Source organism: Pantoea sp. YR525, assembly GCF_900116775.1.
GTDB classification, from domain to species: Bacteria; Pseudomonadota; Gammaproteobacteria; order Enterobacterales; family Enterobacteriaceae; genus Pantoea; species Pantoea symbiotica.
The window spans coordinates 170,956-286,298 of record NZ_FPBU01000006.1; the positions used below are offsets into that span (position 1 = coordinate 170,956).

Sequence of the window (115,343 nt, forward strand, 5' to 3'; positions counted from 1 at the left end):
TTGGGACTTAGCCCGGCTTGCCGGGCGTAATTTATCAGACCGCATACCTGCATTCCTTTGACCCTTTCCCGTCTTGTGCGGGATTTTTTTTTTACGTTTCTGAGCGAATAAAGTGAGAGTTGCATGATGCCCGGAAAAAATCAGACCGCCATCACACATTAATTTCGATAGCAGGTTTGAGCTAAGCGCTAAGAAAGATTTTTATAATTACAAAAGCCAACCAGACTAACCAAAACCAAAGCACACTGCTGGAATAAACATTATGATTCAGGTGGTTATGCATGTAACTCGCTTACTGAAAAATAACCTTATCGTAACGACAAGTGTTCCTTAGTATCGGATTTAATCTTAGGCATTATGCTTAAGCAAGGAACATTGCTGGTTCCGTTTAAAGGTGCAGTTTATACCACCCGGCTTAATGCCGGGTTTTTTTATTAGCGAATGGCTTTCGATACGTCACTAAAAATTGTCAGCTCTTGTCCTGAATTGAATTGTCATTTCCAGAGGACATTCCTGAAATCTCTGTCAGACCTTCATGGTTGATTTCAGTATCAGCCCCATCTACGGCCCGGGAAATAGTGAGCAAATCCTGCAATTCACTCAGCAAAATTGCAGCATCTGACTTGAGCATATCATCGGACTCTGCCGACTCAATAACTGTATTAATCGCTTTATTCGCACTCTCAATCATCGCAGTGACACCACCCTGCTTGCTGACGGCTAAAACCAACGCGCTGATGAGAAGTGACTGTGCTTCGACGCGGGCAGTCAGCTGCTTCGTTGCCGCGTCAATTTTCGAAATTTTGGCAAGCATGCTCAGTACGACATTTTTCATAGTGACCTCTCTCTGTAGAGGTAGAACATATTACCCGGACTGTGCATTTCCTCAATATGAAATAATCCTAAATGCCATCACGAGAAGACAGAATTGACTTATATACCCTCTACGTTGAAACCTTATGAGGGTGCTTAATAAATCAGCGCCTTACACTCACCATGTTATTTAATTAATCAACGCTATTAAAAAATTTATCTGGAGCATCTATGCACAATCGTGAAGCAGCAGTAAGCATTAAACAATCCGTTTTAATGGTTGTACGAGAACTGAGTATATCAGTGGGTAATATTTACGAGTATGAAGCAGAAGGTAAAGTGACCAACGAGGAATCAGAAGAGTATATGGAGAAAGTACAGATTTCAATTGATAATATAATCAGTGAAATTCTGGAGCCCGTCTATACATTACACCCGGACTTACGCCCTAAGTGTTGTGCGTGTGAAAAGTCGCATGATCCTGAATAAGAGCATAGCGTTTACTTAGGTTAATGATTTCTACTACACGTCATAAATAACGTGCGATCTATTTCGCCTTAAATCTCACGATCAGAAAGTAAAACAAACACCGCTCAGTATTATCATGCTGGTTAAAAATGGATTATACACTGCTGTCCCGTCCTAGACGGGACTATTTTTACCTGAAATCAGGAGATCACATGATTTACAGATTCAGATGGGGCTGGCACATATTTACAGCCAGTTCGCAGAAACGTTCGCGGAGATTTGTCCATTTCTGCGAAGGTTTAGACTGGGTGTTTACCCAAAAACTTGCGGCGTCATGCGCTGATGAATGGGTGGCCAACCATGAATAAACATAAGGTACCAGAACGCGTTAATATCCGGGCACGATGTCTCCTCAGGCAATGGCGTCTGGGACAAATCAGACCAAGACGCACTATTCGGCATGGCTATCTTTCCATCTGCGTGACCCCTTCCTGGCGTCTTCTCTCCAAAAACGGAGGGAGAAAATGGTTATTACTAAGTCACGCCGATTATGACAAAGAAATCTGAATAGGAATCAAAGAACATGCATGACCTGTCAATTGTAACTCGTCCAGTAAAAACGCCTAAGAACTCAATGACAGAAGAGGAATTATCGGCGCTACTTCAGGAACATAACGTCTGGCTTCAGTCCGCAGGCGAAGAAGGAAAAAGGTTAGTACTTAGCTACAGTGACTTATCTGATCACAACTTTTATAACACCAACCTTGAGAAGAGTATCTTTAATAAATGCAATCTCAGCGACTGTAATTTCCGCCGGGCAAAACTACGTCATGCTGCAATGAATGGATGCAATCTGGAGAGATCTGATTTTACTCACGTAAAGTTTGATTACGCGTCATTGAGCCATTCCAGTTTATTTTGCACCGACTTTCATGATGCTAATTTACGCCTCGCTGATGTAACGGGAACAAAGCTGAAAGGCGCCCATTTATTCGGTACCCGCTTACCTGCAAATACATGGCTTATTATGGGTGAGGAATACAGTATTCAAATTACGCATGGCGTCACATTAAGTGCTGGCTGTCAGACGCACTCAATCGAAGACTGGCGACGATTCAGACAAAAAGAAATTGAATCGATGGACGGGGAACGCGCAATTAAATTCTATCCGAGACTCCTGGATATTCTGGACTTTTATACGGGAACAGGTGAAAGACCAGACTGGCTTTAATCCCCACCATCTATTCGCCCTGTTATTACACGGAGTTGACCCTGTGAAAATCATGTACATCACAAATGGCGAACAATCCATGCTCGTCATTAAATCCTGCATTTTTTCTTTGCTTAAGCATGCGCGTGTAGCTAATGCAGCCCTCAACGCGGCATCCGAAGCAAACGTATCGACAACTGGTGTGTTTTGTCTGAAAACAATTATTTCTGGCAAAACATCATCCATCTATGAAGCCCGCGCGGCAGCAAGGCGGGAGGAGTTTAAATGAATGTTTTGCATCTATGTCTTACTTACCCTGAACAACCCGACGAACCTGCTGAGTCTTCATTACGTGGACACACTCCGCTCTGGCGCGCTGGTCAGTTCCGCTACACACACACCAGAACGCAGCCCCGTTAGCAAAGTTCTCATTCGCCCGTTCTCCTTCAACTCAGGAGGAACAAGTCAGCCCATCACCTTTTACCCGTTAATCAATGGAGTAACACCATGAACCTTTCACAACTTGAAATTATACTGCGTGCTCACAAAATCTGGGTCCGCTCAGAGGGTCAGAAAGGAAAGCGTGCCGATCTGAGTTTTATGGACCTGAGAGGCGCGCCTCTCGATAACGCTGACCTGACCCGCGCCATTATGATTGGCGCAAATTTACAGGGAGCCAGTCTGAACAACACTCTGCTTTGCCGGGCTTTTATGCCGTTCGCTGACCTTTCTGGCACTATTTTGTTAAACACAGACTTCAGCCATGCAAAGTTAATGGCTGCCAATTTGCGTGATGCGGACATGCGTACAGCCAGGCTGGAAGGTGCTGATTTGTAGGGTGCTATGACCGGAGGAACCCGGTTACCGGACAGCAGTACGAAAGCCAGTCTGAAAATGGTCGTGATTGAAATCCTTGTTATCAGGCGCTAAGTGAAATCCAGAACTGACCTCTTTTAGCCTCGCTTAGCCTTTTCTCAGCAATACCTCTCTCCAGCCCCACTGACAGGAACCTCACCATGATGAACAAAAACATCAGGGGCGATGCCGCCTGCGCACGTCCTTTTCACCCCATCCATTCTGTCGAGTTTAGCCGAAAGAACATTCTGAGCAGTGCCAGCTTTAGCCGTCGTCCTCCCAAACCGCTACTGCAGGTTCTGACTGACAGACTGACCGAAATCATTCTTCAGGAGGGCAAGCCATGATGCCATTCATTGAGCTCGAGCGCAGAAAAGAACAGCTCGATGCGGAAGAACAGGATGCCATTCGAAAAGAGCAGTGGATAGACGACGAAGCCGCACGCCTTCTGACCTTCTTTCCTGACACGCTTGATGAATTCAGGGCTTCCCTGCTTCATCCACTCGCCAGCAAATGCTGTTTCGGCGGTAAAGCGAATGAAGAGTATCGGGACTTCATTCTTAACCTTGCTTACCACCAGGCAAATGAAAACTATGACCTGCAGGTATTACTGAAATGGGAGGAGCCATGCCAGTAAAACCCGGCGTGTATCACAACATCAGTAATGAGGACTACCACGCAGGCCCGGGGGTCAGTAAGTCGCAGCTTGATGATGTGGCGCTGAACCCTGCCATCTACAAATGGCGTAAGGATGCGCCTGTCGATCCTGAAAAAACAGCCGCACTGGATATGGGTAGCGCTCTGCATTGCATGCTGCTGGAACCCGGTGAATTTGATAAGCGCTATATCGTGGCCCCCGCTTTCAACCGCCGCACAAATCAGGGCAAGGCGGAAGAGCAGACATTCCTGGACGATGCCAGCAGGATGAATATGACCGTGCTGGATGCTGAACAGGGACGAAAGCTTTTGCTGATGCGAGACAGTGCAATGGCTCACCCCGCAGCCAGTTACTTTTTGAAAGACGAGGGGTATTGCGAATCTTCAATCTACTGGCGAGACAGTGAAACCGATGAGCTATGTCGAATCCGTCCCGACAAATATCTGGCCAACCGCGCTGTCATCCTTGATGTAAAGAAGGTCGCCGACATGTCTCGTTTTTCCCGTCACATCGAAGAATTCCGGTATCACGTGCAGGCCGCAATGTACTGCGAGGGTTTCTACCGTTGCTTCCAGGAATACCCTCAGTTCGTCTTTATTGCGGTGAGCGAAACCATCGATTGCGGGCGTTACCCCGTTCGGACGTTCGAACTGCATGACGATGATATGCATTCAGGCATGAAACTCTTTCGCCAGAATCTCGACACCTTCCACCACTGCCGCCTCAATGATTATTGGGGCGGCATTGAGACAATCCAGCGCCCGGTATGGGCACGCAGACAGGAGAATCAGTGATGCAGAATAAACCAGTGGACCCCACGTCAGATAACACCAGCACGGCAGCCACCATTTTCAGCCCGGATGCACTGGATAAGCTTGTGCGTTTCGCCGAGATTATGGCCGGCAGCCGGGTGACTGTACCTGCGCACCTCGCCGGAAAAGCCTCAGACTGCCTCGCCGTCACAATGCAGGCGGTGCAGTGGCGCATGAACCCGTTTGCTGTGGCCCAGAAAACCTTCATGGTTAACGGCGTGCTGGGTTATGAAGCTCAGCTGGTTAACGCCGTCATCTCGACAATGGCCCCTACACGCGATCGGATTCAGTATGCCTGGTTTGGTCCGTGGGAAAAGGTCATCGGCAAATTCACTGAAAAAACGTCATCAAAGGGAAATAAGTACGCGGCTCCCGGATGGACACTGGACGATGAATCCGGTTGTGGCGTTCGTGTCTGGGCAACGATGAAGAATGAGGAACAGCCACGCGAGCTGGAAATCCTTTTAACGCAGGCGCAGGTGCGCAACTCCACACTGTGGGCAAGTGACCCCAAACAACAACTGGCTTATCTCGCCGTCAAACGGTGGGCGCGACTGCATTGCCCCGATGTCATCCTGGGCGTTTATACACCCGATGAAATTGACACTGCTCCCACCGTTGAGCGAGATATTACTCCCGCTAAATCCACATTGACCGACTTGAACGCACTGATCAATCAGTCCAGGCAGCAAGCCGAGGCGTTAATTGAACACAGTGATGCTGAAGATGAAGCATCAGATGTTGACCAAAGCGCATCCGATACGCCAGCAACAGCGCCACCGCCCACCCCAGCTACACAGCATTCCGTAGTTACACCTCCTGAGCAAAAATCAGCACAGCGTTCTGCCGGGAAAGCGAAAGTTTTCGACAACGATCAGGATGTTCAGCAACGGACTCCCGATAAGCTGCTGGCCGATTTCTGTGAGGCTGCGATGAACGCCAAAACCGTCAGCGCGCTGGCCAAATGCTACGCCTATGCCTCCAGAGTGCTGGCTTCTACACCAGCACTACTTGAGAAAGCGACCGATGTCTTTCTGGTGAGGAAAGCTGAACTGGATGAAGCCGCAACCAGTCAGAAAACATGATTTACAAAAGGTATGACCATGAGACAAGGGAAGCCCCTCAAGAGAAATATACGTAACATTCGTTATTATAATACCGCTGAAGCAGCAGCGATTGCGGAGAACTTTGGACACTATGAAAAAGCAGGGAAGCTCTGGTTAAAGGCAATGAAACTGGCCATGAGACAAGTTAATGCAGAATGGTCAGAACATCGTAGCCAGTTTTGCCAGAGTGTTTTACGTAATGGATGGTCTCAAAAATAATTTTATATTTAATTTCGCCAACACCAGGGAAAAATACAGCTTCAGAATTTATTCACTTTTCTGACTTCATCCATAATGAAATCAATGTTAAGTTCATCGCACCCAACATTAAGCACAAGATTAATAATATCTGAAAATATTTAAATTTCTGACTGGAAATACAATCAGTGGAGTAACAATATTTTTGAGGCAATAAAAATGAATAAAAAAATCCTTCGTTATGTTGATGACCATCTCAGTCATGCGTCATCTCCACCTGGAGAACAAATTGTATATGTTTTTGCGAAGCTCTCTTTAACATCATCTCCCGATGCCTGGATGGTCAGGCACGTAAGGAATGAAGAGGATTTTCTTTTTACAACGCATCAGGCTGCGATAGAACATCTCGACATGCACGGTGATGGAAACGACTATATCAGTCCTTTATTTGCAACTGCCAGAGTAGATATGTGTAAAGGGGGTTCCGGCACCTTCTGCTCACACCGCTATCGGAAAAAGAGGATTGATTAACCAGGGCATTACTTTTTACATGATTTTTAACATTCACATTTAGCCCCCCTCTATTCATGAGCTCCATATAAGAACCATGGATTAACACATTAACTCGCTAAAGAGATAAAAATGAAAAACCGAATATTCATCACCTCGCTTCTTGCCTTTATAAATTTACCTGCACCTTCTTACGCAAGCTTTTGCATTGCTAACAGTTGCTTTGAAGATCTCGCCGACCTCAAAAAGCAGTTTATAGGCTTACAGAAAACCATCATTAAGACCCATTCAGATGTACTTAATCACAATGAACAACTCCCTGTTATAAAGAATGATATCAAGGGAAACAAGGAAGATATTAATAAAAATAGCTCAGATATAAAATCGATCAAAGATGATACATTCAAAAACAAGGCCTCTAACGAACAAAACAAAAAAGAAATCCTGAACAACAAGAAAGGAATATTGAACAACAAGAAAGGGTTATTGAACAACAAAGTTAAAATTGAAGAAGTTCATAGAGAAACTCAAAAAAATTCAAATTCACTTAATCAGTTGACTGGCGAGATTGATGAGTTCAGGCAACTGACAAACAACAGATTTCAGAAGATTGATAAAACTGTCGCAAAAAATCATAAAAAGGCTATGGCTGGCATCAGTGCTGCAATGGCAATGAATGCCATACCATTCTTTAATGGCAAGGATGTCAGCGTTGGAGTGGGATCTGGCTCTTATGGTGGCCAGGGTTCACTGGCTATTGGTTCTCAATTCCAAATGACCGAGATTATGAGAAGTAGCACCTATCTGAGTTATGACAGTAACAGGAATCTGGGCATTGCCGCCGGGATATCGATTGGCTGGTAAACGGAGACATTAATCAGCAGTCATTCAGGAACACATTTCCCGGAGATATTTTCAAGCCAAAGGCCTCATCCTGTAATGAGGCCTTTGGCTTGAAAAATATAAAAGGGAGTGAAAATAAAAATCCCAAAATTGACAACCATGTTTTGAATCCTACTAAAAAACGTCGACGCTGTAATCGAGCCCCATGATTAATTCTCAGTAAACCACCACAATAAATCTATCAACCATCACATAATTTATTTTTTAGCCGATCAGCCAGAAATCTGATAGCGAATAACGTCGCAGATTTTTAACCCACTCTTCTCCTCGTTCCTAAACAACAGAAGGAAATCATTATGAAACTAAATCAATCATTGCTGATTTTAACAACTACTATATTCATTTTTTCAACAGCACACGCCGATGTGAAAATTTTCCATCCCGGTAAACACAAGACAGATGTCAGTAGTATGAAAGAGGATATCGAACACAATCGTGACCAAATCTTCACTGATGGCATTAAGCTCAACTCTCTGGAATTGAAAGTTAATGATCAGGACGTAAAAATAAACTTCAACAAGCAACAAATCGACGAATACAAAGAAAAAATTAAGAAAAACAAAAATGCCATTGACACCAATAATGAAAACATTGAAAAACAACAACAACTGATCGACAATAATGAGAGAAACACAATCATTAATGAAATGAAAACAAAAGAAAACCAAAAGGGAATTCTCGTTAACACAGCCGACATTATCAAAAATAACAGAAAAATATCGGGTGCAAACAGCCTGATATTAGAAAATACAACGAAAATCAATCAACTCGACTTCAATCAACAACGGTTCGAAACGAAGACCGAACACAAATTTGCTGCTATGGATAAACGTATTGGTTACTACCATCACAAAGCAATGGCTGGTGTGAGTTCCGCTATGTCAATGTCGGCCATACCTTTCGTTGAGGGCAAACGTTTTAGTTTTGGTTTTGGGGCGGGTTCTTATGGTGGCCAGGGGGCAGTATCATTCGGATCACAATTCAGACTGAGTGAACAAATCAGGAGCAGCGCATATATGAGTTATGACAGCAATAAAAGCATTGGCGTCGCGGCAGGCATATCTTTTGGTTGGTAGTATCAGTCTCCAGTCAGAGAGATGCTCAACAAAATTCGTCAGAGCTCGATTCTAAATACAGGCTGTATGCTGATTTAATAATTCGCACAATCACGCCACGGGATCATCTATCTCTTCCAATAGTTCATCTCCCTGATTATGGATATTCCCAACTTTTTTGCTAACCGGATGCCAGGAGAAATCCTTCTCCGGCACTGCGGCATCGACAGCAATCTCCTGCGCGCGCTCAGGTGTGGTCTCTTCGCTCAGCCATTCACGAACAGCATCAGTAGTAAGCACCAGCGGGCGCCGATCGTGAATGTCGACCATACCCTTGTTGCTGGGTGACGTGACGATGACGAAGCCCTCTTTATCGTGATCTTTGCTAAATGGCGCTTTACCGATGGCAGCAAAAAACAGCGGCGTTTTCTTCTTGTGGTAGATGAAAAATGGCTGCTTATTGCTGCCGTCCTTTTTCCATTCGTACCAGCCGTCAGCCGGCACAATGGCCCGGCCGTTATTCCAGAGTGGTTTAAACATACGGCCGGTAGCTGCGGTTTCGCATCGTGCATTGATGAGCGGTTGTTTATCCCACCACTCTGGCCCGAAGCCCCAGTAGACCGGATCGAGGTGCAGCTCTTCGTCACGTTCATTAAGCAACAGCACCTTCGTGCCGGGAGCGACGTTAAACCGCCCTATCGGTTCCGGGTCATACTGGATTTCTTCAGCCTTCAGGCCGAGCGATTCAAAGTATTCATCTCTGCTGCTGTACTGCGCAAATCGACCACACATAGGCACCTCTTTTTTAAGGATAGCGCGGTATAATCAAGTGAGGAGGACAACTGCATGTCTCAAAACCTGGCAACACGCAGCAGAGAAGAACGCGATCGTATCAACGTTGATTTAGCCGCGTCTGGCGTTGCATATAAAGAGCGCATGAACATGCCCGTAGTTCCACATGAAGCAGAAATGCAGCAACCTGCAGATTTGCGTGAGTACTTCAAAGAGCGCCTGCAGCATTACAGGAATGTCGCGCTACAGTTTCCGCGTGGCAGTGACCCGGTTTATCAGAAGGAGGACGGGCAAAAGTGAATGATATTATGTTATTCGGTGCCGGGCATCATGGAAAGAAAGAACAAGTCGCGCCCGGAGTGGAAAAGGTAACTTTTGGATCCAGTATAGAACCTCACCAATCCCAAGCTCGTTTATCTTTCAGTAGCTATAACGCTACATTTATTGTTAAAACTGTCTATCAAGAAAGGGGCGGTTATTTGATTGGTGTCTGTGGGGATGAGCCATCTGATGAAGATATAGTGAAAGCTATTTTTAAATACCACCCCAAGCCTATTGGTTAATAAATATTGATTCAAGTCGACCTGCTCCAGCAGGTTTTTTTACGCCCAAAATTTGGAGAAATACCATGCAAATCGACATTGGCGAAAAATACGTCCTAACCGCTGACCAGTATCAGAACATCATCCGCGAGAAGAAAATCACCAAGGAAGGCGATAACGCTGGTAAGGAATGGCAGCAACTGGTCGGCTACTACACAAAGTTAAGTCAGGCCATTCACGCGCTGATTCACCTCGACGTGAGGCTTGAAGATGTGCAGTCGCTGCAGGCGATGGAGCAGCACATTAACCGTGTAGCGCTACAGTGTGAAAAAGCGTTTATGCAAACCGCCGAGTAATGTAACCTTCCGCCGATTTTGCATGATTGGTTACAGGAAGATTAAGTAGTGTCAGAAAAAGAAATAACATATCCGGACATTGCAAATGCAATGGTCGATGCGGCTGATAAAAACTCAGATACACCCCTCACATTCAAAGCTCGCCAGACTGATGAAAATCGTCATGCGCTGGATGTGATGGAAGAGATTTTAGCCAGCAGGTTGCCGCAAAGAGGCATGACATATACCCGGCAGTTATCGCCAGAAGGCGAAGTGATATTCCAGATTAAATGATGGACAAATGAACCTGCTGCGGCAGGTTTTATCCACACGCAGACAATTGGGCGATATAACCCATAAATCACAACTTAACAGCCCCTGGCAGAGAAGAGCGTGACAAGACAACGTCGATTTTTTCCGCGTCTCGAGTTGCGTTCAAAGAGCGCATGAATATGCCCGTCGTTCCACATGAAGCAGAAATGCAGCAACCTGTAAATTTGTGAGAGTACTTCAAAGAGCGCCTGCAGCCTTACAGGAATGTCGCGCTACAGTTTCCGCGTGGCAGTGACCCGTTTTATCAGAAGGATGCGGATAAATGACGATCGTCTTTGTGCCTTCGCTTATTGCCTTGCTGCTATCTAAAGCGGATGAGAAAGGCTCGCCTCTAACTGAATTGGAAGTATTAGGTATCAGGGATAACGCCACCGCCATTTCCTTGGACGCTGAAGCGGCTTTGAGTATGTCAGAGAGTCGTGGCTACAGGGATATCGACCCAGAAAACTGCTGGGCAGAATGGTTAGCTTTCATGAGTGAAGGCTAAAGTTTTACCGACAGGGGTCGATGAAATTTCCACGGGGATCGGACCCGGTAAATATGAAGGATGAAAAATAAGCTGTGAAATGGATTTTATTTACGGGAGCATTTCTCTCTATGTCTGCGGCAGCGGACGACAAAGCATTCGGAACGCCAGAAACGCGTTGTTTGAATGACCATACAATTCCCTTCATTAATTCAACCATACCCGCTAAGAAAGTTGTGGATGATGCCTACGTACAGTGTAAACCTGAACTTGATCAGTGGATGAAATTGCAAGAGCCGCTACCTGATGACATGAAAAACAGCATGCGCAAAGAGTTGTATGACTTTTACATCAGGATGATTGAAATACGAAGAAAGTATGAAGCCAGTAAAACCGCGAAAACCGCCCAATGAGGCGGTTTTTTATTGCCTACAGGAAATCGAAATGACACATCCAGATCCGATAGATGCAGCATCAGAACTTGAGCTTCAGATGATTGAATTAGCGCTGGCTTACCGGCCGCGTGTGACGGCAACGTTCACCGGTAAATGCCTCTGGTGTGATGAGCCAATAGACAAGGGCCATTATTGTGCCCCCGAATGCCGCAGCGATCATGAGAAGGAACTTCGCGCAATTAAGCACAGGAGAGCAAATGAAAATTAGTTCCCTGAAACCTGGTGATACGGCCTACCAGCTGTATCGGCATAAGATGGGTAATACAACCATCAGCACACTCTCTGTTTGGCGGGTCAGCGTGAAGGAGGTACATGAGGAACACGTTATCGCCTCGGTTAATGGGAATGCACCCCGTAAATATCGGGAGCGTGATGTAGCAAAATGGAAGAAAAAGGAGCCGGTACTGATTCGCAGTCGTATGGGTTACTCCCGCCTCGCCACTAAAGCCGAGAAAGAAGCACTGAAATCCGGGTAGTCAATCAACATCGATACTTATTATCGCGCCTTGCGTGCGAATTTTCATTTATGAACGCTTAAAACCAGACATCATTTTTCGGAATATTTTTCCTGATAGATACTTTAAAGAAATGACTCTTCCACTTCGTGGTAACCGATTGAATTTTTAACCGGAGAATATAATGTCTCGCATGATTAAGTTATCTACCTGGGCGGAAGAGGAATTCGGCAATCCGATTCCGGGCCCCGCTACACTCAGCAAATATGCCAGGAATGGAATGATATTTCCGCCTCCGGTAAAAGTTGGAAATATCTGGCGCGTTGAACGCTCTGCGCGATTCATCGGTGTACAGTCCAGTCCTGAAATCAGGCAAAGTGATAACGTGAGATTAAAAAGGATATTAGAGGATGGCCAGGCCACGTAAATATAATGTCATCATCCCTAATCTGTCCTGTTTTACTGATGCCAGAACAAAACGCGTTTACTGGCGATATAAGCATCCTGTCACAGGTAAATTTCATGGTTTAGGCACCGATGAAGCGGAAGCAAAAGCCATCGCAATTGAAGCTAATTCCAGATTATCTGAGAACCAGATGCGTCATCTCATCAAAGCGAGGAATAAACTGGCTGAAAGCCTGAACACGTCAATAACGACTTCGGGCTGGTCAGAAAAATATCTTCAGTTGCAAACACGACGCGTTAAGTCAGGCGAGTTAAAAACGAAGACGATTCAGCAGAAGAAACTGGTGCTCGACATTCTGGTGCCAGAAATCGGTATGAAGCCTCTTGATCAAGTCACAGTGAAAGACATCAACGCCTTGATGGAGCCTTACCTCGAACGAAATAAAAACAGTATGGCGCTTCTTGTAAGAACGATTTGTATTGATTTCTTTAAGGAGGCGCAACGCGCAGGTGAAGTCAGCCCGGGCTTTAACCCAGCGTTATCGACCCGTACACCCAGGGCAAAAGTTATGAGAGCCAGACTTGATTTACCTACGTGGAAAAAGATTTATGCCCATGCCGAAAAACCCCGGTATATGCAACGCGCCATGTTGCTTGCTGTAGTTTCAGGGCAGCGCATCAGTGATATTTCGAAAATGCGGTTTTCCGATGTGTGGGATGATCATCTGCACATCGTTCAGCAGAAAACAGGCGCACGCATAGCACTGCCACTTTCATTACACTGTAATGCGCTGGGTATCAGCTTGCGCGAAATCATCGGACAATGTCGTGACAGAATTCTGAGCCCCTACCTGCTTCATCATCGTGACGACAAAGGCCCCTCTAAAAGAGGGGAACAGGTTAAACCGCACTCTTTACGAGATAATTTTCGTCTGGCAAGAGAAGCGTCAGGATTAATATGGGAGGAAGGCCAGGCCCCCTCTTTCCATGAGCAGCGCTCTCTGTCTGAGCGGCTTTACAGAGCTCAGGGCATCGATACACAAACACTTCTGGGGCACTCAAATCAGGCAATGACAGACAAATATAACGATGAGCGAAGCAGTGAATGGAAGAAGTTGATCTTTTGACTCAAATTAGTTGCGCATATATTTAAACGGATGTCAGCCATGTGTGAACATCATACGTTCGCAGCTATCTTAAGCATATAAATGATTTAAGTGAGCAGTGGTATATTAGTTAAAAAGCTAATGTCATGTTTTTCTCTCGAAAGGGTAACAAGAACTATGGCAGTTAAAGTTTACACTGGATTGCGACCTTTCGGATTCCATGCGAAAGATGCGGATAAGATGCTCAGGAAAATAAAAAAAAAGTGCTGGTTACCTTAGTAACCAGCACTTACACCTAAATCCCCACAAGATTATGGATTTTTAAATCAGAAATTGACCTTAACCCCAAATAAGGCACTTGTATCGGAGTATCCTTTATCACCCATCTGCTGGCCGATATTTCCCCAGAGGTTAATATTTTTGGTGATCTGGCCCTCAACCCCTACTTTCAGCTCGCCCAGATTGCGCGTGCCTTTTTGGGTGACTTTTACGCCGTTTAGTTCGCTGCCAAATTCCTTTGTATTATGGATCCAGTTAGCCTCAATAAATGGCTGGAATACGCGATCTTTGCCATCATCGATTGAGCTGTGGCCTTTGATAAAGGCACGCGCACCTAAGCGGGTTTGAATGTTGCCATCACCGGTTCCTTTCACGCGAGTGCCATTCTGCTCGCGAATCTCATCCGCCTGCACGCCCATCCAGGTGATCTGCGCCTGAGGCTGCACGAAGTAGCTTTCACGCTCGTTCTTCTCGCCAATTTTCCAGGTATATCCGGCCTCAAGCGACGCGGTGATCCCTTTCGATTTGTAAGACTCCGCCGCCAGTGAATCTCCTTTCACGGTGTTATCAAACCAGCTGTACTGCGCCCAGCTGTCAATGTAAGCACCGGATTTCTCTTCGTTGTCCTGTAACCAGGTCGCGTAGATACCTGTGCTGTAACCATTGATGCTGCCATCCGCTTTCTGACCAGAAAGATGGTTACGGCTGTTACTCTGCTGGTTGGCATAACCGGCCATCACACCGAGGTGATAACGGTTGGCACCATCCGTTGTCCATTGCGCAATATCACCGCCCATCTGCATCACATAGCGATTTGCCTGAGTTTTCATCTGACCGCTACTGTCACTGGAGCGGGTATGTCCACCGACGTTACGCAGCCACATGCTGGTCACTTTCTCTTCGCCTGTCAGCGCATCAACATAATGGGTCTCACCCAAACGATCATGCAACCGCGTATTGAACAGGTTATTTGCTGCAGCCATATTCGCTGAGTAGGCGGCAGACTCCGGGCGATAAATCTTGATGATTTCATCTTTATTGCCATCCCCGCCACCTTCACCAGGGTCAACCACACCATTAAGCACATTTGTCAGATACCAATTGTTTCTGTTGGCGCTTTCGCCACGTACCAGATTGTAATCATAGGCTCCAGCGACGATACGGCCCTCCTTCACAAACTCACCGTCCGATATTCCACCGACACTGATAACTTCAATACCGTTGATAGTTTTGGCACCACTCCCGCCGGCATTATTGACGCTTACGAGGGTTGTACCACTGGTATCACCAGCAATTATAATTTTATCGGTGACCGAATTATCATCGCCTAAGGCGGTGTTCAGGGTAACGTGACCGTGATGACCACTGTAATTGCCTTCAATATGCAACTGATTGCCTACCGCTGCGCCTGCACCACCTACAATTATGTTTCCGCTGTTGGCAAGATTGCCGCCGACGTTGAAACGCATTGCCTCTTTAATTGCATTCGTGACGGGGTTGATTTCACCTAACTGCAGCGTACCGCTATTGCTAACATTGCCTGATGTACCACCAAAGCCACCAGCAACTGCCCCTCTGGCAATGTTCAGGTTGGCTGAAGCGAGCGTGACGTTATTATCTGCGCTACCAAGCTGCAACCCGCCCGCATTTACTTGCGTATCACCAGCGTACTGCGCTGCCTGCTGGCTAAGCGTTACCACACCTGAACCATTCTGGTTTAACTCACCGCTGCCGATAATGGTATTGTCCAGCAACCAGCTTTGACTACTGGCAAGATTTAACGATCCCTCATTGGAGACTTCAGCTGAGCCAAGGCTCGATTGAGTTGATGCCGTCAACACGGAGCCATTTTCAATACTGAATTTACCTGCGAATTCATCGTTATCACCCATCAAGACAACATCACTGTTCTGCGCGATATTGGTTTCACCTGAACCGCTCAGGCTGTTAAACAACGCGCCAGCCGCATTTTTTAATGCTAATAAACCTTCGTTGACGATATTACCGCTGCCCAAGCCGATGGTGTTGTTCAACTGCACGTCAGCACCAGAAGCAATTGAAGTCGTTGCAGTAAGCCCAGCGTTGCTGCCATTGATTGTTAACGTCTCACCATTTACATTCAGCGCACCACTACCCTGCAGGTTGCCGTTAACCGAACCGCCGTGGGTGATGCTCAGCGTGCCGCCGTTGAGGTGCGCCACCGATCCTGCCGCTGTGTTTAACGCACCAATAGTCTGGCTGTAGCCATTCATGTCAAAGCCAGTATTGGCCGCCAGCGCAAGCTCTGAAGTCTGACCCAATACGTTGTCATTATTCATCTGCAGGTCACCGCTGCGAACATCCGTTTTACCGCTATAGCTGTTATCCATATTGGACAGAGAGACGGTTTGGCCTGTACCGGTATCAATCGCCAAATCGCCGATACCAGTTAGCTTCGCGCTCATATCCGCAGCATTACCTTTTTTACCATATGCATTAAGCACCAGAGCATCATTGCCCTGAGTCAGCAGGTCAAGTTGCGTCAGGCCATAAGTCACATACAGTCCGTCATCGGCGTGCCCGCTGGTCAGGCGATAGTCATAAGTGGCATTGGCCACCACATTGCCATCCTGCAGCACGTTGGTATTTAACTGATCGGTAATCAGGTTGCCGCTGGTATCCCGCAGCTCCAGGTTTCCGCCGGAGCCTTGCACCGGAATCGCGCTACCTGCCAGCTTGATGCCCTGATCACCTTCATCCTGCTCCAGTAATGAAACGGTCTGTGGTGGCAGCACATGGTGGTTGGTGACCGAACCCGGATTAATTTCTACCGTACCGCGCCCACTGATATCCATTAACCCGGAGGTTTGCACCACGCCTTTAGCCACGGTATCGCCTGGAGTACCGGTATCGAATACTACTGTGCCACCGTCAAAGTTCAGGCCGCCGATTTGCTGCACGCCGTCGGCAACGGCGACGCGGCTATCGGTACCTGCAAGCAGGGTTGCGTGAGTGAGAGCTTGGGTATTCAGTCCATCCAGAGCAAATGTGCTGTCGGTAAGCGCTAACGTACCAGTAAAGGTGTTGCTGGCATTGTTGACAGTAAACTCAAAAGTGTTACCCGCCGTACTGGCCGCAATCATGCCCGCGCCACTGATATTACTGTCAAATAGCGTGTCAGCGTTTTGTTTCAGTACCAGGGTGCTGCCGTGAGCAATATTGAAACCGGTACCTGCGGCGTCATCTGCAGAGTCGCCTAAGGGCAGCAGAATATTATCCAGCGTCAGGGTAGAGCTGTTCTCAAGGTTAACCTGTTCAAAACCTGTAATTGTTTTTCCAGATTGCGCCAGAGTCAGCTCACTGTTACGCAGATTGAGTGTGTCATCGCCCGCACCCGCATCCAGAGATTCAAACAAATTGCCGTCAGTGGCATCAATGTTGACCAGATTATAGCTGTCATCACCGCTTGAGCTGGTGATATCTGTAGCGGTACTGCCATGCTGTAAATCTACAGTGTGGTCGTGTGCGGTAGTCAGATTTACATGACCGACTATGTTACCGCCCTGAGCATTCACAAAGTGAACGCCTGAAAGACCGCTGGTAATTTCCAGCGCAACCTGTGCAGCTGAGTTGGCGATAATGTCCCCACGGTTAATGAAACTCCCCACGTAATCGTTATTAACATCGACTACCGGGTTGGTTGTTGAATTCGACACCAGACGTCCGCTCTGCTCTACCACTGCACTCGTTCCGCCAACTTTCAGAGCAGGTCCGCCAGCAGCGTCATTGATGTTGACACTGGCACCTGATTTCACGTCCCCTTTGATATTTGTGACGATACCGCTGCCGTCCGCATGGTTGACATCAATTATCAGGTTACGTGAGTTTGACATATCAAGGGCGCTGGAAGCTGTTGAACCATCAGCATTCTGGATCAATAAGCCGGATCCGCTACCGTTGACGGTAATCTTTCCACTGTTTTCACTCGCCATGCTGGCAGCAGTGCGCACGCCAGCCCCGTTATCAACGGTTATCTGCGTATTATCAAGTTTGATGCCCGCAATTTCTGCTTTGTTTTCGATAGCATTACCATTGCCTACCGGATTCATCTCAATGCTGGCATCTTTCACTGTCAGGCCGCTGGCACCGGTGTCAAGCAGAATGCCATGAGCGCTGCCGCTGGCTTTCACCACACCCTGGCCATTAAGGGCAAGATTCGCACCGTTACCCACTTTAATCGCAGCTTCGCCATCTGAGGCTTCAATATTGCCGGTATTAGAAATGGTTGAAGTAGCCCCCTGAATATCAACCGCGATGCCATTAACCTTAATATCGCCGCTGTTCACCAGCGTGCCGCCGTTTACCAGGACGCCCGTGGTATTCGCCGTGGTGAAGTTTATATCACCACGATGATCCAGAGTGCCGCTATTGCGGACAATGTAGCCGATGGCATTCGGCGCTGTTGCTACGCTGCCATCGAGCGTCGCATAGCTGGTCAGCCTCGCATTGCCGCGATAAGCGGGATCGCCATTACCTGTAATATCTGCATAGCTGCCGTCTACAATTCCTGCCGTGCTGCTGGCACCACTGATCGAAAGGGTGGTCTCCTTAGCCAGCGTGCCCTGGGCATTGCCCATCACCTTAATACCCGTTGCGCCATCACCGCTGGCGGTGATGGTCATGTTGCCGGTGTTAAGCTCACTTGCCTGGGTGTTGCTGGTTACAAGCAGAGCAGTCGAATTTTTACCGCTGCTTTCCACAGCAGATGCGCTACCGGTGCCATCAAAGCTTGCGCCACCATCAATACGATACAAGGTCGATCCTTCCGTAGTCACATTTTGCGTACCGGTGCTGTTATCGACCACTTTCGAGCCCGCACCCAGTACGTAGTAACCGGTCTGATTGATGCCATCAAAATTAATTACGCCCGCATTGTCTACTTCAATGGTCCCGCCATTACGCGCATGGGCACCGATGGCACCATCCCCCTTAAGCTCAATGGTACCGGCATTGATGGCTACAGCGCGTGCGCCGTCGGCCCACAGACCGTAGTTTGCGGTTTTAGTAATGGCATCAATTCCTTGAAGAATGTTAATTAATCCGTCGTTGCGTACTGTGGTTGTTCCACTGTCCGTGCTGACAGAGCTCGCCATCATGGCTACAGCATTAATGCCGTCCAGGGTTATGTTACCGTCAGCTGCATTTAGCACTGAGCCTCCTGCAGCACCAGCACTTGCAAAACCTTTCATGCCAACATTTTGTAGGGGAGGCTGACCAGCCACACCGTCCGCTGCGCCTTTGATGAGAATTTCACCATGATTAATTGCACGCGCCATGGGTCCTTGAACTATTACGCCGAATCCACCCTGTGTTTTACTGCCCAGCGTCAACGTACCGTTGATCTGATTGGTAAAGGTTGATGTTCCGCGCGCAAGCACCAGCTGATTGTTGGGCGAGTCAGCTACGATATCGGTGGTTGTATCAGCAGTACTGCGTTGCGCCTCACGTCCCAGATAAACCTCACCTCTGTTGTTGAAGGCAGCGCTGTCTTCAAGCAATACACCCATGCTATAAGTTGGATAGGTTGTTATTCCGTTGCGTTCAATTGCCGAAATATTGATGTTGCCGTTGTTGTTCAACACTGCGTCATTGAATAATTGCACGCCAACGTTAGAAACGTATGCTCCACTTGGAGCAAGGTTGATCACCCCGTTATTGTTAATTGTACTACCTGTACTGGCGGCAACGGCATTATTATTTCCTGTAAAAGGAGTGCCAATCGGATTGCCAGAGTTATTCTTATAAGCACTCATTTCAGAGTTTGTCCCTGCATCAATAACCCCATAATTATTGACTACAGAGTTCTCGCGTGCAGACACGACCAATGAACCCGCACTGGAGCTTGCAAATGTCCCCAGATTGCCATAGTTATTCAGTGTTGACGCATTAGTCAGCCTAACAACCGATATATCGGTATTATATGCCTGAATGGATGCATCAGAATCGATATTAATAGTGCCAGCGCTGCCTAAAATGTAAGCTACTCGGGTTGGATCAATGAGAAAGCGTGTTGCATCATCATCTGGCACTGTTTCGTCAACGTAAATATGTTTAACGCCTGATGAGTCATAAGCTTTCTTAAATTCCGCATCATACGATCCCGGAGATAATGATCCGTCTTTTACAGCCTGAATTAACGCAGTATTATAGTTTTTCAGATCGTCAATATTCTCAACAGTTTGCACGCCAATGGCACTATCGAAAGTTCCAGTGAATCCTGCCAAAAATGCCAAAGCGGGGTCGGTGTTATTTTTGGCATAACTGTTTATATTTCCAAGGTGTGCTACCGTCTTGCTTTTGTAATTCAGCGTGCCTCCATTTGCTAGAAATACGGAGGATGTGCTGTTTTTACCTTTCATAAACAAGGTGATCTGATTATCTTTATTATTGAACCAGTCACTGCCTGAGGTACTGCCGACGTTCACATCCAGGCTGGAGCCTGTATCAACCTTAATCAGATTGCGGTCTACGTATTGCCCGTCTGCACCTACGGCATAATGATAGCTGTAATACTGATTCGCAAGGTCGACCATGCGCAGTTGGTCATTCTGATATGCAGAAAAAGTAGCGCTGTTACCCGTTGCCGGGTCAATATAGTCATAACCGGCCTGCTGTCCCAGACCGATATAGCCACCACTATCAATATATCCGGCACCACTACCGGAGAGTTTCCCCATTCCGGCCAGTACTGACAGTTTGAGAATATTATATCCTTTATCGCCACTGGCTATTGACTTCCAGTCTGTTGAAAGCAGATTGTCGTTACCAGTAATGGCCTGAACATGGCCGCCATCTTTAGAGTCAAAAACGTCCAGAGTAATATCCGCTGCCTGGGACGGCATAACAAATGCCATTGCCAGCGCAGTCAGAGATAACACGCCTGTTCTTATGAGGATAAAACTTGAATGTTTAGTTCCGCTTTTAGATGACTTGCTTTTCCCTTTGGTTAATTCTGAGGTGACATCAAAACGTTGCAGGGCAGCATTCCACTTTACTTTAAATATCTTATTCATAATGTTTGATTCGCGATTTTAGGTTGAAATCAGAATATGATCTGAATGATGACACCAGCCATAAACCAGGCACCAAGGGAAAATGCAGTTACAAAAAGCCAGGCGGCGGGCCTGAGCATTTGGTTAATTTCAATGAAACTAGTAATTGACTTCATGATTTTCTCACTGTCTTTGTGGCTCAGCGCAGGTGTGAGCACGTCTGACAGTAATTGTGTCATTTTTTAATCGCGGCAAATATCAGACACAAAGAGACGCCGTGTAATCCAAGGACTACATTCTCATGTTTTAATTCTTAATTGTTTTGCTATCGTAATTATCTCTGGGATAAATTGAATAATATTGTAGGGGATAGGACTACAAAATAATTTTTGCAGCCTTTATCTTAGCAACATATTATTAACCATTATCCAAACATTCAGGGTTCACATGGCTGCGTTTATTGTTGTAGACGACCATCCTCTGGCCAGATTGGCCATTCGTATGCTTCTTGAGAAAGAAGGCCACGTTGTTGTCGCAGAAACTGGTAACGGTTCAGATGTATTAGCTCTGGTTAAGAATCACAATACTGATGCGCTGGTGATGGACATTGATCTTCCTGGCATAAATGGCATCGATGCGATTACCTTGCTGCGCTCCGCTGGCATAAAAATTCCTGTCATCGTCATGAGCGGGAAAAATCCTGACTATTATATCCAACTCAGCATGAAAGCCGGGGCGAATGGTTTCATCAGTAAACAAAATAATCTATCAGACCTTTCTCACGCTGTAGGGGTAGTATTCTCTGGTTACGGTTATTTTCCCTTGCGCATATCTGAGCATTATGAAAAGACCAGCACAGCTTCGGAATCTGAGCAACTCCGGCTTCTGTCGCGGCGAGAATTTGAAGTATTGAGGTATCTTGGTGAGGGGGTTGAGATCTTCAACATCGCAGCACGTATGCAAATCAGTAACAAAACCGTCAGTACCTATAAAGCACGTCTTATGGATAAACTGGGGCTGAAGAATCAGCGTGACTTACTGGATTTTACTCGCAGGAATAATATCTCCTGATGCGCACAAATCGTTTTTGGATATTTGCTGCTTTATTATATTCGGTTGACGGCATCTCCGCCCCCGATAAGCTAAGTTATGTGCCTGACGCCCTTCCCGAAGTGACGGCTCCAACACTCACAGATTATCAATGGCGATGGCTCGGACAAAAGCGCGAATTAACTCTCGCGCTCTATGGTCCCACCAGACCGCCTTTGACGAGGATTGATGCTTCAGAGCGCGTTACCGGGTATATCCCTGATTTCTCCTGGACTCTGGCTCGAAGCCTCGGCGTGACGCTTCGCATCGTCCATTTTGATAGTGCAGAGTTGGCCTATTCCTCGCTTAACGAGGGCGACACTGACATAATATTTAGCCCCGCAGGAGATAAACCTCCCTCCCATTATCAATCAGTTATGAGCGTCAATGTGGCAGAAGCATATCCCATGGAAGTTGTGCGACGAAGCGCCGAGGCTCTTTCCGATATCACTGATAAAAGTACTATCTCAGGTGGCACACCTGGTAGGTTGCTTGCTGCGCTCGATCAGGGAAAGATTCAGTCTGTCATATTGCCGGCTGGGGAAGCGTACTATGTAACAGAACGAAACTACGTTAATTCCCTGAATATAGATGGTCTTTCTACCCAGCCGATGACAGCTTATAAATTCGTTACCGGGGAGCATACGCCTGTTTTGCATGAGGTGCTTAAGGAAGCGACCCTTAATCTACGTTCAAGTCAGGCTGGTGAGATAATTGCCTCTCGCTGGGATCAAGGCAATCTCATTCGCTTCATTTCCGAACCTTTAAACCTGACATCTGATGAACGAACTTGGCGTGAAAATCATCCCACCGTTACTGTTGTGGCCTCAAGTTTTAATCCCCCTTTTTTCATGAAAGGTACAGGTGGGAATTACACTGGGATAGGACCTGAATTACTTTCGCTGGTGAGTCTAAAAACAGGCATTCGGTTTCGCTACTCAGACATTGGCGACAGTACAAAGCTTCCGGCCGCTCTGGAAGGCGGAGATGCCGCCATGACCGCGCCGCTGATATGGAGTCAGGAAAGAAACCGGGACATCTTGCTCACGACCCCTTTTATGTTTACACCCACCGTGATGGTCACCCGCAATGGTAAACAATCATTAGATGGCATCCGCAGCGCGGCCCTGATTCCCGCACAAGAGGCCACAGACTGGTTCAGAAAGGTCTTTCCAGAGGCGAAGGTTACTTTGATCGGTAATCCAGGGCTAGCTATGCAATGGGTCGCTGAGGGAAAAGTAGACGCCACACTTAACACGCTTATAAGTGCCCGATATCTTCAGCAGGGTCTTTATCAGGACAGGCTGAAATTACAACAGGATTTAGCTGTACCTGAGGCGGCAATTGTCTTTGGGGTAAGAAGATCTGATCCCGAGCTGCAAAGCATACTCAACAAGACGCTTGGTTTAGTTCCAGCAGATATGGTGACCAGTATACTGACACACTGGCAGGCTACACCTGCAGCGCGCTTCGATACCTGGAGAATTTATCGCAGTGAGTTTTACAGTGGAGCTCTGGGTGCCGTCGTGCTTATCCTTATTGCCGCAGTATGGGCCGGCGTTCTGCGAAGACAGGTTAAGCGCACTCAACGGGCTAAAGCTTTATTGCGCCAGGAAATCCTGTTTCGTGACAGGCTGATAAACGGCCCCCCTCGTCCCGTCTATGTGGCGACTTCAGATGGACAAATCATCCACAACAACCTGGCATTCGAAAAATATTTAAGCAATTACCCCTCCTCATATCTGGCTTTATCATTATTTGACAGTCGACACCCACTTTATGAGGTCTGGAAAGAGTGCATAAGAATGCCACCGACGGGGGATGAGCCACAGGAGTTAGAATTCGCTCTTGAAGATGTATCTGGCCACGTAAGGCAAATCCGACACTGGATGACAACCTTCCAGGAAGACGACGGAACAACAGGCGGTTTTATCGGGGGGTGGCAGGACGTAACTGACTATCTCAACATGCAGGCCCAGTTAAGCACAGCCCGGGCAGAGGCTGAACGTGCCAGTCATACAAAGAGCCGATTTCTAGCCACAATGAGTCACGAGATAAGGACCCCCCTTAGCGCAATAATCGGCTTGCTTGAGTTGCAGGTTCAGGAAAAACGCACAGATACAGAACTCATTCGCGTGGCCCACGAATCTTCCCAGAGCCTTCTGGCGTTGATCGGTGACATTCTTGATATTGAACGTATCGAATCGGAAAAGGTGACGCTGCATCCCAGCTGGTGTCGCGTCTCAACTATCGCTCACGCCGTTGTTCAGACTTTCAGTGGACTGGCACACCAGAAGGGATTGCTACTGAGCCTAACGCTTCCAGAGTATGACAGAGAGATATTTTCTGATGGAAATCGGCTGAGACAAATAATAGGAAATCTTACTGGTAATGCTGTCAAATTCACTCATAAGGGAGAGATAAATATAAGTGTTTCTCTTCCAACTGAGAGCATGGGCAGAATGCAAATTGTCGTGCGGGACTCAGGTCCAGGCATACCCGAAAATGATCAGAAGCGAATGTTTATGCCCTTTGAACAGGCAGACCACTCAGCTTCGGGGGGGAGCGGGTTGGGGCTGGCTATTAGCAGCGAACTCACATTGCTGATGAACGGAACACTGAGTCTTGAAAGTGTTCCCGGGAAAGGCTCTGCTTTTACGCTTGATATTCCTGTAGAAACAAGGCCCGTCAGCATTTTAGATTCGGTTCCGGTCATTCCACCAAGGCTGCATTCGTCGCTTCGGATTCTGGTAGTTGATGATCATCCAGCAAATCGCCTGCTCGTTTCACGGCAGGTGGCCCTAATGGGCCACAGAACAAGCGTTGCAGATAATGGTCGGTCAGGACTTGAGGCATGGAAAAAGGAAAGACCCGATGTAATTCTTACCGACTGCAATATGCCGGAAATGGATGGTATCGAGATGACACGTAGCATCAGGAAGCAAGATCCGAATGTAATGATCATTGGTATCACTGCGGATGCACAGGAAACGGAAAGAGACCGATGCCTTACCGCTGGAATGAATGCCTGCTTGTTCAGGCCAGTAGATTTTTCCCGGTTGGCTGAAACGATCGCTATTTTTGAGCTAAACGATCCACATAAAGTTACGGACCTGACCGAGTGGATAGATCTTGAGGCTCTGACCGCCTTTTTACCCGACAGCCCCCAAGCCGTGAAAGAGTTTATTACTCTTTCGATCAGTGAAACCCGGAAAGACCTTCAACAAGTGCGCTATGCGGTAATGCAGAAAGATTTAGCTTCGGCACGCCGTATTATCCATAGGGTTGCCGGGACACTCAGGGTTAGCGGAATCAAAGAACTGGGTGAACAGTGTGCAATGCTTGAAGAGTTGACAGAGATGGATGAAGACCCATCGATAATTATCCTCCATATTGAAAAAGCACAAGCCACAGTTGATGAATTCGAAAACGTCTTCATGCGTTTGTAATTATTGGATATAAAAACCAGGACAATTCCTACATACCTGGCTGTCATTATCCTATTTCCCTAGAGAAGAAAACCCCGTTAAATGCTATCAGCAAACGGGAGGTGCTATGTTCACATTAACGGTTATGGACAGCGACAGGTGGATTGCTGCTGGGATTTCCCAGTATTTCAACGACAGGCACATTAAAGTCACGGTGATGACTGATGCACAGGATAATGAAGTACTAAAACTTGCGGCTGAATCGGATATTGTCATAAGTGAGCTCTATACATCTGGACGTGACATACAGGCAATATCCGAACTGTTCGTAATGCTTCGTATGATATCCCCCTCAACTCGAATTATATTTTTCACAGACCTCAAGGAAAAAGCCGTCATAAAGTACGTAACGTCTCTTCTACCAAATGCGTGTGTGCTTCCGAAGAGTTGTGATATACACCGCCTAGCGAGTGAAATATTTAGTTGCGCTTCGCGGTCGGATGAGGAGATTATTTCCTTAAACGTAAAGTGTAAAAGTGGGGCTCTGACCGCCAGGGAGTTTGGCCTGCTTCGGTTTTTAGCGACTAGCAAAAGTCTGACTGACATAGGAGGTAAGCTTCAGCTCAGCGTCAAAACAATTAGCCATCACAGAAAAAACATCATGCAAAAGCTAAATTGCCGTACTTCCCACGAGCTTTCGCCACGTCTGCTTGGTATGGGATTTGGGAACAACAAATCGTCCTAACTTGCTCCTTTTTTCTACAAACAGAGTTCTTTAGCAAATTACGCATTTACTTCAATTCTGCCTCACTCATTATCTTGTTATTCGGATTTTCATTCTTCAAACCCTAGCCTAAAATTAGCTCACTTTTTAACCAGTTTTGCAGAAGAGTTTTGCTGGAGTTTTGCAGAAGACCCCTGAAGGCGATTTTCACCGACCAGGCTCATTATCGATGCCAGCGCCCTGCCCGGTACGTCATAGCGAGTGCCGCCACACTTCTGGCATTTTTCACTGGAAAGTGCCGCTTTTCGCCACTATTATCAGCTCACTTATTCACCCACTGATAACTAAGGAGGATTACTATGCCATCGTGTGAATTGTTTCTTTACTCACACTTCTATAGTAATTGGCCGCGTTCAGGCATTTCCGCACTTGTGCTGCGATAATCCGTCCTGAGCGAAGTTTACTGAAAATTTAATCCCTTCCCTCCGGCTTACCGGGTTGTCGTCAGCGATTTCTGACGTCGGGCCTTTTTGCGCCTGCAACTTATGAGTAAGCACATGAGCACATTATTATCTGCCCACGCTGTTGGCTTTGATAACGCCTTCGGCACGCTGTTTCACGATATCCATTTCAGCCTGAAAAAAGGCGATCGCATCGGTTTGCTGGGTGATAACGGCACCGGTAAAAGCACCTTATTGAAAATTCTCAGTGGCGATCTGGAACCTAACCACGGCAGCGTTACGTCGGCTAATCACAGCTTACTGGCGCGCATCGAGCAGCATCTGCCTGCAGAACTGCATAATGATTCGCTGCTGGATAGCGTAATGGCGCGCCTGCCGGAACAAAGTGATCGCTGGCGTGCCGAAGCGCTGTTGGGCAGCCTGGGTTTCACGGCTGAGCAACAAGCGCAAACCGCTGCGACGCTGAGCGGTGGCCAGCATATGCGCCTGCTGCTGGCGCGTGCGCTGATCCTGCAACCGGATCTGTTGCTGCTCGATGAACCCAGCAACCACCTCGATTTACCAACGCTGTTGTGGCTGGAGAATTTCCTTAACAGCTGGAGCGGCAGCTTCGTACTGGTTTCCCATGACAGCACCCTGCTTGATCGGGTGACCAACTGCAGCTGGATTCTGCGCGATCGCGGTCTGCAATTCTTCCGTCTGCCCTGCAGCGCGGCGCGTCAGGCGCTGGATGAGCAGGATGAAGCGGATGCGCAGCGTCATCAGGCTGAGCAAAGGGAGATTGAGCGCGTCGAGAAAAGCGCCAAACGTCTGGCGATTTGGGGCCGCACTTACGATAACGAAGGGTTGTCGCGCAAGGCGCAGCAGATGGAGAAGCGCGCCGGTTGGTTGAAAGAGGCACAAACCACGCTGAGCGAAGGATCGCTGTGGCGGCTGCAACTGCAAGGTGAAGCGCTGGATGCCGATCGCGTTTTAGCGTTGCCGCAGATGTCGATTCATCCAGCCGATGACGCACCTGCTCTGTTTTCACTGCCGATGCTGCAGGTGAAAAGTGGAGATCGCGTAGCGATAGTTGGCCGCAACGGTTGTGGTAAATCGTCGCTGCTACGGCATTTGTGGGGTGAATATCAACACGCAGATAGCCCGCTGTTTCATCCTCGCGCACGCCTCGGCTATTACGATCAAAGCCTGCATCAGCTGCACGATGAAGAAACGCTAAGTGACGCACTGGCGCATTTTGCTGCGCTCAGCGATGAGCAGCGCAAGATGGCGCTGATCGGCGCGGGTTTTCCGTATCTGCGGCATCAGCAGTTGATTGGCTCACTCAGCGGCGGCGAGCGTTCGCGCTTGCTGTTTGTTGGGCTGACGCTGGCGCGTTATTCGCTGCTGCTGCTCGATGAGCCCACCAACCATCTGGATATGGTGGGCAAAGAGGAGCTGGCAGAAGCGTTAAACCACTTTGAGGGTGCGGTGTTGCTGGTGTCGCACGATCGTCAATTAATCGCCAACAGCTGCAACCGCTTCTGGCTGATTGAAGATCAAAAACTCAGCGAATGGCACGATTTAGACGCGGTAACCGAACGCATGCGTGCTGAGCAGGCGATAGTAACGTCAGATTCTGTCGCACCTGCTGCAACGGCAACAGCGTGGGATGAAGATGCGTTGCTGCTGGCGTTGCTGGAGCTAGAAAGCAAGTTGGATGAGGATCTGGCGCGCAAGCCGAAGCATCAGAAACCCGCGTTGCAGGCGCAGTGGCGTGAGGAGATTGCGTTGCTGAAAGCCCAGCTGGAGCTGTAATGAAAGGGTCGCCATGAATGGCGACCCTACAGCGCGATTTGTAGGGTGGTCATTAATGACCACCTGTTTTCCCCGGTGGCCATGAATGGCCACCCTACGCCAGCATTGCCTGTATTAATGACTGCGCGGTCTTTTTCAGTTGCTGCGCAGGATTTCGGCCAATCAGTACATATTGATATCCCGCTTTGTGCCACCACACCACATTCATCCCCTGCCGTTTCTCCTGCGCCAAATCGGTGGTTTGCTGATGATCTTCGCGCGAAATACACAGCGCCATCGGGCCGTAGCTGCTGTGATTCCAGGCAATCTGCGTAATCAGCGCATCGTCATAACGCAGCATGCGCACACTCTTCAGCGTCGCTTCCGGCAGCGTTAACTGCGCTGGCGTGAAATGCAGATCGAGATCGCGCGCGGTACGCGCCAGCGATTGCTGCAACACCAGCGGTGAACTGTCGACGTCGGCCAGCGTTTCCGCGCTGTACAGCGACATATATTGTGCTTCCAGCTCGCGGATCTTTTCGCTTTCGCCCTGCTCAGCTTTGATTGCCGGTCGCGCCAGAAAACCGATACTGCTGCCCACCAGCAAAAAACTCACCGAAGCGGCGATCAGCGCGCGGCGGCTGACCTGCGGCGCGGACGGCGTGGTTGCCAGCAGATGCGCTAAGCGCGGTGCCATGCGCTCAAGCGGTGCGTCATCCAGCATTGGCGCAAAGGCCTCAGCAAAAGGTTGATTGCTTTTCATCAACTCGGCAGTGCGTGCCGACAGCGCTTCACTGCGCTTAAGTTCATTCTCAAACGCCAGCGCTTCATCCGCGCGCATCTCGCCATCCAGCCAGGCGACGATCGCCTCGTCCGCATAAGGCGAACTAAAACGTGCAGCCTTCACAAACGTTTCTCCTGTCCAGCCGGGCGCAAAGTGGCTGCGCTGGCTAAGGTAGTGCGCGCCGCCGCAAGGCGACTCATGATGGTGCCAATCGGCACCGCCAACGTATCGGCGGCTTCCTGATAAGTGAATCCTTCGACGTAAACCAGGAACACCGCGTTGCGCTGCGCTTCGGGCAACTGACTCACCCGCTGCATCACTTTGGCGTATTGCTGACGTTGCTCATCATGCTGTTGCTGATCCGCAGCAACAAGCTCGTCGCAGTCGACAAAGCCTTGCCCGAGGCGCACCCGCTGCGCGCGCAGTTCATTGATCCACACCGAATGCAGCACGCTAAACAGCCAGCGATCGATACGCGTGCCGGGCGTGTACTGGCCGCTGCGTTCCAGCGCCCGGACGCAAGTGGATTGCACCAGTTCTTCGGCGACATCGCGGTTGCGTGACAACACCATGGCGTAGCGCCACAGGCGGGCCAGATGCGCCGCTAAATGCTGGCGGACTTCAGTGCTAGTGATGTTGATGTCCTCTAAGCGCTGCGTTCATCAGGCTTCCGGATGGCCCTGAATCGCGGCATTGAGATCGCGATACTCTTCGCAATCCACGCCACACAACGATTTGATGATAGTGAGCTGTTCTTTAGCCAGGTCCGGCCGCCCTTTGATCATCCAGGCTTCCCCCAGATATTCGCGCACTTTGGCATATTTGGGATCGAGCGCGATCGATTTTTGGTAATAGGCCATGCCTTCGTCAGTTTTGCCCAGCTTACGCGTGGCATAACCGCGATAGTTCCAGGCTTCTTTGGTGTTCTGATTATGCAGCGTATCCAGCAAGTTGATCGCCGCTTGATATTCGCCCTTTTTCGCCAGGTGATAGGCGTAATTGGTTCTGTCGCTGTCGCTCAGCATGCTGGTTTTCTCCGGCACGCAGGATTTAGATTTGCTGTCATAAACCTGGCCTTTCGGGCAATCCGGCGTCTTTTTGTCGCTGTCATCATCACCCATTGCCAGTGCAGCAGGCGTATGCAGCGTCATTAGTAATACGGGCAGCGCTAACCAGCGAAACTTCATCATCGTATTCATCGTAGATCCTCATGGCGTGTCATGGATGGAACTCAAGCTGAGGCAAACAGTGACTCAGATACGCTGTAAACAACTCAGCCGCCATTTCTATTCGGAAAAATTTAAAGTTTTTTTCAGCATGAGAATTTTCTCCAGTTTGTTCCCTGAAGTGATTATGATTCTCACTTCATAAAAGGGACGCTTATGCTCAATATCTCGAAAAAGTGGCTGTTCGCCACGCTCGCTGCCGTCATTCTCCTGCTGTTGATCTGGCATTACGCCGGTTCACGCAACAAACCCAACGCGGTGGTCACCGCCGAGGTGCGCCAGGGCAATATCGAAAACGTGATTGCCGCCACCGGCAAAATGGATGCGATTGAACGCGTCAACGTCGGTGCGCAGGTTTCCGGGCAGGTAAAAAAGCTCTATATCAAAGCGGGCGATCGCGTCAGCAAGGGACAGCTGATCGCCGAGATTGACGACCAGCCACAGCGCAGCGATTTGCGCAATGCGCAAGCGGCGCTGAGCGTGGCGCAGGCCGATCTGGAAACCCGCGAAGCTGCGCTGGTGCGACAGCAAGCGCAATATCAACGCTTGCAGCAGATAATTAAAACCAATGCGATCTCGCGTCAGGATTTTGATACCGCCGAAGAAGATTGGCGCAGCGCACGCGCAGAACTGACGGCGCAAAAAGCGCGCGTGATTCAGGCGCAGATCGAGGTAGACAAGAAGCAACTCGATCTCGGCTATACCCGCATCATGGCGCCCATGGACGGCACGGTTATCGCCATTGTTACCAAGCAAGGCCAAACGGTGAACGCGGTACAAACTGCGCCAACCATCGCCAAGCTGGCGCAACTCGGTACCATGACGATTAAAGTGCAGATCTCCGAAGCCGACATCAACAATGTGCAGCCCGGCCAGCAAGCGTGGTTCACCACTTTCTCCAATCCGGACAAGCGCTACAACGCCACGCTGCGCAGCCTCGAACTGGCACCGGAATCGGTGATGAAAGATGATGCGCTGATGGGCAATAGCGAGAGCGCGTCGAGCAGCAGCACCAATGCGGCCGTTTACTACAACGCCCTGCTTGATGTGCCAAACCCGGACAACGCGTTACGTATCTCCATGACCGCGCAGGTGAATCTCATCCGTGATGCGGTGAAAGATACGTTGCTGGTACCGGTGCAGGCGACGAAGAAAGATGCCGACGGCAAAACCTATGTGGAAATCCCGGATCAGGATAACCAAGCGGTGAAACGCATCATCACCACCGGCATTACTGACAGCGTTGATATTCAGGTGCTGAGCGGCTTAAAAGCCGGCGAGAAAGTGATCCTTGCCACGCAGACGGCGGGCGCTGACAAGGTGGTGATGTGAATATCATCGAACTGAAAAACATTCAGCGCAGCTATGTTAACGGTTCGCAATCTCTGCATGTGCTGAAAGACATTAACCTGAGTATCGCCAGTGGCGAGTTGGTGGCGATCATCGGGCCGTCCGGTTCGGGTAAATCGACGCTGCTGAACATACTCGGCTGCCTTGATGCGCCGGATAGCGGCGACTATTTGATTGGTGGTCAGAACACCGCCACGCTGTCGCCGGATGCATTGGCGAAAGTACGCCGCGAACACATCGGCTTTATCTTCCAGCGCTACCATCTGATGCCGGATCTTAGCGCACTGAGCAACGTTGAAATCCCGTCGATCTACGCCAATCTGCAGGGCAAAGCGCGGCTGCAGCGCGCGGCAGATCTGCTGGCACGTTTAGGTTTACAGGGCCGCGAACATCACAAACCGGGCGAGTTGTCCGGCGGCCAGCAGCAGCGCGTCAGTATTGCGCGCGCACTGATTAACGGTGCCGAAATCATTCTTGCCGATGAACCGACCGGCGCGCTGGATTCGCACTCTGGCGAAGAGGTGCTGCGCATCCTGCACGATCTCAATCGCGAAGGTCACACGGTGATTATCGTGACGCATGACATGAAAGTGGCGCAGCACGCCGACCGTATTATTGAGATTCAGGACGGCGAGATTTTTGCCGACAGCGGCCGCAAACCAGATGCAACGCGCGCGCAATATGCCCCTGCGGCGCGCAAAAGTCAGAGCAAATTGCGCGGCTTTCTCGACCGCTTACGTGAATCATTGCGCATGGCACTGAATGCCATGAACGCGCACCGGCTGCGCACCGCGCTGACCATGACCGGGATTATTTTTGGCATCGCGGCGGTGGTTACCGTAGTGGCGCTCGGCCAAGGCGCACGGCAAAAAACGCTGGAGAGTATTTCCGGGCTCGGCACTAACGTGGTGTCGATTTATGCCGGCGGTGATTTCGTCGAGGATGAAGCGCATCCGGTGCTGACGCTGGTCATGTCGGATGCCGACGTGATTGGGCGTCAGCAGTTTGTTGCGGCGGTCAGTCCGGAAATGATCACCAATCAGCCGATTCGCTATCTCTCCAACTCCTCAAAAACCTCGGTGTATGGCGTCGGTAAAGAGTACTTCCAGATTCAGGGCATCAAACTGCTGGAAGGCAGCAACTTCAGCGATGAACGTCACGCGCGTCAGGAGATCATTATTGATACCAACACGCGCAATAAACTGTTCGGCGAACAGGGCGACAGCCCCATTGGCAAAATGATCGTGTTGGGTTCGGTGCCGGTGCGGGTGATTGGCGTGGCGGATAATAACGATGGCATGTCGCCCAATCGCCTCAGCGTGTGGCTGCCGTGGAGCACCGTGATGTATCGCATCAGCGGGCAAACCGCGCTCACCAGCATCAGCATTAAACTCAAGGACGATGTGGTAAGCGGCCCGGCGGTGGAATCGCTGACGCAACTGTTGACCGCGCGTCACGGCACCAAAGATTTCCTGGTGTTCAACCGCGACAAATACCGTAAAGCGATTGAAGATGCCGCCGCGACCTTAACGCTGCTGATTCTGCTGGTCGCCTCGATTGCGTTGATGATTGGCAGCATCGGCGTGATGAACATCATGCTGGTGTCGGTAACGGAGCGTACCCATGAAATCGGCGTGCGCATGGCGGTGGGCGCACGACGCGGCGACATCATGCAGCAGTTTATGATCGAAGCGGTTTTAGTCTGTCTGGTGGGCGGATCGCTCGGTGTCGCGCTGGCGCTGGTGATTGGACCGATTATCAGCCTGCTAGCCGGCGGCATGATTACGGCAATCTTCTCTTGGCAATCGGCGGGCGCGGCCTTTGCCTGCTCCACCATCATCGGCATGATTTTTGGTTATCTGCCCGCGCGCAAAGCCGCACGCATGGATCCAGTGGCAGCGTTAGCCAGCGAATAATCAAATCTCACGCCGTAGGGTCGCCATTCATGGCGACCTTCCCCCATCCCACTCAAATCACATCAACATCGGCAACGTCGCCGTCGCCGTTTGCTGGCTCGCCGCCAGATAGCGTGCATCGTGCGTCATCAACTCGTTAATCAGCACTTCCACCAGCAGCATCGCGCCCACTTTGCCGCTCAACGCACCGGCGTTGAACGGGCCTTCCGGCCGTGCGGCCACCAGCAGCATATCGGCTAAGCTGCCCATCGGGCTGCGCAGCGTATTACTCAGCATCAGCACGCGCGCGTTTTGCTTTTTCGCCACTTTGACCACATGCATCACATCTTTGGTCGAACCCGAAGCGGAGATGGCAATCACTAAATCGCCCTCTTTTAACGTCGAGGCATTCATCGCCGCGCGATGCATATCACCAAACAGTTGTGCCGATTTGCCTAAGCGCAGCAGGCGATAGTGCAAATACTCACCGGTAATCGCGCTGGCCGCCACGCCGTAGATCTGGATGGTGTTGGCCTGATGCAGCGCTTCTACCGCGAGCTGTAACACCTCGCGATTGATGAATTTCCCGGTATCCCGCAGCGCCTGCACCGTTTCCTCCACCAGCATGTCGATGCTGTCACCGCTGGCAATCGCGGCGGGCTGATTGTGTTGCACATCCAGCGCCAGCGCCATTTTGAATTCGGTATAGCCTTTGCAGTCGAGATGACGACACAGCCGCGTCACGCTCGCTTCGCTGGTGTCGGTCTCGCGCGCCAGTTCGGTAATGGTGAGATACAGCACTTTCTGCGGGTCGGTGAGGATGAAATCGCCCAGCTTTTGCAGCGTCGGACTGTAGCCCGGCAAGCCTTGGCGCAGATGCAGCAAGATGTTTTCATTGTCCGTCATGGCGGTCTCTCTGGTTCACGGCATTAATGGCGCACAGTGTGCAGCAGATTAGGGCATAAGTGAAAGCTATCACAATAATGATGGAAATTTTCACCTGATGAATTAGATTGTGGTAATAATTTTTACCACAACATCACTTCAGGGATAAAAATTTATGTCATCCATCTTCAGCGGTGCCTCCTCAGGAGGTTGGTTCGAAAAAGCCCAGCGTTTTGGCAAGTCGTTCATGTTACCGATCGCCGTGCTACCGGCAGCCGGGTTATTGCTGGGCATTGGCGGCGCACTCTCCAATCCCAATACCATCAAAGCCTATCCGTTCCTCGATGTGACCTGGCTGCAAGGCGTGTTCACCATTATGGCGAGCGCCGGTTCGGTGGTGTTTGCCAACCTCGCGGTATTGTTTGCGGTTGGCGTAGCGGTAGGATTGGCTAAGAGCGACAAAGGCACCGCTGGATTGGCCTCGCTGCTGGCTTATCTGGTGATGAATGCCACCATCAATGCGCTGCTGACGTTAACTGGCGTGCTGGCGCAGGGCAACCTGAGCGCGGAAGGACAAGGTATGGCGCTTGGCATTCAAACCCTGGAAACCGGCGTATTTGGTGGCGTGGTGATCGGGCTGGTGACGACCATGCTGCATAATCGCTACAACAAAATCGCCTTGCCGCAGTTCCTTGGTTTCTTTGGTGGCTCGCGCTTCGTGCCAATTATCAGTTCCCTGGTGGCCATTCTGGTGGGCGCGGCGATGACCATTGTCTGGCCGCATTTCCAGAAGCTGATTTTTGGCCTTGGCGGCTTGGTGGATGCCACCGGCTATTTCGGCACCTTTATCTACGGCTTCGTGCTGCGCATGCTTGGCCCGTTCGGCCTGCATCACATCTTCTATCTGCCGTTCTGGACCACCGCGCTCGGCGGCAGCGAAGTGGTCAACGGACATCTGGTGGAAGGCACGCAGCGCATCTTCTTCGCCCAGCTTGCCGATCCCAATACCCAGCAATTCTACGTTGGCACCGCGCGCTTTATGTCCGGGCGCTTCATCACCATGATGTTTGGCCTAATCGGCGCGTGTCTGGCGATGTATCACACCGCCAAACCGGAAAACCGCCAACGCGTGGCGGGATTGCTGCTGTCGGCGGCGCTGACCTCTTTCCTGACCGGCATCACCGAACCGATTGAGTTCTCGTTCCTGTTTATCGCGCCGGTGCTGTATGTCATCCACGCGCTGTTTGATGGGCTGGCATTTATGATCGCCCACATCCTGCACATCACCATTGGTCAGACCTTCTCCGGCGGCCTGATCGATTTCATTCTGTTCGGCGTATTACAGGGCGAAGCGAAAACCCACTGGTGGTATGTCCCGCTGGTTGGCGTGCCGTGGTTCCTGCTCTATTACTTTACTTTCCGCCTGCTGATCACCCGCTTCAATTTCAAAACGCCGGGCCGTGAAGATGCCAGCATTGAAACAGCGCCGATGGTCGCCGGAGAACGTCCACTGCAGGTCATCGCGGCTTTAGGTGGCAAACAGAACATCGCCGAACTGGATTGCTGCGCCACGCGTCTGCGCATCACGCTAATCGACAGCAGCAAGCTCGATGAAAACGCATTGAAAGCCACCGGCGCACGCGCCGTGATCCAACGTGGCAAGGGCGTGCAGGTAATTTATGGCCCGCATGTCACCATTATCAAAAATGAAGTAGAGGAGTTACTCGCGCTATGAAAGCACCGATGCTGGCCCAGATTAAGGGAAAACTGGTGGTCTCGTGTCAGGCTCTGGAAGATGAGCCGTTACACAGCCCGTTTATTATGTCGCGCATGGCGTTGGCGGCAATGGAAGGCGGCGCAGCGGCGATTCGCGCCAACAGCCTGATCGACGTGCAGCAGATTATGCAAACTGTGGATTTGCCGATTATCGCCATTATTAAACGCGACTATCCCGGCAGCGATGTGTATATCACCGCGACGCTGCGGGAAGTGGATGAGTTGATGGTGGCGAATCCGGCGATGATTGCGCTGGATGCCACGCTGCACACGCGTCCTGGCGATTTGCAACTGCCAGCATTGGTGGCGGCGATTCGCCAGCGCTATCCGCAACTGCTGCTGATGGCTGATATCGCCACGGTGGAAGAAGCGCGCAAGGCAGCGGAATTAGGTTTCGATTGTGTTGGTACCACGCTGCACGGTTACACCGCAGAAACGCAAGGTTGTTATCTGGCCGCCGATGATTGCCGCTTCCTGCGAGATGTTTTAGCTGCGGTAACGGTGCCGGTGATTGCCGAAGGGAATGTTGAAACCCCGGAAATGGCGGCGCATTGTCTGGCGCTGGGGGCACATGCGGTGGTGGTAGGCGGTGCGATAACGCGTCCACAGCAGATAACGCGCCGCTTTGTGAATGCCATCAGTTAAGCGTAAAACGGTCGCCATAAATGGCGACCCTACAAAATTTACTGCGTTGAACTGTTTTTCTGATTCATTGCGGCGGCAAGTTCCGCTGGCGCCATTTGATGCAGGTCTTTATACAAACTCGCCATATACAGCACAATCACGATCGAGAATGGCAATCCGCACAATACCACCGCCGTTTGCATCGCGCTGAAGCTTCCTGCATACAGCAAACCGGCGCATACCAGTGTAGTGACACATGCCCAGAAGATACGTAGCCAGGCAGGTGCATCATCGTTCACGCTGCCGCCTTTGCTCGACAGATTGGCAATCATCAGCGTGCCTGAATCGACTGGCGTCAGGAACAGCACAAAGCTAATCAAAATGGTGAATCCGGCCACAACCTGGGTAAACGGCAGATATTCAAACATCTTAAACACAGCCATTGGCGGATCGCTCAGCGCGATTTCGCCGAGAATGGCATGTCCACCTTCCAGCACCAGACTAATGGCGGTATTGCCGAACAGAGACAGCCACGCCAGCGTGAAACCCAGCGGAATTAACAGCACGCCGAAGATCAATTCACGGATAGTACGACCTTTGGAGATGCGCGCGATAAACAGGCCAACAAACGGCGCCCAGGCAACCCACCACGCCCAGTAGAACAGCGTCCATGCGCCCTGCCACTGACGCGCCTTACCGTATAAGTAAAGGTCGAAGCTTTTGCCGACAATCGAGGTGAGATAATCCCCGACGTTCTGCATCATGCCGTTAACCAGCGTCATCGTCGGTCCAGCGACAAACACAAACAGCAGTAGCAAACACAGGAAACCGACGTTGATGTTGGAGAGCATCGCGATGCCTTTCTCCACGCCCGTCACCGCCGCCAGCGTGGCCACAATCATCATCACCACAATCAGAATCATCAACACGTGGATGTTTTGCGGAATGTGGAACAGATAGTTAAGGCCGGAGTTGACCAGCAACGCGCCGATGCCGAGGTTGGTCACCATCGAAATCACCGTCACCAGAATGCCAAAGCTATCCACCAAGTGACCAATCCAGCCATGAATGCGTTTACCGAACAGCGGATAAAGTGCGGAACGAAGCGCCAGCGGCAGATCGCGGCGATAGGCAAACCACGCCAGCGCGGTGGCGATCAACGCATACAGCGCCCAGCCATGCAAGCCCCAATGTAAGAAGGTGATCGCCATCGCCTGGCGCGCCGCTTCGACAGTGCCGCCCTGTCCTTCCGGCGGCTGCAGGAAGTGATCGAGCGGTTCATAGGCGCCGTAATACACCAGCGCAATACCAATACCGGCTGAGAACAACATCGCTACCCAAGAGGCGTAACCAAACTGCGGTTTTTCATCCTCATGGCCGAGTTTGAGTTGGCCGAAACGCGACAGCGCCAGCCAGAACACAAACACCATACACACCACCATCAGCAGCATGTAATACCAGCCAAACATATCCGCAACCCAGAGCTGGGCATGGTTAAGCCATTTCTGGCTGGCGGAGGGATACAGCACAATCATGAAGGCCAGTACCAGGATCACGCTGGCGGAGCTGAGGAATACCGCGAAATTCACGCGGATTGGTTCTTCTTCTGGTTTGAGGGAGTTTTGACTATTCACTGTCATGGTTCATTTCCTTGGTGCAGGTAACAGCGGCTCCGGATGGCAACACTCAGTTAACATTCGGCCACATTTATTTGACATTCGTGCAGCATAAAGTACATTGATTGAACGTTCAATCAATCAATAATCCCCTTAATAAAAATTAAATCGGAGTCGTGACGGTGCGCAAAGAAATCCCCGAGAAACGCAAAGAGCAGCTGATTAACGCCGCATTCGAAACCATTGGCGACGTTGGGCTGGCGGGGATCACCATGTCGCAGGTCGCTAAAGAGGCGGGCATGTCGACCGGGATCGTGAGCCACTACTTTGGTGATAAAGAGGGATTGTTAAACGCGACGATGCGCAAGATCTTGCGCGATCTGCGCGATGGCATTGCCGAGTGTCGGGCAAACGTGCCAGAGCAGGATCTGCGTGCCCAGCTTTATGCGGTGATCGATGGCAACTTCCATCCGAGCCAGACCAGCGCGAACTCAATGCGCGCCTGGCTCGATTTCTGGGCCGCGAGCATGCACAACAGCGAATTGCGCCGTCTGCAGCGCCTCAACGATCGTCGTCTTTACTCGAATATTTGCTGCCTGTTTCGTCAGGTGATGTCGCCAGAATTGGCGCGTAAATCCGCACGCGGGCTGGCGGCGTTGATTGATGGTTTGTGGCTGCGCGGCAGCCTGACCGGAAAGGATTTTGATGTAGAGCAGGCCTGCTTGATCGCCCGCGATTATGTCGATGAAAAACTGGCATCGCTGCCAGCTGCGTAACAAAAAGAGCCAATAGCTAAGGAACAGAAGAGAATGGCAAAGTACCCAACACAAAAACTCTACATTGACGGTCAGTTGACCGATGCCAGTGGACAAGAGACCTTCGACACCATCAATCCCGCCAACGGTGAAGTGCTGGCGCAGGTGCAACGTGCCACCCAGGCTGACGTGGAACGTGCGGTCGAAAGCGCCGAGCGTGGTCAGCGCATCTGGGCGGCGATGACCGCCACGGAGCGTTCACGCATTTTGCTGCGTGCCGTCGCCATCCTGCGTCAGCGCAATGACGAACTCGCCGAGCTGGAAACCCTCGATACCGGCAAACCCCTCTCTGAAACCTCGGCGGTGGATATCGTCACCGGCGCCGACGTGCTGGAGTATTACGCTGGCCTCGCGACCATCATCGAAGGCGAACAGTATCCGCTGCGCGACACCAGTTTCTTCTACACGCGCCGCGAGCCGCTGGGCGTCACCGTCGGCATTGGCGCGTGGAACTATCCGATTCAGATTGCCCTGTGGAAATCCGCACCCGCGCTGGCCGCAGGTAACGCCATGATCTTCAAACCGAGTGAAGTCACGCCGCTCAGCGTGCTGAAACTGGCGGAGATCTACACCGAAGCGGGCGTGCCCGATGGCGTGTTTAACGTGGTGCAAGGCGCTGGTCGTGAAGTGGGCCAATGGCTGACCGAACATCCGCGCATTGCGAAAATCTCCTTCACCGGCGGCATTGAAACCGGCAAAAAAGTGATGGCGAGCGCGGCAGGTTCGACGCTGAAAGAAGTGACCATGGAGCTGGGCGGCAAATCGCCGCTAGTGATTTTGCCGGATGCGGATATTGAGCAAGCGGCAGATATCGCCATGATGGCGAACTTCTACAGCTCCGGCCAGGTGTGCACCAACGGCACGCGCGTGTTTGTGCATCGTTCGCAAAAAGCGGCGCTGGAACAGGCGCTGCTGCTGCGCGCGCAGCGCATTCGCCTTGGTCAGCCAATGGACGCCGACACCAACTTCGGCCCGCTGGTGAGCTTCGCCCATATGGAAAATGTGCTGCGCTACATTGAACTCGGCAAACAGCAAGGCGCGAAAGTGTTGATTGGCGGCGAGCGCGAAACCCGTGGTGCTTATGCGCAAGGCGCGTGGGTGCAGCCGACCATTTTCACCGATTGCGAAGATCATCACACTATCGTCAAAGAGGAGATCTTTGGCCCGGTGATGAGCATCCTCACCTACGACGACGAAGAAGAAGTGATCCGCCGCGCCAACGATACCCACTTCGGCCTCGCGGCTGGCGTGGTCACAAAAGACCTGGCCAGCGCGCACCGCGTGATTCACCGCCTTGAAGCCGGCATCTGCTGGATCAATAGCTGGGGCGAATCGCCAGCGCAAATGCCGGTTGGCGGCTACAAACAGTCTGGCGTGGGGCGCGAGAACGGCATTTCTACCCTCGCCCATTACACCCGCATCAAATCCATTCAGGTTGAACTGAACCCGTTCACCTCCGTGTTTTAATCGAAGGAACGCACGATGAGCATCACCAGGGAATACGACTACATCATTATTGGTGCGGGTTCAGCCGGTAACGTGCTAGCCACTCGCCTGACCGAAGACGCCAACGTCAGCGTGCTGCTGCTGGAAGCGGGCGGCCCGGATTATCGCCAGGATTTCCGCACGCAAATGCCTGCCGCGCTGGCTTTCCCGCTGCAGGGCCGCCGCTATAACTGGGCATACCAGACCGATCCTGAGCCGCATATGAATAACCGTCGCATGGAGTGCGGACGCGGCAAAGGTCTGGGCGGATCGTCGCTGATCAACGGCATGTGCTACATCCGGGGTAATGCGCTGGATTACGATAACTGGGCGAAGCAGCCGGGACTGGAAAACTGGAGCTATCTGGATTGCCTGCCTTACTTCAAAGCCGCCGAGCGTCGCGATATCGGCGGTAATGATTATCACGGTGATTGCGGTCCGGTGAGCGTGACCACGCCAAAATCCAGCAACAACGTGCTGTTCCACGCCATGGTGGAAGCAGGCGTGCAGGCCGGTTATCCGCGTACCGATGATCTCAACGGCTATCAGCAGGAAGGTTTTGGTCCGATGGACAGAACCGTGACGCCAAAAGGCCGTCGCGCCAGTACCGCACGCGGTTATCTCGATCAGGCGCGTTCACGTCCGAATCTGACGATTGAGGTGCACGCGCTGACCGACCGCATTCTGTTTGATAACAAACGCGCCTGCGGCGTTAAATGGCTGCAAAAAGATCAACCGCACGAAGCACGTGCGCGGCGTGAAGTGCTGCTGTGCGCTGGCGCGATTGCCTCGCCGCAGGTGTTACAGCGTTCGGGTGTTGGTCCGGCTGAGTTGCTGAAAAGTCTGGATATCCCGTTGGTGCACGATCTGCCGGGCGTGGGCGCGAACCTGCAGGATCATCTGGAAATGTATCTGCAATACGAGTGCAAGCAGCCGGTTTCGCTGGCGCCAGCGCTCAAGCTGCACAATCAACCGGCGATTGGTGCCGAATGGTTATTCAACGGCAGCGGCATCGGTGCCAGCAACCAGTTTGAAGCGGGTGGCTTTATTCGTTCTGACGAAGAGTTTGAGTGGCCAAATATTCAGTATCACTTCCTGCCGGTGGCGATTAACTACAACGGCTCGAATCCGATTAAAACGCACAGCTTCCAGGCGCACGTCGGCTCCATGCGCTCGCCAAGCCGGGGACGTGTGCACGTCACCTCGAAGGACCCAAACGCACATCCGAGCATCCTGTTTAACTACATGTCGGACGATCAGGATTGGCGTGAATTCCGCGCGGCGATTCGCATCACCCGCGAAATCATCGCGCAGCGCGCACTCGATCCGTTCCGTGGCCGAGAAATCTCACCCGGTTTAACGGTGCAAAGTGATGACGAGCTGGATAAATTCGTGCGTGAACATGCTGAAACCGCTTATCACCCGTCATGCTCGAATGCGATGGGTTATCACGATATGGCGGTGGTCGGGAATGACGGGAAAGTGCACGGCGTTGAGGGCTTACGCGTGGTGGATGCGTCGATCATGCCGCAAATCACCACCGGCAACTTAAACGCGCCAACCATTATGATCGCCGAGAAAATTGCCGACATGATTCGCGGTCGCCCGCCGTTACCGCGTGAAAACGTGCCTTACTATGTCGCCAACGGCGCACCGGTGCGTCGTCAGCCACAGTAATTAATCATTAAGGGTTCACGTTCGTGTGAGCCCTTTTTTCTGCTGATTCGCCCTACTTCCGCGCAAAAAAACTAAACCACTCAAGGTTATCCACAATCCCCGTGCGTAGAGTCGGCGTTATCCTGTGGATAAAACTCGCCTCGCGCCATACAGCGCCCGATGCGCGCATACGGTTACTTTTCGCACGATTATCAAATCAGACGGTGACCGAGCGCCCCACTTTCCCCATGGCAAAAACGTTGACTGCCGCTAACAGCGCGGCAGCAGCAAAGGCGCTGACGAAACCGCCGGGCAGATACGCCATAAAGGCCGCGAGAAACTGGCCGGAAAAAATCGCCATCGATAAACGCGCCAACTGGCGTCCGCGTTCCTGCGGCTGGCTGATTTCCACCGTCAGATGATTTACCAGCGGAATCGACAGACCAAATCCCATGCCCAGCAAAATGCCGCCCGGAATAAACAGCACCATGTTTGGCGCAGCGACAAACTCCAGATGCGCCAGCAAATAACAGATAAACGCCATCACTAAGGTTGGATAACTACCAAAGCGCTGCGACACGTCGGGCATGATGGCGGCGGCCAGCACCGCCACCAGCGAAACGAAAGAGAGAAAATAGCCAATGTGCGCGGCATTAATGCCCATCACGGCAAAACGTTGCGGCAACATGATCACGGCGGTGAAAAAACACATCATCGAGCAGAGTGCGGCGAGTAAAACCGGACGCAGCGCGCGATCGCTGTTACCCACCTTTTCATCTACAGATTCAGATGCCGCCAACTGCGGCGCGCGTGGCACGGTGATCAACACCATCAGCAACATCAGCCAGGCAAACAGGTAAAGGCCAAACGGCCAGCGCCAGCTGATCGACGCCAGAATACCGCCAATAAACAGAAACAGTACGCCACCCAGTTCGATCGACATCCCTTGCCGCGCCATCATTTTCAGACGCGCATCGCCGCTGTAGAAGCGGGCGATCAAGCTGGTACCCGCCGCCATCACGATTGCGGTGGCACAGCCGAGTAAAAGACGATCGAGGATCTGCGGTAGCGCGCCAGGTAACCACGCGCCTAAGACGCCGAAAAGTCCGTAGCAAAACAGTCCGATGAGCAGAAGTGGATAAGCGCCCCAGCGATCAATAGCACGTCCCGCTAACAGACCCGCCAGTACCACGCCAAGCGACGGCAGCGTGACCAGCCAGCTTGCCAAATGCGCGACGCCAAGTTGCGCAGCGATTTCGCTGAGTCCGGGAACAATCACACAGCCCACCATAATCGTCAGGCAACTGACCGCTAATAAGGTAAATGCGCCGGTAGGTTTGAGGGATGACACATCAACTCCTGATATCCACATAATGGATATAAACACCGAATAGTGGACGACAGTGTTAGAGGAATCGGTGGCGCTGTCAATCGCCGTGCGTCATCGTGCTATAGTGTTGCCAGCTCAAACGCACGGAATCCTTAAAAATGAGTGTGGAAACAGAAACTAACGGATCACAGGTGATCGCGCGCGCCGCCACGATTTTGCGCGCGCTGGAAGATCGTCCGGCGGGATTAACGATGTCGGCGTTGGCGAAAATCACGGAGCTGCCGCGCACCACCGTGCATCGGCTGGTGACTTCGCTGATCGCTCAACAGCTGTTGTTGCAGGATAGCGATGGCATCAAATTGGGTCCGGCGCTGGCTCGTCTCGCGGCATCGGCGCATACCGATATCATCGCGCTGGCACAACCGGCGATGGCGACACTCGGCCGTCGTACGCGTGAAACCGTCGATCTCTGCGTCTGGCGCGGCAGCCATACCGTGTTGGTGAGTCAGTTTGTTTCCGATCAGGAGTTGCGCGTGGCATCGCCGGTGAGCACCGCGTTTCCCTCGCACTGCGCGGCACACGGCAAAGCGTTACTGGCGGAGCAATCTGAAGAGGCGCTGGCAAGCTTGCTGCCACAGCTGAAAGAGGTGCGCACCGAGAAAACGCTGCAAGAAGCAAAGTCGCTGCTGAAAGATATCGCCGCCACGCGAAAGCAAGGTTATGCCATTGATCGTGAAGAGCATGCGCGCGGGGTTTGCGGCATCAGCGTGGCGCTGCAAACCGGCGCGGGTGAACGCTATGCCTTAGCGATTGCCGCACCGGCATTGCGTTTTGATGAGCAGTTCACGCACTTGCTGGCGTCGCTGCTGCAGGCAAAAGCCGAGATTGAAGCGCTAGTGGCGCGTTAAACCGAACCTTCTTTTTCGATCACTAATACGCGCGCTTCGCCTTGCGGGTGCGCAACATGCTCGGTGCCGATGCTGGCGTAAAAAATGTCGCCACTATTAAGCAACACTTTCTTCACCTCGCCCGCTTCGCGGTAATGCATCTCTACCGCGCCATCCAGCACCGCAAACACCTCTTCGCCATCATTGATGTGCCACTTGTAAGGTTGATTGGTCCAGTGCAAACGGACGCTGGTGCCGCCGAAGTTGGCGATGTCTAACGCATCCCAGGCTTTGGCAGGTGAGAAGTTTTTGCTGACGTAGGTTTTCATGCGATATCCGTGTAGAGGAGAACTGGGTTGATGATACACAGAGCGCAGGCGGGCGGCGGGACATGCACAAGCCATTTACGGACATGCAGATACAACAAAGCCGCCCGGAGGCGGCCTTAACACAACGGCTTGTGCGACTAACTTATTTGTACAGCTCTGCAGTCATGTGTACGCGGTTGTTAGTGTTGGCGCTGGTGATTTTATACTGTGCGCCCTGCTCTTGAGCCTGTGCAGCAATTTTAGCTTCTGCACCATCCAGAGTTGAAGACTGAACTGAAACGCTCTGTGCAAAACTAGCAGCGGACATCATTGAAAGAGCAGCAACGGCGGCGATAGACAGTGTTTTGATGGTTTTCATGGTCATAATCCTTAGGGGTTTAAATAGAAGACTGTGTGCCTTCGATGAGAATAATAATAACTGAAGTTATCGTTTCAATATTAACCATTAGTGCGATCACGATAACTTACGTAACTATACGGTTACTGGGGCTTTATCGACAAAAAAGGCCGCCCGTAGGCGACCTGTTCTGGCACATCCGTATGCAACCATCCGTTATTTGTAAAGTTCTGCAGTCATATGTACGACGTTACCGTTGCTTGCTTCCAGAATTTTGTATTGCTCACCATTCTGTTTAGCCTGTGCAGCGATTTTGGCTTCAGCACCATCCAGCGTCAGAGAAGTAGCTGAAACGGTCTGTGCGAAGCTAGCGGCAGACATCAGTGAAAGAGCGGCAGCAGCGGCGATGGTCAGAGTTTTGATAGTTTTCATGGTCGTATTCCTTTGGTTGTTTGATTTGAAGGCTGTGCGCCTTCGATGGAAACAATAATAACCTTTGAAACTATTATCAGATTAACTATTAGTGCGATCACAGTTAATCAATTCATTATCACTACGCCAGCTCGAGCTCTGTGATCACCCTTTTCACTTCCGCCACATCCGCCGCCGAAAGCGAACGCAGTGGGCGCGGCAGGCAATCATACTCAGCAAGACCCAGCGCGCTGGCCGCCGCAGCGATGACGCGAATACTGCCGCCGTGTTGGTTAAACAGCGCCCAAAGCGGTGCGAGCCGCTGTCCCTGTTCGGCTACCGCCGCAAAATCGCCCGCCATCGCCGCATCTGTCATTGCTTTAGCGGTGCACGGGAACAGTCCGCCGCACACTGAATACCACACTTCACAACCGGCGATTAGGCCTACTGCGGCAAAGGCATCGCCGCTGACGCCAATCGTGACGTCTTTTGGTAACTGATCGCGCAAAGCCTTTACCCGTTGCGCAGCCGCTGCGGTATCGGCGGGCACGCCGGGGATTTTGATGGAAGCGATATGTGGCAACGTGGCGATACGCGCATGCAGCGCATCGGAGAAGACAAAATGGCTGGTGCCAGGATTGTCATAAATGCACACCGGCAGCGAGACGTGGCGCGTGACATCCTGATACAGGCCAAACACCTCGTCATCAGTGAGTTTCTGATAGGAAACTGCAGGCAGCAGCAACGCGCTGGCGCCGGCCTGTTGCGCATCTTCGGCAAGTCGCAGCACTTCGACGGTGCTCACCGCGCCAATGCTGACCATCACCGGAATAGCGTCCGCATGCTGCACCGCCAGCGTCGCAATGCGCTTGCGCTGTTCGCGCGTGAAATAGGCGTAGCTGCCGGTGGATCCCAGCACGCCAAGCGAATCGACTTTTGCTGCAGTGAGCCGCGCGAGGATATTAAGAAAAGCTTTCTCATCAATTCCAGAAGCATTCAGCGGAGTCAGGGGAAACGCACTCAATCCTTTAAACATAGCCAGCGCCTTATTCGTCATTAACAGGGGAAAACAGCTTAACCTGCACTGTTATAAGCCATCAGAAATAAAAATGCCCTCTTACGAGGGCATGAATTATCGCTACAGCTAGGGGATTATTTCAGCGCGATGCGTGCAATCTGATCCTGGCCTTTGGTTGAGGAGTCTTTGTTAAACTCCGCTTTCAACGTTACATACAGCGTGTTGTTGTCTGGGCCAATCAGCAGGCTGTTTGGATTGTTATCAAACGACCAGCTGTTTTTTACCGCGTACGTGGTGGCATCCAACTGCAGCACTTTCTTCGATTCGCGCTGGCTGATGTAGATCTCATTACGCTTGGCGTTGAATTTGATAGCCAGCGCATCGCCTTCAATACGTTTGATCACTTTGCCAGTGCGCTCATCAAACACCAGCGTGGCTTTGCCTTTCGAATCGTCGGTGACGAACAGGCGACCTGTTGCCGGATCTTCCGCCATATTCAGGAACAAGTACTCTTTACCGTCGCCCGCCGTCCAGCGCTTCTCAATTTTGTGCGTGCGTGGATTGATTACCAGAATCTCGCCCGCGCCGTTGGTCGCATAAATGCGCTCAGTCAGCGGAGAATAGATGATGCCGGTTACCCATTTGCCTGCATTTTTGATGGTGGCTTTCAGCTTAAATGTTTTCACGTCAACCACTGAGATGTAACCCGGATCGGCCACGCGACCAACATACAGCTCGTTACCGTGCCACAGCACTTCACGCGCGCCTGCCGGATAACCTTCTTTATCTTTCTTGCCTGGGAAGACTAAACGTTCCAGCACTTTGCCGCTCTGCGCATCTACTTTCGAGATGGCGCCATCCAGCGAGTTGGTGGTGTAGAACACGCTGCCCGCTTCGTCGATCGCCGTACCGAAGTTTTTCAGATCGGTATGCGTCACGCCTTTTGTTTCCAGCGTGGTTGGGTCGAGACGATAAATCACACCGCCGTTCACGTCTTTAAAGCTCTGCGCGCTGGCAACGTATAACGCTTTCGCAGCAGGCGAGTACGCCATTTCATACAAGCCATCGCCCAGTGTGCGCTGGGTCAGAGAAGTATCAACTGGCTTGGCAGCAGCGGCTGGCGCTTCGGCTTTTTTAGCCGGGGCCTGGCAAGCGGTCAGGCTGAAAGCAGCGACGATCGCTGCAGCTAAGGCGGCTTTGCGCGGGCTAAATAACGATTTCATGCTCAACTCCATCAATGGATGAACGGCTCCGTTGCGCGCGTGCGCGTACGGAAAATACAAGAAGAATGAGAATCATACGCATTAGCATAAACTTAGCAACTTTCTCGACGATCTTCCTCACGTTGTCGTGAATACAGGCTTGCTAGCCGCACACTTTTCTTAGCCAAAAAACGTCCTGATATCACCTTAAAAACATGAAAACATTAGCAATTAACAGGTTATTTTCACCCGTAAGCCATTGATTCATATCCAACTTACACATTATTACAATTGCAGTTGAAACCTTCCGCAGATTCTTTAAAGCAAATGATTATCATTGGCTTTCTCAATAAATGCGCAGTGGCGGTTTGCGTGCCTTCTCTTCCGCCCTTTTCGGCTGATAAGTAACGACGCAAACAATAAAAAACGAAGCAAAACAGCTTCCTATAACACAGGTTTCTACAGGAAATTTTATGTCTGGCATCAGGAAAACCTTTAACGTCTCACTGCTGGCGGTGACGATTCATGCCCTGCTTACGCCGAACATGGCGCAGGCAGCAAGCAATACGCAGCAGGATTTGGTGGTCGATGCATCCGCAACCGGCGGCAGCGATAACAACGAAAAGCAGGATTACGCGGTAAAAACCACGCGGGCGGGCACCAAATTGTTGCTGACGCCACGCGATGTGCCGCAGTCGATGAGCGTGGTGACACAGCAGCGCATGCAGGATCAGAATCTGCAATCGGTGAACGATGTATTGACCAACGCCACCGGCATCTCAACTAACCTGATCGACAGCGAGCGCTCGGAATACTATTCGCGCGGCTTCAAAGTCACCAACTTCTCTTTCGATGGCATACCCACGTCGGTTAATGACAACTGGAACTACGGCGATGCCGCCTCGGATACCGCCATTTACGATCGTATTGAGATCGTACGCGGTGCCACCGGATTGATGACTGGCGCGGGCAGTCCGTCAGCATCGATCAACATGGTACGCAAACACGCCGACAGCAAAACCTTCACCGGCTCGGTCAGCGCCAGCTACGGCAGCTGGAACAAACAGCGTTATGTTGCCGATCTCTCTGCGCCGTTGAATCAGGATGGCAGCCTGCGCGGCCGCGTAGTGACCGGGTACAGCGATGAAGACAGCTGGCTCGATCGCTACCACAAAACCAAGAAATTCCTTTACGGCGTGATCGATGCCGATATCACCGAGCACACCACGCTGTCGCTGGGCTACGACTACGAAGATGCCAACACCGGCAATCCAACGTGGGGCGGCTTGCCGATGTTCTATAGCAACAATGCCACCACGCATTACGATCGCAGCCTCAACTCCGCCGCCAACTGGGCACGCTACAACACCAATTCGCGCAAAGTGTTCGCCGACATCGATCATAACTTCGATAACGGCTGGAACATCCACGTCAACGGCACGCACGCCGAGAACACCTTCAACGATAAGTTGCTGTATGTCATGGGCAGCCCTGATCAGGACAGCGGCGAAGGCACCACCGGCTACGGCAGTATGGATCGCGGCAAACGCCAGATGGATTCCTTCGACGGCTACGCCAGCGGCCCGTTTGAGCTGTTAGGGCGTCAGCATCAGTTAATGGCGGGCGTGAGCTACAGCCGCCAGCACAATGCGACTTACAGCCAGGATGGCGTTACCGACCTGGAAAACTATGATATCGCCTCAGCCGATATGGGCATTTTCAACAACAGCTGGAACGGCAACATCGCCGAGCCGCAGTGGCAAGGTTGGTATCAGAATGCCGACGATACCATTCGCCAGAAATCCGCTTACACCGCCGCGCGCTTCTCGCTGGCCGATCCGCTGTCGCTGATTATTGGTGCACGCTATACGCAGTGGAGCACCAACGGCAGCAGCGGCGATATGACCAAAAATAACACCACGCCGTACGCTGGTTTGGTGTACGACATCAACGATACATGGTCGGCGTACGGCAGCTATACCTCGATCTTCCTGCCGCAAACCTACCGCGATACCAGCGGCAAATACCTGTCGCCGGTTACCGGTAAAAGCTATGAAACCGGCCTGAAGTCCGCCTGGTATGATGGTCGATTAACCGCGACCGTGGCGGTATTCCGTATTGAACAAGACAACGTCGGTCAGGCGATTGCTGGCGTCTATCTGAGCGGCAACGAACAGGCTTATGCGCCCGCCAAAGGTGCAGTGAGTAAAGGTGCGGAGTTTGAGCTGAACGGTGCGCTAACCGATAATCTGCAGCTGACTTTCGGTGCCACACGCTACGTGGCGCGGGATAAAGAGGGACGTTTCAACAGCTATCAGCCGCAAACTTCCTTCAAACTGTTCACCCGTTATCAGCTACCAATGTTGCCGGACCTGACGGTTGGTGGCGGCATCAACTGGCAGAATCGCGTGTTTGAAGATGCCACCAATGCCAGCGGCGATACCGTGCGCGTTTATCAGGGCAGCTTCCCGCTGGCATCGCTGTTTGCGCGCTATCAGGTGACTAAGCAGGTGGCGGTGCAGGCGAACGTCGATAACCTGTTTGATCGCGAATATTACAGCTACATGAACAGCTACGTTTATGGCGCGCCGCGCAGTGTTTCGATGAGCGTTTCATACCAGTTTTAATTAAACCGTAGGGTCGCCATTCATGGCGACCTATTCATTCTCAACCGACAAGCATTCGCGCATTAACGCGCACCAATCACACCTTGTTTTTATAATTGAAACTGATCTGCGAATTCTGTTCTTTCGGCAAACGGCGCGCCTCTAAATAAACCGATTTCCAGTAAGGATTATTTAGCGAAGAGCGCATCACGCCCTGACTCACCGACGCGTGCAGGAATTGATGATCGGTGTCATAAAAGCCGACGTGCAGCTCGCGCTTAATGCGGAAGAACACTAAATCACCGGGTTGCAAATGCGCCTGATCCACCGGTTTGCCCATGGCAATTAACTCTTTGGTGGTGACGCGATCCATCGGAATATTGAAGCGATCTTTCAGCGTGCGCCAGACAAATCCTGAGCAATCGACGCCGGTTAATTGCGTACCGCCCCACTGATATTTGGTCCCTTCCCACGAATGCATTTGATCGTGCAGCGCGGCAATCACCGGAATTAAATCGGGCTGCTTGCCACCGTCTGCCGAGGTATCAACGCTATCCTCTGCAGGCGCATGCGAAGACTTAGAAGAACAACCGGCCAAAGTAAAAAGAAACAGGCAGGCGATAACTTTGCTGGCGGCAGAATTGATCATGTGTTGGTGTTTTCGCTGAGGGAGACAGTGGTTAGAGATTTATACCGTAAAAAAGTTGCAGAAATAAATAGGCGTGCGGTGAAATCTTTTATTTGCCGGTTGTTTTTACCTAAGTTTACGCAACGGTAACATCTTGTATTTGAGTTAAAAATCTATTTCCCGCGCTGCGCTTTTTCTGTGCAGGAGAATATTTGCGCTCCTGCACAGAATGACATCAATTTCGACTTACAGCTGTACGTTTAATACTTGCCGGAAAAATTAGCGCTAATACGCTGCGCCAGATAATCCTTCGCGGAAATAGGCGGATATTTTTTCTCCGGTCCTTCAATAATCACGTCTTCGTTCGCCTGGCAGAAAAACGCCAGGCTGTAGCGTGCCGGCACCGATTCACCCGGCAGCGGATTGCTGACGCGATGGAAATTCGACGGCAACTTGTCGTCACTCCAGCGCATCAACATATCGCCGATATTACAGGTAATTAAGCCTTCCAGCGGCGCGATCGGCGTCCAGATTTGCTCCTCCATCTCTTTGCCCGGACACACCTGCAAACCGCCCTGCCCATCACGCTGGAACAGCAAGGTCAGGCAATCGAAATCGGTATGTGCTCCAGCGCGCCAAGGACCATCTGGCTCACCGCTGATGGCAAAGTAGTGCAGCATACGCAGCGTGCTTTGATAGGTTTCGCGTGATGGCTCATGCGCTTTGGCAAAGAAGTCGTCGGGGAATCCCAGCTTCAGGGCAAAACAGGAGAGCAAGCGCATGCCCACTTCCCAGCACTGACGCTCGAATTTCAGTACATCATTTTGGAATCCGGGCAAAGTGGCATCATCCGGCCATAAGCCTTCCATACGCGGACGCGTCACCTGATACGACTCTTTTTGGTCCGGTTTACCGGTGGAGGGACGAATCTGCGCGCGGTATTCCCAGCCGGCATTGCGGCCGAGTGGATGGCGCGCTTTGTCACTTTGTGGCAGCGCAAAAAAGCGCTCGGCGTTAGCAAATGCCGCATTGATGTCGTCGAGGGGAATACCGTGGCCGGAAACCTGGAAGAAGCCAATTTCAGTGGCGGCTTGCCACAACTGATCGGCTATTTCGGCTTTACGTTGGTCGAAATCGGAGAGATCGATGATGCGCACATCTCGCGCCGCTTCCACGCCGCGCGCGCCCATCCGCGATTCTTTTGCCAGTTCATGCATGTCATAAGTGGTCTTTTCCATTGGTGCACCTCGTTATTGAGCGATAACGGATGACCCACCCGCTGTGTGGCAGTCATCCCCGCGCCTGCTAAATGCTGCAGGCGATCGAGCAATGACCCACCGGGTGAAACCACGGTTGACAGCTTCTACTCATTTTCAGTCAAGCAAAGCCTGTGCCAGCTCACGGTACTACATAAAATCAACAAGTTAAGCCATCTTGCACATCATGCCTGCACAACGGCGGTGCAAAAATGGGCGCCTTGCATCATCAACGATCAGCGGATGACGCAAAATCTCATCACATTTCAGATTAAAATCAATATTTTCATCGTGTTAAATGAATGGCATGCGCTTTGCTAAATCCCCGTTGAGTATAAGCGGTCAGCGTGACAGCAGATTCACGCAGGACATTGCTCTACAGCATTAGCTGTACCTCGTCAGGGGACGATGCGAATTACGCATCGTGAGCACGCCATGCGCCGCAACGCCCCTGATGACGACAACAAACTCAACGTTTATTGGGGGTTTTATGACAATGTCGCGTTTCCGTTTCTCCTTATTCGCTGCTCTGCTGAGCACCTCTGCCCTGTCGCACGCCGCAGACAAACTGGTATTACAAACCACCTGGGTCGCGCAGGCTGAACAAGGCGGTTATTACCAGGCGGTCGCCACCGGCATCTATAAAAAATACGGGCTGGATGTCGAGGTGCGCTCCGGCGGGCCGCAGCTGAATAACATGACGCTGCTGCTGGCGAATCGTGCTGATGTCATCGTCAGCTACGATCTGCAAGTGCTGCAGGGCGTTGAGCGCAACTTCCCGCTGAAAGCCATCGCCGCGCCGTTTCAGTTTGATCCGCAAGGCATTGTCACCCACGGCGATGTGAAGTCGCTGGATCAGCTGAAAGGGAAAACCGTGCTGGTTTCAGCCAGCGGACAAGCCAGCTGGTGGCCGTGGCTGAAAGGCAAATATCAGCTGCAGGATGGTCAGGCACGCCCTTACACCTTCAACATGCAACCCTTCCTCGCCGACAAAAATACCGCGCAGCAGGCGTACGCCACCTCTGAAGTGCAGCAAATCAAACAGGTGCAGCCGGACAGTAAATTCTATCTGTTTGCCGATTATGGCTACCCGGCGTACGGCGGCATTCTGGTGACGCGCGACGATTTACTGCAAAAAGAGCCGGACGTCATAAAGCGTTTTGTTGCGGCATCGATGGAAGGCTGGCAATCCTACCTCGCCAATCCAACTGCCGGTAATGCACTGATCAAAAAAGAGAACCCGCAGATGACCGACGCGATACTTGCCTTCGGCGTGTCGCAAATGAAAGCACTGCATCTGATTGACGGCGGTGATGCGGCGAAACAAGGTCTAGGCGTGATGACGGATAAGCGCTGGCAGGCAACGCGTGACTTTATGGTCAACGCCGGTCTGCTCAAAGCCTCCACCGACTGGCAGAGCGCGTTTAGCACGCAGTTTGTCGCGGCCAAAGCGGAGTGAGTTGCTCATGAGCCAACTGTTAATCAAACACTGCGCCGCGATTCTGACCGGCGACAAACAGCAACCGCGCAGCAGTGCGCGCGATATTCGCATCCGCGATGGCCTGATTGCGGAGATGGGCGAGCTCGATGCTGCCGCTGATGAAACCGTGATCGATGCCCGCGATTGCGTGGTCTATCCCGGCTGGGTCAACACGCATCATCATCTGTTTCAATCGCTGCTCAAAGGCGAGCCGCAAGGGCTCAATCTCAGCCTGGGCGGCTGGCTGGCCGCGACGCCATATCGCTTTCGCGGCGCTTTTGATGAACAGACATTTCGCATCGCCGCGCGCGTTGGCCTGGTCGAGCTGGTGCGTTCGGGCTGCACCACCATCGCCGACCATCACTATCTCTATTGGCCCGATATGCCATTTGATGGCGCAGAAATCCTGTTCGATGAAGCTGACAAGCTGGGCGTGCGCTTCGTGCTGTGTCGCGGCGGTGCCACGCAAAGTCGCGGTTTAGAGAGTGACTTGCCCACCGCGCTGCGCCCGGAAAGCTTTGACAGCATGATGGCCGATGTCGATCGGCTGGTGGCGCGCTATCACCAAACGCAGGATAGCGCGATGCGTCGCATCGTTATGGCACCAACCACCACGCTGCACTCCACCACGCCGCAGGAACTGCGCGAAAGCGCGCGCCTGGCGCGCCAGCTCGGCATTCGTCTGCACAGCCATCTGTCGGAAACCGTCGATTACCTCGACGCCGCACGCGCTAAATTCGGTATGACGCCGCTGCAGTTTTGCGCCGAACACGACTGGATTGGCGACGACGTATGGTTCGCGCATCTGGTGAAACTGCTGCCGGAAGAGATCGCCATGCTGGGCGCGGCGGGCAGCGGTATCGCGCACTGCCCGCAAAGTAACGCGCGTCTCGGCAGCGGCATCGCTGACTTGGTGGCGATGGAGCAGGCGGGCGTAAAGATCTCGATTGGCGTTGATGGCGCGGCCTCGAATGAGGCGGCGGATATGCAAAGCGAAACCCACGCCGCCTGGCAGCTTCAGCGCGCACGCAAAGGCATGCTGGCGCAGCCGCGCTATGACGGTGGCACCTTTGAAGGCGGTGGCGATGCCGCTAGCATCGAAGATGTGGTGCGCTGGGGCACATCCGGTGGCGCGCAGGTTTTGGGCTTGAACACCGGCCGCCTTGCACCCGGCATGGCCGCCGATATTGCCGTCTATCGCCTTGACGATCCACGCTATTTTGGCCTGCACGATCTCGCCATTGGCCCGGTGGCCAGCGGCGGACGCGCCAGTTTAAAAGCGCTGATTTGTGCAGGAAAAGTGCTGATGCAGGATGATGTAATTGCCGGAGTGGATTTAACTGAACTGGGCCGCGACGCTGCGCAAGCGGTCAAAACCTTGCAGCAGCGCGCGGCGGTGTAACAGCGTTAAGCCGCTGCGCCTTTCTTGCGCAGCGGTGATTCTGGCAGGAACAGCGACAGCACAAAGGCCAGCAACATCACGCCCGCCGCCATTTGAAAGGCTGAGTGCACCGCATCGCCAAACACCTGCAAATAGGCTTGTTGTACATCATGCGGCAAACGATGCACCGCTTGCGGATCGAGCGCACGTGGCAGCTCTTTGCCCTGCTCCACCAGCGTGGTCAGGCCCGATTTCAGCACCTGACTGAACACCGCGCCAAACAGCGCCACGCCAATCGAACCACCCACCGAGCGGAACAGCGTAACCGACGACGTCGCGACGCCGATACGATCGGGCGTCACGGTGTTCTGCACCGCCAACACCAGCACCTGCATCACCATGCCCATTCCCATGCCCAATACGCAGGCAAACAGGTAGATATGCCACAGCGGCGCATCGATAGTCAGCGTGGTGAGCAGCGCCATACCGATGGTCGCCAGCAAGGTACCAAAAATCGGGAACAGCCGATATTTACCGGTGCGGCTAATAATACGTCCGCTGACGATGGAGGTGATCAGCAATCCGCCCATCAGCGGCAGCAGTTGCAAACCGGCTTCGGTGGGCGTGGAGCCTTTTACCACTTGCAGATAGAGCGGTAAAAACGTCACGCTGCCAAACAGCGACATGCCGACAATAAACGCCATCAAACTGGCGAGCGAGAAGCTGCGATTGCGGAACAGCGACAGCGGAATAATCGGTTCCCAGGCGCGGCGCTCCTCATAAATAAAGCCGATCACGCCAATCACACCAAATGCCAGAATGCACCACAGCAGCGGATCGGACCATTCACGTAACGTGCCGCCTTCGCTGGTGAACAGCGTAATGCCCACCAGCGCCAGACTGAGAAACACCGCGCCCGGATAGTCGATTTCATGCGGCTTACGCTTGTTGTCGGTCTTGAACACCGCATTGATGATTACCAGCGCAAACAAACCGAGCGGCAGATTGATGTAGAAAATCCAGCGCCACGATGCATGCTGCACGATAAAACCGCCCAGCAGCGGACCAATCACGGTGGCTAAACCAAATACGCCGCCAAACAAGCCCTGATATTTACCGCGATCTTGCGGCGGAATCACATCGGCGACCGCCGCCATGCTCACCACCATCAAACCGCCGCCGCCTAAACCTTGCAGCGCGCGGGTGAAAATCAGCTGCTCCATATTCTGCGCCAGGCCGCACAGCGCCGAACCGATCAGGAATAGAATCACCGAGATTTGCAGCACCGTTTTACGACCAAAAAGATCGCCAAACTTGCCGTACAGCGGCACGACAATAGTGGAAGCCAGCATATAGGCGGTGACAATCCACGACAGGCGATCAAGTCCGCCCAGTTCGCCGACGATGGTTGGCAACGCGGTAGAGACGATGGTCTGATCCAGCGCCGCCAGCAGCATCACCAGTAATAAAGCGCTCATCAGCAGGCGTACGGAAGGAGGATTCTCCTGCCCGCTGCCTGACTGCGGCGCGAGTGTTTGGGGTTTCATAACAGACACCAATTGAAATTAATTAAATACACAATTAATATTGATCGCAGTCTGACACGAATCAAGTGAGCGAGTAAAGATGACCGCACGAAAAGTCCCTGCTGACGAAATGGCCAACGCCGCCAAACCCCGCCGTCCTGGCCGTCCACGCGGTGGCGCGATCAACGTGCAACAGCGCGAACTGCTGCTCGACATCACCTTAGCGCTGTATGCCGAAAACGGCATCGGCGAAACCTCGCTCAACGCGATTGCGCGCAAAGCGGGCGTTAGTCCGGCGATGCTCAATTACTATTTTCAGTCGCGCGAATCGCTGCTGGATATCGTGGTTGAGGAGCGGTTTTTGCCATTACGCCAGCGGTTAGTGGCGCACTTTATGGATGATCCACGTGACCCTGTCACCACGTTCAGCGCTTTTATCCGCGAAGTGGCAGATATCGTCACCACGCACAACTGGTTCGCGCCGCTTTGGATGCAGGAAGTGATGCAAGGCGAAGGCGGATTAGGACAGCACATCAAAAAACGCTTTGGTCACGGCGAACGCGATCAGGTGAAAAAACTGATTGAAGGCTGGCAGCAGCAAGGATTACTCAACCCCGACCTGGAGCCGCAACTGCTGATGACCTCAATTCTGAGTTTGGTGCTGGTACCCTTCACCCGCTTTGCCAACGATCCCGCTTACCACCGCGAAATTATTGTGCAGCATACGTTGAGTTTGTTTTGCAAGGGCATTCAGCCCACTCCGTAGGGTCGCCATTCATGGCGGTATGCTCGTCAGTTGAGCGTCTTTCGGTCACCATAAATGGCGACCCTACAAAGGGTTGGTGCGTTTTTCGTAGGGTGCGCATTCATGCGCACCTGCATACATAGGCAAATTAATGCTTAACTGAGCGGCATTACGCCATGAATGGCGAACTGGAATTAAGCAAATTTATCCTCTGCAAAGGATAATCCCGACTTTCACTTCGACTCCAAATGAGAATAAGCAATGATTTACGGTCCACGCCAACTTACAAATCACGACAGGCTGATTCGCCAAAAAAACCAATGGATATAAAGTAATTGGCGAAAAAATTCGGCCTCAGCAATCCTCCCTGGCTCGCCTGCAAAAATAATTTTTCACCCCACCGAAACTTTCCTCCCTGCTCCAGCGAACTGAATTACTGAGACATCCAAATCGGAACTCCCATTCATCGCAGGAGCAGAAAATGAAACGCATCAAATCCCTCGTTTGTACCCTGACCATGACCGCCGCATTGGGTCTGTCCGCCTTCAACGCCGGTGCCGCATTGCCGGTGGGCGCGAAAGCACCGAACTTCGAACTACAGGGCGCGTTAGCTGGTAAGCCGTTGACCTTTTCACTGCAAAATGCCTTAAAGAAAGGCCCGGTGGTGCTCTATTTCTTCCCGGCAGCGTTTAGCGCAGGCTGCACCATTGAAGCACACGATTTCGCTGAAGCCACCGATAGCTTCGCCAAAATGGGCGCAACTGTGGTGGGTGTAACCGCCGGTAATACCGATCAGGTCAGTGATTTCTCCAAACTGGAGTGCCGCGATAAATTCACCGTCGCCGCCGATCCAGGCGCGAAAGTGGCGGCGCAGTATCAAACCACCATGCAAATGAAAGGCAAAACTTTGTCCGACCGTACTTCGTATGTGATCGCGCCCGATGGCAACATTCTGCTGAGTTACACTGACAGAAACCCGGACACGCACATTGAAAAAGCGATGGCCGCCGTTAAGCAATACGACGCTTCTCACCCGCAAACTAACTAAGCAAAGAGGCCAGCGATGTTAACCGCCATGCTGGCCGCCTTCATCGGCGGCATCATTCTGAACTTAATGCCCTGCGTGTTTCCGGTGATCTCGCTGAAAGCGCTCGGCCTGTTGCGCCATACCGATAACGCCGCCAGCGCGCGTCGTGAAGGAATGGGCTTTTTACTTGGCGTTGTGGTGACCATGATGGCGCTGGCGGGCATCCTGCTGGCGGCACGCGCCGGTGGCGCGGCGGTTGGCTGGGGTTTCCAGCTGCAATCGCCGCTGGTGATCGCCTTGCTGTCGCTGGTGATCCTCGCCGCCGCGCTTAATCTGCTCGGTGTATTTGAAGTTGGCTTATCGGTACAACGCGTTGGATCGGTTGACGTTGGTCGCGGTGCGTTTACACGCTCAGCGTTGACCGGTGCGCTGGCGATTATCGTCGCCACGCCGTGTGCCGCACCTTTTATGGCGAGCGCCATCGGTTATGCATTGGTGCAGCCACCTGCCGTCGCCTTAGTGATCTTCTTTGCGCTGGCCATCGGATTCGCCGCGCCGTTCACGCTGGTATCGCTATTCCCGGCGCTGGCTAAATTCCTGCCGCGTCCCGGCGCATGGATGGATGTGTTAAAACGCGGTCTGGCGTTCCCGATGTTTGGTGCTTACGCCTGGCTGGTGTGGGTGCTGGCGCAGCAAGCGGGAAGCGCGGCGCTGGCAACCTTACTGGCAGCCTCGGTGGTAGTGGCCTTCGCCGGCTGGCTATATGGCATGGCGCAACATCGCCACTTTGCCGGAAAAAGTCACAAGGTGCTGTATGCCGTCACTGCGGTACTGATCATCGCCGTAATCGCCCCGCTTCCTGGCCTTATCAAGCCCGGCGCAGGTCTGGCAGGCGATCAGCTGACGGCAGAAGTGACCAAAGCCAAATGGACGCCGCAGGCGGTTGAAGCGCAGCGCGGGCACGGTAAAGCGATCTTTGTCGATTTCACTGCGTCCTGGTGCATCACCTGTCAGGTGAATGAAAAAACCTCGCTCTCAACTCAGGCCGTGAAAGATGCCATCGCCAAAACAGGCACGCTGTACATGGTGGCAGATTCCACTAAATTTAATCCGGACGTGGATGACACCATGAGTGAGTTCGGTCAGGGCGGATTACCGATGTATCTGGTTTACCCTGCCGATGGCGGACCGCCGAAAGTGCTGCCGCAGGTGCTGACACCGAGTATTGTGGTGAACGCGCTGAACCAGGCGAGCAAGAAGGTGTAAGAACAACAAGGCGGATTATGCAAACAAGCGATAGCGCGCGCAAAAGTTGGCCCGCGCTAATGGAACAGGCGCAGGCGGGCGATCAGCTCGCCTACACCCGACTGCTGAAAGCGCTGGTGCCGGTGATTCGTGCGCAAACACGCAAACAGATCGCCGATAACGCACTGGTAGAAGATGTGATTCAGGATGTGCTACTGACGGTGCATCGGGTGCGTCACACCTATGATCCTGCCTACCCTTTTTTACCCTGGCTGATGGCGATTATCTCGGCGCGCGCCATTGATGCGCTGCGGCGACGTGGCCGCCATCAGCAGTGGGAAATTAACGACGACGCGATGCCGGAAGTGGCTAGCCCGCCCGACGCCCCGCAGCAGGACTCGCAGGAAGAGCTGGCCGGCTACCTGCGCCAGCTGCCCTCGCGTCAGCGCGACATTGTCGAACATGTTCATCTGCGCGAAATGAGCCTGACGGAAGCAGCCGCGCATAACAATCTGAGTGTTGCAGCGGTGAAATCGCTGTTGCACCGCGCGCTGACCAATCTGCGCCGTTTTGGAGCCAATCATGACCGATCATGACCTGTTAATTGAAAAACTCGGGCGCGAGATGCGGCCCGTCAAACCGCTGCGATCCACCGGCAGGCGTGTCTTCACCTGGCTGCTGCTGGCGTTACCTTGTGGCATCGCCGCCAGCTTCTTGGTGCAGCGCAGTTTCACCGACTGGGCGCAGCCCGGCGCGTTGCAAGCGATCCTGCAGCTGGTGCTGGCGTTTATTCTCGGCACGCTGGCGATCCGTAGCGCCTTCAATATGAGCATCGCCGGACGCCGCAGTATCAGCTGGAAAGCGCTGCTGCCGATTGGCTTGTTGTGGCTTGGCATGAGCATCAGCCAGATTCCCGGTGAGGTGCCGATCGAACATGACAACGACAGCGCGCGCTGCTTTACCTTTCTGCTGGTGGTGAGCACACCGATGATGGTGCTGATGATCGCCAGCCTGCGCCGCACCCGTGCATTGCATCCGGTGCGCAGCTTAGCGATGGCGGGCCTGGGTGTTTCCTGTATGGCAGTGACTCTGCTGGCGTTTTGCCATCCGGTGCATCTGCATCCGCTGGATTTTGTCATGCATCTGGCGGCGATAGTCACGATAGTGGCGATAACCGTGCTGGTGGGGAAACGTTGGGTGACGTTGCGTTAAATACGGATTAAAACGGGGAACGTAAAATCCCGGTGCTTGTTAGTTAAGCGTGAATCGGTCGCCATGAATGGCGACCCTACAATGGATTGGCGCGTTTTCCGTAGGGTGCGCATTCATGCGCACCTACATAAATATGCGAATTAATGCTTAACTGAGCGCCGCCAGTTGCTGGACGTCCTGCCAAACCCCATCATCAACCGGAATCCCTTCAACCCTATTACGCTCACGTGTCGCACGTTGGCGCTGACCGGGCCAAGTGACGTGATTGAACCCCTCCGCAACCTCAGATCCATTCACATACTGCTGAATAGTCTCAGCCAATTGATCGCTGAAATCTCTGCCGCTGAGTTGCGCCGGGTCGAAGACCATAAAGATCTGGCTGGCTCCGGTGCAACTGCCTTGCTGGATAGTGTCAATTTCGGCGGTACAACTTCCGCCTGAAAGTAGAGCGGCCAGCGCATCCAGCAAAATTGCCAAACCGGATCCTTTCCAGTAGCCCGTTGGCAGAATACGCATTGATTGCTCGATAGGCGCAGGATCGCTGGTCAAGTTACCCTGCTGATCAAATCCGCCGGGATACGGCAGCTGCTCCCCGTTCAAACGCGTTACCTGCAGCTTGCCATATGAATACTGCGACATCGCCATATCCAGCACCAGCGGCCCTTGCTTCCCGGGTACAGCCATCACAAACGGATTATTGCCGAGTCGGGTATTTTTACCGCCCCACGCAGGCATGCAAGATTCGGTGTTGGTCCAGCAAATTGCGGCCATTCCCTGTTCAGCCGCACGCCATCCATAGGTGCCACCCCGCATCCAATGCGTCGTGTTACGCATCGCTACCAGCCCCATGCCATGTTCACGCGCTAACTCAGTCGCGCGGTCAACGGCCAGAATGGCATTGGTAATGCCCGGCCCGCGCTGCCCGTCCCACACTTCCATCACGGCCAAACTCTTGACGCGTTCCGGCACGGCGTTCGCATCAACCCAACCTTTCTTCAAATAATCAACGAAGCGTGCGACCCGATTCAGGCCATGCGACGGAATGCCGTCGCAGCTGGTTTCGGTATGAATTCGCGCGCATAACGCCGCTTGTTTCGCCCCTAGTCCAGCGTTTAATAACGCCTGCTCAATCGTAGACTGCATAGTTTCAAAGGTGATGCGTGTCATGTTGCTGGTTTCCTTTAGCAGTAAGATTTTCTGCGCGTGGATCGATGCGCTTCATAATGTCGTTTTTTCCCCATAAACTGGCCCACGGCCAGCCGGTTAGTCTTTCTGCGACCGCGCGCGTTTCGGCGGAGGCTTCGGCGGGATTTCCGCCCGCATGGCGGCGCTGAATCTCAGCAATCAACAACGCGTGATTGTGGCGGTTCAAACTAAAACCACGGGCGCTAAAAAGCCCTACAGTCAGGAAAATTAGCGCACCAATGCCGAATACCAGCGCGATGCCGTGAATGGCTTCGGGAGGCTGACTTACTGCGCCTTTACCCGCAAAACCATAGGATTGCAGTACCAGCCCGACAATAAATAGCGCTACTGCCTGCACAGCTTTGCGCACGAAGGTCATCACGCCAGCAAAGATGCCTTCACGACGCTGGCCGGTTAGCATTTCATCGACGTCCGGAATAAAGCTGTAGATATTCCAGCACACGTACTGGGTACCTGATCGCCCCATTCCCATAACAATCGCTGCGCCCCAAACCATCCACATCTCCGCGCTAATGCCAAACGCATAGAAGCTGATGAACAGCGCCACGCTGATGAGCATCAAATACTGCGCAAGCTTGTAGGCCGCGCCATTACCAATGTGAATACAGAAAGGGATCCAGGCAGCGATGCAGAAGAATTGCACCACCGACATAAAGGTCATGCTGTTGGCGGCATCAATGGCGCTGTGACCCAGCACAAAAATGATGTAATACGCCAACACTGCGCCAAGCACATCAAGCGCCACATAAGCCCCGAGATACATGCCAACGTGTTGACGGAAGGTGCGCACCTGGAAAGTTGAGAGCAGCGATCGGAACAGCGCTTTCATGTCACGTTTGAACTCAACCGGCGCGGGCTTCTCGGTGATCTCGATGGCGCGTTCCCAAGTGAAGAAGTAGAGCCCAAAAATTACGATGGCGAACAGCGTGGCAAAGATAACTGCCATATACAGGAACGAGGAGGAGGCGTTATCACCCAGCACAGCAATAATTGCGCCCGGCAGCCAGGCGGCAAGAATGCCGGCTCCCATTGAGAAAAACATGCGCACGCCAGTCAGACGTGAGCGCACGTGGAAATCGTGAGCCATTTCCGCCGCAAGGGTTTCGTAAGGCACGATGACCAGCGTGTAGCAGGCATAGAAAAGGATGTAAGTAGCGAGATAATAGGCGAATCCCATGTCGCTGACCCACATGATGATGTAACTGAAAAACACCAAAGGTGCGCCAATCAGGAAGAAAAAGCCGCGACGACCGAAACGCTGCCCAAGCCGGTTGCGCCAGAAGTTGTCGGTTACGTAGCCCATCAGCGGATCAAAAAATGCATCTAGCAAGCGCGCAAAAGCAATAACTGCACCTGCTTCTGCCGGGCTTAACCCGCCATAGGTGGTGTAGAAATACATCAGCCACAGGCCAAGAATCGTAAAACTTCCGCCACCAAAAACATCGCCGCCGCCATAGGCCAGCATGTTTCTTAATTTGATAGGTTTCTCTTCCGAACGGTTAATCATCAGCAGCACCTTGTCAGGAGTTATGTCTTAAGGATTGACCTTTGATTAACTGCCATACAAGAATGTTTCTGGTATTTTGTGATGGCTAACAAAAATTCAGCTGATGAATACGGCTAAATTGTGACCGCAGAGACGTTTCGAAAATTCTAATGAATATGCAGGGTGACGTTGAAATGGATACGAATTATGGGGCCAATAAAAAACGTAATGAGTTGCTTCAGGTTGTAAATGTTTCGCTTCTAAACTATACAATAATAGCAACTCATCTTTTTTCTCTAACCCAAGGATCAGTATGAAAAAGTTAATGTTAGGCTTAGTCGTAAGCGCTTTATCATTCAGCTCATTTGCCGCGCAACTGATGACCAAGGTCGAGTTTGAAAAAGTAAAAGATCAGTATGTCGAGGTTGGCAACATTTCCACCTCAGGAGAAATGGATGCTGCAAGTGCAAAAGAAGAGCTGTCTAAAATGGCAGATGAGAAAGGCGGCGATATTTATATCGTGACGTCCGCGAATACCAATAACAAAATTTATGGTACTGCAATCGTCTACAAGAAAAAGTAATTTTAATACTGCCTCAGCATGAATATGACTTATGCTGAGGCAGTCCTTTTTAAATCCAATAACCTTACCTACGTCCTCCGCCAAATCACGTAGGGTCGCCATTCATGGCGACCGATGCAAGCTTGACTAACAAGCATTAAATAATATCTGTTTTATTAATGGTCAAGATAGAGATAATGAACCCAGCTGGTCATGCGTAACAAAACCTTACGCATTACTGAAACATGCGAAAAGTGATCGGAATAAACAGCAACCTGCGCAAAAATACCATCCGGCAATGCATCGACTGCCGCATCAGGATCCAATTCAACCACTGCCAGCACGCCATCCGAACCGGGATCAATCGTCAAAGATTGCAAGGTTCCCTGAGCCTGATAAGTACCGCCCGAAACCACCGGAATAATTCTCAGCAGTTTTGCGCTGAATACTTGCCCCGGCAGCGCATTAAATACCACTTCCGCTTCATCACCGGGCGTTAGACGCAACAACGAATTTTGTCGAAACTGGGCAATAACCTGACGCTTCTGTTCGGGTATAAAAATCATCACTGGGCGCAGTGGCAATGAAGATGCGAAAGAACCGGGACGAATTAACACCTGCGTTACGTATCCATCACTCGGCGCACGAATAATCGTTTGATCAAGGTTATATTGCGCCTCTGCTAATTGGGCTCTGAGGCTGACAATCTGTGATTGCTCGCCGCCGACCATGCTATCCAACTGGCTTTTTATCTGCCTTTGCTCAGCAACCGAGCCTTTTACCAAAGCATCCTGCGCGAGATAGTTTTGCCTTGCATCATCAATATCCTGTTCAGAAAATGGATTTACGCGGGCTTTACTGCCGGAAAGATAACGCTGATAGTTTTTGTATAGCCGGTCTCTTTCCGCACTCACATTTGAGGTATTCGCCAGGGATTCCTCTAATTGTCCACGTAATACCTGAATATTATGGATGGCAGTGACGAGGTCAGCATTCAACCTGTCGACGCGCGCCTTAAACAAGGTTTGATCAAGGCGGAAAAGCATATCCCCTTTCTTAATCCGCATATTTTGTTTGTCAGTGACTTCGGTGACAATACCGGTCACTTGCGGTGTCACAGGGATGGCGATAACGGCTTTTTGTGCCAGCGAAGTATAGGGATGATTATAATTCATTAACAATATCAGACCGCTGACCAGCACAATACCACCTAATGCTGCTGTTGGGACTGTCCATTTATTTACCGGTATTCTGAATATTTTGAAAACGGCCCATGCCAGGGCGACATAGGTCAATATAATCAGTAAGTCCATATGTCACCCCTTAGGAGAATCCCGGTCTGCCGTCACTTTTTGTTCCAACGCCGTTATACGTTGTTCCAGTGACGCGTTCCTACCTTCCATTCCCCAGCCTCGATCTGGCCGGTAAAGCGTGGCCCAAATCCATAAGAATGGCCATAAGACGTGGAGTGTAAACAGGCTAACCCAACCCGCGACGTGTATTGCATCTGCGTGTGGATGATTACGTGATTTTGCAATGAGATAAGGGATATCGTGGAGCACAATTATCCCGTAAAAGATGACAAGAAAAACAAACACCAAAACCCCAAGTGCAAAGTAGTTAAGAAACATACCAGCCTCGAATTTAAAAGATGCGTAGGATTAATATAGACCGCATTATTTTTCCTGAACATTTAATTAGAAAAATAAATTATTCAGCGCTCAAAATAAATAGCAGGCTATAGATTTAACGTGTACAAGATAATTTATATTGTACAACTTAAACTGCAAAGGTGAGGATAGTGATGATAGGAATAAAATCAGTTGAATGAGCATGTTAATGAATAAAAAATCATTAATTACTTATAGGAATATAAACTAATCACAGGCAGGATGTGACTTACATTATTTATATTTTTACCTCAACGCTTTTAGCGCAGGCTTTGCGATCAATACCGGATGTTATGTATATAGGTGCGCATGAATGCGCACCCTACGAAAACGCGCCAAACCTTCGTAGGGTCGCCATTCATGGCGACCGTTTTACGCTTAACTGACGTGCATTAGGCCCGGCAATCCGCCCTTTTCTTTCAGCATAACCTTACTGCGGGATCACCTTCTCCGCTTTCAAACGATCAAACAGCTGAGTGAATGAATCCAGCGTTGAACGATAACCGGTGAAGCCCGCTTTGCAGCTCTTGCTCATGTCGGTGAAGGCTTCCATCGGACGGCCCAAATCTGCGTCGGTGTGCCACCAGGATGCCAGTTTAGTGATATCGGCCTCACGCAACTGATAACGCGCCGCCACTTCGCGCCACGCTTCAGCAGCATCCTGCATGCGACCTTCCAGCGGCATCATCTGCGCCGGATACGCTGCCGCTTCTACGCCAAAATAGGCCGCCAGACGTGGCCACAGCCAGTTCCAGCGGAACACATCGCCGTTCACCGCATTGAAGTCCTGATTGGCCGCTTCTGCCGCCGTTGCGGCCCACAGCAGCTGTTCCGCCAGTAAACCGGCATCGGTGACATCGGAAACACCATTCCACTGCTCGGGCGAACCTGGGAAAATAAACGGCAAACCTTGCTCGCGGCACAGCGTGGCGTACACCGCCAGCGTCTGGCCCATATTCATCGCGTTACCCAGCGCAAAACCGACGATGGAGTGCGGGCGGTGCACGCTCCAGCGATAGCCATATTTCTCCGCACCGGCAAACACTTCGTCTTCCTGCGCGTAATAGAAGTTATCGACCGGCTGACGTCCCTGCTCTTCGCGGAATGGCGTCACCGGCACTGCGCCTTTGCCATAGGCTTCGAACGGGCCGAGATAATGCTTCAGGCCGGTCACCAGCGCCACGTGCGATCCGTTCAAACGCTCGCCCAGCGCTTCAATCACGTTACGCACCATCGCGCCATTCACGCGGATATTCTCTTTCTCATTTTCCTGGCGCGACCAGACGCTAAAGAACAACGCATCCGGCTTCTCTTGCGCCAGCGCAGCACGCACCGCGTCGGCATCTGTCAGATCGGCGGTCAAGCTGCGGCAACCTTCCGGCACTGCGCCACGTCCGCGTGATAAACCGCTCACCTGCCAACCTTCGCGCTGCAATTTTTCTGCCAGCGCACGTCCAATCACGCCGCTGATGCCAACAATCAATGCCTGCTTTTGCATTTCAATTCTCCTCAGTTTCAGTAATGATGAGTTTAATAGAGAATTTAATTCCCATCTCTGGCATTAATTCACGGCATTCACAACCTGAGTTCACGAATCCATGCACAATCAGCGCCTGAAAGATATCGTTCCCTTTGTTGCCAGCGTCGAGAGCGGCAGCTTTGCCGCCGCCGCTGAGCGCTTGCATCTCACCGGTTCGGCAGTAAGCAAAAGCGTCACGCGGCTGGAAACCCGTCTCGGCTCGCGGCTGCTGGAGCGCACCACCCGCAGCCTGAAACTCACCGATGCCGGTAACGCCTATTACCAAACCTGCTTACGCATTATGGAGGAGCTGGCAGAAGCCGAAGCGGTGCTGGCGGCGCAGCGCACCATTCCTTCCGGACGTTTACGCTTAGCGGTGCCGAATACTTATGGTCGTCTTGGCGTGATGCCGCTGCTGATTCCGTTTTGTCGCCAGCATCCGGATGTGGAGCTCAATCTGACGTTTTCGGATCGCTTTATCGATCTGTTTGATGAAGGGATTGATGTTGCGGTGCGCATTGGTGGCTCGCCGGATCTGCCCGCCTCGCTGGGCTGTCGCCAGATGGGCCGCGAACGCATGGTGTTTTGCGCGTCACCCGATTATCTGGCGCGCGTGGGTCGACCCAGTAGCGAAGCCGAATTGTTGCAGCATCAGGCGATCATGTATGAACGCGTGGATGGCAGCACCAAGCCGTGGCTGTTTACTACGGAAGATGGCTATCCGCACTGGCGCAACCTGCCGCACCGCATGGCGCTGGGTGATGTGGATTCGCAAATGCAGGCGCTGTGTGCCGGATTGGGCGTGGCGCAGATGCCATCGTGGCTGGTACGTGAACCGCTGGCGCGCGGCGAGCTGGAGATTATTCTGCCCGAGCAACAGCCGGACGGTTTGGCCTTAACGCTGATCTGGCCGCGCCGCAAGCAGCTGCTACCGAAAGTGGATGCGCTGCTGGCAGCGTTGGAGGGATTACAGATCCGTTAGATTCCAAACGCGCTTTAAGGTCGCCATGAATGGCGCCCCTACGGGATTTGTAGCGATGGTGAGTCAGGAAAATGCATAGTCGCTGCAGCGCGGGTGTTGAGGCGACATCCTAACCCGCTGAGCGAATGAGGGATTCCAGGGCGAGCCGCATGGATGCGGCGAGAGGTGGCGCTGAGCAGGAGCGAATCGACACCGGTCCGTCAGGAATCGTGAATGAGTGAAGGTACCGCGCAGCGGCGGGTTGGGCTGGCGCAGGGCCCGGGAGTGCAGAGGGCGCGGCCAGGCGCCCTCTGCTCGGTCGCCGCACCAGGGTACTGCAACTGCCTCAGCAAATGGCGAACGAAAGTCGCTCTGCGCTTAACTGAGCGGCATTATGCCATTCATGGCGACCTAGCCAAACACCGCACCTAACGGTGATTCAACCTGCGCGACAAACTGTCGCCAAAAAACTGCAGCACTGTCACCAACGCCACCAGCACCACAATCACCGTCAGCATCACCTGCATATCAAAACGCTGATAACCGTAGCGATACGCCAAATCCCCCAACCCGCCCGCGCCAATCGCGCCCGCCATTGCCGAGGCGTTAATCATCGTCACCAGCGTAATGGTAAATCCGCTGACAATGCCGGGCCGCGCTTCGGGCAGCAGCACATGCCAGATAATATGCCAGCGATGGAAACCCATCGCCTGCGCCGCTTCGGTCAGCCCTTTATCCACTTCGCGCAGGCTCACCTCGGCGATGCGCGCGAAGAACGGCGTCGCAGCCAATGTCAGCGGCACCACTGCCGCCCACACGCCGTAGGTAGTCCCGACGATCCAGCGAGTAAATGGAATCAGCGCCACCATCAGAATCAAAAACGGGATCGAGCGGAACAGGTTCACCACCCAGCCCAGCACGCGATTCAGCAGCGGGCTGGGGAACAGATCGCCGCGTCCGGTTACCACCAGAATCACCGCCATCGGTAATCCGAGCGCTAGCGCCAGCAGCGACGACACGCCGACCATCAGCAACGTATCCAGCAGCCCAATCCACAAACGATCAATAGCCAGTGACATAGCCCGGTATCTCCAGTTGGTCCGCAATCGGGGTTAACCGCTTCCGCGCGGCGTCCGCGTCATGCTGTGCATCGAGCAGCAGCAACATTTGCCCGGTCGGTTTGCTATCCACCCACTCCACCGCGCTATAAATAAGCGTCAGCTCCCCGCCAACCCGCGCACTCAGCGCCGCCAAATCCGGCTGCGCGCCTTGCCCGGTGTAGCGTAAACGCACCAGCAAGCGTGAATCGCCACGCTGACGCGTCGGCGTCAGCAGCGGTTGAATGGCTTCCGGCAGCGCACTGAACTGCGGATTAAGCAGCTGTCGCGTAGTCTCTTGCTGCGGATCGCTATACACCTGCCACACCGGCCCACGCTCAATGATTTCGCCCTGATCGATCACCGCCACCTGATGACAGAGATCGTGCACCACATCCATTTCATGGGTAATCAGCACGATGGTGATGTGCCGCTGTTGATTGATCTTCTTCAGCAGCGCCAGAATCGAACGCGTGGTTTCCGGATCGAGCGCCGACGTGGCTTCATCACACAGCAGCAGTTCCGGATCGTGCACCAGCGCGCGCGCAATGCCGACGCGCTGCTTCTGCCCGCCGGATAGCTGCGCAGGCCAGGCGTGCTGGCGCTGCTCAAGGCCCACCAGCGCCAGCAGTTCATCCACTTTGCGCCGCCGCTGCGCCACAGGAACGCCTGCCACTTTCATCGGCAGCTCAATGTTTTCCCGCACCGTTTTTGCCGATAGCAAATTGAAGTGCTGGAAAATCATGCCGGTACCGCGTCGCCAATCCACCAGTTGACGATCGCTCAGCGTGCCGAGATCGATCCCGTCAATCACCACCTGACCGCGAGTGGGATTTTCCAGCCGATTGAGGCAGCGAATCAGCGTGGATTTACCCGCGCCGCTGCGCCCAATGATGCCGAAAATCTCACCGCGCTTAACCTGCAGATCCACCTCCTTCAGCGCGTCCTGAGTTTGTCCGGGATAGCGTTTACTCAGGCCTCGAATCTGCACGTGGATTTTCCCTGCCGTCTCAGCCGTCGGTGACAGCAGCGCATCGCGCTCGCCGGGTAGCGTCAGGCTCACCATGCTTACTGGCTCCAGCCCGGCTGATACAGCTTGCCGTAGAAGTCATCAAGTTTGGCGCGCACCACCGGCGAATGTTGATAGATATCAACGAACTTCGCCAGGCGCGGATCGTTCTGATGACCGTCGCGGATCACGAACTGAATCACGTATTCCGGATGCTCAAGGCCATCAAACAGCAGCGCACTGTTCGGATCGATGGTCTTCGACAGACGCAGATAGTGTGGATAACCCTGCGCTAAATCGACTTCATCCAGCGAACGCGACAGCTGCACCGCCTCCACTTCAATAATCTTCAGATGCTTCGGATTGCTGACGATGTCATCCACGGTGGATTTGAGGCCCGCGCCCGGTTTCAAGGTAATCAGCCTGGCTTTTTGCAACAGCAGCAGGCCGCGCGCACCGTTAATCGGATCGTTGGCAATCGCCACCGTGCCGCCATCGGGAATCTGGTCAATCGCGGTATGTTTCTTCGAATAGAGACCGATGTTATTGATGATCGCTGGCGCGAACGGCACCAGATGGAATCCGCCCTGCTGATTGGCGTTCTCAAGGAACGGTTTGTGCTGGAACAGGTTCACATCGATATCACCGTTTTCCACGCTGACGTTCGGCGCGGTCCAGTCGGTGAATTCCACCAGCTCAACGTTTAACCCTTGTTTCTTCGCCTCGGCAACCGCGGTTTCCAGCGGCGGTGCAAAGGCGGCGGTAGTGCCGACTTTCAACGGACCGCTGTAGTTTTCGGCGGCGACGGCGCTAAACGCCAGCAGTGCGACGCTGGCAGCCAGCGCAAAATGACGAGCAATGTTCATATCAGATCCCTGAGGTTAAATTAACGAAGGTTAACGCCGTCGCGCCAGCGCGCCGCCGGATGGCGATCGGGCAAGCGGTCCTGCTGTTGAAAAATTTTCTGCCGTAGCGAACCGGGCTGATACGCGGTCTTGAAGCGGCCGCGCTGCTGTAATTCCGGCACCACCAGATCGATAAAATCGCGGTAGCTCTGTGGATTGAGGATGCGCGTCAGGTTAAAGCCGTCGATATCACCTTCATCAATCCACGTAATCAACGCATCGGCGACCTGGCTCGGATTGCCGACGATCAGCGGATAGCGGCTGCCCATCGCGTGCTGCTCCAGCAAACGGCGGCGCGTCCAGCCGCTGAAGGCTTTGCTCACTGATTCAATGGCACGCGTGTCGCCGGTTTGAATCGGCTCATCCAGTTCGAACGCCGCCAGATCCAGGCCAATCGAGCTGGAGAAGTGCGCGATACCGGCTTCAGGGCTGGCGTATTCGAGGTAGCTTTTATGCTTCTCCTGCGCTTCGCGTTCGGTGGGCGCGACAATCACGCTGACGCCCATAAAGATGCGCAGATCGTCAGGATGGCGTCCGGCCGCCACCGCCGCCTGGCGCAGGCGCGTTGATTGCTCGCGCATCGCTGCCGGTGACGCGGCATTGACAAAGCTGCACTCGGCGTGACGTCCGGCGAACTGCACGCCGCGCGCCGATGAACCGGCCTGGAACAGCAGCGGCGTACGCTGCGGTGACGGGCTGCTCAGGTGATAACCTTGCACCTGATAAAACTCGCCCTGATGATTGATTTGATGGATTTTGCTGGCATCGGCGTAGCGCCGAGGGGCTTTATCCTGCACCAGCGCATCATCCTGCCAACTGCCTTCCCATAACTTGTAGGTGACATCGAGAAACTCATCGGCCTGATCGTAGCGGCGGTCGTGCGCCAGCAGCTGTTGCTGGCCCATGGCACGCGCGGCGCTATCGAGATAACCGGTGACGATGTTCCAGCCGATGCGCCCTTTGGTCAGGTGATCGAGCGTGGAAAGGCGGCGTGCAAACGGATATGGCGCTTCATAACTCAGATTGGCGGTGACGCCAAAACCCAGATGCTGCGTGACACTGGCCATGCCGGAAATCAACATCAGCGGATCGTTGACCGGCAGCTGAATCGACTCTTTAGCGGTCAGGCCAATGCCTTGCTGATAGACGTCATACACGCCGAGAATGTCGGCGATAAACAGCCCATCAAACAGCCCGCGCTCCAGCAAGCGAGCCAGATCCAGCCAGTAATCCAGCGAGTTGAAATCTACCGAACGATCCTGCGGATGCGTCCACATACCGTGATGAATATGCCCAACGCAGTTCATATTGAAGGCGTTAAGCAGAATCTGTTTTTGACTCATATCGTCCCCCGACGCGGTGGCAACACACCATTCAGCAGATAGTTGCCGATTGCCGGATATTTCCAGCGCACCGGATCGTGCAAGGTGTGGGTGCGCGCATTGCGCCAATGGCGGTCGAAGTTGTGTTCGCGCAGGCTGGAACGCGATCCGCCGAGTTCAAACAGCAGATTGCTGGCCTCCAGCGACACTTCCGTGGTCCAGGCGCGCGCCTTCGCGACTTCCACCGACGCCAGCGCTACGTTTTCGGCGCTGGGATCGCGCTGCGCCACGTCAACCGCATCACCGGCAATCGCCAGCAGCGCATCGCCCGCACTCAGACGTGCGGCCAGACGACCGGTGCGATCGAGCGTCAACGGATCGTCGCTGGCACGATCCACACCGCTGTCCGGCCACGGTCGCGCGCGTTGACGCAGGAAATCGAGCATGTCATCAAACGCCGCCCGCGCGATGCCCTGATCGATAGCCGCATGCATAATCTGCGCAAAGGGCCCAACGGTGCTCGGACGCTCAAATGCCGTCTGGAACGGCACCACATCTTCCGGCGCAATGGCTACGTCACGGAACTGCACGCTGCCGCTGCCGGTGGTGCGCTGACCAAAACCGCTCCAGTCATCAATCACGTTAACGCCGTGCTGATGGCGCGGTACAAACACCAGTTGCTCTTTGCCGTCATCGGCAATCGCCAGCGTCGGAATACGGTCGGCATACAGCGCGCCGGTGCAGTAAAACTTGTTGCCGTTGAGGCGCAATCCTTCCGCCTGCTGCGAAACCGCCGTAGAACGTTGATGTGCGGCAGGCGAACTGAATTCCGCCAGCGCATTGCCGTGATGCACGCCATCCAGCACTTCGGCGTAGAGCCGCTTTTTCTGCGCCTCGCTGCCGTTGATGCGCAACACTTCCAGCGCGTAAAAATGGTTCTGCGGCACCTGACCAATCGAACCGTCGGCGGCGCTCAAAAGCACGAAAATCTCTGCCAGTTCGGCGGTAGAAATCTCAATGCCGCCAAAGTCACGCGGCACGGTGATGGCACCGAGCCCGGATTGAAACAGCTGCTGCAATTCAGCGTGCGGCAGTTCACGTTCGCGGTCGCGCTGGGCAGAACCAGCACGAAAACGTTCCGCCAGCTCCTGCGCGACCTGCAACGCCTGCTGGGCATGAGTGATGCGCGTCGCGCGCTGTTTGGGCGATACCTGCGTCATGGTTGCTCCTTAAATCCACGCATGACGCGCAGGCAGCGCATCATTGAGGTAATAGTTGCCGATGGCGTGGGTTTTCCAGCGCACCGGATCGTGCAGCGTGTGGGTGCGTGCATTACGCCAGTGACGATCAAGTCCGTGGCGCAGCAAGGTGCCGCGGCTGCCGCCCCATTCCAGCAGTTTCTCGCTGGCACGCAGCGCCACTTCCGTGGTGAGCACTTTAGCTTCCGCTACCGCAATCGAGGCGCGCGCGCAGTTTTCGGCGGTCAGCGCCTGCTGATCGATGCTGTCTAGCACGCGGGCCGCACGCGTCAGCAGTGCGTTGGCGGCGCTCAGTTCGGTGCTGATGCGGCCCACATCGGCGAGGATGTAGGGATCGTCGGCATTGCGGCTCACATTGGCATCCACCCAAGGTCGCGAGCTGCTGCGCACAAACTCCAGCGCCTCATCCAGCGCGCCTTGCGCAATGCCCGCATCAATCGCCGCCTGAATCAGCTGGGAAACCGCACCGCGCAGCGTCGGTTTTTCGGCTGCGGGCAGCGACATTAATAATGCCGGATCTACCGCAACATGCTGCAGTTTCACCGTGCCGCTGGCGGTGGTGCGCTGGCCGATACCGGACCAGTCATCAACAATCTCCAAGCCCGATGCTGGCAGCGGAATAAAGGCCATCTTCGGCTGCTGATCGTGCATTGCGGTGGTAACCAGAATGTCGGCGAACAACGCGCCAGTGGAGTAGAACTTCTCGCCGGTGAGCTGCAGGCCCTGTGACGTTGTCACCAGCTGCGCCTGCACATCACGCGTGTGTTTGGTGTTTTTCTCCGGCCCGCCATTGCCAAGACGCTTGCCCTGCACCACCGCGCTCAGCAGTTGCTGCTGTTGCGCCGCTGAACCTTCGCCGAGGATGAACTGAATCAGGCCAAAGTGGTTTTGCGGAATCTGCCCCAGCGACGGATCGCTGGCGGAGATCAGACGAAACACCTCGGCCATGGTTTGGTACGACAAACCTGCACCACCAAATTCGCGTGGCACACTGATGCTGCCAAGGCCCAACGCGGTGAATTGGTTGAGCAGCGCGATCGGATAGATGCGTTGCTGATCGCGTTCGACTGCGCCGCCTTTCGCCTGCTCGGCCAAATGGCGTGCGGCGGCGATGGCTTGTTCATCGCTGTTTATTACCGCCGCGCGGTTAATAATCTCGTCACTGTTTTGCGTCATAGCTGATTTCACTTTTACTGCACAGCGAAGTGTAAGCCTGCACTGAAAAACTCAGCAGGCCGTGGAATGAATAACGGATTGAAAGCGATGATAATCAGCGGGGTTAAAACAAGTAAATAGCGCGGTTATGCTATATCCGGCAATGCGTTGCCATTATTAAGCTATGGATTTAATCAAGCACAACAACAGGCTAGCGGCGGCGCTGCGGGCAATTATCGAGTATAAAAAAGCGGCGTGTAATTCTTAAGATCAAATAACGCAATAAAAATTTAAATAATGCATATAACGTAGGGTCGCCATTTATGGCGACCCTACGGCATTGTGCGGAATTTTATTAGGTCGCCATTAATGGCGACCCTACGATTTTATATTTGTGCATCAAACTGCGCGGCGGCGAAACTGCGGGTGAATTCGTTTTTCGCGCTGTGCGGGATCTGCACGCTATCGATCAACTTCGCCAGCTGATAGGTTTGCACCGTCTCATTTTGCGTCAGCTGCTGGGAATAATTCGCGGTCAAATCGCCTTTCTTATTCTGCGTCACCGATGTCTGGCTACGCTCTTCGTCATCAATCAAATGGTACTTATAGTTTTGCGACGACTTCTGTTCGGTCAATTTCACCGCCGAGGCAGAATCCAGCGCGGTGTGGAAGCTGGCCTTCAGTTTAAACAGCGTTTGCTGGGTCAAATCCTGGGTATCGCCATGCGTCTGCGCAGCGGTTTTTTGCGCCACGTTAAGTGAGAAGGTGTCTTGCTCTTCCGGCTTATACGGATTTCCGGAAACCGGCGTCTGCTGATACGTAGCCGAGAAGTCCGCCAGCCCGCTGATCGCGCCGTTCTTCGCCGCATTGGCATCAATCGACTTCACGCGCTGGGTATTGATGCTTTCCGCCGCTTTACCTTCGGTGGTGTTGAGCGCGCGGAAGCTGTCTTTAAACAGCGCCAGCATGTCACTATCGCCATGGCCGCGCGAAGCTGCCTGATCGAATTTGCTGCTCCACTGATCCAGTGCCGCCGCCTGCTGCACCGCGCTGCCCGCTTGCGTCAGTTTCGACATATCAGTATCAAGTTTGATGCTGACATCGCCGTTATGGAAACCAAGCCAGCGCTCCTGATCGTCAGCATGCAGATTCAGAGATTGCGTGACGTTATTGCCATTCCGCAGATCGGTCTTCAAATCGACGCTTTTCAGCACTGAACTATCAAACTTCATCAGATCGCTGATATCGAGCTTGGTGGTGCTGCCATCCAGACCATCCAGCGCCTTCTGCAAGCCCGCAGACAGTTGCCCCATCGCCGCCGCTTCATCGTTGCTCAACTGGCCGCCACTGGTTTTTAGCTCCACCACCAAGCCGCCCTGCTGACGCGTCATCTGCAAACTCACCTGCACGCCAGATTGCGTGGTGATGGTCAGTGCCAACGCGCTTTGGCTGCTGCTCTTTGCGCCGCTCACCGCTTCGGTCGCTGGCACGCTCAAGGTTACGTCGCCGCGATTGCTGGCCAGATTGCTCAGTAAGGTGCTGCCGAGACCGTTCATGCCGACGCCGCTGGCATGTGCGGCACCGTTGAGCTGCGCTTGCAGGCTGCTGGTGACATCGACGGAACTTTTGACCTGCGCGGGTTCGATTTTATAGATAGCGGCGATGGCGTCACTCGCCTCGCTGAAGGTGACTTTGGTGGACGCTTGCGCCGTCAGGGCGTTTTGCGCGGATTTGTTGTTTACCGCTGGCGTCACCACCGCATTCGATGCGATTAAATTTCTCAGTACGCTGCTGCCAATCCCATTTAGCATGAAAATAATCCTCGTTGTGTACTATTCCTGAGTGTTATCGGCGTATTAGTGAGCAGCTTTAGTCACGTTTACATTATTCGGTCGCCATAAATGGCGACCCTACTGTAGGGGCGCCATTCATGGCGACCTTCTCACCACAACTGCCCAACCTGTCATTCCAGACATAACATCTGTCCGCCTAAACACAGCCGCACTTCACGCAGTGACTTACGTTATTCATCAACACATCTCTCAATCACGAGGTAAGGTCACGATGAATAACCTGCATTACAAAAGCTTGCTGGAAATTGGCCGCTTGATTCAGTCGGGCGAAATCTCTTCGGTAGAGGTCACACAAACCCTGCTGACGCGCATCGATACGCTCGATCGCGACTTACACAGCTACTTCTACGTGATGCGCGACAGTGCGCTGCAACAGGCGGCTGAAGCCGACGCCGAAATTGCCCAAGGCAAAATGCGCGGCCCGCTACACGGCGTACCGATTGCGCTCAAAGATCTGATCTGGACCAAAGATGCACCCACCAGCCACGGCATGATCATCCACAAAGATCGTTACCCAACTGAAGACTCTACCGTGGTGGAGCGCTTCCGCGCGGCAGGTGCGGTGATTCTCGGCAAGCTGACGCAAACCGAAAGCGCCTTCGCCGATCACCATCCCGACATCGCCCGCCCGAATAATCCGTGGGGCAGCGCGCTGTGGACCGGCGTCTCCTCCAGCGGCTCCGGCGTCGCCACCGCCGCAGGTTTATGCTTCGGCTCGATTGGCACCGATACCGGCGGTTCGATTCGTTTTCCCTCCAACGCCAACGGCCTGACCGGCATTAAACCGACGTGGAGCCGCGTCACGCGTCACGGTGCCTGTGAACTGGCGGCATCACTGGATCATATCGGCCCGATGGCACGTAACGCCGCCGATGCCGCCGCCATGTTGCAGGCGATTGCCGGTCGCGATGACAAAGATCCCACCTCCAGCAGCGAGCCGGTGCCCGATTATCTGGCGTTGATGACGCGCGGCATCAGCAAGATGCGCATTGGCGTAGATAAAAGCTGGGCACTGGAGAAAGTCGACGAGGAAACCCGCGCGGCGCTGCAATCGGCAATTGCCACCTTGAGTTCGCTCGGCGCGACGCTGGTGGATATCACCTTGCCCGATACCGAAAAAGCCGCCGCCGAGTGGAGCGCACTCTGCGCCGTGGAAACTGCGCTGGCGCATGAAGACACTTATCCAGCGCAGAAAGATCAATACGGTCCCGGCCTCGCTGGCCTGTTGGATCTTGGTCACAGCATCACCGCGCTGGAGTATCAGCGCTTGCTGCTCAGCCGTGCAGCGCTGCGCGGCGATATCTCCGCGCTCTTTACTCAGGTTGATCTGATTCTGGCACCGGCCACCGCGTATGCCGGATTGACCTGGGACACCATGACCCGTTTTGGTACTGATCAGGCACTGTTTAACGGCGTGCTGCGCTATACCAGTGCATTCGACGCCAGCGGACATCCCACCATCACCTTGCCGTGCGGTAAAACCGCCAGCGGCGCGCCGATTGGCTTCCAGCTGGTCGCGGCACATTTCGCCGAAACCACCATGATTCAGGGCGCGTGGGCCTTCCAGCAGGTCACCGACTGGCACAAACAGCATCCTGCGTTGTAAATCCGCCGCCTTCACCGCCCCGACTCCAACGGGGCGGTCATTTCACCCGCTCATGGCCTGAAACTTGCTTTAACTCCCTGACTTCCGCCCTTTTTCGCCATGTTTAGGGGATGCTGATATGAAAGAGCTTTTCACCACCGACGATCTCGATAACCGCCATCGCTTCGATGCCTGGCGTGATGCGGTGTGCTCGCGTCTGATCAAAGCCGAAGCGCGCCAGATGCACTCCGGCACCTTTTCCGGCAGCTTTGCCTATTCGATGCTCGGTCACATGGATATTGCCAATCACGTTTCCCACACCGCGCTGATGTGGCAACGCACACCGCAGTGTATCCGCCGCCATCCTAATCACGATTTCTATCTGGGCTACGTTTGCGCGGGCAGCGGCACGCTGCGGCAGAATGGCAACCAATCACGCGTCAGCGCGGGAGACGTGGTGATTTACGATGCCGCGACGCCGTTTGATTTTGCCATGGAGAATGTGGCGATCAATATCGTGCATCTGCCACGTCACATTATGGAGAAGGAAGCGCCTGCCACCGCCAAACTGGCGGGCAAAACGCTGGACCTTACGCGCCCTGGCATGGCTTCGCTCAAGCTGCTTTTACAGGAAGCGTTCGTGTTCAATCCCGAGCGCGAGAACCCATTTCTGGCCGAGCAGTTTGCCAATACGCTGCTGAATATGATTTCGGTGAGCGTCAATTTGCAGCACAGCGAAGAGGCGCTGAAGCCGGATCTGTATTCGCGCGTGGTGAGTTTTCTGCGCCACAATCTGCAGGAGCCGGAGCTGTCGGTGGCGCAGATCGCCAATGCGCATCACGTCTCACCGCGCACCATCAGCCGGGTGTTTGCCGCCCACGGCACCACGCCGATGAACTTCCTCTGGCAAGAACGTTTACAGGCGTGTCATCGCATTCTCGCCGAAGGCAAAGCGCGCAATATCACCCAGGTGGCGTTGGATCACGGCTTCAGCGATATGTCGCACTTCAGCCTGGCGTTCCGCAAAACCTTTGGTTACACGCCCAGCAGCCTGTTAAGGCAGCCGGACGCGCCGCTACTTTTGTAACGTGGTGATCACGCGCTCGGCGGTGTATTCCATGCTGCTGCGCGTGTTCATCGCTTCGCTGCGCATCAAGCGATACGCCCCCGATTCATCCAACCCGAAGGTTTGCATCAGCACGCCTTTGGCCTGCGCCAACCTTTCCCCGCGCGCTTTACGCGCCTGCTGCACCGCACGCAACCGCTGGTGATGACGCACGGTTTGTAGCGTGCCGATCATCTGCACAATCAAGGCAAACGGATTCAGTTCACGCTCGGCGATGGCATTGGGTTGAAGTTGCAGCAGCAGCGGAAACAGCCGCGCGTTGTGGCTATCCGCCAGTGCGATGATGGGAAGATCCCTTTCGCGCGCGCTGTTAAACAGAGTGGATAAAGGCTGCTGCTGATGCACATCGATCGCCAGCAGCAGCAGCTGCGCATCCGCAGGAATTGATGCAGCAGGCGGCCAGCTGTGCTGCGCGTGACAGCCCAACTGCGTCAGCGAGGCGCAAAACGCGCGCACGCTCTGTGAATCAGGATGGAAAATATGCAGCCGGACACCAGAAAGCATTGCCAGTAATGATTGTTCAGTCATGGTTCACCCTATGCGCATCCCGAATGAGGAAGCCTCACAGTAAGCGAGCGGCTGAATCCGTGCTTTGCTGATGCTGCCGGGTGCTGTGTCAGGGCGGACAAGGATGCGGAGCGGTTTTGTAGGGTGCGCATTCATGCGCACCTTGAATGATGCTCAAACATGAAACCCCAAAAACTGCTCTGCCACGCTGGCACTCGACTGGGTTTTCGGATCGATCCTTTGCACAATCTGCCCCTTTTCAATCACATGAATCTGGTCAGAGAGCGCATAGAGAAACTCAATATCTTGCTCCACCAGAATGATCGAAATATCCATCTCGTGGCGCAGGCGCCGCAACGTCTCGATGATCTCCTCGCAGATATTCGGCTGAATCCCTTCCGTTGGCTCATCCAGCAGCACCAGCTGCGGCTGGCCGCACAGGCAACGCGCCAATGCCAGCAACTGCTGCTCGCCGCCCGATAGCGCACCGCCCGGCTGCGCCAGCAGGCGTTTCAGGCGCGGAAAATATTCCAGCATCTGCTCGATAATCTGCCCGGCGCGGGAGAAGTGTTTCACGCAGCCCATACGCAGATTCTCCTCCACCGTCAGCTGCGGGAAAATCTGTCGTCCTTGCGGTACAAAACCGATGCCCGCCACCGCCCGCTGATGCGCCTGATAACCGGTAATATCGATACCGTTCAGCGCGATGCGGCCTTGCCAGGCTGGCAGTTCGCCCATAATGGTGCGTAGCAGCGTGGTTTTGCCCATGCCGTTGCGGCCCAGCACGCCGGTGAACGACTTTGCGCCGACAAACAGCTCGGATAAGTTCAGCACCGGAATCTTGTTGTAGCCCGAAACCATCTCTTTTATTTCAAGCATGTTTAATCTCCAGATTGCCGAGATACGCCTCTTTCACCAGCGGATTTTGCGTCACCTCGCGGAAGCTGCCTTCCGCCAGCACCGCGCCCTGGTTAAACACCGTCACCTGCTGCGCAATCATGCTGATGAACTCCATATCGTGCTCCACCACTACCACCGTGCTCTGCTGATTGATCGCCTTGATCAGCTGCGCGGTTTTGCGCACTTCCTGATGCGTCATGCCCGCCGCCGGTTCATCCAGCAGCACCAGCTGCGGTTTGGAGATCAGGATCATCCCCAGTTCCACCCATTGCCGCTGACCATGCGCTAACTCAGAGAGCACCGCATGCTGCAGATCGATCAAACCGATATCCTCCAGCACCTGTTCAATCGCCGCTGGCAGCGCCGCTTTCGCCAGCTTATTTGCCGCTGCCTGCCACAGATTTTCCCCCACGCTTAAACCTTCGAACACGCTCGGTACCTGGGTTTTAATGCCAATCCCCAAACGCGCGATCTCCCACGGTCGTTTGCCGGAGATCACCTGTTCGCGATAGCGACACTCGCCGCGCGTCGGCGTCACCTGGCCGCTCAGCATCTTGAAGAAGGTGCTTTTGCCTGCGCCGTTGGGGCCAATCAGGCAGCGCAACTCACCTTCACGTAAGGTGAAATCCACCTCTTTCACCGCATGTACGCCGCCAAAACTGACGCCCATTTTGCGGGTTTCCAATAACACGTTGGTCGTCATTGTTTCACCTCCCTGACCTGCGCGCGGCTGGCGGGCGCGGCGGCATGACGCTTGCGCCGCCACAGGCGCTGCAGCGTCGGCAAAATACCGCCCGGAATCAGCAACACAAACACCGCCAGGATTACGCCGAGCACTAAATTGACATCCACGGTTTGCTGCGCGCCCAGCCGCGTCACCATCCACTGCAGCAGCACGCAGCTGATCACCGGGCCAAGTAGCGTGCCGCGTCCACCGACAATCACCCAGATGATGATCTGCGCCGACTGGCTGATGCTGAACACGCCGGGACTGACAAACGCGCCCCAATTCACGTACAAACAGCCCGCCAGTCCGGCAATCGCCGCGCCGATGGCAAAGGTCGCCAGCTTGTGCGCCGGCACGTTGTAGCCGAGCAAGCCGGCGCGCTGTTCGTTCTCGCGAATCGCCACCACAGTTTTGCCAAAGCGGCTCAGCAGCACGAACTTCAGCAAGGCGTAGCAGAGAGCAAGACAACCGGCAGTGACCATAAAGATCGCCTCGGGCGATAAAATGGCATCCGGCTGGAACGGCAGGTTGAGGGTTGGCACCGAGGGAATGCCGTTAAAGCCGCCCAACAGCGCTTCGCCGATGTGATATTCGCTGCCGGAGGTGGAGTTGACCCAGTTAAACAGCACCAGACTCACCGCCAGCGTGATCGCGCCGAGATAGACATCGCTGACGCCGCCATAAAAAATCACGTAGCCGAGCAGCAGCGAAAACAGCGTCGGCAGCAGCACCGCCATCACCACTGCCCACGTCGAATCGCCCCAGTTGATGGCGCAAATCGCATAGGTATAAGCGCCTAAACCAAAAAACGCCGCCTGGCCGAAGCACAGGATGCCGCCGTAACCCCAGATAAATGCCAGGCTGAGCGACAACAAGCCCATCACCAGAAACACCGTCAGTGACAGCAAGGTGTAGAGCTCAATCGCGCCTGACAGCCACAGCGCCACCAGCACCATCGCCAGTGAAGTGACGACAATCTGGATCTTTTCCGAGAACAGTTTCATTACAGCGATCTCCTGAAGAAGCGCCCGGTGATGCCCTGCGGCAGCAAGCGCAGCAGCACAATGGCGCTCAGCAACAGCGCAACTGCACCAAACACCGGCGTGGAGAAGTAGGTCACCAGCTGCGAAATGGTGCCGAACAGCGTGGAGGCGGAGAGCGTACCGGCGATGATGGCGCTGCCACCGCCAATCACCGTGATAAAGGCTTTGGCAATAAAGCTGACGCCAATCGTCGGGATCACGCCGGTAATCGGCGCTAACAGCGCGCCACCCAAACCCGACAGCGCCGCGCCCAAGCCAAACGTCAGGCTATAGATCTTGCCCGGATTGCTGCCGAGCGCCGCCGCCATTCGCGCATTCTGCATGGTGGCGCGCGCACACAAACCTAAGGTGGTAAAGCGCAGCAGCAGCCACAGCGCGCCGAGCAAGCCGACCGCAAACACAATCATGAACAGCGAATAACCGCTGGTGCCGTAATTGCCGATACTAACGCTGGGCAGCGGTGAACTGATACCCAGCGTGGTGTTGCCGAACAGCATGGTGGCGGCACCGATCAACGCCAGACTCAGCCCCCATGTCGCCAGCATGGTGTCGATCATCCGCCCGTACAGATGACGGATAATCACGCGCTCAATCACCGCGCCAAACACGCCCACGGTGAGCGGCGCGATCACCAGCATTGAGATCCAGATCGGCACACCCCACTGATTGGTAGCCAGAATGGCGCTGTAGCCGCCCAGCATCATGAATTCGCCGTGCGCCATATTGACGATTTTCATCATGCCGAACACCACCGCCAACCCAACGCTCATGATCACCAGCACGGCGATGGCATTGAGCACTTCAATGGCGTAGATAATGAACAGATCCATAGCGGCTCCTGTTACAGCTCAATTTGATACTGTTTGGTATCGCGCGGATTTTTCTTCAGATCGCACACCATCGCGGTATCCACCGGCGCTTGATCGGTGAAGGTTTCCAGTATTTTCATCTGATGGTTTTCCACTTCAGCGATATGCACATCCAGCGAACAGTGATGAGTGGCGGGATCGACGCTCAGCTTGCCGCTCGGCGAGGTCAGCGTGACGCCGGACTCCAGCGCCTCAATCACCTTCATGCGATCGATATCGCCCGCTTTGCGCACCCCTTCCGCCCAGATCAACATGCCCTGATAAGCGCCCATCGCGAGGTCGCTGATGTACGGCGTATTCGCGCCGTAGCGCGCATGGAATCGCTCGACGAAGGCTTTGTTTTCCGGCGAGGGGATTTCCTGCATATAGTTGGCGGCCACCAGAATGCCGTTGCTCTCTTCCGGTGACAGAATGATGTGTTCGTTGCCGCCGCCAAACACCGTGGAGGCAATCGGGATCTTGCCGCTCATACCGGCCGCATGCCACTGACGATAGAAGGAGATGTGCGCACCACCGACCAGCGCTGACCACACCATGTCGGGTTTGGCGCTCTGAATTTTGGAGATTGCCGCGCCAAAATCGGTGACATCCAGCGGGAAGAATTCAACCGCCATCACTTCGCCGCCGTTATCGTGCACCGACTTTTTCACCCACGCCGAGACGATCTGCCCGTAGTTATAATCCGCTGCCAGCACGTAAACTTTTTTGCCCCACTTCTTCACCGCATAAGGCACCAGTTTTTCCACGGTTTGCGCTGGCGTAGAACCGGAAGAGAAATAGTTGCGATCGCACACGCCGCCTTCATATTGCGCCGGGTAAAAATAGAGCGAACGAAAACGATCCAGCACCGGACGAATAACCTCGCGCGAAGCTGAGGTAATGCCGCCGTGCACCACCGCCACTTTATCTTTCAGCGCCGCCTGCTGCGCATATTGCGCATAAAGCTGCATATTGGATTGCGCATCGTAATTAATCACCTGCAACGGGCGACCTAATAAACCGCCCGCTGCGTTGATCTCTTCCGCCGCCAAATTAATTGCGTTCGACATTGGCTTGCCGTAGATATCGAGCCCGCCAGATAAGTCGAGAATACTGGCGATTTTAATCGCGTCTTTGCTGTCGGCGGCGAAAGAGAATTTAGGCGCAACGCCCGCCGCCAAACCTAACGCCGAAACTGCTGAACCCTGGATAAATGAACGACGACTAATAGCCATAGCAACCTCTTGAAAGGGAAAGGGTCAAATTGGAGTGTTTCCGGGAGGCCGGAGAGAATAAAAGCGATCGGCAGACGGCGCTGTCTGCGTTAACAAGAGGGTTGCCACATCGTTGGGGCGTTATTTTGTATAAAGCAAGAAGTGGGCCAAATAATTAACAGGCCGCAGATTGCCATATTTCGGCGATTAATTACAACGTTTCAGAAAAATATGCGCACGGTTAAATGGCAATAAGCACTCATATGGTGCACGGTCGCCATAAATGGCGACCCTACAAAACTCAATTAAAAAACTTAATATCCGTTGGCGTGGCGATCTTCGCCACTTCACCTGCGGCTTTTAACGCACCGGTCTCAGCATTGAAATGGAACATCGTAATGTTATTGGTGAACACGTTCGCCACATACAGGTATTTGCCGCTGGCATCAAAGGCAAAAGCACGCGGTTCAATGCCATCCGCTTTGTAGCGCACCGGCGTTCCCAGTGAACCATCCTGCTCAATTTTAAACACCACTAAACTGTTATCTGAGCCGCGATTAGCCGCAATCACAAACTTGCCGTTCGGGCTAAGGATAATGCCGCCGCCGCTGCGATACTCGGCGCTGCTGTTTTCCGTGTTCAGTTTGACCTTCTCTTGCTGCTCCAGACGATCGTCCTTCACCGCAAACACCACCACTTCACCGGCCATTTCGGTGGTGACGTAAGCGTGTTTGCCATCCGGTGAAAACACCATATGACGCGGGCCAGAACCGGCTGGGAATGAGACATCGCGCGAGGTATCGGCTGCCAGCGGCTGAGTTTTGCCCGTGTGATAGGCATAAGCGTGCAGTTTGTCGCCGCCGAGATCTGCGGCGTAAAGGTATTTGCCATCATGCGTAAAGGTGGTGGAGTGCGCGTGGCCGCTATCCTGACGATTTTTCACCGCACCGCTTCCGCTGGCAAAGGGGAAATTCTGCGCCTGCTCGCCGAGCGAACCGTCATGATGAATCGGGAAAACCGCTACGCTGGCGCCGCCTTTGGCCACTGAATAGTTGGCGACAAACAGGAATTTACCGTCCGGGCTGATGGTGGCATGCGTTGGCTGCTGGCCGTGGCTATCCACCGCGTTAATCACCCGAACCTTGCCGCTGTGATCAATCGCCAGCGCAGTAACCGCACCGGCGTTCTCTTCATTGGTGGTGTAGGCAAAACGGCCATCATGCGATTTCACGATCCATGATGGGCTTTTCATTTTGATGAAATCGAGCGGCGTCAGGGTGCCGTCGCTATTGACCTTCAAACGGTACAAGCCTTCGCTGGGATGAACCGGATTTTGCACTAACGGCGCATCCGGGATGCTGGTCCATGTGCCCACTAAGGCCGTTTGGTTGTGATGTTCCGCTGCAGTTGCCATTGCACTTCCCGCTAATGTGAAAACAGCTAGCGATAATGCCACGCTTAGACGTGACGCCAAACCGCCAGACACAGATTTATTGTGATTTTTCATTGTGGTACCCACCATAATCGGAATGTTCTTTATAGAAAGCGTTAGTCGCGTTGGATTTTTTATTGTGATTGCGGTCGATGATGCAGGCCGCTTTACGACTATAGTGGGATTGCTTTGATTCGCGCCGAACGGGCGTGATCATGTTCACATTATCGGGGATTTATCCGCCGTTAGAGCACGAATACCTCCAAACCTATCAGCCCAAACACCTCAAATGCGTAATTCTTATTATTACTGCGTTTTACCGGCATGCTTTAATGAAGCCCTCTTAACATGCCAGGGATGCTGACGTTGCTATGCTGCAGTTTTCAAATGGTTTTCTGCTGAGTTTGTCGTTGTGCCTTGATATCGGTCTCGCCAATATCGCCATGATCACGCTGGCGATGCAACGCGGCTATTTTCACGGTTTTTGGTTGGGGATTGGCACCTGCATTGGTGACTTAATCTATGCGCTGCTGGCGCTGGCGGGTATGGCGATTGTGTTGCAGTTCACCGCCGTACGTTGGGTGCTGTGGATTGGCGGCGGTGTGCTGTTGCTGTGGTTTGCCGGAAAAATGCTGTATGCAGCGTTGCAGAAGCAGGCTGCACTGCCGGAAACCGAACAGCAGCCTTATCGATCGCTGCTGCGCGAGTTTAGTCGTGGCGTGATGCTGGCGATGTCATCGCCGACCGCGATTTTGTGGTTTGCCAGCGTCGGCGGTGCGTTGATTTCTCGCATGGGACACGGCAGCGCAGCGGCAACATCATCGTTCCTCGGCGGTTTCTTTATTGCGGGCGTGGTATGGACCTGCGTGCTGTGCCTGGTCGGCAGCATGGGCGGCAAGTTGCTTGGGCAGCGTTTGTTGAAGTATTCCTATCTCGCTTCCGCGTTGATTTTTGTTTATTTCGCGATCTATGTGATTTGGTCGGGTTATCGGGAGTTTATTCTGGTTTGATAGGAGGTCGCCATAAATGGCGACCCTACGACGGTTTTGTAGGGTCGCCATTCATGGCGACCGCATAAAAGCGCGCACCATCTTTGTAGGGTCGCCATTCATGGCGACCGCAACCAACATCACAACCCGGCAATCCGCTTCAAATCCGCTTCCGCACCCGGCGCAACCGCCAGCACCTGCGCGCCTTTCAGCAAACGTTCACCTTCGGTGTTAAACGGGTGATACCAGCCGCCCGCCTCTTTCACCAGGCAATAACCGGCCAGACAATCCCACGCATGCATATACGGCTCGTAATAACCCACCACGCGCCCGGCTGCGACCCACGCCAGCATCAAGGCACCCGATCCAATGCGGATAAAATTCCCGCCCGCCGCCAGCAGCGACGCAAGGATTTTCCCCACTTCGTCCGGGCTAACGTGGCTGTTGGCACCAAATCCGGTGACATGATTTTGCAGCGTGCGACTGGCATCCACCTGCAAGCGCTTGCCGTTAAGCGTCGCACCCTGACCAAGAGCGGCGACGTAACATTCCTGATAAGTGGGCGCGAAAATCACGCCAATCACCGGCACGCCGTCGTGCAGCACCGCAACGGACACGCACCAGTTTGGCATGCCGTTAAGGAATGGACTGGTGCCGTCGATCGGATCAACCACCCACGTATAACCCGATGAGCCTTCCTGCAAACCGTACTCTTCGCCGAGGAAACCGTCGTCGGCAAACTGCGCGCGAATCTGCTGGTCGATCATCTGTTCCACTTCGCGGTCAGCGCGAGACACCACATCCTGCAAATCGTATTTGGTCTCCACCACTAAAGTGTCGCGCTGATGAAAATACTCTAGCGCCTTCGCGCCGCCAGCGCGTGCCACCTTCTCCGCTAAAATCAGGCGCGATAACAGCGGGTCATTGTCTAATTCACTCATGATCCATCCTTAAATTAACCGGCAATCAGGGCCAAACCCTGAGGTTTAAAATCAATCGCAACGTTCGATGCCAGCGGCAGCTGCTGCTCCATCTCGGCATCGACAATAAATAGCGAACCCAATTCGGTAGCGACTTCATATTCGATATGGTCGCCGAGCCACGTGCTGTGCGTCACTTCGCCGCGCAGTGCGCCCGCGCCTTCTCCGCGCAAGGTGATGAACTGCGGTCGCACCGAAAGCTGCGCCGCGCCGGTTTTCAAACCGTTGCCGCGCACGCGGTAGCGCTGGCTGCCGAGTCGCACCAGCGCTTCGCTGCCATCAAGCTGCTCTACTTCGCACGGCAGAATATTGGCCTCGCCCATAAAGTCGGCGATAAACACCGAATTCGGCGCGTGATAGAGACTTTCCGGCGCGCCCTGCTGGGCAATATCACCCTCTTTCATGACAATAATCTTATCGGAGACCGCCAGCGCCTCTTCCTGATCGTGCGTGACGTACACCGCCGTGAAGCCGAGCCGCTGTTGTAGATCGCGGATATCGGTACGCACCCGGCGACGCAAACGCTCATCGAGATTGGAGAGCGGCTCATCCAGCAGCAGCACCTGCGGCTCCAGCACCAGCGCGCGCGCCACGGCAATGCGCTGTTGCTGCCCTCCGGAAAGCTCGGATGGCAATCGCTGGCCCTGATGTTCGAGGCCCACCAGCTTCAATCCTTCACGCGCGCGGTCCTGCGCTTCACGCTTATTCATGCCCGACGACTGCAAGCCATACATGATGTTGTCGAGCGCGCTCATGTGCGGGAACAGCGCGTAAGACTGAAACACCATCGCCACGTCGCGCTCGTTAGCGGGCAGGTTGGTGACATCTTTGCCGCCAATCAAAATACGTCCAGCGGTCGGATGCTCCAGCCCTGCCAGCAGCCGCAGCGTGGTGGTTTTGCCGCAGCCGGATGGACCGAGCAGCGTCACCAGCGTGCCGGGCTCCACCGTCAGCGAGAGATCGGGAATCGCATCAAAACCGGCAAAGCGTTTCGAGACGTGTTCAAACACCACAGATCCAGCGGTTACGCGTGTCATACGGCTCTCTCCTGGGTTAAGGACGTTGAAGCTGGCGGAATTGCCATATCGACCGGACGGGCCACGCGGCGCAGACGCCGTTCGCCCACCAGCCACTGGAACATGCCGATGATCGCTAGCATCACCACAATCAAGACGGTTGAGTAAGCAATCGCCACACCGTATTCGCCGTTTTCCACCAGCCCAACGATGTAAGAGGTTGCCATGTTGTATTGCGCGCTCACGAGGAAGATCACCGCACTGATTGAGGTGATGGCACGCACGAAGGCGTAAACCAGCGCGGCGCTGATCGCCGGTTTCAGCAGCGGTAGCACCACTTTGCGCAGCGTGCGGAAGCTGTTAGCCCCGAGCGTCAGTGAGGCTTCATCCAGACTTTTATCCAGCTGACTCATCGCCGCGATGCCGCCGCGCACGCCAACCGGCATGTTGCGGAACACAAAGCAGGCGACGAGGATCATCGCGGTACCGGTGATCTCCAGCGGCGGCAGGTTATACGCCATCACATAACTCACGCCGATCACCGTGCCGGGAATGGCGAAGCTCAGCATCAGCAGGAACTCGAAGGTCTGACGACCGGCGAACTTCTGACGCACAATCAGCCATGCGGTAAGCAGGCCAACTATTGCGGTTAGCGGTGCGGCAATCAGCGCGATCTCCAGCGTGGTCCAGAACGAGTTCCACGCCACACCGCTCCACAGCAGATGCCCGTCGCTGAAACTGACGCCGAAGGCGCGCACGTAATGCTCGATGGTCAGCGCATCATTCAATCCCCACGACTGTACAAAGCCGCCGACCACAATCATGCCGTAGATCACCAGCGTGAACAGGCCCCAAGGAATCACCATGCCGTACACGCCAAAGCGCAGCACGCGCGGCAGCTGCACATGTTTGCCGCCATCGCCTTTGCCGGTGACGGTGGCGAAGTTCTTGCCGCCGAGCCACCAGCGCTGCAGCACAAAGGCCGTGAGCGTGAAGCACAGCAGAATCATTGCCAGCACCGCTGCGCGGCTCGGATCGTTCTGCGCGCCAACAACCGAGAAGAAGATCTCAGTGGAGAGCACGCCGTGGCTGCCGCCCAGCACCATCGGGTTACCGAAATCGGCCATGCTTTCGATAAAGCTAATCAGAAAGGCGTTGGCTAAACCCGGCGCCATCAGCGGCAGCGAGACGCGCGTGAAGGTGCGCCAGCGATTGGCGCGCAGCGTTTGTGACGCCTCTTCCAGCGACGGACTGACGCCTTCCACCACGCCAATCAGCACCAGAAACGCAATCGGCGTGAACGATAAAACCTGCGCGATCCAGATGCCGGTTAAGCCATACAGCCAGCGGCCCGGTTCGATGCCAAACAGCGCCGCCAGATGTTCCGTCACCACGCCGGAGCGGCCAAACAGCAGGATTAGCGCCAGGCCAATCACAAACGGCGGCGTGATGATCGGCAGAATGGTCAACATGCGTAGCGCTTTCTTAAACGGTAGCGGCGTGCGCGTGGCGGCTAAGGCAAACGCCAAGCCGAGCAGCGTTGAGCCAGCGGCTGTCATCAGCGCCAGCCACAAGGTGCGCCACGCGGTGCCGCAGGTGCCGCCCGACAAACAGGACAGGCTCCAGATCGACGGGTCCTGAATGTTGCTGATCAAGCCATCCGGTTTGAAGCTGCCGTCCACGTCCTGCACCGACACCACAAACATGCTCAGCACAGGATAAAGCACGAAGATGCTCACCAGCGCGGTGAGCAGCACCAGCGACGCCACCACAAAGGCATCACCTTTCATTACGCCGCGTTCGGCCAGCGCGAAGGAGAACAGCAGCAGGAAAGTGGTCAGCAACAGCAGCGCGCCTGCGCCCATCGCCGGTTGGCCCGATGCGAGCGCGCCGAAGCGATTTTCCAGCCACAGCCAGCTCCAGCCGCTGTAGCCAATGGCGTGACCTTCAATCACCAGAAACAGCACGCCAAGCGCGCTGAACAGCAGCAGCAAACGGCTGCGCTGCGCGCCCGGCAAGATGCCGCAGCCGGCGCACAGCACGAACAGCGCGATGGCAATGGCAAGCCACGGATGTTCGCCCACTTGCCACAGCGCGGGCGCGTTGGCGCTGTCGCTCCACAGGCTGGTTAACCAGCCGCTGCTGAAGAAACCGGCTTCCAGGCTGAACCACGGCAGCAGCAGTAACGCCACTGCACCGATGATCAGCGCGCCTGTCAGACGGCGATTATTTGCATTCATCACATACCTCGAATTCGGGTTTTTGTGCGGTGCTTAACCAGGTCGCCATGAATGGCGACCCTACGGAGTTTCGTGCGGTGATTAACCCGGTCGCCATGAATGGCGACCCTACGGAGTTTCGTGCGGTGCTTAACCAGGTCGCCATAAATGGCGACCCTACGGGATTCATCGGGTTTTGTAGGGTCGTCATTTATGACGACCCTACAAACCGCACGGAACTCACTGCGCGCTGGCACCGATCTCTTTATCCCAACGTCCCAGCAACGCTTTACGTTTGGCCGAATCGCCGTAGGTCTTGAAGTCGTAATCGATCAGTTTGATGTTCTCGAAACGCGGCGCGTACTCAGAAATCTCCGCGTTACGGTTCGACGGCAGCTGGAAAGATTTGGCCTCTTTCATATGCGATTGCGCTTCGGCGCTCAGCGCCCAGTCGTACCAGACTTTGGCGTTGGCGAGGTTGCGCGCCCCTTTGACAATCGACATCGAGCCAATCTCATAGCCGGTGCCTTCGCACGGCGCGACGGTCTTGATCGGGAAACCGTCCACTTCCATCGCCACCGCATCGTGCATAAACACGATGCCAACGGTAGTTTCGCCACGCGCCGCCGATTTCACCGGTGCCGAGCCCGATTTGGTGTACTGCGAAATATTGGCGTTGAGTTTTTTCAGGTAATCAAAAGCTTTATCTTCACCCATGATCTGCACCAGAGTTGCCAGCGTGTTGTAGGCGGTACCCGACGAGTTCGGGTTGGCGATCTGAATTTCCCCTTTAAAGCTTGGGTCCAGCAGATCGGCCCAGCATTTCGGTTCTTTCAGCTTTTTCGATTCCAGCAGTTTGGTGTTGTAACCCCAACCAAGCGCACCAGCGTAAATGCCCACCGTGCGGTAATTAGAGTTTTCTGCCTGCTTCTGCGCCCAGTCTTGCTGCTGATCGAGCAGTGGCGATTTGTACGGCTGCGTCAGCCCCTCTTCCGCCGCCTGCATATGCGGATCACCGGTGCCTGCCCACCAGATATCGGTGCGCGGATTACGCGCTTCACTGCGCAGGCGTGCATAAGCTTCGCCCGCCGAGAGGCGCACCATGCTGACTTTGATATCCGGATGCGCCTTGCTGAAGATGTTGGTCATGTGCTCGCACACCACCACATCGGCGGAGCAAACCATATTCAGATTGCCCGCCGCCGAGGCGGCAAACGGCAGTGCAGTGCAACAGAGGGATAGCGCGATGGCCATTGAGGTGACTCGCATAGTGTTCTCCTGGATTGTAGGGTTGGTGCTTCATTGGCACCTTTTCTTGCACGTGTGTGCAAAGTAGTAATGAACAAGAAATGTCCTGTCAAACACCACGCTGCGCAATTGTTAGTCGATGTCACAAAAATGCAACAAATGAGATCTAAAGCGGTTTGCACAGCTTTGCAATCTGAGGCAGACTCAGTGGCAGCCAGATTGTGAAGAGGTGTTGAGCATGCAGCATGAGAAAGCGGTGGTCAGTGCGCAGGATGTCGCTGAGCGCGCGGGCGTTTCGCGCTCGGCGGTTTCGCGCGCGTTTACGCCGGGCGCCAGCGTGTCACCGGCAACGCGTGAACGGGTGATGAAGGCGGCGGAAGAGTTGGGTTATCACGTCAATCATCTGGCGCGTGGTCTGGTAAGCAATCGCAGCAGCATTGTCTGCCTGATCGTTTCGGAGATCGCCACGCCCTATCGCGCCAGCCTGGTGCGCTGGCTGACGCAGTTTTTGCAGGAAGCAGGCAAAGTGGCGATGCTGATCAACACCGATCGATCGGATAACAGCGTTTCAGCGGCACTGCAGCAGGCGATTAATTTCCGCGCCGATGCCTCGATCATTCTCTCCGGCATGCCGGATCGCACCATCACGCGCCAGTGTTATAAGCACGGCCAGCGCATCATTTTGATCAACCGCGATGAAGCGCTGCCAGGTTCGCTCAGCATTAATCTCGATGCGGAAAGCGCCGCGCAAACCGCGGTGATGGCGTTTCAACGCGCCGGTTGCCAGCATCTGGCATTTGCCAATTCGCTGGCGGGCACGCCGAGCCTGAAAAAGCGCGAAGATACTTTTGTCGCGACTGCGGAACGTGCGGGATTAAGCGTGACGGTGGAACGCTTTGGCACCACATCGTATGAAAGTGGCCAAATTCTGGCGCACCGCTTGCTGACGCGTCATCAGCGGCCGGACGGCGTGTTTTGCGTCACCGATTTAGTGGCCTGCGGGTTTATGGATGAAGCGCGCCACCGCTTTGCCCTGCGCGTGCCGGAAGATCTCTGTTTAATCGGCTACGACAACATCGCGCAGGCTGGCTGGTCTTCCTACAATCTCACCACCTTTTCCCAGCCGGTTGAGCAGTTCGCGCAGGATGCGGTGAAGTGGCTGATACAAACTGAGCAGGATGAAACCGGCTTCACGCCGCAAGGTGAACAGCAGCACGACAGCCTGCTGTATCAGGCCGATGTGGTGTGGCGCGGTTCGGTACGCGGCGGCTGACAAACGTGCTTTACCACGCCGCGCAGCCAACGATGCGCGGCATCGTTTTCCAGTCGCGGATGCCATAGCTGTGACACGGTCATTTCCGGCGTGGCGAATGGCAGTTCAAACATCGCTAAGGTGGTGCTGTTTTTGATCAGCGGATGATGCAGAAACAGCGAACGCGGCACTAACGCGACAAGATCCGATTCCTGTGCCAGCGCCACCGCGCTGGAAAATGCCGGTACCAGCGCCGCGACTTTGCGCGTAAATCCCGCCTGCTGCAGCGCATCATGAATCGGCCCACCCAGCTCACCGCGACGTGACGCCACGATATGACCATAGGCGGCGAACTGGGCGATATCCAGCTGCTGCGTGAGCGGATGTCCGGCGCGCACCACGCCAACAAAGCCATCGCGAAACAGCGCCTGCAACCGAATTTCCGGGCCCATATTGCCCAACACGCCAATCTCCAGATCGATATTGCCTTCACGCAAATCGCGCGCGCTTTTCTCGGGCTTGGGCACAAAACTGAGCCACGCGTGCGGCGCTTGTTCAGCCACGGCAGCGATCAGCGCGCTGCCAAAGGCTTCGACGAATCCCTCATTGGTGCGCAAGGTAAAACAGCGATCCAACTGACGCAAATCCAGCGACTGCGCCGTTGGGCTTAACACCGCGCGCGCCTCGCGCACCGTGTGATGCGTGCGCTCGCGGATCGCTTCGGCATAAGGTGTCAGCACCATTTGGCGTCCAGCGCGCACTAACATCGCATCGCCGGTGGTGGCGCGTAAGCGTCCGAGCGTGCGGCTCATCGCCGATTCGCTTAACCCCAAGCGACGCGCAGCGCCAATCACGCTGCCTTCAATCAGCAGCGCATCCAAAGCAATTAACAGGTTGAGATCGGCATCATTCATGCGGGTTATCCTCGCCGATTCGGCGCATCGAGACAAGGCGTTTGGTGCAGGTTAATACTGTCAATGCTGCGCCTTCCGCCTGCTCTCACCCGGCGCTACACTCTATCCATCGCAAACACCTAGGAGAACAATATGAACATTTTACTGATTGGCGCATCGCGTGGACTGGGTTTGGCGCTGGCGGAAACCATGCTGCAGCGCGGTTATCAGGTGGTCGCCACCGGGCGTGAAAACTCGACAGGGAATTTACAGCAACTGGCCGATCGCTTCCCCGCACAGCTCAGGGTAGAAAGCGTGGATATCAATGAACCCGAACAGGTCTAAGCGCTGCATACGCGGCTGGCGGATCGCCAATTCGATATGCTGTTCGTTAACGCGGGCGTGAAAAATGACGACCGCGAAACCATCGCCGATGTCTCAACCAGTGAGTTTACTCGCGTGATGGTGACCAATGCGCTGAGCCCGCTGCGGGTGATTGAGACCTTCAAAGATTGCGTCACGGCCAGCGGCACCATCGCCGTGATGTCATCCGGCCAGGGCAGTTTGACCAACAACACCAACGGCAATTACGAGGTGTATCGCGGCAGCAAAGCGGCGCTAAATATGTTTATGCGCAGCTTTGCCGCACGCAGTGGCGGCGAACGCACATTATTGCTGATGGCGCCCGGCTGGGTGCGCACCGATATGGGCGGCCCGGAAGCGCGCCTGACCATTGAGGAGAGCATCCCGAATCTGCTGAATACCATGGAAAGCTACGCCGGACGGCGCGGGATTCATTATCTGGATTATTTAGGGCGCGAGGTGCCGTGGTAAGCGAGCAGGTCGGCATATCGGTCGCCATAAATGGCGACCCTACGGAATTCCCGCCGTCCTGTCGTAGGGTTGCCATTCATGGCGACCTTATCAAAGCTTATTCATTATCAACCCACGCAACACATCCCGCAGCCAGCGGTTGGCGGCATCTTCGCTGCGCGCGTTGTGCCACAGCAGCGACACCTCATAATCCGGCATGCTCACCGGCACGGGCGCGGCGCTCAAGTCATATAACGCGCACCAGGATGGCACCAAACCCTGCGGCACGGTGGCGAACAGCGGCAGACGCTTCAGCAGCATTGGCAGCGCGGAGAAGTGCGGCGTCACATAACGCACGCGCCGCGCCATTCCATGCTGTTGCAACTGCCGATCCAGCGCGCTTTCACTTACTCCGCGATACGACACCAGCGCGTGCTCGTAACTGACAAACTGCTGCAGCGTCAGCGGCGAGCCGAGTTGAATCTGATCGCGGTGCCAAACCGTGCTGAAACCCGCACGCAGGATCTTCTCACGCGTAAGATCGCGGCTGGTTTCGTTGCCGACCGTCATCACCACATCCGCTTGCTGCTGCTCCATCAGCGGAATCGCCTGCCACGGATCGGTGGCAATGACTTTCACATCAACCTTCGGCGCCACGCGCGCCAGTTCTGCCAGCAAATCCGGCATCAGCCAATGTTCAATCCAGTCGCTCATGCCAATGCGAAAACTGTAGCTATCTTCTGCCGGGTTAAAGGGCTGCTGCGTGAAGATCACGCGATGCAGATCCTGCATCAGCGGCGCGAACTGCTGCACCAACTGCTCGGCGCGTGGCGTTGGCGTCATGCCGTTTGAGGCGCGGACAAACAGCGGGTCGTCAAACATCTCGCGCAGACGCTTTAACGCCGCGCTGACTGCCGGTTGTCCGAGATAGAGCCGATTTGCCGCCTGCGTGACGCTGCGCACCTCGTACATCACCAGCAACACCACCAGCAAATTCAGGTCGATGCGTGCAAAATCATTTTCGTTGATGCTGTGCATGATTTTAATCGATTTAAATAATGATCGTGCCGCCAGTATAGTGAGGCTTCTTCGCTGCAACCAGGCAATAAGGAGCACCCCATGACGATTCGCGTCGGCGATTGCTGGATTACCAAAGTGAGCGAACAAACCGCTGCCTTCCCGCTGGGCGTGCTGTTTACGCCGCATCGCGCGGAAATGAGTGATGAATTAGCCAATCAACCTGCTGAAATGTCGATTCACAGCTGGGTGGTGCGCACCGGCGAACACACCATCATCATCGATACCGCCACCGGCAACGGCCGCAACCGCGATAACAAACCGCTGTTCCATCAGCTGAATACGCCGTATGCCGAAAATCTGGCGCGCGCGAGCGTTGACCCGACGGAGGTGACGCTGGTGCTGATGACACATATTCATACCGATCACGTTGGCTGGAACACCCATCAACAAGACGGTGAATGGCAGCCGATGTTCCCGAATGCGCGCTATATCTGCTCGGCACGGGAACTGGCGCATTGCCAGCAGAATCCAGCGGCGCAGGAACTCTATCGCGATAGCATTCTGCCGCTGATCGCGAGCGGTCAGTTGGAGACTATCAACGTGCAGGATTCCCCGCTGTTTGCTGGCGTGCTGCGCTATCTTTCGACGCCAGGTCACAGCGGCGATCATGCATCAATCGTGCTGGAAAGTGCCGGTGAATCGGCCATCTTTGCCGGTGACGTGATGCACAATGCCATCCAGTTTCAGTATCCGCACTGGAACTCGCTGTTTTGCGAGGATAAAGCGCTGGCAGCTACTTCGCGGCAACGCGTGGTGGACTGGTGCGCACAACATCAGGCAATCTGGTTCAGCACCCACTTTAATGGCAGCTCGTGCGGACGCGTCTCGCGCGACGGGCAATGGATTACGCTGGAGGTTTAACCTGATGCAATACGCCGATTATCTCACCGCTTCGATTAACGATTTACAGCAGGCGCTGACGCAGCGCACGGTCAGCGCTCGCCAGTTAACCACCTTCGCGCTGCAACGCATTGGAGAGGTGGATCAGCCGCGCTACAACGCCATGACCTGGATGTTTGCCGATCAGGCGTTAGCGGCAGCGGACGCCAGCGATGTACGTCGTCAGCGCGGAGAAGTGGCGGGACCTCTGGAAGGGATTCCAGTGCTGATCAAGGATAATATTGAAGTGCAAGGCTGGCCGACCAGTGCCGGTTCGGTGCTGCTGCGTGAGGTTATCGCCAGCGATGATGCGCCGCTGGTGACTCGACTGAGAAAGGCAGGCGCGATTTTGATCGGCAAAACCGCCATGCATGAGCTGGCGGCAGGTATCACTGGCGCGTCGTCGTTGTGCGGATTTACCCACAATGCGTGGGTTGAAGGCCGCTCGCCCGGCGGATCGAGCAGCGGTTCCGCCGTGGCGGTCGCGGCCGGTTATGTGCCGCTGGCGATCGGCAGCGATACCGCCGGTTCGGTGCGCATTCCGGCGGCCTTTAACGCATTGTTCGGACTGCGCATGACGCGCGGCGCCATCAGCACCGACGGCATTGTGCCGCTGTCGCCAACTCAGGATATTCCCGGCCCGCTGGCGCGGTCGGCGTCGGATCTGCGTTTAGCCTCTGAGATTTTGAGCGGGCAACAGTTTGCGGAGAGCGATGAGCCGCTGCGTATCGGCATCTGGCAGGAAGGGTTTGCTGCCGATGAAAGCGAGATTAATCAGGCGGTGCGCGCGGCGCTGGCGGATTTCGCGCCGCGTGATGTGAGTTATCCGCAGCTGGAGACGTTGGCCGCCGACGCCAATATCATCGGCTACGAATTTGCCGGAGCGCTGGCGGCGTATCTGGCGGATAAACCGCAGGCGCAGAGCCGTACGCTGGCGGAAGTGGTGGCGTCCAGGCGCTACCATCCGCAGCTGGAAACGGTGTTTACCACGCGGGCGCAGCATCCGGGCATTGAGAGTGAAGGTTATCAGCAGGTACAGCAGCGTCAGCGAGATCTGTATCTGCAGCTGGCAGAGTTTTTCGCCGCGCAGCAGATCAATCTGCTGGCTTATCCAGTGGTGCGCCGTGCGCCGGTTAAGCACGGCGAGATGCAGGAAGGCAGCAACGCACTGATTTCAGCGGTGACCGGCGCGCCGGCGATCAGCATTCCCGCAGGATTCAGCGCCGAAGGTTTGCCGATTGGGCTGGAGCTGCTGGCACTGCGTGGGCGGGAAGATTTGTTGCTGAGTGTGGCGGATAAATTCAGGTGCGCATAAATGCGCACCCTACGGTCACCCTGTAGGGTGACCACCCTTCTTACCCGTGCAACGCCAATCCCTTAATCGCCTTATCCACCGCTTTCTTCAGACCGCGCAGCGCAATGCCGACCAGATTCAAATTATCGGCATCCTCCGCCATAAACACTTCGCGGTTCGCCGCGTCGTGGCCGGTGGAGAACATCGCTTCAACATAAGGAATAATGGTTAACTCACGCTCCAGCCCCTGACGATGCGCGCGCTGCAAACCGGCTAAATCCCCGGCAAACACCAGCATCGGCTGGCCCGCCATATTGCCATACTGACGCGCTTTGGCATCAACATAGGGTTCGCCGATCATCTCGGGTGCGGCGGACGCCACGCCGGTGGCGAGAAACGCCACCACATTCAGGCGCTGCCAGGTAGCTAAATCATCACGTACGATCAGGGCGATTTTGGTATCAAACATCTGCAACAACTCTCCAATGACAACGAAAACCTCATCATCTAAGAGTGGGCGGGGAAGCGTATAGAACGTTTGTGCACTGACGTTGATAAGCGGCGGGCGTCATGCGATAGGCGCGCTGGAACCAGCGGCCGAGATGGCTTTGATCGGCAAATCCTACCTGCGCTGCAACGTTTACCGGTTCAATGCCCTGCGCCAGCAAGGTGCGCGCGCTGCGTAAGCGTAACCGCACCAGATAAGCATGCGGCGATTGGCCAAACGCCTGTTTGAACTGGCGTGTCAGGCGGAAACGATCGATGCCGGAAAGACGCGATAGCTCATCCAGTCCAATATCCTGCGCCATAAAATCATGCAGATAATCGCGCAGCAGCTGCATCTGACGCATCGCTTCGCTGTGCTGCACGCTGGGTTTAGTATCCAGATGGCGCGACAGCATGGTGAGCAAGTGATCGAGGCTTTGATCGCGCGCCAACCGCCCTTCTCCCTGATGCACCGCAAACCATGCTTGCTGAATGGCGCTGGCTAACAGCGCATCGTCCGTCAGCGTGTGCCGAAAAGCGCCTTCGATGTTCGACACATCGCCCAATCCACGACGCTGCATCATCTCCGCTACCCAACTCTGCGGCAGATAGAGCATCACGTAGGTGAAACCCTCGGCGTCCGGCGCATGTCCATCGTGTACCGCGCCCGGTTCAATCAGGATTGCCCGTCCCGGCGTGCTGGTGTGCAGCGAACGGTGGCAGTTGAAGCGTTGTAAACCTTGCTGCGTCACGCCCACCAGCAGTTCGTCGTGATCGTGCGGATCGTATGCGTGTCCGCGAAAATGCGCGTTGACGCTTTCAATCCCGGTTTCATCGTCACGACGAAAATCAACCCAATCGTTATTGGCTGGCATAAGCATTCTCAGGCAGAGATATCAGGCATAGCCTAGCAGCCGAAACCACAGATAATCCAGCGGTAACAGCAACAGCATGCTAAACAGAAAAATCAGCGCGCACAGCTGCAAACCGGCCTTCGCCGGAACATTGCCAAGTCCCATCGCCACCACCACCGGCGATGCCTGATACGGCAGCAGCGGCGTGGCGTAGGCAAACACCTGCAACATGATCACGGTGAGCAGCGGAAAGCCGGACGCGTTCGCCAGCTCTTGCGCCATCGGCGTCACCATCGCCGGCACGCCGTTGGCGGTGAGCACAAAATTCAGCAGCGATACCAGCGCATTAAGCACCGCGAAATTGCTGAAGGAGGGATGATCCTGCAGCGGCAATACGCTAAGCAGCGCGTTGGCGATCATCCGTCCCAGGCCGGAATCCACCACCAGCGTAGCGACGCCAAGAATCCCGGCAATGTAAATGCAGGTGCGGAAATTCACCCCGTTCGCGAAGTCATCGCTGGAGATAAACCCCACGCGCGGCAGCAAACAGATGCAGGCTGCCGCCAATCCTACCCATGCAGCCGGTAAACCGTGCACGCTGTCGGTCATCCACAGTAGCAAGGTGATCGCCAGCAGGCCAATCAAGCGCCACTCGCTGCGGCTGAGCGCAGTTAAGCTGTCGCGTTGTTGCATCGCTTTAGGCTGAGCACGAAACAGAAACAGCAGGCAACCTATCAATAACAATCCTTTAGCGATACCCACCACCGGCATGTGCAGCAACCACCACGGCAACCATTGCAGATGCAGCTGATACGCGCTCTCCGCCGCGCCGCTCAGCACCAGATTCGGCACATTGGCGGGCAAAATGCTGGCCGATAGCTGGAAAGTGCCAAATCCCACCGCCAGCGCCAGGCCAACACTGCCGCGACTGCCCGCTTTGATTCCCGCGCGTTCGCCCATCGCCAGCACCACCGGCATCAGCAGCGCGATGCGTCCCATATTAGAGGGCATGACAAACGCCAGCAGATAAGTCAGCAGCACGGTGCCTGCAATCATGCGCGGCCAGCTTTGGCTGAGCGGCACCACCAGCCAGTTGGCCCAGCGCTGCGCCAGGCCGACTTTGCGGATCGCCGCGCCCAGCACAAAACCGCTGAGTACCAGCCAGAACGCCGACGAGGCAAAGCCGCTGAACACGCTGCTGGCGGGGGCCAACTGTAGCAACATCGCCGCCGCGAAAAACAGCAGCGCAGTGACGTATTCCGGCAAACGTGCGCTGGCCCATAGCAAAATGGTGATGCCGACCACCAGCGCGGTGAGCCAGAAATTGAGATCTGCGGTCATTGGTGAACTCCTTTTCTATCTCAGGTCGCCATGAATGGCGACCCTACGAAAAATGTGCCGATCATTTGTAGGGTCGTCATTTATGGTGACCATCCGAAAAAAGCGCCAATCATTTGTAGGGTCGCCATTTATGGTGACCATCCGAAAAAAGCGCCAATCATTTGTAGGGTCGCCATTTATGGTGACCATCCGAAGAAAGCGCCAATAATTTGTAGGGTCGCCATTTATGGTGACCATCCGAAAAAAGCGCCAATCATTTGTAGGGTCGCCATTAATGGCGATCCTACAAGTTCGTGCGGGTTGCTGGTCGCCATAAATGGCGACCCTACGAGTGGGCTAGCTGCTTAAGCCATCGGATCAGCGCGTCGCTGCCTGGCTGGCTGAGCGAGCGCTGCGGCCAGGCGAGGAAATAGGGTTTACTAAGCGGCAGGCTAAGTGGATCGACGATCACCAAATCGCCGCGCGCCAGTTCGTCAGCAATCAAACGCCGCTGACCGAGCAGCAAGCCCGCGCCTGCCACGGCGGCATCAATCGCCAGCGAAGTGAGATTGAAACTGAACGATGGCTGCGGTGGCGGATCGTCAATGCCCTTCGCCTGAAACCAGCTGCGCCAGTCGGGTAAGAAGCGCCCTTCGTTACCCCAGTCGAGGTGAATCAGCGGCGCGTGCTGCAATACATCCTGCCCGGCAAAACGTTGTACTAGCGCCGGGCTCGCCACCGGCAGCACCTCATCGAGGAACAGCAACTGCTTATCCAACTGCGGATAGCGATCTTCGCCGAAACATATAACAAAATCGGCGGGCGTGGCGTTGAAATCCACCTGCGTATGCGTGCCATGCAGCGCTAAATCGATATCAGGACACTGCTCGCGCCACTGCGCAATATTCGGCAGCAGCCATTTTGAGGCCAGCGCTGGCAACGAGTAGAGCGTTAAACGCGGTGTTGATGCCGCATGACGCAGGTTTTGCTGACCGAGGTGCAGAATGTCGAACGCTTCGGTGACATAACGCAGATACTCTTTGCCCATCTCCGTCAGCATCACGCCGCTTTGTGTGCGCACAAACAGCGCGCTGCCCAACTGTTCCTCCAATTGGCGGATTTGCTGGCTCACCGCCGCGGGCGTTAACGCCAGTTGCGCAGCCGCTTTCGCCAGGCTGCCGAGTTCCGCCGCCACTTTGAACGATTGAATGACGCTGATTTTGGGCAAACGCGGTGATGGCGCGGGCATTAAGGTTTCCTTAGCAAGGTGTTAAATTTTTATCGTTACGTATTAACATATCAGCGAGTTACAGTCTTTACACACCTGTAACACATGAGAAGTGAAACTATGTCTGCCTTGATTCGTTTCGATCTGCATCCGCTGGCCGATGCCGACTGGCGTCGCGCCTGCCGTGAGCAACTTAATCAGCACGGCGCATTAGTTTTGCGTCAGTTCCTGCAGCCCGCCGCGCTGCAGGCCATCATTGCCGAAGGTGATGCGCAGCGCCATTTGGCGTATCACACCGCCAGCAAACACAATGTTTATCTGATGAAGAAAGATGAAGCTTTTAGCGCCGATCATCCGCGTAATCGCGATGTCATCAGCACTAAAGGCTGCATCACCGATGATGTGATTGCCGCCGATTCACCGCTGCGTCAGCTCTACAATGATGAACTGTTTAAAAGCTTCCTGTGCGATGTGTTGGGAGAAGAGGCGCTCTATCCGTATGCCGATCCGCTTTCGTCAATCAATCTGCACTACGCGCCCGACGGTCAGGAACTGGGCTGGCACTTTGATAACTCGTCGTTCGCCATCACGCTGCTGGTGCAGAAACCGCGCGCCGGCGCGGTGTTCCAGTACGTGAAGGATCTGCGCGATGCCGATGCCGGCGAGATGAATTTCGACGGCGTGGCGGCGGTGCTGGATCAGCGCCAGCCGGTAGACGCGCTGGCGATTGATGCCGGGGATTTGGTGCTATTCCGTGGCCGCAATTCGCTGCATCGCGTCACGCCAACCGAAGGCGATATCACACGCATGCTGGCGGTGCTGGCGTATAACACCGAGCCGGGTATTGCGCTTTCGGAAACCGCCCGCATGACGTTTTACGGACGCTTATAAATCGATTAATGCCCGCCAGCCGCGCACGAAGATTTGCTGGGTGCGAAAGGCCACCAGCGCCCGCCAGTCAGCGTCGGCGGGCCAGAATCCTTCCACCAGTTCCTGCTTAATCGCCTGCCCGCTTTCACTGGCTGGATCGCCTTGCAGATGCAGCCAGTGATCGTCGCGCACGCGGCGATGCATCTCCTCGCCGGGATAAGTACCGCACTCCACCACCAGCGGCAAAATCTGTGTGCTCAGAAGCGAGGTCAGCAGGAATTGCGACACATAGCCGGTAGCCGTCGCGGTGACGCCGGTTTCGCTGTCGCGTCCCGCGCCGGTGAACAGCAGCGTTAACCATTCGCCATAAATCGCCTTGCCCCAGTCATGTGCGGCGAAGCGCTGTTCGGCAATCGACAGCAGCATCGGATGTCCCCATGCGCCCGCGCCGGTATGAAGATCGAAGCTGATGATGGTTTTGGCCTGCGAAAGGTGATTGGCGATGATGGTTTCCAGCGTGCGATAAGACCAGCTGGGCTGTTGGCCGCCATAAAAGAAACCGTCCGCCGCGCCATATTGCCCCGCTTCCACCACGCGTTTTACCGCTTGCCAACCGGCGCTGTTGAGCGTTTCCGCTAACAGCCTATCGGCGCTGGCGCGATCGCCATGATAAATGCCATGCCACGCGGCGTAATCCGGATTGGCAGGTGCGGGCTGTGAAAAATCGATGAAGTTGCGATTGAGGTCGATGTTGTCTTCATTGACGCGGCGTAAATGCGCCGCGCCCCACGGATTTAGCAGATGCAGCATCACGATGGCGGTGTCAGCGGGCAACGCCGTGAGGTTAAAAGTATCCAGCCAGGCAATTTGGCAATCGGAGCCGTAATAGCCTTCCACGCCGTGCGTGCCGGAGATCACCAGCATCAACCGGGATGCGTTGGCATCGCCGATTACCGCCACATCGGTGAAAAGTTCCTCTCCTTGCGGACCGGGTAACGGATGCGCGTAAGAAGTTAATGCGCCGTTTTGTCGTTTAACGGCGGCGAGAAAACGGGCGCGTTGAGTTGGGTAGTGAGGTAAGTTTTGCATGATTTTTTGAATGAGTGTGGGTGCGATTGGTGGGCGAGGTCGCCATAAATGGCGACCCTACGTGCATATGACTTTTACGGATAGACCTTAAACTTGAAATACTTCTTCGCCAGTTGATCGTAAGTGCCGTTGCTGTGCAGTTCCGCCAGCGCGGTGTTGATCAACTTCAGATTGGCCGCATCATCTTTACGCAATCCAATGCCCACGCCATTGCCCAACACTTCTTTATCCACCAGCGTGGCGCTGATGACGTAGTCTTTGCCTGCTGGCGTGTTAAGAAAACCTTGTTCTGCCGAAACCGCATTCGCCAGGCTGGCATCAAGACGTCCCGCCACCAAATCCGGGTAGATCTCCATCTGATTAGGGTAAGAAACCACACTCACGCCTTTGGTTGCCCATTGCGCTTTGGCGTAGGTTTCCTGAATAGTGCCCTGCGCGACGCCAATTCTTTTGCCACGCAGCGCGTTAATATCTCCGGTTAGCGGAGCGTTGGCCGGTGTGAGTAACGCGCTCGGCGTGACATAAAGCATATTGCTGAAGGCCACCTGCTCGCGGCGTTTCTCGGTCATCGACATCGCCGAAAGAATGGCATCAAACTTTCTCGCCTGCAGCGCCGGAATGCTGCCATCAAAACCAATCTGCACCCATTGGCACTTCACTTTCGCCTGGGCACAAATCGCGTTACCGAGATCGATATCAAAGCCCTGCAGCGAACCGTCGCTAGCTTTGGATTCAAACGGCGGGAACGTAGGATCAACGCCGAAACGCAAGGTTTGCTGAGCAAAAGAAGCGTGGCTAAACGCGCTCAGTGAAAGCAGTAAGGCAAAGGACAAACTTTTCTTCATTGTTATCTCCGGCAGGTAGCTAAATTCACAACGTCATACAGAGTTAATAACATGGTGGACATGATCCCACTACAGAAATTACGGATTTGATGCAGAGTAAATACTTATAATTGTTAGTAGGTTAGCTTTTATTGACGCCCCATTAAGTTTTACTTAATGCTCGCCAGGCGCATGTCATTCTTTTGTCATAACTCGCTCACGCTGATGTCAGAGCCGATTGCATATCCTGATGGCCTACCTTCCTATCAGGAGCATTACGATGAAATTGAACAAACTTACCTTTGCAGCGGGCATGCTGCTGGCTATCGCAGGCGGCACGGCGCAGGTTCAGGCGCAGCCGATTAAGAATATTGTGCTGGTGCATGGCGCATTCGTCGGCGGTGCGGGCTGGCGTCCGGTGTATGACCGTTTAACGCATGACGGTTACAAAGTGACGCTGGTACAAGAACCGCTGACCGGCTTCCCGGAAGATGTGACGGCGACGCGCCGCATTATCGATCAGCAAAATGGCCCGGTGATTTTGGTCGGCCACAGCTACGGCGGCGCGATCATCACTGAAGCCGGTAACGACGCTAAAGTGGCTGGGCTGGTTTATATCGCAGCGCATGCGCTGGATAACGGCGAAACCGAAGCCAGCAACGGCAAAAAATTCCCCAATAGCGCACATCCGTTTGCTAAATCCAGTGACGGTTATCTGACCATCGCGCCGGAAAATTACCACAGTGATTTCTCTGCTGACTTACCGGCGGCGCAGGCCGATTTTGAAGCGCACGCGCAGATGCCAACCAATTCCGCCGTGTTCACCGCGAATATTCCTGACCCGGCGTGGAAGACCAAGCCCAGCTGGTACATGGTGGCGAAAGCTGACAAAATCATCAGTCCCGATCTGGAGCGCATGTACGCCAAACGCGCGCACAGCCACACGGTGGAGATTGCCGGCGCCAGCCATTCGGTGTACCAATCGCATCCTGATGACGTCGCGAAGTTGATCGAGCAAGCCGCGTTACACGCCCAGCCCTGAAACCCTATCCCGCGGAGAAGCGCATGAAAATTTTGGTGATTGAAGATGAAGCCAAAGCGCGCGATTACATGCGCAAAGGATTGACCGAAGCGGGATTTATCGTCGATGTGGCAGAAAACGGCCAGGATGGTTTGTTCTATGCGCAGGAGCATCATTACGATTTGATTCTGCTCGACGTAATGATGCCCGGCATGGACGGCTGGCAAGTAATGGCGGCGCTGGGTAAGCAGATCCACACGCCGGTGATTTTTCTCACCGCTAAAGGCACGCTGGAGGATCGAATCAAAGGGCTGGAACTGGGCGCCGATGATTATCTGGTGAAACCCTTCTCGTTCGCCGAACTGCTGGCGCGCGTGCGCACCCAACTGCGGCGCGGCGGTCAGCAGAAGTTGCCGGATGTTCTCCAGCTCGCCGATCTGCAACTCGATATCCTGAAGCGTCGCGTTGAGCGCGGCGGTCAGCGTATTGATCTCACCAATAAAGAGTTCAACCTGCTGCACTTGTTCCTGCTGCATCCCGGCGAAGTGCTGACGCGCACCGTGATTGCCTCGCGCGTGTGGGACATGAATTTTGATAGCGACACCAACGTGGTCGATGTGGCAGTAAAACGCCTGCGACAGAAAATAGATGGCCCGTTTGCCCAGCCGCTGATTCACACCGTGCACGGCGTGGGCTATCGCTGCGAAGCCGAATCATGAAAACCCGTTCGCTTGCCGCGCGCCTGTCGCTGCTGCTCAGCGCCACAGTGATCGTCATCTTCTCCCTCAGCGGCATCGCACTTTATCATTCGCTGGCGACACAAATTGGCGTGCGCGACGATGCCGCGTTGCTAACGCGCATCGATCAGATCCGCACGCTGCTGCGCGATGAAGATGCGATTACGCTCATTCAGCAAAAGCCGCGTTTGTTCGCCAACATGCTCGGCAATACCGAATCGTTATTGGTGCTGCGTTTTCCGGGCCAGCCGCCGCTGATTGTGGTCAATCCCGGCCAGCGCCCGATTCCTGCGATTACGCCGGTTCCAGCCGATCAACCGCTGGCGCTGTCCTCGGTACATCATCTCGCTGTCGCAGATGGTACGCCATTTATCTCAGCGGCCGCGCTGGCGCTAACGCGTGATGGCAACGGCCAGATTGAGATCATTACCGGCCGGCTGATGAGCGACCGCACGCAAACGCTCAACAGTTATCGCGATCAAATCATCCTCGCCACCGCACTGGCGGCGTTGCTGGTGGCGGCAATCAGCATCTGGCTGGTGCGGCGCGGCTTAACACCGCTGCGTCGGTTGGCGGCGCAGGCGGATGCCATTGACGTGCGCCATTTGTCGCAGCGCATGCCTGAACAGGCAGCAGCGGAACTGCAGCCGCTGGTGGCGGCTTTCAATCAGATGCTGAGTCGCCTTGAACGGGGTTATCAGCAGTTGAGCCAGGTTTCTGCCGATATGGCGCACGATCTGCGCACGCCGATTAGCACGCTGATCGGTCAAACCGAAGTGGCGCTGAGTCAGACGCGCAACGTCGGCGATTATCAGGCGCTGCTCGGCTCCAATTACGAGGAACTGGAACGGCTGGCGAAGATGATCGACAACATGTTGTTTCTTGCCAAAGCGGAAGATGCCAGCCAGGTAATGGATGTGCAAAACATCGATCTGGCGCTGCTCGGCGAGAAGTTGCAGGACTACTTTGACGGCATGGCGGAAGAGCAATCGATGCGGCTGGAGATGGCGCTGCACGGCGAACTGCGCGCCGATCCGCAACTGCTGCAACGCGCGCTGGCGAATCTGATGGCGAACGCCTTGCGCTACGGCGATCGAGATTCCACCGTACGGATTTTCAATCAGGGCAGCAGTTTGATGGTGGAGAATAAGGGTCCGGCGCTGAGCGCTGAACAGCAGGCGCGCATCTTTGATCGCTTCTGGCGCGCTGACGCGTCACGTCACCAGGGTAGCAGCGGTTTGGGATTGTCGATTGTGCGCAGCATTATGCGATTACATCAGGGAAGTTGTGAGGTGCATAGCGAGCAGGGCGTGAACCGTTTTACGTTGCGGTTTCCATCGGTTGGGTGCGGCCATTGAAACGGTGCGCATAAATGCGCACCCTACGAAATCGCGACCGAAAATTTTAAATAAAGGTAAAAATCTCGTCACGCGGCAAGCGTGATTTCGGCAATGCAGCGTTGAAATCCGCCTCGCTGCGATAGCCCAGCGACACCAGCACCACGCTGGTAAAGCCCTTCTCGCGCAGGCCCAGCGCCTGATCCAGTGTACGCTGGTCAAAACCTTCCATCGGCGTGGCATCAATACCTAACATCGCCGCACCCAACAGCAATCCACCCAGCGCCAGGTAAACCTGTTTTTCCATCCACTGCGGCACATCGCGCTGCTCGTAACGATGCATATCCACGTAGCTGCGACGGCTCTTATCCTGCCCCGCTTTGCCATCTGGCTTGGCGAAACGACCATCTTCCTCTTCCTGCGCCAGCACATTCTGTAAATGCGCTTCATCGAGATCGGTACGCATGCACAGCGCGATAACGTGAGATGCGTTCAGCACTTTCGGGCTGTTGTAGACAAATGCACCTTCAGTGGATTTGGCCATCTGCTCGCGACCGGCGGCGGTGGATGCCACCACAAAATGCCACGGCTGTGAGTTCACCGATGACGGGCTGTTGCGCAGCACGTTCAGCAGGGTTTCGATTTCATCCTGCGGCAGGCTTTTACCGCCCTCAAACGCTTTGACGGTATGACGACGAGCGACTGCATCATTGAGTGTCATGGTCTATTCCTTATGTTATTCAGATATAAAATGTTTTACGGTCGCCATAAATGGCGACCCTACGGATGTTCGGTACTGTTTTGTAGGGTCGCCATTTATGGCGACCGCATCATTAAAACCCGCTCAACACAATCTTACCGCGTGCGCGGCCGCTCTCGATCAAAGCATGTGCCTTGCGCAAATTGGCGGCATTAATAGCGCCATGATGTTCGCCAGCAGTGGTTTGCAGGGTTTGGTCATCAATCAACTGGCTCACGCGCTGCAAAATCTCATGCTGGCGCTGCATATCGGCGGTATGGAACAGCGAGCGAGTAAACATTAATTCCCAATGCAGCGAAATCGCTTTGCGCTTCAGCGGCACCGCATCCAGCGTCTCGGGATCGTCGATCAGTGCCAGCTTGCCCTGCGGCGCGAGCGCATCAATCAGCTGATCGTAATAGCTGTCGGTGTGCGTCAGCGACGCGACATAGCGCACCTCTTTATGCCCAATCGCCGCCAGCTGTTCGCCCAACGGTTGAGAATGATCAATCACATGATGCGCGCCCAGCGAACGCACCCAATCCGCCGTTTCCGGGCGCGATGCGGTGCCGATCACCGTCAGCTTGGTTAGCTTGCTGGCAAGCTGCGTCAGCATGGAACCAACGCCGCCGCCTGCACCAATAATCAGCAGCGCGGCGTTGTCATCGGCCTGCACCTCGAGACGATCAAACAGCAGTTCCCACGCGGTCAGCGAGGTCAGCGGCAGCGCGGCAGCATCGGCGTCGTTCAGCGAACGCGGTTTGTGCCCGGCGATGCGTTCATCCACCAGCCCATATTCGGCATAGCTGCCGGCGCGAGTAATATCACCGGCGTAAAACACCTCGTCGCCCGGCTGGAACAGCGTGACGTCTGCGCCCACCGCTTCCACCACGCCGACCGCATCCCAACCCAGAATGCGCGGCTTATCGGTTGGCGCACCGGCGCGCACTTTGGTGTCCACCGGATTCACCGCGATGGCGTGGATTTTTACCAGCAGATCGCGCGCGCCCGGCGTTGGCTTATCAACTTCGAGCTCATACAGCGCATTTTCATCGGAAATCGGTAAACCGTTTTGGCTATAAACAATGGCTTTCATCAGGCAGATCCTTATTCATCAGCAGGTTTGGTGAAGTGAACTCAGCATAGCGGTCCGCAGCGCAATGAAAAATGCCAGTTGCAGGTGAACACTTTCACTCTTAGAGTGAAAATCCCTGCCGACTACCACGATGAATAAGAAGATGATCCGACTGGAAGATGTCACCCTGTTTGTGCGTTCCGCCGCACTCGGGAGCTTTTCACGCGCGGCGCGCGAGGTGAATTTGCTGCCCGGACAGGTTAGCGCGGCGATTCAGCGGCTGGAGCGGGAACTGGATCGGCGCTTGTTTGCCCGATCAACCCGCAGCCTGCGCTTAACCGCCGAAGGGGAAAAGTATCTGCCCTATGCGCAAGAGATGCTGGCGCTGATGCATGCCGGTGCCGACAGCTTGCAGAGCGATGAAGATGCGCTGAGCGGCGAGCTGAAAATCGCGCTGCCGTCAGACATTGGCCGCAATATTCTGCTGCCGCTGATCACCGATTTTTGCCGCGAGCATCCGGCGCTGGCGGTGCGTCTCTCCTTTTCTGATCAGATCAGTGATGTGTTCCGCGATCCGGTGGATATCGCCATTCGCTACGGCAAGCTGGAAGACAGCAGTTACGTGGCCTTGCCGCTGGCGGAGGACAATCGCCGCGTGATGGTGGCATCGCCAGATTACCTTGATCGTCACGGTCGCCCGCAAATGCTGGAGGAGATCGCCCAGCATCATCATGGCCTGCTGTTTATTATGGGCGGCCACGTTTACGACAAATGGACATTTCCGCAGGATGGCATGCGCCGCCAGATTACGGTGAAAAGCCGCATGCTGTGTGATGACGCCGAAGTAGCGCGGCGCTGGGCCATCGCCGGAATGGGCATCGCCTATAAATCGTGGATTGATGTGTGTGACGACGTGCTGGCCGGCAGGCTGGAGCGCGTGCTGCCGGAGATGCCGGGCGAAAGCACGCCGCTGCACCTTATCTGCCCGCATCGTAAACAGTTTTCTCCAGCGATCCGCGCGCTGCATGAAGTGTTGCGCACCCCGCTACGCGCGTTAACGGCGAAGCTTTAATGCCAATCAATGCCGTAAATTGCGGGTTTTGTAGGGTCGCCATTTATGGCGACCTGGCATACAAACTATTTACTGCGGCTGGCTTCGGCGGTGAATTCATTCGCGGTGGCGAAGCCGCGTAAACCGCCGACCAGAACCGACATCAGCTGGGTGCCGACCTGTTTTTCCGTCAGCCCTACCGTGTCGAGCAAATCAAAGATTTCGCGCGGATCGAACAGGATATTCCACAGGAACACCGCCTTATCGCCAATATCCGGCAGCTCCATCTCCTCCATCGCTTCACGTAACGCCGGGCGCAGCGCGTCCGCCTGCACTAACAGGTATTCCGCGCCTTCCCATAAACGTTCCAGATAGCCGCGACGGTTACGCATCGGCACCATCGCCGCGCCGCGCTCGCGCACCAGTTTGATCCAGTAACGGCTGACCTTTTCCAGCTTGAGTAAGCCGCTGCAGCTTTGCTCGAGACTGTAATCCAGCAGCAGTTGCCCCACGTCCTGACGATACGCATTCAGCACCTCTTCTACCGACGTAAACTGACGATAGGCGGTGGCCACGGAGACGCCAGCTTCTGCGGCGATTTCCGTCATGCTTATCGGGGTTTCGGAGCGCTCGAACAAGCGGGCTGCTGCCTGAATCAGATTCTTGCGGTTTCTTTCGGTATCACTGCGCATCGGTTTTCCCGTCATTGTGGGTGTGCTTCCTTAAACGTGCTGATATTACTTGAAACTGGCCAGGCCGCGCTTCAAACGGCGCACACCTTCAGTAATGGCTTCACTGCTGGCAGCGTAAGAGAGGCGCAAATGCCCTTCGCCCGCCGCGCCAAATTCACTGCCAGGCCGCACCGCGATGCCCTGTTCGCGCAGCAACGAGACCATATCAATCGCCGGAATCGGCAACGAATAGGCAGGGAAGCAGTAAAACGCGCCTTCGGGTTCATTGAGTTTCAACTCTGGAATTGCCGACAATCCTTCCATCATCAGCACGCGACGCTGGCGGTAGACATCATACATACGTTTTACGTCATCTTTACACTGCGTCAGCGCCACCAGTGCCGCACGCTGCACGGCGCTGTTCACCGATCCGTTCACCGTATTGTGCACGCGCGCGGCGGCGGCGATCATCTCCGCTGGTCCCGCCAGATAACCCACGCGCCAGCCGGTCATAGCGTAACTTTTGGAGAAAGTCTGACAGAACAGCGTGCGTCCGGCAAAAGCGGGAATGTGCAGCACCGAGGTAAAGGGACGATCGGTAAACACCAGATCGCTATAAGCTTCATCGGCAATCACCAGCGTATCGTGCTGGTTCACCAGTTGGCCGAGCGCTTCAATTTCGGCGCGGCTGTGCACAATGCCGGTGGGATTGCCGGGATTGCAGAACACAAACAGTTTGGCGCCGTCCAGCGCACGATCCAGACGTTCCAGATCCCAGTGCAAATCCGCCCGGCACGGCATCGGCACGCAGATGCCGCCAGCCATATTGACCAAATCCGCATACAGCGAATAGGTTGGATCGGGGATCACCACGCGATCGCCTGGATTGACGATAGAGAGAATCGCCGCCGCAAGACCGGCGGTGCCGCCGTGCGTGACCAGAATTTCACCGGCTTTCACCGCGTTACCGCTCTGCGCGGACACCTCGTCCGCCAGCGCGCTGCACAAAGCTTTGTCTCCGAGCAGCGGCGCGTAATGGGTGTAACCGGCTTGCAGCGCATCCACCGCCGCTTGCACGATGCGCGGCGGCGTGTCGAAATCCGGTTCGCCCATCGCCAGAGAAACCATCTCGCCGCTCGACGCAGGTTGTTGCACACGCAGCGAGGTGCGCTCTACACGTAATACCGCCTCGGCGGCTTTAAAATTTTGGCTCGACATAAAGATTCCTATTCCGATTTTTCACGTTCGGCCTGGCACGCTGCCGGGGCATTTTTCCAGCGGCTGATCTCCAGATCGCCGGAGAGATCGCGCAGAACCGTCGGCGCGACAATCAGTTCTTCCACCACGGTGCGCGCCGGTAAGCTGGCGCACAGCAGAATGGCTTCGGCCACATCTTCCGGCTGCACCATGCCATCACGAATCGCCTGATCTGGCGGATTGGCGCGGTTATCCATAATCGGCGTGTTCACTTCACCCGGTAAAATGCAGGTTGAGCGGATGCCGTCGTTGCGGAAGGTGTTGTGCAGATAGGTCATAAAGTTGCGCACCGCCGCTTTCGCTGCGCCATAGGCGGCGCCACCCAGCAGATTTGGCCGCAGCGCCGCCAGTGAAGAGACGGTGATGATGGTGCCGTTTTTGCGCGCCAGCATGTCCGGCAGCAGCGCCTGGGTCAGCAGAAATACCGCTTTCATGTTGACGTCCTGCACCTGATCCCACTCCTCCTCGGCAATCCAGCGCGCATTCAGCGTCTTGCTGGCGCTGCCGGCGTTGTTAACCAGAATATCGACCTGGCCCAGCTCGGCTATCGCCCACGTCACCAGCGCCTCAACCTCGGTTTTTTGCGCGATGTCCGCCGCATAAGCCGAGACTTTACCGCCCTGCGCGATCAGGCTTGCCGCCACCTCATCCAGCACCGCCTGACGTCGTCCCACCAAAATCACATGCGCACCGCGCGCGGCAAAACCGGCCGCCGCCGCTTTACCAATTCCGCTGCCCGCGCCGGTAATCAGCACCACTTTTCCCGTTAATCTGTCCATGTTTTAGCCTCTTTTAAGGTCATGCAGGTTCACGCCGTAATCACGCAACGCGCCCGCTTCAGTGATGTAACCTTCCTGCACATCCCACAGGATGGCGTTGAGATCGCGCTCGGCCACCGGCATCTTGCCTCCGCCGCCCGGCATCTGAATGGTGACTTCGTCGCCGGGTAACACATCATGGCGTCCCACCGGTTTCGCCAGCGATGCGCCGTTAATCGCCACAACGTTCGGCGCACCCGCCGCCGCGCCTAACACGCCCTGTGCCGCGTGTTTTTGCCGCGAATAGAACATGCTGTGCGAGAGCGGATATTTGCTGGTATTACGAATCACCATGCGCTGCGCCACGCCGCCGCGATAGCGTCCGGCACCGCCCGAATCGGGCACGATGGATTTCTGCAGGAACAGCAGCGGCGTGGCGGATTCAATCAACTCAACCGGCGTGGAGGACATGTTGCCGGGGAAACCGGTGACGATGCCGTCTGCGGCAGGACGCGCGCCGGTGCCGCCGTTGACGCACAGGCTTTCGACAAAGCGGCGTCCATCATCAAACTGTCCGGCGAACACGTCGCAGGTAACCGGCGCGCTGCCCGAATGGCCCATCACGCGATCCGGCATGATATCGGCCAGCGCGGTGAAAATGGCGGCGTGCGCCATGTGTCCGACGCGGTTACGCATCTCCACCGCACAAGGCGGACGCGCATTGGCAATCGAGCCTTCCGGCGCGGTGACGGTGATGGATTTGAAGCAGCCTTCGTTATTCGGCAGATGCGGCTCAAGCAGGCATTTCAGCGGATAGACGCTGTAGGCATAGGTGAATGACATTGGGCAGTTGCTGCCAAACAGCGATTCCGCCGATGAACCGGCATAATCGATGGTGATGTTGCTGCCATCCACAATCACCGCCACGTTGAGATGGATGTCGCCTTCGTAGTCGCCAATATCCACCGCCGCTTCATAGC

The 115,343-nt window shown here is 54.2% G+C and carries 110 protein-coding genes and 2 pseudogenes (1 of these 112 running past the window's edge); 57 read left to right on the plus strand and 55 right to left on the minus strand.

Translation table 11 applies throughout. The annotated features are described in order from the left end of the window. Window positions 1–469: 469 nt before the first annotated feature. Complete coding sequence (iraP, locus tag BM323_RS13905) at window positions 470–835, minus strand: anti-adapter protein IraP (RefSeq protein WP_091003932.1); 366 nt, start codon at window positions 833–835, stop codon at window positions 470–472. Window positions 836–1,044: 209 nt separating this feature from the next. On the opposite strand from iraP, the gene BM323_RS13910 reads away from it, so the two are divergent. From BM323_RS13910 to BM323_RS13955, 12 genes are all read left to right on the plus strand, one after another. Further along, window positions 1,045–1,302 carry a hypothetical protein gene (locus BM323_RS13910; RefSeq protein WP_091003935.1) on the plus strand — a complete coding sequence of 86 codons (258 nt, stop codon included), beginning with the start codon at window positions 1,045–1,047 and terminating at the stop codon, window positions 1,300–1,302. A 562-nt stretch (window positions 1,303–1,864) separates the two neighbouring features. Then, window positions 1,865–2,512 carry a pentapeptide repeat-containing protein gene (locus BM323_RS13920; protein ID WP_091003942.1) on the plus strand — a complete coding sequence of 216 codons (648 nt, stop codon included), beginning with the start codon at window positions 1,865–1,867 and terminating at the stop codon, window positions 2,510–2,512. A gap of 43 nt (window positions 2,513–2,555) precedes the next feature. Beyond that, window positions 2,556–2,780, plus strand: a complete 225-nt coding sequence (locus BM323_RS24345) for a hypothetical protein (RefSeq protein WP_139221423.1) — start codon at window positions 2,556–2,558, stop codon at window positions 2,778–2,780. A 218-nt stretch (window positions 2,781–2,998) separates the two neighbouring features. After that, entirely contained in the window at window positions 2,999–3,328 is a 330-nt protein-coding gene (locus tag BM323_RS13925; protein WP_091003943.1) for a pentapeptide repeat-containing protein, read from the plus strand. A 179-nt stretch (window positions 3,329–3,507) separates the two neighbouring features. Next, window positions 3,508–3,693, plus strand: coding sequence for a hypothetical protein (locus BM323_RS13930; RefSeq protein ID WP_008109331.1), 186 nt, complete (start codon window positions 3,508–3,510; stop codon window positions 3,691–3,693). Further along, a complete protein-coding gene (gene gamL / locus BM323_RS13935; RefSeq protein WP_091003946.1) occupies window positions 3,690–3,983 on the plus strand; it encodes a host nuclease inhibitor GamL in 294 nt (97 codons plus the stop codon). Before BM323_RS13930 ends, gamL begins: the two co-directional genes overlap by 4 nt. Continuing rightward, window positions 3,974–4,798: a PD-(D/E)XK nuclease-like domain-containing protein gene (locus BM323_RS13940; protein ID WP_091003949.1), complete on the plus strand. Its 825-nt coding sequence runs from the start codon at window positions 3,974–3,976 to the stop codon at window positions 4,796–4,798. The genes gamL and BM323_RS13940 overlap by 10 nt, the downstream gene beginning before the upstream one ends. Continuing rightward, the gene (locus tag BM323_RS13945; protein WP_091003951.1) at window positions 4,798–5,901 is read left to right on the plus strand and encodes a RecT family recombinase; all 1,104 of its coding nucleotides are present in this window, start codon (window positions 4,798–4,800) and stop codon (window positions 5,899–5,901) included. Before BM323_RS13940 ends, BM323_RS13945 begins: the two co-directional genes overlap by 1 nt. An 18-nt stretch (window positions 5,902–5,919) precedes the next feature. Beyond that, on the plus strand, window positions 5,920–6,141 hold the full coding sequence (locus BM323_RS24350) for an ANR family transcriptional regulator (protein ID WP_175501709.1): 222 nt from the start codon (window positions 5,920–5,922) through the stop codon (window positions 6,139–6,141). A gap of 198 nt (window positions 6,142–6,339) precedes the next feature. After that, window positions 6,340–6,651 (plus strand): hypothetical protein, encoded by a 312-nt coding sequence (locus tag BM323_RS24355; RefSeq protein ID WP_139221425.1) that lies wholly within the window; start codon window positions 6,340–6,342, stop codon window positions 6,649–6,651. A gap of 111 nt (window positions 6,652–6,762) precedes the next feature. After that, entirely contained in the window at window positions 6,763–7,494 is a 732-nt protein-coding gene (locus tag BM323_RS13950) for a YadA-like family protein (RefSeq protein WP_091003953.1), read from the plus strand. A 335-nt stretch (window positions 7,495–7,829) separates the two neighbouring features. Then, on the plus strand, window positions 7,830–8,609 hold the full coding sequence (locus BM323_RS13955) for a YadA C-terminal domain-containing protein (RefSeq protein WP_091003955.1): 780 nt from the start codon (window positions 7,830–7,832) through the stop codon (window positions 8,607–8,609). Window positions 8,610–8,699: 90 nt separating this feature from the next. Here BM323_RS13955 and BM323_RS13960 read toward each other — a convergent pair whose 3' ends face one another. Then, window positions 8,700–9,380, minus strand: a complete 681-nt coding sequence (locus BM323_RS13960) for an SOS response-associated peptidase family protein (RefSeq protein WP_091003957.1) — start codon at window positions 9,378–9,380, stop codon at window positions 8,700–8,702. A 54-nt stretch (window positions 9,381–9,434) separates the two neighbouring features. Between BM323_RS13960 and BM323_RS13965 the strand changes: the two genes are divergently transcribed. The 11 genes and pseudogenes from BM323_RS13965 to BM323_RS14015 all read left to right on the plus strand — a co-directional run bounded on the left by BM323_RS13965 (window position 9,435) and on the right by BM323_RS14015 (window position 13,498). Continuing rightward, entirely contained in the window at window positions 9,435–9,680 is a 246-nt protein-coding gene (locus BM323_RS13965; RefSeq protein WP_008109314.1) for a DNA polymerase III subunit theta, read from the plus strand. Continuing rightward, complete coding sequence (locus BM323_RS13970) at window positions 9,677–9,943, plus strand: hypothetical protein (protein WP_008109312.1); 267 nt, start codon at window positions 9,677–9,679, stop codon at window positions 9,941–9,943. The genes BM323_RS13965 and BM323_RS13970 overlap by 4 nt, the downstream gene beginning before the upstream one ends. A gap of 65 nt (window positions 9,944–10,008) precedes the next feature. Further along, window positions 10,009–10,278: a DUF5405 family protein gene (locus BM323_RS13975; protein WP_008109311.1), complete on the plus strand. Its 270-nt coding sequence runs from the start codon at window positions 10,009–10,011 to the stop codon at window positions 10,276–10,278. Window positions 10,279–10,326: 48 nt separating this feature from the next. Next, window positions 10,327–10,551, plus strand: a complete 225-nt coding sequence (locus tag BM323_RS13980; protein WP_008109308.1) for a hypothetical protein — start codon at window positions 10,327–10,329, stop codon at window positions 10,549–10,551. A gap of 62 nt (window positions 10,552–10,613) precedes the next feature. Further along, a pseudogene (locus BM323_RS24700) lies at window positions 10,614–10,856 on the plus strand (DNA polymerase III subunit theta). After that, window positions 10,853–11,077, plus strand: coding sequence for a hypothetical protein (locus BM323_RS13990; RefSeq protein WP_091003960.1), 225 nt, complete (start codon window positions 10,853–10,855; stop codon window positions 11,075–11,077). Before BM323_RS24700 ends, BM323_RS13990 begins: the two are co-directional and overlap by 4 nt. 74 nt (window positions 11,078–11,151) lie before the next feature. Then, window positions 11,152–11,469 carry a hypothetical protein gene (locus BM323_RS13995; protein ID WP_254773266.1) on the plus strand — a complete coding sequence of 106 codons (318 nt, stop codon included), beginning with the start codon at window positions 11,152–11,154 and terminating at the stop codon, window positions 11,467–11,469. 31 nt (window positions 11,470–11,500) lie between these two features. After that, window positions 11,501–11,719: a hypothetical protein gene (locus tag BM323_RS14000; RefSeq protein ID WP_091003963.1), complete on the plus strand. Its 219-nt coding sequence runs from the start codon at window positions 11,501–11,503 to the stop codon at window positions 11,717–11,719. Further along, window positions 11,709–11,987: a hypothetical protein gene (locus BM323_RS14005; RefSeq protein WP_091003967.1), complete on the plus strand. Its 279-nt coding sequence runs from the start codon at window positions 11,709–11,711 to the stop codon at window positions 11,985–11,987. The genes BM323_RS14000 and BM323_RS14005 overlap by 11 nt, the downstream gene beginning before the upstream one ends. 163 nt (window positions 11,988–12,150) lie before the next feature. Beyond that, a complete protein-coding gene (locus tag BM323_RS14010) occupies window positions 12,151–12,393 on the plus strand; it encodes an excisionase (RefSeq protein ID WP_091003970.1) in 243 nt (80 codons plus the stop codon). Continuing rightward, window positions 12,377–13,498 (plus strand): phage integrase Arm DNA-binding domain-containing protein, encoded by a 1,122-nt coding sequence (locus BM323_RS14015; protein ID WP_091003973.1) that lies wholly within the window; start codon window positions 12,377–12,379, stop codon window positions 13,496–13,498. The genes BM323_RS14010 and BM323_RS14015 overlap by 17 nt, the downstream gene beginning before the upstream one ends. A gap of 305 nt (window positions 13,499–13,803) precedes the next feature. Here BM323_RS14015 and BM323_RS14020 read toward each other — a convergent pair whose 3' ends face one another. Both BM323_RS14020 and BM323_RS14025 read right to left on the minus strand, forming a co-directional pair. Continuing rightward, window positions 13,804–20,808, minus strand: a complete 7,005-nt coding sequence (locus BM323_RS14020; RefSeq protein ID WP_091003974.1) for an autotransporter outer membrane beta-barrel domain-containing protein — start codon at window positions 20,806–20,808, stop codon at window positions 13,804–13,806. A gap of 29 nt (window positions 20,809–20,837) precedes the next feature. Then, complete coding sequence (locus tag BM323_RS14025; RefSeq protein WP_091003975.1) at window positions 20,838–21,026, minus strand: hypothetical protein; 189 nt, start codon at window positions 21,024–21,026, stop codon at window positions 20,838–20,840. A gap of 208 nt (window positions 21,027–21,234) precedes the next feature. Here BM323_RS14025 and BM323_RS14030 point away from each other — a divergent pair, with 208 nt between their 5' ends. From BM323_RS14030 to BM323_RS14045, 4 genes are all read left to right on the plus strand, one after another. Beyond that, window positions 21,235–21,858, plus strand: coding sequence for a response regulator (locus BM323_RS14030; protein WP_091003980.1), 624 nt, complete (start codon window positions 21,235–21,237; stop codon window positions 21,856–21,858). Then, window positions 21,858–25,325, plus strand: a complete 3,468-nt coding sequence (locus BM323_RS14035; RefSeq protein WP_091003985.1) for a response regulator — start codon at window positions 21,858–21,860, stop codon at window positions 25,323–25,325. Before BM323_RS14030 ends, BM323_RS14035 begins: the two co-directional genes overlap by 1 nt. Before the next feature lie 106 nt (window positions 25,326–25,431). Next, on the plus strand, window positions 25,432–26,049 hold the full coding sequence (locus tag BM323_RS14040; protein WP_091003986.1) for a helix-turn-helix transcriptional regulator: 618 nt from the start codon (window positions 25,432–25,434) through the stop codon (window positions 26,047–26,049). Between the two features lie 536 nt (window positions 26,050–26,585). Further along, the gene (locus BM323_RS14045) at window positions 26,586–28,286 is read left to right on the plus strand and encodes an ABC-F family ATP-binding cassette domain-containing protein (RefSeq protein WP_008101871.1); all 1,701 of its coding nucleotides are present in this window, start codon (window positions 26,586–26,588) and stop codon (window positions 28,284–28,286) included. A 94-nt stretch (window positions 28,287–28,380) separates the two neighbouring features. Here BM323_RS14045 and BM323_RS14050 read toward each other — a convergent pair whose 3' ends face one another. The 3 genes from BM323_RS14050 to BM323_RS14060 are packed head-to-tail and all read right to left on the minus strand — an operon-like array spanning window position 28,381 to window position 30,248. Beyond that, window positions 28,381–29,172, minus strand: coding sequence for an anti-sigma factor family protein (locus BM323_RS14050; protein ID WP_008101873.1), 792 nt, complete (start codon window positions 29,170–29,172; stop codon window positions 28,381–28,383). Then, on the minus strand, window positions 29,169–29,684 hold the full coding sequence (locus BM323_RS14055; protein ID WP_202948694.1) for a sigma-70 family RNA polymerase sigma factor: 516 nt from the start codon (window positions 29,682–29,684) through the stop codon (window positions 29,169–29,171). Before BM323_RS14055 ends, BM323_RS14050 begins: the two co-directional genes overlap by 4 nt. 27 nt (window positions 29,685–29,711) lie before the next feature. Further along, entirely contained in the window at window positions 29,712–30,248 is a 537-nt protein-coding gene (locus BM323_RS14060) for a tetratricopeptide repeat protein (protein WP_008101878.1), read from the minus strand. 183 nt (window positions 30,249–30,431) lie between these two features. Here BM323_RS14060 and BM323_RS14065 point away from each other — a divergent pair, with 183 nt between their 5' ends. After that, entirely contained in the window at window positions 30,432–31,607 is a 1,176-nt protein-coding gene (locus BM323_RS14065) for an efflux RND transporter periplasmic adaptor subunit (RefSeq protein ID WP_091003988.1), read from the plus strand. After that, window positions 31,604–33,541: a MacB family efflux pump subunit gene (locus tag BM323_RS14070; RefSeq protein WP_008101880.1), complete on the plus strand. Its 1,938-nt coding sequence runs from the start codon at window positions 31,604–31,606 to the stop codon at window positions 33,539–33,541. The genes BM323_RS14065 and BM323_RS14070 overlap by 4 nt, the downstream gene beginning before the upstream one ends. A gap of 57 nt (window positions 33,542–33,598) precedes the next feature. On the opposite strand, the gene BM323_RS14075 is transcribed toward BM323_RS14070, so the two are convergent. Then, window positions 33,599–34,426, minus strand: coding sequence for a MurR/RpiR family transcriptional regulator (locus BM323_RS14075; protein WP_008101881.1), 828 nt, complete (start codon window positions 34,424–34,426; stop codon window positions 33,599–33,601). Between the two features lie 154 nt (window positions 34,427–34,580). Between BM323_RS14075 and BM323_RS14080 the strand changes: the two genes are divergently transcribed. Both BM323_RS14080 and BM323_RS14085 read left to right on the plus strand, forming a co-directional pair. Then, window positions 34,581–36,140: a PTS transporter subunit EIIC gene (locus BM323_RS14080; RefSeq protein WP_008101882.1), complete on the plus strand. Its 1,560-nt coding sequence runs from the start codon at window positions 34,581–34,583 to the stop codon at window positions 36,138–36,140. After that, window positions 36,137–36,826: an N-acetylmannosamine-6-phosphate 2-epimerase gene (locus BM323_RS14085; protein ID WP_008101883.1), complete on the plus strand. Its 690-nt coding sequence runs from the start codon at window positions 36,137–36,139 to the stop codon at window positions 36,824–36,826. Before BM323_RS14080 ends, BM323_RS14085 begins: the two co-directional genes overlap by 4 nt. Window positions 36,827–36,864: 38 nt before the next feature. On the opposite strand, the gene BM323_RS14090 is transcribed toward BM323_RS14085, so the two are convergent. Further along, complete coding sequence (locus BM323_RS14090; RefSeq protein ID WP_008101885.1) at window positions 36,865–38,445, minus strand: BCCT family transporter; 1,581 nt, start codon at window positions 38,443–38,445, stop codon at window positions 36,865–36,867. A 158-nt stretch (window positions 38,446–38,603) separates the two neighbouring features. Between BM323_RS14090 and betI the strand changes: the two genes are divergently transcribed. The 3 genes from betI to betA are packed head-to-tail and all read left to right on the plus strand — an operon-like array spanning window position 38,604 to window position 42,398. Continuing rightward, the gene (gene betI, locus BM323_RS14095; RefSeq protein WP_008101886.1) at window positions 38,604–39,197 is read left to right on the plus strand and encodes a transcriptional regulator BetI; all 594 of its coding nucleotides are present in this window, start codon (window positions 38,604–38,606) and stop codon (window positions 39,195–39,197) included. 33 nt (window positions 39,198–39,230) lie between these two features. Beyond that, window positions 39,231–40,703: a betaine-aldehyde dehydrogenase gene (gene betB / locus BM323_RS14100; RefSeq protein WP_091003991.1), complete on the plus strand. Its 1,473-nt coding sequence runs from the start codon at window positions 39,231–39,233 to the stop codon at window positions 40,701–40,703. A 15-nt stretch (window positions 40,704–40,718) separates the two neighbouring features. Further along, window positions 40,719–42,398 carry a choline dehydrogenase gene (gene betA / locus BM323_RS14105; RefSeq protein WP_008101898.1) on the plus strand — a complete coding sequence of 560 codons (1,680 nt, stop codon included), beginning with the start codon at window positions 40,719–40,721 and terminating at the stop codon, window positions 42,396–42,398. 196 nt (window positions 42,399–42,594) lie between these two features. Here the strand turns inward: betA and BM323_RS14110 are convergent, their stop codons facing one another. Continuing rightward, window positions 42,595–43,728, minus strand: coding sequence for an MFS transporter (locus BM323_RS14110; RefSeq protein ID WP_091003994.1), 1,134 nt, complete (start codon window positions 43,726–43,728; stop codon window positions 42,595–42,597). Between the two features lie 137 nt (window positions 43,729–43,865). Here BM323_RS14110 and BM323_RS14115 point away from each other — a divergent pair, with 137 nt between their 5' ends. Continuing rightward, window positions 43,866–44,615 carry an IclR family transcriptional regulator gene (locus BM323_RS14115; protein WP_008101900.1) on the plus strand — a complete coding sequence of 250 codons (750 nt, stop codon included), beginning with the start codon at window positions 43,866–43,868 and terminating at the stop codon, window positions 44,613–44,615. Here BM323_RS14115 and BM323_RS14120 read toward each other — a convergent pair. From BM323_RS14120 to BM323_RS14140, 5 genes are all read right to left on the minus strand, one after another. Then, window positions 44,612–44,923: a cupin domain-containing protein gene (locus tag BM323_RS14120; protein WP_008101901.1), complete on the minus strand. Its 312-nt coding sequence runs from the start codon at window positions 44,921–44,923 to the stop codon at window positions 44,612–44,614. The genes BM323_RS14115 and BM323_RS14120 overlap by 4 nt on opposite strands. A 142-nt stretch (window positions 44,924–45,065) precedes the next feature. Then, the gene (locus tag BM323_RS14125) at window positions 45,066–45,281 is read right to left on the minus strand and encodes a YdgH/BhsA/McbA-like domain containing protein (protein WP_008101902.1); all 216 of its coding nucleotides are present in this window, start codon (window positions 45,279–45,281) and stop codon (window positions 45,066–45,068) included. Between the two features lie 195 nt (window positions 45,282–45,476). Further along, the gene (locus BM323_RS14130; protein WP_007890154.1) at window positions 45,477–45,692 is read right to left on the minus strand and encodes a YdgH/BhsA/McbA-like domain containing protein; all 216 of its coding nucleotides are present in this window, start codon (window positions 45,690–45,692) and stop codon (window positions 45,477–45,479) included. A 121-nt stretch (window positions 45,693–45,813) separates the two neighbouring features. Then, the gene (locus tag BM323_RS14135) at window positions 45,814–46,707 is read right to left on the minus strand and encodes a dihydrodipicolinate synthase family protein (protein ID WP_091003997.1); all 894 of its coding nucleotides are present in this window, start codon (window positions 46,705–46,707) and stop codon (window positions 45,814–45,816) included. Between the two features lie 116 nt (window positions 46,708–46,823). Beyond that, entirely contained in the window at window positions 46,824–47,912 is a 1,089-nt protein-coding gene (locus tag BM323_RS14140) for a YncE family protein (protein WP_008101906.1), read from the minus strand. 452 nt (window positions 47,913–48,364) lie between these two features. On the opposite strand from BM323_RS14140, the gene fhuE reads away from it, so the two are divergent. Beyond that, window positions 48,365–50,518: a ferric-rhodotorulic acid/ferric-coprogen receptor FhuE gene (gene fhuE / locus BM323_RS14145; protein WP_008101908.1), complete on the plus strand. Its 2,154-nt coding sequence runs from the start codon at window positions 48,365–48,367 to the stop codon at window positions 50,516–50,518. 76 nt (window positions 50,519–50,594) lie between these two features. On the opposite strand, the gene BM323_RS14150 is transcribed toward fhuE, so the two are convergent. Further along, a complete protein-coding gene (locus tag BM323_RS14150) occupies window positions 50,595–51,146 on the minus strand; it encodes a C40 family peptidase (RefSeq protein ID WP_008101910.1) in 552 nt (183 codons plus the stop codon). Between the two features lie 239 nt (window positions 51,147–51,385). Further along, on the minus strand, window positions 51,386–52,363 hold the full coding sequence (locus BM323_RS14155; protein WP_008101912.1) for an isopenicillin N synthase family dioxygenase: 978 nt from the start codon (window positions 52,361–52,363) through the stop codon (window positions 51,386–51,388). Between the two features lie 508 nt (window positions 52,364–52,871). Here BM323_RS14155 and BM323_RS14160 point away from each other — a divergent pair. Both BM323_RS14160 and BM323_RS14165 read left to right on the plus strand, forming a co-directional pair. After that, window positions 52,872–53,840, plus strand: a complete 969-nt coding sequence (locus BM323_RS14160; RefSeq protein WP_036647706.1) for an ABC transporter substrate-binding protein — start codon at window positions 52,872–52,874, stop codon at window positions 53,838–53,840. Between the two features lie 7 nt (window positions 53,841–53,847). Further along, window positions 53,848–55,263, plus strand: coding sequence for an amidohydrolase family protein (locus BM323_RS14165; RefSeq protein ID WP_008101916.1), 1,416 nt, complete (start codon window positions 53,848–53,850; stop codon window positions 55,261–55,263). Between the two features lie 5 nt (window positions 55,264–55,268). Here BM323_RS14165 and BM323_RS14170 read toward each other — a convergent pair whose 3' ends face one another. Next, entirely contained in the window at window positions 55,269–56,789 is a 1,521-nt protein-coding gene (locus BM323_RS14170) for an MDR family MFS transporter (protein ID WP_008101918.1), read from the minus strand. Between the two features lie 79 nt (window positions 56,790–56,868). Between BM323_RS14170 and BM323_RS14175 the strand changes: the two genes are divergently transcribed. The 5 genes from BM323_RS14175 (at window position 56,869) to BM323_RS14195 (ending at window position 60,997) form a co-directional block, all read left to right on the plus strand. After that, a complete protein-coding gene (locus BM323_RS14175; protein ID WP_008101920.1) occupies window positions 56,869–57,534 on the plus strand; it encodes a TetR/AcrR family transcriptional regulator in 666 nt (221 codons plus the stop codon). A gap of 460 nt (window positions 57,535–57,994) precedes the next feature. Next, window positions 57,995–58,561: a peroxiredoxin gene (locus tag BM323_RS14180; protein ID WP_008101921.1), complete on the plus strand. Its 567-nt coding sequence runs from the start codon at window positions 57,995–57,997 to the stop codon at window positions 58,559–58,561. Between the two features lie 15 nt (window positions 58,562–58,576). Further along, the gene (locus BM323_RS14185) at window positions 58,577–59,806 is read left to right on the plus strand and encodes a protein-disulfide reductase DsbD family protein (RefSeq protein ID WP_091004002.1); all 1,230 of its coding nucleotides are present in this window, start codon (window positions 58,577–58,579) and stop codon (window positions 59,804–59,806) included. A gap of 17 nt (window positions 59,807–59,823) precedes the next feature. Next, on the plus strand, window positions 59,824–60,381 hold the full coding sequence (locus tag BM323_RS14190; RefSeq protein ID WP_008101929.1) for a sigma-70 family RNA polymerase sigma factor: 558 nt from the start codon (window positions 59,824–59,826) through the stop codon (window positions 60,379–60,381). After that, window positions 60,368–60,997, plus strand: a complete 630-nt coding sequence (locus tag BM323_RS14195; RefSeq protein ID WP_008101931.1) for an NrsF family protein — start codon at window positions 60,368–60,370, stop codon at window positions 60,995–60,997. The genes BM323_RS14190 and BM323_RS14195 overlap by 14 nt, the downstream gene beginning before the upstream one ends. 147 nt (window positions 60,998–61,144) lie before the next feature. Here the strand turns inward: BM323_RS14195 and yiaK are convergent, their stop codons facing one another. Then, window positions 61,145–62,164 (minus strand): 3-dehydro-L-gulonate 2-dehydrogenase, encoded by a 1,020-nt coding sequence (gene yiaK, locus BM323_RS14200; protein WP_008101933.1) that lies wholly within the window; start codon window positions 62,162–62,164, stop codon window positions 61,145–61,147. Further along, window positions 62,145–63,710 carry an MFS transporter gene (locus BM323_RS14205; protein WP_008101935.1) on the minus strand — a complete coding sequence of 522 codons (1,566 nt, stop codon included), beginning with the start codon at window positions 63,708–63,710 and terminating at the stop codon, window positions 62,145–62,147. Before BM323_RS14205 ends, yiaK begins: the two co-directional genes overlap by 20 nt. Before the next feature lie 292 nt (window positions 63,711–64,002). On the opposite strand from BM323_RS14205, the gene yahO reads away from it, so the two are divergent. Next, complete coding sequence (yahO, locus tag BM323_RS14210) at window positions 64,003–64,272, plus strand: DUF1471 family periplasmic protein YahO (RefSeq protein ID WP_008101937.1); 270 nt, start codon at window positions 64,003–64,005, stop codon at window positions 64,270–64,272. Window positions 64,273–64,427: 155 nt separating this feature from the next. Here the strand turns inward: yahO and BM323_RS14215 are convergent, their stop codons facing one another. The 3 genes from BM323_RS14215 to BM323_RS14225 form a co-directional block, all read right to left on the minus strand. Continuing rightward, entirely contained in the window at window positions 64,428–65,564 is a 1,137-nt protein-coding gene (locus BM323_RS14215; RefSeq protein ID WP_061719145.1) for an HlyD family secretion protein, read from the minus strand. A gap of 3 nt (window positions 65,565–65,567) precedes the next feature. After that, window positions 65,568–65,882 (minus strand): DUF3302 domain-containing protein, encoded by a 315-nt coding sequence (locus tag BM323_RS14220; RefSeq protein WP_008101941.1) that lies wholly within the window; start codon window positions 65,880–65,882, stop codon window positions 65,568–65,570. A gap of 469 nt (window positions 65,883–66,351) precedes the next feature. After that, a complete protein-coding gene (locus tag BM323_RS14225) occupies window positions 66,352–67,419 on the minus strand; it encodes an SDR family oxidoreductase (protein WP_008101943.1) in 1,068 nt (355 codons plus the stop codon). 100 nt (window positions 67,420–67,519) lie between these two features. Here BM323_RS14225 and BM323_RS14230 point away from each other — a divergent pair, with 100 nt between their 5' ends. Continuing rightward, window positions 67,520–68,422 (plus strand): LysR family transcriptional regulator, encoded by a 903-nt coding sequence (locus BM323_RS14230; RefSeq protein WP_091004005.1) that lies wholly within the window; start codon window positions 67,520–67,522, stop codon window positions 68,420–68,422. Between the two features lie 407 nt (window positions 68,423–68,829). On the opposite strand, the gene BM323_RS14240 is transcribed toward BM323_RS14230, so the two are convergent. The 7 genes from BM323_RS14240 to BM323_RS14270 form a co-directional block, all read right to left on the minus strand. Further along, on the minus strand, window positions 68,830–69,480 hold the full coding sequence (locus BM323_RS14240) for a methionine ABC transporter permease (protein WP_008109365.1): 651 nt from the start codon (window positions 69,478–69,480) through the stop codon (window positions 68,830–68,832). Further along, a complete protein-coding gene (locus BM323_RS14245) occupies window positions 69,464–70,564 on the minus strand; it encodes a methionine ABC transporter ATP-binding protein (protein ID WP_008109368.1) in 1,101 nt (366 codons plus the stop codon). Before BM323_RS14245 ends, BM323_RS14240 begins: the two co-directional genes overlap by 17 nt. 2 nt (window positions 70,565–70,566) lie before the next feature. Continuing rightward, complete coding sequence (locus BM323_RS14250) at window positions 70,567–71,373, minus strand: MetQ/NlpA family ABC transporter substrate-binding protein (RefSeq protein WP_008109369.1); 807 nt, start codon at window positions 71,371–71,373, stop codon at window positions 70,567–70,569. A gap of 20 nt (window positions 71,374–71,393) precedes the next feature. Next, a complete protein-coding gene (locus tag BM323_RS14255) occupies window positions 71,394–72,755 on the minus strand; it encodes an LLM class flavin-dependent oxidoreductase (RefSeq protein ID WP_091004022.1) in 1,362 nt (453 codons plus the stop codon). Then, the gene (locus BM323_RS14260) at window positions 72,752–73,954 is read right to left on the minus strand and encodes an SfnB family sulfur acquisition oxidoreductase (RefSeq protein ID WP_008109371.1); all 1,203 of its coding nucleotides are present in this window, start codon (window positions 73,952–73,954) and stop codon (window positions 72,752–72,754) included. The genes BM323_RS14255 and BM323_RS14260 overlap by 4 nt, the downstream gene beginning before the upstream one ends. A gap of 9 nt (window positions 73,955–73,963) precedes the next feature. Then, window positions 73,964–75,169, minus strand: a complete 1,206-nt coding sequence (locus tag BM323_RS14265) for an SfnB family sulfur acquisition oxidoreductase (RefSeq protein ID WP_091004025.1) — start codon at window positions 75,167–75,169, stop codon at window positions 73,964–73,966. A gap of 365 nt (window positions 75,170–75,534) precedes the next feature. Continuing rightward, window positions 75,535–76,959 carry a hypothetical protein gene (locus BM323_RS14270; RefSeq protein WP_008109373.1) on the minus strand — a complete coding sequence of 475 codons (1,425 nt, stop codon included), beginning with the start codon at window positions 76,957–76,959 and terminating at the stop codon, window positions 75,535–75,537. A 253-nt stretch (window positions 76,960–77,212) separates the two neighbouring features. Between BM323_RS14270 and BM323_RS14275 the strand changes: the two genes are divergently transcribed. Together BM323_RS14275 and BM323_RS14280 are read left to right on the plus strand one after the other, a co-directional pair. Next, the gene (locus tag BM323_RS14275) at window positions 77,213–78,607 is read left to right on the plus strand and encodes an amidase (RefSeq protein ID WP_008109374.1); all 1,395 of its coding nucleotides are present in this window, start codon (window positions 77,213–77,215) and stop codon (window positions 78,605–78,607) included. 118 nt (window positions 78,608–78,725) lie between these two features. Further along, entirely contained in the window at window positions 78,726–79,673 is a 948-nt protein-coding gene (locus tag BM323_RS14280; protein ID WP_008109375.1) for a helix-turn-helix domain-containing protein, read from the plus strand. On the opposite strand, the gene BM323_RS14285 is transcribed toward BM323_RS14280, so the two are convergent. The 7 genes from BM323_RS14285 to BM323_RS14315 form a co-directional block, all read right to left on the minus strand. Beyond that, the gene (locus BM323_RS14285; protein ID WP_008109376.1) at window positions 79,662–80,240 is read right to left on the minus strand and encodes an ANTAR domain-containing response regulator; all 579 of its coding nucleotides are present in this window, start codon (window positions 80,238–80,240) and stop codon (window positions 79,662–79,664) included. The genes BM323_RS14280 and BM323_RS14285 overlap by 12 nt on opposite strands. A gap of 153 nt (window positions 80,241–80,393) precedes the next feature. Further along, complete coding sequence (locus BM323_RS14290) at window positions 80,394–81,098, minus strand: ABC transporter ATP-binding protein (protein ID WP_008109378.1); 705 nt, start codon at window positions 81,096–81,098, stop codon at window positions 80,394–80,396. Continuing rightward, a complete protein-coding gene (locus BM323_RS14295) occupies window positions 81,091–81,822 on the minus strand; it encodes an ATP-binding cassette domain-containing protein (protein ID WP_008109380.1) in 732 nt (243 codons plus the stop codon). Before BM323_RS14295 ends, BM323_RS14290 begins: the two co-directional genes overlap by 8 nt. Beyond that, window positions 81,819–82,850 carry a branched-chain amino acid ABC transporter permease gene (locus tag BM323_RS14300; RefSeq protein WP_008109382.1) on the minus strand — a complete coding sequence of 344 codons (1,032 nt, stop codon included), beginning with the start codon at window positions 82,848–82,850 and terminating at the stop codon, window positions 81,819–81,821. Before BM323_RS14300 ends, BM323_RS14295 begins: the two co-directional genes overlap by 4 nt. Continuing rightward, window positions 82,850–83,719, minus strand: coding sequence for a branched-chain amino acid ABC transporter permease (locus BM323_RS14305; RefSeq protein WP_008109384.1), 870 nt, complete (start codon window positions 83,717–83,719; stop codon window positions 82,850–82,852). Before BM323_RS14305 ends, BM323_RS14300 begins: the two co-directional genes overlap by 1 nt. Before the next feature lie 11 nt (window positions 83,720–83,730). Further along, complete coding sequence (locus tag BM323_RS14310) at window positions 83,731–84,972, minus strand: urea ABC transporter substrate-binding protein (RefSeq protein ID WP_008109387.1); 1,242 nt, start codon at window positions 84,970–84,972, stop codon at window positions 83,731–83,733. A 280-nt stretch (window positions 84,973–85,252) separates the two neighbouring features. After that, window positions 85,253–86,365, minus strand: a complete 1,113-nt coding sequence (locus tag BM323_RS14315; RefSeq protein ID WP_008109389.1) for a lactonase family protein — start codon at window positions 86,363–86,365, stop codon at window positions 85,253–85,255. A 389-nt stretch (window positions 86,366–86,754) separates the two neighbouring features. On the opposite strand from BM323_RS14315, the gene BM323_RS14320 reads away from it, so the two are divergent. After that, window positions 86,755–87,393 (plus strand): LysE family translocator, encoded by a 639-nt coding sequence (locus BM323_RS14320; protein ID WP_008109391.1) that lies wholly within the window; start codon window positions 86,755–86,757, stop codon window positions 87,391–87,393. 119 nt (window positions 87,394–87,512) lie between these two features. Here BM323_RS14320 and BM323_RS14325 read toward each other — a convergent pair whose 3' ends face one another. The 4 genes from BM323_RS14325 to BM323_RS14340 all read right to left on the minus strand — a co-directional run bounded on the left by BM323_RS14325 (window position 87,513) and on the right by BM323_RS14340 (window position 92,856). Next, window positions 87,513–88,313: an inositol monophosphatase family protein gene (locus BM323_RS14325; RefSeq protein ID WP_008109393.1), complete on the minus strand. Its 801-nt coding sequence runs from the start codon at window positions 88,311–88,313 to the stop codon at window positions 87,513–87,515. A gap of 14 nt (window positions 88,314–88,327) precedes the next feature. Further along, window positions 88,328–89,389 carry an ABC transporter ATP-binding protein gene (locus BM323_RS14330; protein WP_008109395.1) on the minus strand — a complete coding sequence of 354 codons (1,062 nt, stop codon included), beginning with the start codon at window positions 89,387–89,389 and terminating at the stop codon, window positions 88,328–88,330. Next, window positions 89,386–91,608, minus strand: a complete 2,223-nt coding sequence (locus BM323_RS14335; protein ID WP_008109397.1) for an ABC transporter permease — start codon at window positions 91,606–91,608, stop codon at window positions 89,386–89,388. Before BM323_RS14335 ends, BM323_RS14330 begins: the two co-directional genes overlap by 4 nt. A 219-nt stretch (window positions 91,609–91,827) precedes the next feature. Next, the gene (locus BM323_RS14340; RefSeq protein ID WP_008109398.1) at window positions 91,828–92,856 is read right to left on the minus strand and encodes an ABC transporter substrate-binding protein; all 1,029 of its coding nucleotides are present in this window, start codon (window positions 92,854–92,856) and stop codon (window positions 91,828–91,830) included. A 217-nt stretch (window positions 92,857–93,073) separates the two neighbouring features. Between BM323_RS14340 and BM323_RS14345 the strand changes: the two genes are divergently transcribed. After that, on the plus strand, window positions 93,074–94,108 hold the full coding sequence (locus BM323_RS14345; RefSeq protein WP_008109401.1) for a LacI family DNA-binding transcriptional regulator: 1,035 nt from the start codon (window positions 93,074–93,076) through the stop codon (window positions 94,106–94,108). Here BM323_RS14345 and BM323_RS14350 read toward each other — a convergent pair. Beyond that, complete coding sequence (locus tag BM323_RS14350; protein ID WP_008109402.1) at window positions 94,066–95,001, minus strand: LysR family transcriptional regulator; 936 nt, start codon at window positions 94,999–95,001, stop codon at window positions 94,066–94,068. The genes BM323_RS14345 and BM323_RS14350 overlap by 43 nt on opposite strands. Before the next feature lie 132 nt (window positions 95,002–95,133). Here BM323_RS14350 and BM323_RS14355 point away from each other — a divergent pair. Beyond that, window positions 95,134–95,814: pseudogene (locus tag BM323_RS14355) on the plus strand (SDR family NAD(P)-dependent oxidoreductase). A 90-nt stretch (window positions 95,815–95,904) separates the two neighbouring features. On the opposite strand, the gene BM323_RS14360 reads toward BM323_RS14355, so the two are convergent. Then, window positions 95,905–96,831, minus strand: coding sequence for a LysR family transcriptional regulator (locus BM323_RS14360; RefSeq protein ID WP_091004028.1), 927 nt, complete (start codon window positions 96,829–96,831; stop codon window positions 95,905–95,907). 81 nt (window positions 96,832–96,912) lie between these two features. Between BM323_RS14360 and BM323_RS14365 the strand changes: the two genes are divergently transcribed. Together BM323_RS14365 and BM323_RS14370 are read left to right on the plus strand one after the other, a co-directional pair. After that, window positions 96,913–97,734, plus strand: coding sequence for an MBL fold metallo-hydrolase (locus BM323_RS14365; RefSeq protein ID WP_008109407.1), 822 nt, complete (start codon window positions 96,913–96,915; stop codon window positions 97,732–97,734). A 4-nt stretch (window positions 97,735–97,738) separates the two neighbouring features. Continuing rightward, the gene (locus BM323_RS14370; protein WP_008109409.1) at window positions 97,739–99,067 is read left to right on the plus strand and encodes an amidase; all 1,329 of its coding nucleotides are present in this window, start codon (window positions 97,739–97,741) and stop codon (window positions 99,065–99,067) included. Window positions 99,068–99,107: 40 nt separating this feature from the next. On the opposite strand, the gene BM323_RS14375 is transcribed toward BM323_RS14370, so the two are convergent. The 4 genes from BM323_RS14375 to BM323_RS14390 all read right to left on the minus strand — a co-directional run bounded on the left by BM323_RS14375 (window position 99,108) and on the right by BM323_RS14390 (window position 102,955). Continuing rightward, window positions 99,108–99,515, minus strand: coding sequence for a DUF2000 family protein (locus BM323_RS14375; protein WP_008109412.1), 408 nt, complete (start codon window positions 99,513–99,515; stop codon window positions 99,108–99,110). 34 nt (window positions 99,516–99,549) lie between these two features. Continuing rightward, on the minus strand, window positions 99,550–100,407 hold the full coding sequence (locus tag BM323_RS14380; RefSeq protein WP_008109414.1) for an AraC family transcriptional regulator: 858 nt from the start codon (window positions 100,405–100,407) through the stop codon (window positions 99,550–99,552). A gap of 21 nt (window positions 100,408–100,428) precedes the next feature. Beyond that, complete coding sequence (locus BM323_RS14385) at window positions 100,429–101,727, minus strand: SLC13 family permease (protein WP_091004031.1); 1,299 nt, start codon at window positions 101,725–101,727, stop codon at window positions 100,429–100,431. 325 nt (window positions 101,728–102,052) lie between these two features. Beyond that, entirely contained in the window at window positions 102,053–102,955 is a 903-nt protein-coding gene (locus BM323_RS14390) for a LysR substrate-binding domain-containing protein (RefSeq protein WP_008110101.1), read from the minus strand. 99 nt (window positions 102,956–103,054) lie between these two features. Between BM323_RS14390 and BM323_RS14395 the strand changes: the two genes are divergently transcribed. Beyond that, entirely contained in the window at window positions 103,055–103,825 is a 771-nt protein-coding gene (locus BM323_RS14395) for a 2OG-Fe(II) oxygenase (protein ID WP_008110103.1), read from the plus strand. Here the strand turns inward: BM323_RS14395 and BM323_RS14400 are convergent. Further along, window positions 103,820–104,893: a DUF2817 domain-containing protein gene (locus tag BM323_RS14400; RefSeq protein WP_008110105.1), complete on the minus strand. Its 1,074-nt coding sequence runs from the start codon at window positions 104,891–104,893 to the stop codon at window positions 103,820–103,822. The genes BM323_RS14395 and BM323_RS14400 overlap by 6 nt on opposite strands. A gap of 74 nt (window positions 104,894–104,967) precedes the next feature. Beyond that, window positions 104,968–105,738, minus strand: coding sequence for a transporter substrate-binding domain-containing protein (locus BM323_RS14405; RefSeq protein ID WP_008110107.1), 771 nt, complete (start codon window positions 105,736–105,738; stop codon window positions 104,968–104,970). Window positions 105,739–105,997: 259 nt separating this feature from the next. Between BM323_RS14405 and BM323_RS14410 the strand changes: the two genes are divergently transcribed. The 3 genes from BM323_RS14410 to BM323_RS14420 are packed head-to-tail and all read left to right on the plus strand — an operon-like array spanning window position 105,998 to window position 108,833. After that, on the plus strand, window positions 105,998–106,759 hold the full coding sequence (locus BM323_RS14410) for an alpha/beta hydrolase (RefSeq protein ID WP_008110110.1): 762 nt from the start codon (window positions 105,998–106,000) through the stop codon (window positions 106,757–106,759). Between the two features lie 23 nt (window positions 106,760–106,782). Continuing rightward, a complete protein-coding gene (locus tag BM323_RS14415; protein WP_008110112.1) occupies window positions 106,783–107,457 on the plus strand; it encodes a heavy metal response regulator transcription factor in 675 nt (224 codons plus the stop codon). Then, window positions 107,454–108,833, plus strand: a complete 1,380-nt coding sequence (locus BM323_RS14420) for a heavy metal sensor histidine kinase (RefSeq protein WP_008110114.1) — start codon at window positions 107,454–107,456, stop codon at window positions 108,831–108,833. The genes BM323_RS14415 and BM323_RS14420 overlap by 4 nt, the downstream gene beginning before the upstream one ends. Window positions 108,834–108,879: 46 nt before the next feature. On the opposite strand, the gene BM323_RS14425 is transcribed toward BM323_RS14420, so the two are convergent. Next, entirely contained in the window at window positions 108,880–109,533 is a 654-nt protein-coding gene (locus BM323_RS14425; protein ID WP_008110117.1) for an oxygen-insensitive NAD(P)H nitroreductase, read from the minus strand. Between the two features lie 112 nt (window positions 109,534–109,645). Further along, a complete protein-coding gene (locus BM323_RS14430; protein WP_008110119.1) occupies window positions 109,646–110,647 on the minus strand; it encodes a zinc-binding alcohol dehydrogenase family protein in 1,002 nt (333 codons plus the stop codon). 142 nt (window positions 110,648–110,789) lie between these two features. Here BM323_RS14430 and BM323_RS14435 point away from each other — a divergent pair, with 142 nt between their 5' ends. Continuing rightward, entirely contained in the window at window positions 110,790–111,698 is a 909-nt protein-coding gene (locus tag BM323_RS14435) for a LysR family transcriptional regulator (protein ID WP_036650065.1), read from the plus strand. 65 nt (window positions 111,699–111,763) lie between these two features. On the opposite strand, the gene BM323_RS14440 is transcribed toward BM323_RS14435, so the two are convergent. The 4 genes in view from BM323_RS14440 to BM323_RS14455 are tightly spaced (at most 30 nt apart) and all read right to left on the minus strand, a layout consistent with a single transcriptional unit that may run on beyond the window. After that, window positions 111,764–112,384 (minus strand): TetR/AcrR family transcriptional regulator, encoded by a 621-nt coding sequence (locus BM323_RS14440; protein ID WP_008110124.1) that lies wholly within the window; start codon window positions 112,382–112,384, stop codon window positions 111,764–111,766. 30 nt (window positions 112,385–112,414) lie between these two features. Further along, complete coding sequence (locus tag BM323_RS14445) at window positions 112,415–113,566, minus strand: pyridoxal phosphate-dependent aminotransferase (protein ID WP_008110125.1); 1,152 nt, start codon at window positions 113,564–113,566, stop codon at window positions 112,415–112,417. An 8-nt stretch (window positions 113,567–113,574) separates the two neighbouring features. Further along, the gene (locus tag BM323_RS14450; protein WP_008110127.1) at window positions 113,575–114,384 is read right to left on the minus strand and encodes an SDR family oxidoreductase; all 810 of its coding nucleotides are present in this window, start codon (window positions 114,382–114,384) and stop codon (window positions 113,575–113,577) included. Between the two features lie 3 nt (window positions 114,385–114,387). Next, window positions 114,388–115,343, minus strand: partial view of a hydantoinase B/oxoprolinase family protein gene (locus BM323_RS14455; RefSeq protein WP_008110129.1) — the 3' portion only. Its footprint extends 727 nt past the window's final position; 956 of the gene's 1,683 nt are visible here — the last part of the coding sequence; its start codon lies off the right edge, out of view; its stop codon occupies window positions 114,388–114,390.

Coding starts and splice junctions, on each gene's coding strand:
- iraP (WP_091003932.1), bottom strand. CDS start 835: ATGAAAAATGTCGTACTGAGCATGCTTGCCAAAATTTCGAAAATTGAC.
- BM323_RS13910 (WP_091003935.1), top strand. CDS start 1,045: ATGCACAATCGTGAAGCAGCAGTAAGCATTAAACAATCCGTTTTAATG.
- BM323_RS13920 (WP_091003942.1), top strand. CDS start 1,865: ATGCATGACCTGTCAATTGTAACTCGTCCAGTAAAAACGCCTAAGAAC.
- BM323_RS13925 (WP_091003943.1), top strand. CDS start 2,999: ATGAACCTTTCACAACTTGAAATTATACTGCGTGCTCACAAAATCTGG.
- BM323_RS13930 (WP_008109331.1), top strand. CDS start 3,508: ATGATGAACAAAAACATCAGGGGCGATGCCGCCTGCGCACGTCCTTTT.
- gamL (WP_091003946.1), top strand. CDS start 3,690: ATGATGCCATTCATTGAGCTCGAGCGCAGAAAAGAACAGCTCGATGCG.
- BM323_RS13940 (WP_091003949.1), top strand. CDS start 3,974: ATGCCAGTAAAACCCGGCGTGTATCACAACATCAGTAATGAGGACTAC.
- BM323_RS13945 (WP_091003951.1), top strand. CDS start 4,798: ATGCAGAATAAACCAGTGGACCCCACGTCAGATAACACCAGCACGGCA.
- BM323_RS24350 (WP_175501709.1), top strand. CDS start 5,920: ATGAGACAAGGGAAGCCCCTCAAGAGAAATATACGTAACATTCGTTAT.
- BM323_RS24355 (WP_139221425.1), top strand. CDS start 6,340: ATGAATAAAAAAATCCTTCGTTATGTTGATGACCATCTCAGTCATGCG.
- BM323_RS13950 (WP_091003953.1), top strand. CDS start 6,763: ATGAAAAACCGAATATTCATCACCTCGCTTCTTGCCTTTATAAATTTA.
- BM323_RS13955 (WP_091003955.1), top strand. CDS start 7,830: ATGAAACTAAATCAATCATTGCTGATTTTAACAACTACTATATTCATT.
- BM323_RS13960 (WP_091003957.1), bottom strand. CDS start 9,380: ATGTGTGGTCGATTTGCGCAGTACAGCAGCAGAGATGAATACTTTGAA.
- BM323_RS13965 (WP_008109314.1), top strand. CDS start 9,435: ATGTCTCAAAACCTGGCAACACGCAGCAGAGAAGAACGCGATCGTATC.
- BM323_RS13975 (WP_008109311.1), top strand. CDS start 10,009: ATGCAAATCGACATTGGCGAAAAATACGTCCTAACCGCTGACCAGTAT.
- BM323_RS13990 (WP_091003960.1), top strand. CDS start 10,853: ATGACGATCGTCTTTGTGCCTTCGCTTATTGCCTTGCTGCTATCTAAA.
- BM323_RS14000 (WP_091003963.1), top strand. CDS start 11,501: ATGACACATCCAGATCCGATAGATGCAGCATCAGAACTTGAGCTTCAG.
- BM323_RS14005 (WP_091003967.1), top strand. CDS start 11,709: ATGAAAATTAGTTCCCTGAAACCTGGTGATACGGCCTACCAGCTGTAT.
- BM323_RS14010 (WP_091003970.1), top strand. CDS start 12,151: ATGTCTCGCATGATTAAGTTATCTACCTGGGCGGAAGAGGAATTCGGC.
- BM323_RS14015 (WP_091003973.1), top strand. CDS start 12,377: ATGGCCAGGCCACGTAAATATAATGTCATCATCCCTAATCTGTCCTGT.
- BM323_RS14020 (WP_091003974.1), bottom strand. CDS start 20,808: ATGAATAAGATATTTAAAGTAAAGTGGAATGCTGCCCTGCAACGTTTT.
- BM323_RS14025 (WP_091003975.1), bottom strand. CDS start 21,026: ATGACACAATTACTGTCAGACGTGCTCACACCTGCGCTGAGCCACAAA.
- BM323_RS14030 (WP_091003980.1), top strand. CDS start 21,235: ATGGCTGCGTTTATTGTTGTAGACGACCATCCTCTGGCCAGATTGGCC.
- BM323_RS14035 (WP_091003985.1), top strand. CDS start 21,858: ATGCGCACAAATCGTTTTTGGATATTTGCTGCTTTATTATATTCGGTT.
- BM323_RS14040 (WP_091003986.1), top strand. CDS start 25,432: ATGTTCACATTAACGGTTATGGACAGCGACAGGTGGATTGCTGCTGGG.
- BM323_RS14045 (WP_008101871.1), top strand. CDS start 26,586: ATGAGCACATTATTATCTGCCCACGCTGTTGGCTTTGATAACGCCTTC.
- BM323_RS14060 (WP_008101878.1), bottom strand. CDS start 30,248: ATGAATACGATGATGAAGTTTCGCTGGTTAGCGCTGCCCGTATTACTA.
- BM323_RS14065 (WP_091003988.1), top strand. CDS start 30,432: ATGCTCAATATCTCGAAAAAGTGGCTGTTCGCCACGCTCGCTGCCGTC.
- BM323_RS14075 (WP_008101881.1), bottom strand. CDS start 34,426: ATGACGGACAATGAAAACATCTTGCTGCATCTGCGCCAAGGCTTGCCG.
- BM323_RS14080 (WP_008101882.1), top strand. CDS start 34,581: ATGTCATCCATCTTCAGCGGTGCCTCCTCAGGAGGTTGGTTCGAAAAA.
- BM323_RS14085 (WP_008101883.1), top strand. CDS start 36,137: ATGAAAGCACCGATGCTGGCCCAGATTAAGGGAAAACTGGTGGTCTCG.
- BM323_RS14090 (WP_008101885.1), bottom strand. CDS start 38,445: ATGACAGTGAATAGTCAAAACTCCCTCAAACCAGAAGAAGAACCAATC.
- betB (WP_091003991.1), top strand. CDS start 39,231: ATGGCAAAGTACCCAACACAAAAACTCTACATTGACGGTCAGTTGACC.
- betA (WP_008101898.1), top strand. CDS start 40,719: ATGAGCATCACCAGGGAATACGACTACATCATTATTGGTGCGGGTTCA.
- BM323_RS14115 (WP_008101900.1), top strand. CDS start 43,866: ATGAGTGTGGAAACAGAAACTAACGGATCACAGGTGATCGCGCGCGCC.
- BM323_RS14120 (WP_008101901.1), bottom strand. CDS start 44,923: ATGAAAACCTACGTCAGCAAAAACTTCTCACCTGCCAAAGCCTGGGAT.
- BM323_RS14125 (WP_008101902.1), bottom strand. CDS start 45,281: ATGAAAACCATCAAAACACTGTCTATCGCCGCCGTTGCTGCTCTTTCA.
- BM323_RS14130 (WP_007890154.1), bottom strand. CDS start 45,692: ATGAAAACTATCAAAACTCTGACCATCGCCGCTGCTGCCGCTCTTTCA.
- BM323_RS14135 (WP_091003997.1), bottom strand. CDS start 46,707: ATGTTTAAAGGATTGAGTGCGTTTCCCCTGACTCCGCTGAATGCTTCT.
- BM323_RS14140 (WP_008101906.1), bottom strand. CDS start 47,912: ATGAAATCGTTATTTAGCCCGCGCAAAGCCGCCTTAGCTGCAGCGATC.
- fhuE (WP_008101908.1), top strand. CDS start 48,365: ATGTCTGGCATCAGGAAAACCTTTAACGTCTCACTGCTGGCGGTGACG.
- BM323_RS14150 (WP_008101910.1), bottom strand. CDS start 51,146: ATGATCAATTCTGCCGCCAGCAAAGTTATCGCCTGCCTGTTTCTTTTT.
- BM323_RS14155 (WP_008101912.1), bottom strand. CDS start 52,363: ATGGAAAAGACCACTTATGACATGCATGAACTGGCAAAAGAATCGCGG.
- BM323_RS14160 (WP_036647706.1), top strand. CDS start 52,872: ATGACAATGTCGCGTTTCCGTTTCTCCTTATTCGCTGCTCTGCTGAGC.
- BM323_RS14165 (WP_008101916.1), top strand. CDS start 53,848: ATGAGCCAACTGTTAATCAAACACTGCGCCGCGATTCTGACCGGCGAC.
- BM323_RS14170 (WP_008101918.1), bottom strand. CDS start 56,789: ATGAAACCCCAAACACTCGCGCCGCAGTCAGGCAGCGGGCAGGAGAAT.
- BM323_RS14175 (WP_008101920.1), top strand. CDS start 56,869: ATGACCGCACGAAAAGTCCCTGCTGACGAAATGGCCAACGCCGCCAAA.
- BM323_RS14180 (WP_008101921.1), top strand. CDS start 57,995: ATGAAACGCATCAAATCCCTCGTTTGTACCCTGACCATGACCGCCGCA.
- BM323_RS14185 (WP_091004002.1), top strand. CDS start 58,577: ATGTTAACCGCCATGCTGGCCGCCTTCATCGGCGGCATCATTCTGAAC.
- BM323_RS14190 (WP_008101929.1), top strand. CDS start 59,824: ATGCAAACAAGCGATAGCGCGCGCAAAAGTTGGCCCGCGCTAATGGAA.
- BM323_RS14195 (WP_008101931.1), top strand. CDS start 60,368: ATGACCGATCATGACCTGTTAATTGAAAAACTCGGGCGCGAGATGCGG.
- yiaK (WP_008101933.1), bottom strand. CDS start 62,164: ATGACACGCATCACCTTTGAAACTATGCAGTCTACGATTGAGCAGGCG.
- BM323_RS14205 (WP_008101935.1), bottom strand. CDS start 63,710: ATGATTAACCGTTCGGAAGAGAAACCTATCAAATTAAGAAACATGCTG.
- yahO (WP_008101937.1), top strand. CDS start 64,003: ATGAAAAAGTTAATGTTAGGCTTAGTCGTAAGCGCTTTATCATTCAGC.
- BM323_RS14215 (WP_061719145.1), bottom strand. CDS start 65,564: ATGGACTTACTGATTATATTGACCTATGTCGCCCTGGCATGGGCCGTT.
- BM323_RS14220 (WP_008101941.1), bottom strand. CDS start 65,882: ATGTTTCTTAACTACTTTGCACTTGGGGTTTTGGTGTTTGTTTTTCTT.
- BM323_RS14225 (WP_008101943.1), bottom strand. CDS start 67,419: ATGCAAAAGCAGGCATTGATTGTTGGCATCAGCGGCGTGATTGGACGT.
- BM323_RS14230 (WP_091004005.1), top strand. CDS start 67,520: ATGCACAATCAGCGCCTGAAAGATATCGTTCCCTTTGTTGCCAGCGTC.
- BM323_RS14240 (WP_008109365.1), bottom strand. CDS start 69,480: ATGTCACTGGCTATTGATCGTTTGTGGATTGGGCTGCTGGATACGTTG.
- BM323_RS14245 (WP_008109368.1), bottom strand. CDS start 70,564: ATGGTGAGCCTGACGCTACCCGGCGAGCGCGATGCGCTGCTGTCACCG.
- BM323_RS14250 (WP_008109369.1), bottom strand. CDS start 71,373: ATGAACATTGCTCGTCATTTTGCGCTGGCTGCCAGCGTCGCACTGCTG.
- BM323_RS14255 (WP_091004022.1), bottom strand. CDS start 72,755: ATGAGTCAAAAACAGATTCTGCTTAACGCCTTCAATATGAACTGCGTT.
- BM323_RS14260 (WP_008109371.1), bottom strand. CDS start 73,954: ATGACGCAGGTATCGCCCAAACAGCGCGCGACGCGCATCACTCATGCC.
- BM323_RS14265 (WP_091004025.1), bottom strand. CDS start 75,169: ATGACGCAAAACAGTGACGAGATTATTAACCGCGCGGCGGTAATAAAC.
- BM323_RS14270 (WP_008109373.1), bottom strand. CDS start 76,959: ATGCTAAATGGGATTGGCAGCAGCGTACTGAGAAATTTAATCGCATCG.
- BM323_RS14275 (WP_008109374.1), top strand. CDS start 77,213: ATGAATAACCTGCATTACAAAAGCTTGCTGGAAATTGGCCGCTTGATT.
- BM323_RS14280 (WP_008109375.1), top strand. CDS start 78,726: ATGAAAGAGCTTTTCACCACCGACGATCTCGATAACCGCCATCGCTTC.
- BM323_RS14285 (WP_008109376.1), bottom strand. CDS start 80,240: ATGACTGAACAATCATTACTGGCAATGCTTTCTGGTGTCCGGCTGCAT.
- BM323_RS14290 (WP_008109378.1), bottom strand. CDS start 81,098: ATGCTTGAAATAAAAGAGATGGTTTCGGGCTACAACAAGATTCCGGTG.
- BM323_RS14295 (WP_008109380.1), bottom strand. CDS start 81,822: ATGACGACCAACGTGTTATTGGAAACCCGCAAAATGGGCGTCAGTTTT.
- BM323_RS14300 (WP_008109382.1), bottom strand. CDS start 82,850: ATGAAACTGTTCTCGGAAAAGATCCAGATTGTCGTCACTTCACTGGCG.
- BM323_RS14305 (WP_008109384.1), bottom strand. CDS start 83,719: ATGGATCTGTTCATTATCTACGCCATTGAAGTGCTCAATGCCATCGCC.
- BM323_RS14310 (WP_008109387.1), bottom strand. CDS start 84,972: ATGGCTATTAGTCGTCGTTCATTTATCCAGGGTTCAGCAGTTTCGGCG.
- BM323_RS14315 (WP_008109389.1), bottom strand. CDS start 86,365: ATGGCAACTGCAGCGGAACATCACAACCAAACGGCCTTAGTGGGCACA.
- BM323_RS14320 (WP_008109391.1), top strand. CDS start 86,755: ATGCTGCAGTTTTCAAATGGTTTTCTGCTGAGTTTGTCGTTGTGCCTT.
- BM323_RS14325 (WP_008109393.1), bottom strand. CDS start 88,313: ATGAGTGAATTAGACAATGACCCGCTGTTATCGCGCCTGATTTTAGCG.
- BM323_RS14330 (WP_008109395.1), bottom strand. CDS start 89,389: ATGACACGCGTAACCGCTGGATCTGTGGTGTTTGAACACGTCTCGAAA.
- BM323_RS14335 (WP_008109397.1), bottom strand. CDS start 91,608: ATGAATGCAAATAATCGCCGTCTGACAGGCGCGCTGATCATCGGTGCA.
- BM323_RS14340 (WP_008109398.1), bottom strand. CDS start 92,856: ATGCGAGTCACCTCAATGGCCATCGCGCTATCCCTCTGTTGCACTGCA.
- BM323_RS14345 (WP_008109401.1), top strand. CDS start 93,074: ATGCAGCATGAGAAAGCGGTGGTCAGTGCGCAGGATGTCGCTGAGCGC.
- BM323_RS14350 (WP_008109402.1), bottom strand. CDS start 95,001: ATGAATGATGCCGATCTCAACCTGTTAATTGCTTTGGATGCGCTGCTG.
- BM323_RS14360 (WP_091004028.1), bottom strand. CDS start 96,831: ATGCACAGCATCAACGAAAATGATTTTGCACGCATCGACCTGAATTTG.
- BM323_RS14365 (WP_008109407.1), top strand. CDS start 96,913: ATGACGATTCGCGTCGGCGATTGCTGGATTACCAAAGTGAGCGAACAA.
- BM323_RS14370 (WP_008109409.1), top strand. CDS start 97,739: ATGCAATACGCCGATTATCTCACCGCTTCGATTAACGATTTACAGCAG.
- BM323_RS14375 (WP_008109412.1), bottom strand. CDS start 99,515: ATGTTTGATACCAAAATCGCCCTGATCGTACGTGATGATTTAGCTACC.
- BM323_RS14380 (WP_008109414.1), bottom strand. CDS start 100,407: ATGCCAGCCAATAACGATTGGGTTGATTTTCGTCGTGACGATGAAACC.
- BM323_RS14385 (WP_091004031.1), bottom strand. CDS start 101,727: ATGACCGCAGATCTCAATTTCTGGCTCACCGCGCTGGTGGTCGGCATC.
- BM323_RS14390 (WP_008110101.1), bottom strand. CDS start 102,955: ATGCCCGCGCCATCACCGCGTTTGCCCAAAATCAGCGTCATTCAATCG.
- BM323_RS14395 (WP_008110103.1), top strand. CDS start 103,055: ATGTCTGCCTTGATTCGTTTCGATCTGCATCCGCTGGCCGATGCCGAC.
- BM323_RS14400 (WP_008110105.1), bottom strand. CDS start 104,893: ATGCAAAACTTACCTCACTACCCAACTCAACGCGCCCGTTTTCTCGCC.
- BM323_RS14405 (WP_008110107.1), bottom strand. CDS start 105,738: ATGAAGAAAAGTTTGTCCTTTGCCTTACTGCTTTCACTGAGCGCGTTT.
- BM323_RS14410 (WP_008110110.1), top strand. CDS start 105,998: ATGAAATTGAACAAACTTACCTTTGCAGCGGGCATGCTGCTGGCTATC.
- BM323_RS14415 (WP_008110112.1), top strand. CDS start 106,783: ATGAAAATTTTGGTGATTGAAGATGAAGCCAAAGCGCGCGATTACATG.
- BM323_RS14420 (WP_008110114.1), top strand. CDS start 107,454: ATGAAAACCCGTTCGCTTGCCGCGCGCCTGTCGCTGCTGCTCAGCGCC.
- BM323_RS14425 (WP_008110117.1), bottom strand. CDS start 109,533: ATGACACTCAATGATGCAGTCGCTCGTCGTCATACCGTCAAAGCGTTT.
- BM323_RS14430 (WP_008110119.1), bottom strand. CDS start 110,647: ATGAAAGCCATTGTTTATAGCCAAAACGGTTTACCGATTTCCGATGAA.
- BM323_RS14435 (WP_036650065.1), top strand. CDS start 110,790: ATGATCCGACTGGAAGATGTCACCCTGTTTGTGCGTTCCGCCGCACTC.
- BM323_RS14440 (WP_008110124.1), bottom strand. CDS start 112,384: ATGACGGGAAAACCGATGCGCAGTGATACCGAAAGAAACCGCAAGAAT.
- BM323_RS14445 (WP_008110125.1), bottom strand. CDS start 113,566: ATGTCGAGCCAAAATTTTAAAGCCGCCGAGGCGGTATTACGTGTAGAG.
- BM323_RS14450 (WP_008110127.1), bottom strand. CDS start 114,384: ATGGACAGATTAACGGGAAAAGTGGTGCTGATTACCGGCGCGGGCAGC.